General features: G+C 66.1%; 101 protein-coding genes and 3 pseudogenes (2 of these 104 running past the window's edge). 57 read left to right on the top strand and 47 right to left on the bottom strand.

What is annotated here, in order from left to right; all coding sequences use genetic code 11:
* Positions 1-132, top strand: the 3' portion of a protein-coding gene (gene glnP, locus WT26_RS29420; RefSeq protein WP_069274611.1) for a glutamine ABC transporter permease GlnP. It extends 525 nt beyond the left edge of the window; the window shows 132 of its 657 coding nt (coding positions 526-657); its start codon lies off the left edge, out of view; the stop codon is at positions 130-132.
* A 13-nt stretch (positions 133-145) separates the two neighbouring features.
* Here the strand turns inward: glnP and WT26_RS29415 are convergent, their stop codons facing one another.
* Positions 146-1,198: an RNA-guided endonuclease InsQ/TnpB family protein gene (locus WT26_RS29415; protein WP_069274610.1), complete on the bottom strand. Its 1,053-nt coding sequence runs from the start codon at positions 1,196-1,198 to the stop codon at positions 146-148.
* Positions 1,199-1,287: 89 nt separating this feature from the next.
* On the opposite strand from WT26_RS29415, the gene glnQ reads away from it, so the two are divergent.
* From glnQ to WT26_RS29390, 5 genes are all read left to right on the top strand, one after another.
* Entirely contained in the window at positions 1,288-2,016 is a 729-nt protein-coding gene (gene glnQ, locus WT26_RS29410; RefSeq protein ID WP_021160891.1) for a glutamine ABC transporter ATP-binding protein GlnQ, read from the top strand.
* Positions 2,017-2,036: 20 nt separating this feature from the next.
* Positions 2,037-3,086, top strand: a complete 1,050-nt coding sequence (locus WT26_RS29405) for a C45 family autoproteolytic acyltransferase/hydolase (RefSeq protein ID WP_069274609.1) — start codon at positions 2,037-2,039, stop codon at positions 3,084-3,086.
* Positions 3,087-3,101: 15 nt separating this feature from the next.
* A complete protein-coding gene (locus tag WT26_RS29400; protein ID WP_069274608.1) occupies positions 3,102-4,436 on the top strand; it encodes an aspartate aminotransferase family protein in 1,335 nt (444 codons plus the stop codon).
* 23 nt (positions 4,437-4,459) lie between these two features.
* Complete coding sequence (locus WT26_RS29395; RefSeq protein ID WP_069274607.1) at positions 4,460-5,014, top strand: carboxymuconolactone decarboxylase family protein; 555 nt, start codon at positions 4,460-4,462, stop codon at positions 5,012-5,014.
* 143 nt (positions 5,015-5,157) lie between these two features.
* Positions 5,158-5,973 carry a hypothetical protein gene (locus WT26_RS29390; RefSeq protein ID WP_069271389.1) on the top strand — a complete coding sequence of 272 codons (816 nt, stop codon included), beginning with the start codon at positions 5,158-5,160 and terminating at the stop codon, positions 5,971-5,973.
* A gap of 119 nt (positions 5,974-6,092) precedes the next feature.
* On the opposite strand, the gene ahpF is transcribed toward WT26_RS29390, so the two are convergent.
* From ahpF to WT26_RS29375, 3 genes are all read right to left on the bottom strand, one after another.
* A complete protein-coding gene (gene ahpF, locus WT26_RS29385; protein ID WP_069274606.1) occupies positions 6,093-7,688 on the bottom strand; it encodes an alkyl hydroperoxide reductase subunit F in 1,596 nt (531 codons plus the stop codon).
* 128 nt (positions 7,689-7,816) lie between these two features.
* Positions 7,817-8,380, bottom strand: a complete 564-nt coding sequence (gene ahpC / locus WT26_RS29380; protein ID WP_006488685.1) for an alkyl hydroperoxide reductase subunit C — start codon at positions 8,378-8,380, stop codon at positions 7,817-7,819.
* A gap of 162 nt (positions 8,381-8,542) precedes the next feature.
* Positions 8,543-8,965, bottom strand: a complete 423-nt coding sequence (locus WT26_RS29375) for a transcriptional regulator (protein WP_042587623.1) — start codon at positions 8,963-8,965, stop codon at positions 8,543-8,545.
* Between WT26_RS29375 and WT26_RS38170 the strand changes: the two genes are divergently transcribed.
* From WT26_RS38170 to WT26_RS29360, 4 genes are all read left to right on the top strand, one after another.
* A complete protein-coding gene (locus WT26_RS38170; protein ID WP_176728755.1) occupies positions 8,846-9,127 on the top strand; it encodes a hypothetical protein in 282 nt (93 codons plus the stop codon). The genes WT26_RS29375 and WT26_RS38170 overlap by 120 nt on opposite strands.
* Positions 9,128-9,302: 175 nt before the next feature.
* Positions 9,303-10,208, top strand: a complete 906-nt coding sequence (locus WT26_RS29370) for an ABC transporter substrate-binding protein (RefSeq protein WP_418220330.1) — start codon at positions 9,303-9,305, stop codon at positions 10,206-10,208.
* 17 nt (positions 10,209-10,225) lie between these two features.
* On the top strand, positions 10,226-11,512 hold the full coding sequence (locus WT26_RS29365; RefSeq protein WP_069271386.1) for a dicarboxylate/amino acid:cation symporter: 1,287 nt from the start codon (positions 10,226-10,228) through the stop codon (positions 11,510-11,512).
* A gap of 12 nt (positions 11,513-11,524) precedes the next feature.
* Positions 11,525-12,226, top strand: coding sequence for an aspartate/glutamate racemase family protein (locus WT26_RS29360; RefSeq protein WP_059854853.1), 702 nt, complete (start codon positions 11,525-11,527; stop codon positions 12,224-12,226).
* A 25-nt stretch (positions 12,227-12,251) separates the two neighbouring features.
* Here the strand turns inward: WT26_RS29360 and WT26_RS29355 are convergent, their stop codons facing one another.
* Positions 12,252-13,148 (bottom strand): LysR substrate-binding domain-containing protein, encoded by an 897-nt coding sequence (locus WT26_RS29355; protein ID WP_069274605.1) that lies wholly within the window; start codon positions 13,146-13,148, stop codon positions 12,252-12,254.
* Positions 13,149-13,323: 175 nt separating this feature from the next.
* Between WT26_RS29355 and WT26_RS29350 the strand changes: the two genes are divergently transcribed.
* From WT26_RS29350 to WT26_RS29315, 8 genes are all read left to right on the top strand, one after another.
* Positions 13,324-14,490, top strand: a complete 1,167-nt coding sequence (locus WT26_RS29350; RefSeq protein ID WP_069274604.1) for a branched-chain amino acid ABC transporter substrate-binding protein — start codon at positions 13,324-13,326, stop codon at positions 14,488-14,490.
* Between the two features lie 19 nt (positions 14,491-14,509).
* On the top strand, positions 14,510-15,052 hold the full coding sequence (locus tag WT26_RS29345) for an L-2-amino-thiazoline-4-carboxylic acid hydrolase (RefSeq protein WP_069274603.1): 543 nt from the start codon (positions 14,510-14,512) through the stop codon (positions 15,050-15,052).
* Positions 15,042-16,301, top strand: a complete 1,260-nt coding sequence (locus tag WT26_RS29340) for a Zn-dependent hydrolase (protein WP_069275190.1) — start codon at positions 15,042-15,044, stop codon at positions 16,299-16,301. Before WT26_RS29345 ends, WT26_RS29340 begins: the two co-directional genes overlap by 11 nt.
* A 75-nt stretch (positions 16,302-16,376) precedes the next feature.
* Positions 16,377-16,751, top strand: coding sequence for a hypothetical protein (locus WT26_RS38165; RefSeq protein ID WP_069274602.1), 375 nt, complete (start codon positions 16,377-16,379; stop codon positions 16,749-16,751).
* A 329-nt stretch (positions 16,752-17,080) separates the two neighbouring features.
* The gene (locus tag WT26_RS29330; RefSeq protein WP_069275189.1) at positions 17,081-19,267 is read left to right on the top strand and encodes a TonB-dependent receptor; all 2,187 of its coding nucleotides are present in this window, start codon (positions 17,081-17,083) and stop codon (positions 19,265-19,267) included.
* A 25-nt stretch (positions 19,268-19,292) separates the two neighbouring features.
* Positions 19,293-19,874 carry a MotA/TolQ/ExbB proton channel family protein gene (locus WT26_RS29325; protein WP_069274601.1) on the top strand — a complete coding sequence of 194 codons (582 nt, stop codon included), beginning with the start codon at positions 19,293-19,295 and terminating at the stop codon, positions 19,872-19,874.
* On the top strand, positions 19,871-20,269 hold the full coding sequence (locus WT26_RS29320; RefSeq protein ID WP_069271383.1) for an ExbD/TolR family protein: 399 nt from the start codon (positions 19,871-19,873) through the stop codon (positions 20,267-20,269). The genes WT26_RS29325 and WT26_RS29320 overlap by 4 nt, the downstream gene beginning before the upstream one ends.
* A complete protein-coding gene (locus WT26_RS29315) occupies positions 20,190-20,975 on the top strand; it encodes an energy transducer TonB (protein ID WP_230461645.1) in 786 nt (261 codons plus the stop codon). Before WT26_RS29320 ends, WT26_RS29315 begins: the two co-directional genes overlap by 80 nt.
* A gap of 29 nt (positions 20,976-21,004) precedes the next feature.
* On the opposite strand, the gene WT26_RS29310 is transcribed toward WT26_RS29315, so the two are convergent.
* From WT26_RS29310 to WT26_RS29270, 9 genes are all read right to left on the bottom strand, one after another.
* Positions 21,005-22,312, bottom strand: coding sequence for a hypothetical protein (locus WT26_RS29310; RefSeq protein ID WP_069274600.1), 1,308 nt, complete (start codon positions 22,310-22,312; stop codon positions 21,005-21,007).
* Positions 22,309-24,132 carry a glutamine--fructose-6-phosphate transaminase (isomerizing) gene (gene glmS / locus WT26_RS29305; protein WP_069274599.1) on the bottom strand — a complete coding sequence of 608 codons (1,824 nt, stop codon included), beginning with the start codon at positions 24,130-24,132 and terminating at the stop codon, positions 22,309-22,311. Before glmS ends, WT26_RS29310 begins: the two co-directional genes overlap by 4 nt.
* Before the next feature lie 59 nt (positions 24,133-24,191).
* Positions 24,192-24,755, bottom strand: coding sequence for a Biofilm PGA synthesis auxiliary protein PgaD (locus WT26_RS29300; RefSeq protein ID WP_230380761.1), 564 nt, complete (start codon positions 24,753-24,755; stop codon positions 24,192-24,194).
* Positions 24,733-26,004, bottom strand: a complete 1,272-nt coding sequence (gene pgaC, locus WT26_RS29295; protein WP_069274598.1) for a poly-beta-1,6-N-acetyl-D-glucosamine synthase — start codon at positions 26,002-26,004, stop codon at positions 24,733-24,735. The genes WT26_RS29300 and pgaC overlap by 23 nt, the downstream gene beginning before the upstream one ends.
* Positions 26,001-28,091 (bottom strand): poly-beta-1,6-N-acetyl-D-glucosamine N-deacetylase PgaB, encoded by a 2,091-nt coding sequence (pgaB, locus tag WT26_RS29290; protein WP_069274597.1) that lies wholly within the window; start codon positions 28,089-28,091, stop codon positions 26,001-26,003. The genes pgaC and pgaB overlap by 4 nt, the downstream gene beginning before the upstream one ends.
* A gap of 17 nt (positions 28,092-28,108) precedes the next feature.
* Positions 28,109-30,106: a poly-beta-1,6 N-acetyl-D-glucosamine export porin PgaA gene (gene pgaA / locus WT26_RS29285; protein ID WP_069275188.1), complete on the bottom strand. Its 1,998-nt coding sequence runs from the start codon at positions 30,104-30,106 to the stop codon at positions 28,109-28,111.
* A 173-nt stretch (positions 30,107-30,279) separates the two neighbouring features.
* The gene (locus WT26_RS29280) at positions 30,280-31,002 is read right to left on the bottom strand and encodes a hypothetical protein (RefSeq protein ID WP_069271379.1); all 723 of its coding nucleotides are present in this window, start codon (positions 31,000-31,002) and stop codon (positions 30,280-30,282) included.
* Between the two features lie 39 nt (positions 31,003-31,041).
* Positions 31,042-31,461 (bottom strand): hypothetical protein, encoded by a 420-nt coding sequence (locus WT26_RS29275; RefSeq protein ID WP_069274596.1) that lies wholly within the window; start codon positions 31,459-31,461, stop codon positions 31,042-31,044.
* Between the two features lie 1,007 nt (positions 31,462-32,468).
* Positions 32,469-33,458, bottom strand: coding sequence for a LysR substrate-binding domain-containing protein (locus WT26_RS29270; RefSeq protein ID WP_069274595.1), 990 nt, complete (start codon positions 33,456-33,458; stop codon positions 32,469-32,471).
* A gap of 342 nt (positions 33,459-33,800) precedes the next feature.
* Between WT26_RS29270 and WT26_RS37755 the strand changes: the two genes are divergently transcribed.
* From WT26_RS37755 to WT26_RS29240, 7 genes and pseudogenes are all read left to right on the top strand, one after another.
* On the top strand, positions 33,801-34,040 hold the full coding sequence (locus WT26_RS37755; RefSeq protein ID WP_155774707.1) for a hypothetical protein: 240 nt from the start codon (positions 33,801-33,803) through the stop codon (positions 34,038-34,040).
* Positions 34,037-35,452 carry a circularly permuted type 2 ATP-grasp protein gene (locus WT26_RS29265; protein ID WP_069274594.1) on the top strand — a complete coding sequence of 472 codons (1,416 nt, stop codon included), beginning with the start codon at positions 34,037-34,039 and terminating at the stop codon, positions 35,450-35,452. Before WT26_RS37755 ends, WT26_RS29265 begins: the two co-directional genes overlap by 4 nt.
* Before the next feature lie 64 nt (positions 35,453-35,516).
* On the top strand, positions 35,517-36,458 hold the full coding sequence (locus WT26_RS29260) for an alpha-E domain-containing protein (RefSeq protein WP_059530174.1): 942 nt from the start codon (positions 35,517-35,519) through the stop codon (positions 36,456-36,458).
* Positions 36,459-36,466: 8 nt separating this feature from the next.
* Positions 36,467-37,456: a transglutaminase family protein gene (locus WT26_RS29255; RefSeq protein ID WP_069274593.1), complete on the top strand. Its 990-nt coding sequence runs from the start codon at positions 36,467-36,469 to the stop codon at positions 37,454-37,456.
* Between the two features lie 96 nt (positions 37,457-37,552).
* On the top strand, positions 37,553-40,966 hold the full coding sequence (locus WT26_RS29250) for a DUF2126 domain-containing protein (protein WP_069274592.1): 3,414 nt from the start codon (positions 37,553-37,555) through the stop codon (positions 40,964-40,966).
* Between the two features lie 239 nt (positions 40,967-41,205).
* Positions 41,206-43,822: pseudogene (locus WT26_RS29245) on the top strand (circularly permuted type 2 ATP-grasp protein).
* Positions 43,816-44,841 carry a transglutaminase family protein gene (locus WT26_RS29240; protein WP_069274591.1) on the top strand — a complete coding sequence of 342 codons (1,026 nt, stop codon included), beginning with the start codon at positions 43,816-43,818 and terminating at the stop codon, positions 44,839-44,841. The pseudogene WT26_RS29245 and the gene WT26_RS29240 overlap by 7 nt, the downstream one beginning before the upstream one ends.
* Before the next feature lie 40 nt (positions 44,842-44,881).
* On the opposite strand, the gene pip is transcribed toward WT26_RS29240, so the two are convergent.
* The gene (gene pip / locus WT26_RS29235; protein ID WP_069274590.1) at positions 44,882-45,814 is read right to left on the bottom strand and encodes a prolyl aminopeptidase; all 933 of its coding nucleotides are present in this window, start codon (positions 45,812-45,814) and stop codon (positions 44,882-44,884) included.
* 254 nt (positions 45,815-46,068) lie between these two features.
* Here pip and WT26_RS29230 point away from each other — a divergent pair, with 254 nt between their 5' ends.
* Positions 46,069-47,220 (top strand): acyltransferase family protein, encoded by a 1,152-nt coding sequence (locus tag WT26_RS29230; protein WP_069274589.1) that lies wholly within the window; start codon positions 46,069-46,071, stop codon positions 47,218-47,220.
* A gap of 27 nt (positions 47,221-47,247) precedes the next feature.
* Here WT26_RS29230 and WT26_RS29225 read toward each other — a convergent pair whose 3' ends face one another.
* Entirely contained in the window at positions 47,248-48,060 is an 813-nt protein-coding gene (locus WT26_RS29225; RefSeq protein ID WP_069274588.1) for a multidrug ABC transporter ATPase, read from the bottom strand.
* A gap of 235 nt (positions 48,061-48,295) precedes the next feature.
* Positions 48,296-48,997: a formylglycine-generating enzyme family protein gene (locus WT26_RS36595; protein ID WP_080485761.1), complete on the bottom strand. Its 702-nt coding sequence runs from the start codon at positions 48,995-48,997 to the stop codon at positions 48,296-48,298.
* Positions 48,998-49,177: 180 nt separating this feature from the next.
* Between WT26_RS36595 and WT26_RS38160 the strand changes: the two genes are divergently transcribed.
* Positions 49,178-49,579 (top strand): hypothetical protein, encoded by a 402-nt coding sequence (locus WT26_RS38160; RefSeq protein ID WP_155123248.1) that lies wholly within the window; start codon positions 49,178-49,180, stop codon positions 49,577-49,579.
* Positions 49,542-51,293, top strand: a complete 1,752-nt coding sequence (locus WT26_RS29220; protein WP_196774807.1) for an AIPR family protein — start codon at positions 49,542-49,544, stop codon at positions 51,291-51,293. Before WT26_RS38160 ends, WT26_RS29220 begins: the two co-directional genes overlap by 38 nt.
* A 446-nt stretch (positions 51,294-51,739) precedes the next feature.
* Here the strand turns inward: WT26_RS29220 and WT26_RS29215 are convergent, their stop codons facing one another.
* The 8 genes from WT26_RS29215 to WT26_RS29180 form a co-directional block, all read right to left on the bottom strand.
* A complete protein-coding gene (locus WT26_RS29215) occupies positions 51,740-52,957 on the bottom strand; it encodes a HEPN domain-containing protein (RefSeq protein ID WP_155123247.1) in 1,218 nt (405 codons plus the stop codon).
* Between the two features lie 266 nt (positions 52,958-53,223).
* Positions 53,224-54,288: a 2-aminoethylphosphonate aminotransferase gene (locus WT26_RS29210; protein ID WP_069274586.1), complete on the bottom strand. Its 1,065-nt coding sequence runs from the start codon at positions 54,286-54,288 to the stop codon at positions 53,224-53,226.
* The gene (gene aepY / locus WT26_RS29205; RefSeq protein WP_069274585.1) at positions 54,288-55,469 is read right to left on the bottom strand and encodes a phosphonopyruvate decarboxylase; all 1,182 of its coding nucleotides are present in this window, start codon (positions 55,467-55,469) and stop codon (positions 54,288-54,290) included. Before aepY ends, WT26_RS29210 begins: the two co-directional genes overlap by 1 nt.
* Positions 55,466-57,151: a phosphoenolpyruvate mutase gene (aepX, locus tag WT26_RS29200; protein ID WP_059530196.1), complete on the bottom strand. Its 1,686-nt coding sequence runs from the start codon at positions 57,149-57,151 to the stop codon at positions 55,466-55,468. The genes aepY and aepX overlap by 4 nt, the downstream gene beginning before the upstream one ends.
* A complete protein-coding gene (locus tag WT26_RS29195) occupies positions 57,148-57,915 on the bottom strand; it encodes an NTP transferase domain-containing protein (RefSeq protein WP_059666758.1) in 768 nt (255 codons plus the stop codon). The genes aepX and WT26_RS29195 overlap by 4 nt, the downstream gene beginning before the upstream one ends.
* Positions 57,916-57,951: 36 nt before the next feature.
* The gene (locus WT26_RS29190) at positions 57,952-58,953 is read right to left on the bottom strand and encodes an HpnL family protein (protein WP_059530201.1); all 1,002 of its coding nucleotides are present in this window, start codon (positions 58,951-58,953) and stop codon (positions 57,952-57,954) included.
* Complete coding sequence (locus WT26_RS29185) at positions 58,950-59,759, bottom strand: 2OG-Fe(II) oxygenase (RefSeq protein ID WP_059485097.1); 810 nt, start codon at positions 59,757-59,759, stop codon at positions 58,950-58,952. The genes WT26_RS29190 and WT26_RS29185 overlap by 4 nt, the downstream gene beginning before the upstream one ends.
* Positions 59,756-60,445, bottom strand: coding sequence for a CDP-alcohol phosphatidyltransferase family protein (locus WT26_RS29180; protein ID WP_059530204.1), 690 nt, complete (start codon positions 60,443-60,445; stop codon positions 59,756-59,758). Before WT26_RS29180 ends, WT26_RS29185 begins: the two co-directional genes overlap by 4 nt.
* Before the next feature lie 512 nt (positions 60,446-60,957).
* Between WT26_RS29180 and WT26_RS29175 the strand changes: the two genes are divergently transcribed.
* A complete protein-coding gene (locus tag WT26_RS29175) occupies positions 60,958-62,472 on the top strand; it encodes an acetyl-CoA hydrolase/transferase family protein (RefSeq protein ID WP_069274584.1) in 1,515 nt (504 codons plus the stop codon).
* A gap of 12 nt (positions 62,473-62,484) precedes the next feature.
* Here WT26_RS29175 and WT26_RS29170 read toward each other — a convergent pair whose 3' ends face one another.
* Positions 62,485-62,982, bottom strand: coding sequence for a DUF2938 domain-containing protein (locus WT26_RS29170; RefSeq protein WP_069274583.1), 498 nt, complete (start codon positions 62,980-62,982; stop codon positions 62,485-62,487).
* Between the two features lie 131 nt (positions 62,983-63,113).
* Here WT26_RS29170 and WT26_RS29165 point away from each other — a divergent pair, with 131 nt between their 5' ends.
* A complete protein-coding gene (locus WT26_RS29165) occupies positions 63,114-63,548 on the top strand; it encodes a helix-turn-helix domain-containing protein (protein WP_069274582.1) in 435 nt (144 codons plus the stop codon).
* A 20-nt stretch (positions 63,549-63,568) separates the two neighbouring features.
* A complete protein-coding gene (locus WT26_RS29160; RefSeq protein ID WP_069271368.1) occupies positions 63,569-64,183 on the top strand; it encodes an HAD-IA family hydrolase in 615 nt (204 codons plus the stop codon).
* Positions 64,184-64,419: 236 nt separating this feature from the next.
* Here the strand turns inward: WT26_RS29160 and WT26_RS29155 are convergent, their stop codons facing one another.
* Entirely contained in the window at positions 64,420-66,108 is a 1,689-nt protein-coding gene (locus WT26_RS29155; protein WP_069274581.1) for a hypothetical protein, read from the bottom strand.
* Between the two features lie 366 nt (positions 66,109-66,474).
* On the opposite strand from WT26_RS29155, the gene WT26_RS29150 reads away from it, so the two are divergent.
* Positions 66,475-67,497 carry an IS30 family transposase gene (locus WT26_RS29150; RefSeq protein WP_080485760.1) on the top strand — a complete coding sequence of 341 codons (1,023 nt, stop codon included), beginning with the start codon at positions 66,475-66,477 and terminating at the stop codon, positions 67,495-67,497.
* Between the two features lie 64 nt (positions 67,498-67,561).
* Here WT26_RS29150 and WT26_RS29145 read toward each other — a convergent pair.
* The 3 genes and pseudogenes from WT26_RS29145 to WT26_RS29140 all read right to left on the bottom strand — a co-directional run.
* Positions 67,562-68,005: pseudogene (locus tag WT26_RS29145) on the bottom strand (tyrosine-type recombinase/integrase); the annotation flags it as partial.
* 210 nt (positions 68,006-68,215) lie between these two features.
* Positions 68,216-69,751, bottom strand: a complete 1,536-nt coding sequence (locus tag WT26_RS37750; RefSeq protein ID WP_231130489.1) for a hypothetical protein — start codon at positions 69,749-69,751, stop codon at positions 68,216-68,218.
* Between the two features lie 1,160 nt (positions 69,752-70,911).
* A complete protein-coding gene (locus WT26_RS29140; protein WP_069274580.1) occupies positions 70,912-71,790 on the bottom strand; it encodes a helix-hairpin-helix domain-containing protein in 879 nt (292 codons plus the stop codon).
* Between the two features lie 208 nt (positions 71,791-71,998).
* On the opposite strand from WT26_RS29140, the gene WT26_RS29135 reads away from it, so the two are divergent.
* The 4 genes from WT26_RS29135 to WT26_RS29120 all read left to right on the top strand — a co-directional run bounded on the left by WT26_RS29135 (position 71,999) and on the right by WT26_RS29120 (position 74,850).
* Complete coding sequence (locus WT26_RS29135) at positions 71,999-72,199, top strand: DUF2905 domain-containing protein (protein ID WP_042587650.1); 201 nt, start codon at positions 71,999-72,001, stop codon at positions 72,197-72,199.
* The gene (locus WT26_RS29130; protein ID WP_069271366.1) at positions 72,196-73,332 is read left to right on the top strand and encodes a CapA family protein; all 1,137 of its coding nucleotides are present in this window, start codon (positions 72,196-72,198) and stop codon (positions 73,330-73,332) included. The genes WT26_RS29135 and WT26_RS29130 overlap by 4 nt, the downstream gene beginning before the upstream one ends.
* A gap of 152 nt (positions 73,333-73,484) precedes the next feature.
* Complete coding sequence (locus WT26_RS29125) at positions 73,485-73,904, top strand: hypothetical protein (protein WP_059673895.1); 420 nt, start codon at positions 73,485-73,487, stop codon at positions 73,902-73,904.
* Positions 73,905-73,974: 70 nt separating this feature from the next.
* Complete coding sequence (locus WT26_RS29120; RefSeq protein WP_069271881.1) at positions 73,975-74,850, top strand: SH3 domain-containing protein; 876 nt, start codon at positions 73,975-73,977, stop codon at positions 74,848-74,850.
* A 146-nt stretch (positions 74,851-74,996) separates the two neighbouring features.
* On the opposite strand, the gene WT26_RS29115 is transcribed toward WT26_RS29120, so the two are convergent.
* The 5 genes from WT26_RS29115 to WT26_RS29095 all read right to left on the bottom strand — a co-directional run bounded on the left by WT26_RS29115 (position 74,997) and on the right by WT26_RS29095 (position 81,174).
* The gene (locus WT26_RS29115; protein ID WP_059954498.1) at positions 74,997-75,530 is read right to left on the bottom strand and encodes a cytochrome b; all 534 of its coding nucleotides are present in this window, start codon (positions 75,528-75,530) and stop codon (positions 74,997-74,999) included.
* Positions 75,531-75,766: 236 nt separating this feature from the next.
* Positions 75,767-76,786 carry an Ldh family oxidoreductase gene (locus tag WT26_RS29110; RefSeq protein ID WP_069274579.1) on the bottom strand — a complete coding sequence of 340 codons (1,020 nt, stop codon included), beginning with the start codon at positions 76,784-76,786 and terminating at the stop codon, positions 75,767-75,769.
* Entirely contained in the window at positions 76,779-78,374 is a 1,596-nt protein-coding gene (locus tag WT26_RS29105) for an aldehyde dehydrogenase (NADP(+)) (protein ID WP_069274578.1), read from the bottom strand. The genes WT26_RS29110 and WT26_RS29105 overlap by 8 nt, the downstream gene beginning before the upstream one ends.
* Before the next feature lie 67 nt (positions 78,375-78,441).
* The gene (locus WT26_RS29100; RefSeq protein ID WP_069274577.1) at positions 78,442-80,067 is read right to left on the bottom strand and encodes an APC family permease; all 1,626 of its coding nucleotides are present in this window, start codon (positions 80,065-80,067) and stop codon (positions 78,442-78,444) included.
* Between the two features lie 186 nt (positions 80,068-80,253).
* Positions 80,254-81,174 carry a dihydrodipicolinate synthase family protein gene (locus WT26_RS29095; protein WP_059666746.1) on the bottom strand — a complete coding sequence of 307 codons (921 nt, stop codon included), beginning with the start codon at positions 81,172-81,174 and terminating at the stop codon, positions 80,254-80,256.
* 252 nt (positions 81,175-81,426) lie between these two features.
* Between WT26_RS29095 and WT26_RS29090 the strand changes: the two genes are divergently transcribed.
* From WT26_RS29090 to WT26_RS29065, 6 genes and pseudogenes are all read left to right on the top strand, one after another.
* Positions 81,427-82,359: a 4-hydroxyproline epimerase gene (locus WT26_RS29090; protein ID WP_059666793.1), complete on the top strand. Its 933-nt coding sequence runs from the start codon at positions 81,427-81,429 to the stop codon at positions 82,357-82,359.
* A complete protein-coding gene (locus WT26_RS29085) occupies positions 82,356-83,483 on the top strand; it encodes an NAD(P)/FAD-dependent oxidoreductase (protein ID WP_069274576.1) in 1,128 nt (375 codons plus the stop codon). The genes WT26_RS29090 and WT26_RS29085 overlap by 4 nt, the downstream gene beginning before the upstream one ends.
* Positions 83,480-83,713 (top strand): 2Fe-2S iron-sulfur cluster-binding protein, encoded by a 234-nt coding sequence (locus WT26_RS29080; protein ID WP_027791339.1) that lies wholly within the window; start codon positions 83,480-83,482, stop codon positions 83,711-83,713. Before WT26_RS29085 ends, WT26_RS29080 begins: the two co-directional genes overlap by 4 nt.
* Positions 83,710-84,969: an NAD(P)/FAD-dependent oxidoreductase gene (locus tag WT26_RS29075; protein WP_069274575.1), complete on the top strand. Its 1,260-nt coding sequence runs from the start codon at positions 83,710-83,712 to the stop codon at positions 84,967-84,969. The genes WT26_RS29080 and WT26_RS29075 overlap by 4 nt, the downstream gene beginning before the upstream one ends.
* A 36-nt stretch (positions 84,970-85,005) precedes the next feature.
* Positions 85,006-85,302 (top strand): annotated as a pseudogene (locus WT26_RS29070) (YeeE/YedE family protein); the annotation flags it as partial.
* A gap of 1 nt (position 85,303) precedes the next feature.
* Positions 85,304-85,726: a DUF6691 family protein gene (locus WT26_RS29065; protein ID WP_069274574.1), complete on the top strand. Its 423-nt coding sequence runs from the start codon at positions 85,304-85,306 to the stop codon at positions 85,724-85,726.
* A gap of 61 nt (positions 85,727-85,787) precedes the next feature.
* Here the strand turns inward: WT26_RS29065 and WT26_RS29060 are convergent, their stop codons facing one another.
* Positions 85,788-86,120, bottom strand: coding sequence for a hypothetical protein (locus WT26_RS29060; RefSeq protein WP_069274573.1), 333 nt, complete (start codon positions 86,118-86,120; stop codon positions 85,788-85,790).
* Positions 86,121-86,314: 194 nt separating this feature from the next.
* Here WT26_RS29060 and WT26_RS29055 point away from each other — a divergent pair, with 194 nt between their 5' ends.
* Positions 86,315-87,805, top strand: a complete 1,491-nt coding sequence (locus WT26_RS29055) for a PLP-dependent aminotransferase family protein (RefSeq protein WP_069275187.1) — start codon at positions 86,315-86,317, stop codon at positions 87,803-87,805.
* A 39-nt stretch (positions 87,806-87,844) separates the two neighbouring features.
* Here the strand turns inward: WT26_RS29055 and WT26_RS29050 are convergent, their stop codons facing one another.
* The 5 genes from WT26_RS29050 to WT26_RS29030 form a co-directional block, all read right to left on the bottom strand.
* Positions 87,845-88,120 (bottom strand): hypothetical protein, encoded by a 276-nt coding sequence (locus tag WT26_RS29050; RefSeq protein WP_069274572.1) that lies wholly within the window; start codon positions 88,118-88,120, stop codon positions 87,845-87,847.
* A 186-nt stretch (positions 88,121-88,306) separates the two neighbouring features.
* A complete protein-coding gene (locus tag WT26_RS29045) occupies positions 88,307-88,588 on the bottom strand; it encodes a hypothetical protein (protein WP_231130488.1) in 282 nt (93 codons plus the stop codon).
* A gap of 66 nt (positions 88,589-88,654) precedes the next feature.
* Positions 88,655-89,209: a phasin family protein gene (locus tag WT26_RS29040; protein WP_059586101.1), complete on the bottom strand. Its 555-nt coding sequence runs from the start codon at positions 89,207-89,209 to the stop codon at positions 88,655-88,657.
* A 130-nt stretch (positions 89,210-89,339) separates the two neighbouring features.
* Positions 89,340-89,537: a hypothetical protein gene (locus WT26_RS29035; protein ID WP_010099357.1), complete on the bottom strand. Its 198-nt coding sequence runs from the start codon at positions 89,535-89,537 to the stop codon at positions 89,340-89,342.
* 99 nt (positions 89,538-89,636) lie between these two features.
* The gene (locus tag WT26_RS29030; protein ID WP_059640436.1) at positions 89,637-90,023 is read right to left on the bottom strand and encodes a hypothetical protein; all 387 of its coding nucleotides are present in this window, start codon (positions 90,021-90,023) and stop codon (positions 89,637-89,639) included.
* Between the two features lie 257 nt (positions 90,024-90,280).
* Here WT26_RS29030 and WT26_RS29025 point away from each other — a divergent pair, with 257 nt between their 5' ends.
* The 4 genes from WT26_RS29025 (at position 90,281) to WT26_RS29010 (ending at position 97,106) form a co-directional block, all read left to right on the top strand.
* Complete coding sequence (locus tag WT26_RS29025; protein WP_335622474.1) at positions 90,281-91,096, top strand: chemotaxis protein CheB; 816 nt, start codon at positions 90,281-90,283, stop codon at positions 91,094-91,096.
* A gap of 225 nt (positions 91,097-91,321) precedes the next feature.
* Entirely contained in the window at positions 91,322-95,407 is a 4,086-nt protein-coding gene (locus WT26_RS29020; protein ID WP_069271361.1) for a CheR family methyltransferase, read from the top strand.
* 468 nt (positions 95,408-95,875) lie between these two features.
* On the top strand, positions 95,876-96,457 hold the full coding sequence (locus WT26_RS29015; RefSeq protein ID WP_069271360.1) for a hypothetical protein: 582 nt from the start codon (positions 95,876-95,878) through the stop codon (positions 96,455-96,457).
* 49 nt (positions 96,458-96,506) lie between these two features.
* Complete coding sequence (locus tag WT26_RS29010; RefSeq protein WP_042587670.1) at positions 96,507-97,106, top strand: helix-turn-helix domain-containing protein; 600 nt, start codon at positions 96,507-96,509, stop codon at positions 97,104-97,106.
* A gap of 21 nt (positions 97,107-97,127) precedes the next feature.
* Here WT26_RS29010 and WT26_RS29005 read toward each other — a convergent pair whose 3' ends face one another.
* From WT26_RS29005 to WT26_RS38650, 3 genes are all read right to left on the bottom strand, one after another.
* Positions 97,128-98,420: a cytochrome-c peroxidase gene (locus tag WT26_RS29005; protein WP_069275186.1), complete on the bottom strand. Its 1,293-nt coding sequence runs from the start codon at positions 98,418-98,420 to the stop codon at positions 97,128-97,130.
* A 77-nt stretch (positions 98,421-98,497) separates the two neighbouring features.
* The gene (locus WT26_RS29000; protein WP_069274571.1) at positions 98,498-99,970 is read right to left on the bottom strand and encodes a metallophosphoesterase family protein; all 1,473 of its coding nucleotides are present in this window, start codon (positions 99,968-99,970) and stop codon (positions 98,498-98,500) included.
* 165 nt (positions 99,971-100,135) lie between these two features.
* A complete protein-coding gene (locus WT26_RS38650) occupies positions 100,136-100,894 on the bottom strand; it encodes a hypothetical protein (protein WP_069271878.1) in 759 nt (252 codons plus the stop codon).
* A 371-nt stretch (positions 100,895-101,265) separates the two neighbouring features.
* On the opposite strand from WT26_RS38650, the gene WT26_RS28990 reads away from it, so the two are divergent.
* Together WT26_RS28990 and WT26_RS28985 are read left to right on the top strand one after the other, a co-directional pair.
* Positions 101,266-102,117: a class I SAM-dependent methyltransferase gene (locus WT26_RS28990; RefSeq protein WP_069274570.1), complete on the top strand. Its 852-nt coding sequence runs from the start codon at positions 101,266-101,268 to the stop codon at positions 102,115-102,117.
* A 93-nt stretch (positions 102,118-102,210) separates the two neighbouring features.
* Positions 102,211-103,011 carry an alpha/beta fold hydrolase gene (locus WT26_RS28985; RefSeq protein WP_069274569.1) on the top strand — a complete coding sequence of 267 codons (801 nt, stop codon included), beginning with the start codon at positions 102,211-102,213 and terminating at the stop codon, positions 103,009-103,011.
* Here the strand turns inward: WT26_RS28985 and WT26_RS28980 are convergent.
* Entirely contained in the window at positions 103,008-103,322 is a 315-nt protein-coding gene (locus WT26_RS28980) for a membrane protein (RefSeq protein ID WP_042587683.1), read from the bottom strand. The two genes, WT26_RS28985 and WT26_RS28980, sit on opposite strands and share 4 nt — an antisense overlap.
* 28 nt (positions 103,323-103,350) lie before the next feature.
* Entirely contained in the window at positions 103,351-103,479 is a 129-nt protein-coding gene (locus WT26_RS38860; RefSeq protein ID WP_257786179.1) for a hypothetical protein, read from the bottom strand.
* Between the two features lie 225 nt (positions 103,480-103,704).
* Here WT26_RS38860 and WT26_RS28975 point away from each other — a divergent pair, with 225 nt between their 5' ends.
* The 8 genes from WT26_RS28975 (at position 103,705) to WT26_RS28940 (ending at position 113,040) form a co-directional block, all read left to right on the top strand.
* Entirely contained in the window at positions 103,705-104,649 is a 945-nt protein-coding gene (locus WT26_RS28975; protein ID WP_081333779.1) for a MurR/RpiR family transcriptional regulator, read from the top strand.
* The gene (locus tag WT26_RS28970; RefSeq protein WP_069274568.1) at positions 104,646-105,644 is read left to right on the top strand and encodes an isoaspartyl peptidase/L-asparaginase family protein; all 999 of its coding nucleotides are present in this window, start codon (positions 104,646-104,648) and stop codon (positions 105,642-105,644) included. The genes WT26_RS28975 and WT26_RS28970 overlap by 4 nt, the downstream gene beginning before the upstream one ends.
* 33 nt (positions 105,645-105,677) lie before the next feature.
* Complete coding sequence (locus WT26_RS28965) at positions 105,678-107,591, top strand: dipeptide ABC transporter ATP-binding protein (protein WP_069274567.1); 1,914 nt, start codon at positions 105,678-105,680, stop codon at positions 107,589-107,591.
* Positions 107,592-107,718: 127 nt separating this feature from the next.
* The gene (gene gsiB / locus WT26_RS28960; RefSeq protein ID WP_069274566.1) at positions 107,719-109,281 is read left to right on the top strand and encodes a glutathione ABC transporter substrate-binding protein GsiB; all 1,563 of its coding nucleotides are present in this window, start codon (positions 107,719-107,721) and stop codon (positions 109,279-109,281) included.
* Positions 109,282-109,327: 46 nt separating this feature from the next.
* Entirely contained in the window at positions 109,328-110,248 is a 921-nt protein-coding gene (gene gsiC, locus WT26_RS28955) for a glutathione ABC transporter permease GsiC (RefSeq protein ID WP_069274565.1), read from the top strand.
* A gap of 7 nt (positions 110,249-110,255) precedes the next feature.
* Positions 110,256-111,149 carry a glutathione ABC transporter permease GsiD gene (gene gsiD, locus WT26_RS28950; RefSeq protein WP_059530337.1) on the top strand — a complete coding sequence of 298 codons (894 nt, stop codon included), beginning with the start codon at positions 110,256-110,258 and terminating at the stop codon, positions 111,147-111,149.
* Complete coding sequence (locus tag WT26_RS28945; protein ID WP_069274564.1) at positions 111,149-112,216, top strand: P1 family peptidase; 1,068 nt, start codon at positions 111,149-111,151, stop codon at positions 112,214-112,216. Before gsiD ends, WT26_RS28945 begins: the two co-directional genes overlap by 1 nt.
* Positions 112,213-113,040 (top strand): M55 family metallopeptidase, encoded by an 828-nt coding sequence (locus WT26_RS28940; protein ID WP_069274563.1) that lies wholly within the window; start codon positions 112,213-112,215, stop codon positions 113,038-113,040. Before WT26_RS28945 ends, WT26_RS28940 begins: the two co-directional genes overlap by 4 nt.
* Positions 113,041-113,087: 47 nt before the next feature.
* Here the strand turns inward: WT26_RS28940 and WT26_RS28935 are convergent, their stop codons facing one another.
* A protein-coding gene (locus tag WT26_RS28935; RefSeq protein ID WP_069274562.1) for an AsmA family protein crosses the window boundary here: on the bottom strand, positions 113,088-115,343 show its 3' portion. The gene runs 198 nt beyond the window's last position; the window shows 2,256 of its 2,454 coding nt (coding positions 199-2,454); its start codon lies off the right edge, out of view; its stop codon occupies positions 113,088-113,090.

Raw genomic sequence — 115,343 nt, 5'->3', positions numbered from 1 at the left:
GGGCAGGAAATCATCGCGGGCAATTTCCAGGCGGTCGAGATCTGGAGCGCCGTGGCCGTCATCTACCTGCTGCTGACCGGCGCGATGACGCTGACGCTGCGGCTCGTCGAAAAGAGGATGAAAATCCTTTGACGTCGTCGCCTTCCTAACGAGAGGCGATTCCCACCACTGGCGATGCACGTCCGCATCGGAGAATGTTCAACGCAGCGTTGGTATCTCGATCATGCTCGGCACCACAGTCACTGCAGGCCCACTCTCTTATTCGCAGTCCCGCGATACCTTTCGGCCGCGTCGTGCTGTCTTTCGACCCGCACGCCGAACAGGACTGGGTCGAACCGCTTTCGTCGACTTCCTCGAACGTCGCTCCGTGCGCGATCGCTTTGTAACGGAGCTTGTTTCGGAAGGACGACCAGGATGCGTCGTAGACGCTCTTCGCCATCCTGGTTCTGGCGAGTTTCGCGGCCGACACGTTGCCGACCGCGATGTAATCGAAACGCCGCACCAGATCGAGCGCGAGCTTGTGCTGGAAGTCGGCACGGGCATTCGCGACCTTGGCGTGCAGCTTCGCGATATGCCGCTTGTGCTTGCGCGCCCGTTGCGCTTTCGCCAGCTTTTCGGCCGCGCGTCGACCGAACCGGTCGTTGGGCAGCTTCTCGCCGGTCGAAAGTGTGGCGAAGTCTTTCAGGCCGAGATCGATGCCGACACCGGAACGGATAGGTCGGGCCGGAACATCCGGCATCTCGATCACGATGTTGAGAAACCAGTTGCCGCGCGCATCCTGCGCGAAGTTGGTTCCATCCTTGATCTTGCCTTCGGGAAGCGGCCGGCTGTTGAACACGCGAAACGTGTTGCCGGCGAAACGGAACGCGTCACCCTCGCGCTTCAGGTCACGGCCCTTCAGCGGCACCCAACCCAGCGATTTCCTGCCGCGATAGCGCAGGTAGGGCCGACGGTGCTGGCTGCGCGACTTCGCATATTGCTCGCACGTCGCGTTGATCGTGCCGGAGTGGATGCCGAGTTCCTTGCTGCTGCCGGTCGTCAGCACGTTCAGGTCGAATCCCGTCGGCCACTTCTTGCCCCACTTGAGCGCGTGCTTCTGCGTGTCATTGCAGAAGTTCCAGACGTAGTTCACCGCGCGGCTCTGCCTGTTGAGCAGTCCGTTGAGCGACTTCACCCGGTAGCGGTAGACAAGAATCATGCCGGTGATCCTAACCCGTGGAAGAAGCTGCCTGTCAACCGCATTCCTTTCCTCTCCGTCCTGAATGGCGGGGTTTCTCGGAGCATCTTATGAGCATGATCGAATTCCAGAACGTGTCGAAGAGCTTCGGTCACGTGCCGGTGCTGAAGCACATCGACCTGAAGATCGACGCGGGCGAGGTGGTCGTCGTGATCGGCCCGTCGGGGTCGGGCAAGTCGACGATGCTGCGCTGTATCAACGCGCTCGAGAAGATCACCGGCGGCGAGCTGCTCGTCGACGGCCAGAGCGTGCGCGGCAACGCGACGACGATCCGCAACATCCGGCTCGAAGCCGGCATGGTGTTCCAGCAGTTCAACCTGTTTCCGCAAATGACCGCGCTCGAGAACGTGATGTTCGGGCCGATCCAGGTGCGCGGCGCGTCACGTGCCGACGCACGCGACCAGGCGATGGCGCTGCTCGACAAGGTCGGCCTCGAATCGCGCGCGAATCATTACCCGTCGGAGCTGTCGGGCGGCCAGCAGCAGCGTGTCGCGATCGCGCGCGCACTCGCGATCCGGCCGCGGCTGATGCTGTTCGACGAGCCGACGTCGGCGCTCGATCCGGAATTGCGCCACGAAGTGCTGAAAGTGATGCAGGATCTCGCTAACGAAGGGATGACGATGATCGTCGTCACGCACGAGATCGGCTTCGCGAAACGGGTCGGCACGCGCCTGCTGTTCATGGATCAGGGTGGCATTGCCGAGGACGGCCATCCGGTCGACCTGATCGACCGGCCGCCGACGCCGCGCCTGAAGGAATTCCTGAAACACGTGTCCTGAGCACGACCCTGACGTCCGACATGCCGCTTTCCCTTTCCCCCGTCATCGCCGGCGCGCCGTTCGACATCGGCGTGCGCCTCGGCGAGCTTGCCCGCCCCGTGTTCGACGCCTACATGCAGCAGAGCAGCGCGTGGCAGGCCGTGCGCCGCTGGCGCGGCCACCCGTTCGTCGATGCGCTGCGGCAGGCGGCGCTGGCCGCGTACCCCGATCTCGTCGCGGAACTGGACGGGATCGCGGCGGGTGTCGGCTGGCCGGCCGAGGACATCTTCCTGTGGAACTGCCGCGGCGAGCTGATCCACAACGCGCCGGACGGCTGCACGACGCTTGCCGCGCGCGACGCGGCCGGCACGCGCTGGATCGCGCACAACGAGGACGGCGATCCGTTCCTGCGCGAACGCTGCCTGCTCGTCGACGTGCAGCCCGAGGGCAAGCCGGGCTTCGTCAGTTTCTACTACCCGGGCTCGCTGCCGGGGCACACCTTCGCCGCGAACCGGGCCGGCATCGTGCAGGCGATCAACAACCTGCGGATCAAGACGCCCGCGCCGGGCGTGCCGCGCATGATCCTGGCGCGCGCCGTGCTCGATGCGGCGTCGCTCGACGCGGCCGCCGACGTGCTGCGCGCGAACGCGCGCGCAAGCGGCTTTCACCATACGCTCGGCGCGACCGGCGACACGCGGCTGCTGGGCATCGAGGCGAGTGCCGCGCGCTGCTCGGTCGTCGACGTGGCGACGCTGGCCGGGCACGCGAACCATCTCGTGCATCCGGGCTGCGAAGCAGAGGCGCAGATCGTCACGCAATCGTCGGCCGATCGTCAGCGGCGGGTCGATGCGTTGACGCCCGGTATCGACGCGATCGACGAAGCCGCGCTGCTGCGCGTGCTCGGCGATCGTGCACCGGAAGGGTTGCCGATCTACCGTGACGATCCTGCGGACCCCGACGACGAAAATACGCTGGCCACGGCCGTGTTCGCGATCGACGCAGCGGGCATCGACGTCACCATTCACCAACAAGGCACGCAGCGTTTCGCGACGCGCATCGTGCCGTCCGGACGCGCGCACGACGCATCCTGATCCATGAGGCAACGCATGACGACCGTTTTCCATCGCGCTCCGCGCGCCACCTTGCCCGTCGCCGTCGCAGGCGACGGCATCGAGATCATCGACTCGACCGGCAAACGCTATATCGACGCGTGCGGCGGCGCGGCCGTTTCGTGTCTCGGCCACAGCAACCAGCGCGTGATCGACGCGATCAAGCGGCAGGCACAGCAACTGGCCTACGCACACACGTCGTTCTTCACGACCGACGTGGCCGAGGAACTCGCCGACCGGCTCGTCGAAGCCGCGCCGGCCGGCCTCGAACACGTGTATTTCGTGTCGGGCGGCTCCGAGGCGGTCGAGGCCGCGCTGAAGCTCGCGCGCCAGTATTTCGTCGAGAAGGGCGAGCCGCAGCGCCGCCATTTCATCGCGCGCCGCCAGAGCTATCACGGCAACACGCTCGGCGCGCTCGCGATCGGCGGGAATGCGTGGCGGCGCGAACCGTTCCTGCCGCTGCTGATCGAGGCGCACCACGTGAGCCCGTGCTACGCATATCGCGAGCAGCGCGCGGACGAAACCGAAGAGGCGTTCGCGCAGCGTCTTGCCGACGAGCTCGAGCAGAAGATCGTCGAACTCGGCGCGGACAACGTCGCGGCGTTCGTCGCGGAGACGGTGGTGGGCGCAACGGCCGGCGCGGTGCCGCCGGTGCGCACGTACCTGAAGAAGATTCGCGCGGTGTGCGACAAGTACGGCGTGCTGCTGATCCTCGACGAGATCATGTCGGGGATGGGGCGTACGGGCTACCTGTACGCGTGCGAAGAAGACGGCGTCGCGCCCGATCTGCTGACGATCGCGAAAGGGCTCGGCGCGGGCTACCAGCCGATCGGCGCGACGCTGGTGAGCGACCGCATCTACCGGACGATCGTCGACGGCTCGGGTTTCTTCCAGCACGGCCACACCTACCTCGGCCATGCGACGGCGTGCGCGGCCGCGCTCGAGGTGCAGCGCGTGATTGCCGAAGAGAAGCTGCTCGACAACGTGAAGGCGCGCGGCGAACAACTGCGTGCGTTGTTGCGCGAGCGTTATGCGCAGCATCCTTATGTCGGCGACGTGCGCGGCCGCGGGCTGTTCGTCGGCGTCGAGCTCGTGCGCGATCGCGACACCAAGGCGACGTTCGATCCGGCGCTGAAGCTGCATGCGGCAGTCAAGCGCGAAGCGATGCAGCGCGGGTTGATGGTGTATCCGATGGGCGGGACGATCGACGGACGCCAGGGCGACCATGTGCTGCTCGCGCCGCCTTTCATCTGCACCGCGCAGCAGATCGACACGATCGTCGAGCGGCTGTCGGGCGCGATCGACGCCGCGGTGGCGGCGGTCGGCGCATGACAAATTCAGTGAACGGAAACCTGATGACTTCGAGACTTCCCCCATTCGACCCCGCATCCGCGACCGATGCGCAGAAGGCCGTGCTGGCCGACATCCTCAGCGGCCCGCGCGGCAACCTGAACGGGCCGTTTCTCGGCTGGATCGCGAGCCCCGAACTGGCCCAGCACGCGCAGAAGCTCGGCGCGTTCTGCCGCTATCGCACGGGCCTGCCGCTGCGGTTGTCGGAACTCGCGATTCTCGTGACGGCCGCGCGCTGGCGCTCGCAGGCCGAGTGGCATATCCACCATCCGATCGCGCTCGAAGCGGGGGTGCCGGCCGCGACGGCCGACGCGATCCGGCGCGGCGTCGCGCCCGCCTTCGAATCGGACGACGATGCGCTGATTCATGCATTCGCGAGCGAGTTGTACGACACGCGGCGCGTGAGCGACGCGACGTTCACGCGCGCGGAGGAGCGTTTCGGCCACGAGGTGGTCGTCAACCTCGTCGCGCTGCTCGGCTACTACGCGCTCGTCGCGATGACGCTGAACACGTTCGGCATGCGCGCGGACGGGCAGACCGAATTGCCGTTTCCGGAGTGAGCGGCGCCTGCGCGATATCCGGCACCGACCCCATGGAGCGTGGGGTCGGCATCGATGCAACCAAATGTATTCGTCGGATATGACGCGCCGGCGGTCGTTTATCATCGATCGTTCACTTCGATTGGACGACCGGTGAGCGAAGCATGACGAATACCCGTAGGAAAGTGATGATCGCCGGGGGGCTGCTGGTGGTCGCGACGAGCGTGTCGTACCTGATGCTCCTCAGGGCGGACCACCGTGCGATAGCGGAAGCCGGCTTCGGCGAGGCTGCGCCGGCCGCGCCAGCGCAAGTTGCCCCGTCCCGAGCGGACGACGATCACGCGGTGCAGGGCAGCATCGGGCAACCGGCGTCCGCCGCCGCAACCGCGACGCATGCCGACGCGGCGCCGCAACAGCCGCCGGTCACCGTGAGCGCGGTGCCGCCGCCACCACCCGTGAGCGCCGTGCCGCCGCCACCGCCGGCACCCGTGAGCCTTCTGCAGAAGCCGCCGCCTGCGCAACCACCCGAGCAGCCGCCTGCGCGCGTGAGCGCGACGCTCGTACCGGGGCAGGCAGTTCCGAGCGTCAGTGAGAAACCGCAGCCGCCGGTCCAGCCGAGCGAGCCGCCGTCCGCCGCTGTCGCGTCGGTCGATGCGCAGAAGTCGGCGGCTTCGCCCGCAAATCCGGCGCAACACGCGTCGCGTCAGCGCGACGGCCTGACGCGTCACGCCATGACGAATCCCGCCAGGACTTCCGAAACGCCGGAGACGGCCGCGCTCGTCCGGGAATCGGCGAAGCTCGACCCGTCGTTGCCGCCGCCGCAACTTCCGGCGGGTGCGGGCGCAGGCACGGATCGGCACGGCTCGTCCACGGGTTCGAACGCCGTCGCCGCCGCGATGACCGAGCGGCTCGTCAGGGAATCGAGCAGTTTCAAGCCGTCATCCCCCCCGCCAAAGGACAATCCGGTCGCACCCCAGTGATCCGGGCGGCGTGCGCAGAGGCGCGCCGGTTCCGCCAATCCGGGCAGCACAAAAAAAGGGCCCCGCACGCCGACCAAAGCATGCGGGGCCAAGAGAGACAACCTTGGGTATGACGGGTATTACGTGGCGACTGCCTCCTCGACGGCCGGCTTCGCGTCGACGGCCGTGACGTCCTGCCGGATCAGGTGGTCGAACGCGCCGAGCGATGCCTTCGCGCCTTCACCCACCGCGATCACGATCTGCTTGAACGGTACCGTCGTCACGTCGCCGGCCGCGAACACGCCCGGCACCGACGTCGCGCCGCGCGCATCGACGACGATCTCGCCGTGCTTCGACAGTTCGACCGTGCCTTTCAGCCATTCGGTGTTCGGCACGAGGCCGATCTGCACGAACACGCCTTCGAGATCGATGCGCTGCGTGTCGCCCGAGCGCAGATCCTTGTAGACGAGGCCGTTCAGCTTGCTGCCGTCGCCGGTCAGCTCGGTCGTCTGCGCCTGCGTGACGATCGTGACGTTCGGCAGGCTGCGCAGCTTGCGCTGCAGCACTTCGTCCGCGCGCAGTTGCGCACCGTATTCGATCAGCGTGACGGCCTTCACGATGCCGGCGAGGTCGATCGCGGCCTCGACGCCCGAATTGCCGCCGCCAACGACGGCGACGCGCTTGCCCTTGAACAGCGGGCCGTCGCAGTGCGGGCAGTAGGCGACACCCCGGTTGCGGTATTCGCGCTCGCCCGGCACGTTGATTTCGCGCCAGCGCGCGCCGGTCGCGAGCACGATCGTCTTTGCCTTCAGCACCGCGCCGTTCGCGAGGCGGATCTGGTGCACGTCGCCCGGAATCAGCGCATCGGCACGCTGCACGTCCATGATGTCGACGTCGTACTGCTTCACGTGCTGTTCGAGCGCGGTCGCGAACTTCGGCCCTTCGGTTTCCTGCACCGACACGAAGTTTTCGATCGCCATCGTGTCGAGCACCTGGCCGCCGAAACGCTCGGCGACGACGCCCGTCGCGATGCCCTTGCGTGCCGAGTAGATGGCGGCCGCCGCGCCTGCCGGGCCGCCGCCGACGATCAGCGTATCGAACACCGGCTTGTTCTCGAGCGACTTCGCCGCACGTGCGCTGGCGCCCGTATCGAGTTTCGCGAGGATTTCCTTCACGCTGCTGCGGCCCTGGCCGAACGAGGCGCCGTTCAGGAACATCGTCGGCACGGCCATGATCTGGCGCGACTCGACTTCATCCTGGAACAGCGCGCCGTCGATCGCGACGTGGCGGATGCGCGGGTTGATCAGCGACATCACGTTCAGCGCCTGCACGACTTCCGGGCAGTTCTGGCACGAGAGCGAGAAATACGTTTCGAACGCGTAGTCGCCGTCGAGCGCGCGGATCTGTTCGACCACGTCGTCGTCGAGCTTGATCGGGTGGCCGCCCGTCTGCAGCAGCGCGAGCACGAGCGACGTGAATTCGTGGCCCATCGGGATGCCGGCGAAGCGGATGCCGGCCGGCTTGCCCGGCTCGCCGATCGAGAACGACGGCTTGCGCTCGGCGTCGTCGCGGCGTTCGGTCACGGTCACGCGATCCGTCAGCGACGCAATCTCGTTCAGCAGCGCCAGCAGTTCCTGCGATTTCGCGCCGTCGTCGAGCGAAGCGACGAGTTCGATCGGGCGCGTGATCTTTTCGAGGTACGCTTTCAGTTGGTTCTTGAGATTGGCGTCGAGCATGGCGTTTCGGATTCCGTATTGATGATTCTGGTCGGGCACGTCGTGCCGGAGGAGGGCGCGGGCCGCGTGCAGCGGCGGCCCGACTTCGTGTGTCTCGCGCGCCTCGTGCGAGGCGCGCGGCGCGATCGTCAGATCTTGCCGATCAGGTCGAGCGACGGGGTCAGCGTTTCCGCGCCCGGCGTCCACTTGGCCGGGCACACTTCACCCGGGTGCGCCGCGATGTATTGCGCAGCCTGCACCTTGCGCAGCAGTTCGCCTGCGTCGCGGCCGATGCCGTTGTCGTGGATTTCGCACAGCTTGATCTCGCCTTCCGGGTTGATCACGAACGTGCCGCGCAGTGCCATCCCTTCTTCCTCGATCAGCACGTCGAAATTGCGCGACAGCGTGAGCGTCGGGTCGCCGATCATCGGGTACTTGATCTTGCCGATCGTGTCCGACGTGTCGTGCCATGCCTTGTGCGTGAAGTGCGTGTCGGTCGACACGCCGTAGATTTCGACACCCAGCTTCTGGAATTCCGCGTAACGGTCGGCGAGGTCGCCCAGCTCGGTCGGGCAGACGAACGTGAAGTCGGCCGGGTAGAACACGACGACCGACCACTTGCCCTTGAAGTTCTCTTCCGAGACGGGCACGAAGTCGCCGTTGTGGTAAGCGGTTGCCTTGAACGGCTTGATTTGGGTGTTGATGATCGGCATCTGGTTTTCCTTGCTCGTTGCGGTGTTGAATTAACGAGTCGCCAGTATCCGGGTTCACCCTGAGTCTGTGAAATTGCTTGTTTCAATCCCCGGGATCGTGAATTCCTATCTGCGCGCGCCGGTTCGCGCAGGAGAGGCGAAGGGCGCGGCGGATTGTCGTATTCAGCGCGTCGGCGCGTCGCCGTAGAACTGCTCGATCAGCTCCTCGAGCAGGTAGCGGTGGTGCGCCGACAGCGTCTCGATCTTCGACGCCAGCTCGATCGTCTCGCGCGTCGGCGGATAGCGCTCGTCGCGCGGCAGCGGCGGCGGCGTCATGCACGACGCGGCGCTCGGCGGCGGGCCGTAGCGCAGCCAGTGCAGGTCGACGCGCAGCCATGTTGCGAGCGTGCGTAGTTTATCCGGCGTCGGGATCGTGCGCCCGGTCAGCCATTTGTGCACGGTCTGCGTCGACACCGGATGCGCGCCATGGTGACGGAGATTGAAGTGCCGCGCCAGATCCGTCGCGCCCGCGACTTTATGCGGGCCGCGTTGCAATGCGAATTTCAGGCGTTCGCTGAACGCCGCTTTTTCTTCGGGTGTCGGCATGGCGCGATTGTGCATTTCGGCCGACACGCGCCGGGCAACCGGTCGGGTGAGATGTATCCCGCCGGCGTCGCCGCGCACGATGATGCGCGAACCAACCGGCCCGTGCCGCCTCGCCCGGGCCATCCGACGGATTTCAACCGGCGGGCGCATTTGAGACATTGAACGGGCGGGCAGTGCTGCCGCCTCGACCGAACGCGCGGCCCGACGCGCATCGTCCTGAAGCCCGTTCGACCTGAACGGATCCGCGCATTGTGCGCAACGTCCGACTTCTCTCTGCGATATGAACCACGTTCCCGGACGCGTCGCCCGTGTTCTGCTGGCATGGACCCGCGACGCGATGCATTCCTGTTGGCCCGCCCGCATGCCTGCGGGCGGGTTGCTCGGCGCGCTCGTCGTCGCGCTGTTGGCCGGCCCGGCGCACTCGCACGATGCGCGGGCATCGGCGCCGGTCGCGGCGGCACCTCCGGCCGCAACGCCGGCCGGACTCGTGCAGATGCCCGACGGCAGGCTGCTCGCGCCGGAATTCGCGCGCATCGTCACGCGGGGCGAACTCGTCGTCGCGGTGCTCGGCGTCGACCAGCCGCCGTTCTTCGAGTCGCGCAACGGGGAATTGGCCGGGGTCGACATCGACCTCGCGAACGAGATCGCGAAAAAGCTCGGCGTGGCGGTGCGTTTCAACCGCGAGGCCGCCACGTTCGACGGCGTCGTGCAACTGCTCGCGACGGGGCGGGCCGATCTCGCCGTCAGCAAGCTGTCGCGCACGTTGCCGCGCGCGCAGGTCATCCGCTTCAGCACGCCGTACGTGAGCCTGAAGCGTGCGCTGCTGCTCAATCGCGTCCGGTTCGCCGAGCTTGCGAGGGGGCGCCCCGTGCCGGAGGTCGTGCGCGACTATGACGGCACGATCGGCATCGTGGCGGGCTCGGCCTACGCGGACTACGTGCAGACCGACTTTCCGAAAGCGCAGATCCGCACCTACTCGAGCTGGAGCGCGGTGCTGGATGCGCTGAACGCCGGCGCCGTGTCGGCGACCTATCGCGACGAGCTCGCCATCAAGCGCGTGATGAAAGAAGAGCCGACTGCGCCGATCCGCCTGCGCGTGGCGACGCTCGCCGATCTCAACGATTCGCTCGCGATCGGCGTGCGCGTCTCCGATCCGACGCTGCTGGCTTTCGTCAATCAGTTCCTGGCGGACCGCGGCAGACGGTTCGACGTGAAGGCGCTGCTCAATGCGACGAGTCGATGACATGGACATCAAAAAAAATGAAAACGACAACCCGTTCCCAATGGCTTCATGCTTTCGCCGTCAATCCGTGGACCGTGTTCGGCAGCCTCGCGCTCGGCGTGCTGGCCGGCATGCTGCTGCCGGAGGCCGCGCCGAAATTTGCGTTCGTCGGGGACATTTACGTCGGCCTGCTGAAGATGACGGCGCTGCCGTTCATGGTGGCGGCGGTGATCTTCAGCCTGCAGCGGCTGATGGGCGACGGCAGCGCGGTGGATCTCGTCGGGCGCGTGATGGTGATGTTCGTCGGCGTGTCGGTGTTCGTCGTCGTCGTCGGGGCGGTCGTGCTGCTCGCGATGCGGCCGGGCGAGCACCTGTCGAACGACACGCTCAGGGCCTTCGGCGCGATGGTCGGCAGCGACGGTGCGGCGAGCGACACCGTGATGAGCCTGTACGGCGCCGATCCGTCGGAGAAGGCCTCCGGCTTCGCCGACATGCTGATCGCGCTCGTGCCGGGCAACTTCTTCGCCGCGCTGGCGAACGGCGATACGCTGAAAGCGCTCGTCTTCTCGCTGTTCTTCGGCTTCGCGGCCGGGCGGCTCCCCGCGAGCGCGTCGACGGCGCTCGCCCAATCGCTGGAGACGGTCTACTTCACGTGCCAGAAGCTCATGCACTGGCTCGCCTATCCGACGCCGGTCGTGCTGTTCTGCATGGGCGCCGCGCACATCGGCACGTCCGGCATCGGGCCGCTCGAAGCGATGATCCGCTTCGTCGCGGCATTCCTTGTCGTGTCGGCGGTGCTGATCGGGGCGGCGATCGTCGTGATCTGGAAGCGCTCGGGGCGCACGCTGGCCGCGACGCTCGCCGAGCTGCGCATCCCGTTCGCGCTCGCGCTCGCCACCCGCAGCAGCATGGCCTGCATGCCGGGGATGATCCAGTGTCTCGTCGACGGGTTCGGCTTTGCCCGCGCGCGCGTCGAGCTGCTCGTGCCGTTGACCGTATCGCTGCTGCGCGTCGGCCCGATGGTCTATTACGCCAGCGCGACGCTGTTCATCGCGCAGCTCTACGAGCGTCCGCTCGATGCGGGCGAGCTCGGGCTGGTGCTGCTCGCGTCGGTGCTCGCCGGTTTTGCGTCGGCGGGCACGTCGGGCCTCGTGACCGTGTCGCTGGCGGGCATGACATGCGCCTATCTTCATTTGCCGTTCGAGGCCGCGTTCGTGCTGTTCGCCGCGGTCGATCCGGTTTGCGAGATGCTGCGGACCCTGTTGCTGGTGATCGGCAATTCGGCCGTCGTCTCGTTCATTTGTTCGCGGCCGTCGCGAAGCTGAGGAGGCGTGGACATGGCACTCATCGGCGTTCTCGGCGGAATGGGGCCGCTCGCCACGGTCGACTTCATGCAGCGCGTGATGCAGCTGACGCGTGCGCGCTGCGATCAGGAGCATCTGTCGATGATCGTCGCGAACCTGACGCATACGCCCGATCGCTCGCGCGCGATCGTCGCCGGCGGCGTCGACCCGTTGCCGGCGCTGCTCGACGGCATCGACCTGCTGAACCGGTGCGGCGCCGGCGTGATCGTGATCCCGTGCAATTCGGCGCACCACTGGTATGCGCAGATGGCCGAACGGAGCGCGGCGCCGATCCTGCATATCGTCGACGCGTCGGTGGCCGCGGTGCCGGCAGGCGTGCGGCGGGTGGCGGTACTCGCGACGGGCGGCGCGCTCGTGTCGGGGTTCTACCAGGCGTCGCTGCGCTCGCGCGGCATCGAGCCGGTGATGCCGGCCGCGGCCGCCCAGCGCGACATCGCCGCCTGCATCGAGGCCGTCAAGGCAACGCGGATCGAAGCCGCCGCCGGGCATCTTTCGCGGGCGCTGGCGACGCTCGAGCGGCGCAAGGTTTCCGTCGCGGTGATGGGCTGCACGGAGATTCCGATCGCGGCGCGCGCGTTGCGCAACGCGAGGGTCATGCTCATCGACAGCACGCAGGAACTGGCGCGCGCCACGGTCGCCTATGCGGTCGAACGAGGCTGGGGCAGGGCGATGTAGACGGCGATGCCAAGGGCGCTTGGCATCACGCCGCCGCCATTTGCCTCAACCACGCCGCCAGCCGCCGCGCCCCGTCCGGCATGTCGGCGTCCTCACGCGTGCACAGGTAGTAATCGCGCCCGTCGTCGAGTGCGTGATCGAACAGTTTCACGAGCTCGCCGTTCGCCAGTTCGCGCTCGACCAGCGGCGCGCGCAGCAATGCCGCGCCGAGATCCGCACGCGCGGCGCTCAGCGTCAACTGGCCGTCCTCGAACATCGGCCCCACCGCGTGCGACACATGCCGCACGCCGGCGCCCTGCAGCCAGTTGACCCACGTGCTGCGATCCTCGTCGTGCACGAGCGGCGCGCGCGCGAGATCGGCCGGCGTGCGGAACGGCCCGTGGCGCTTCAGGAACGACGGGCTGCACATCGGCACCATCGCGCCCGGCAGCAGCCGCTCGCAGCGGTAGCCGGGCCAGTCGCCGGTGCCGAATCGGATCGACAGGTCCGACGCATCGCTGCGGTAGTTGCGGTGGTGCGCGTACAGCACCGTGACGTCGACGTCCGTGTTGTCGGCCAGGAACGCATGCAGCCGCGGAATGAACCAGCCGATGCCGAGCAGCGGGATCAGGCTCACGGTGATCTGCCGCAGCGACGAACGGTCGCGCACGAAGCGCGTCGCGCTGCGCAGCACCGAGAATGCGGCGCTGATCGAGCGGTAGTAGTCGCGGCCTTCGTCGGTGAGCGCGAGCAGCCGGCCCTCGCGTACCGTCAGCGGCGTCTGGATGAACGCTTCGAGCAGCTGCAGCTGGTGGCTGACCGCCGACGGTGTGATGTCGAGCTCGCCCGCGGCCGCGGTAACCGACCCGAGGCGCGCGAAGGCTTCGAACGCACGCACCGCGCGCAGCGGCGGATCGTGAGGTAATTGTTCGATATTTTTCATGTATCGAATTTTATCGAAAAGTCGGGATAAGCGGCAATCTGAAAATAGCTTGTATTTACAGGGTGTTGCGCTATTGTGTCGGGAATGGCATAAGCATCCAACAATTGAATATTTAGGGTGTGGAAACCGATTCTTTAATATTTTTCATGTTTTGTTCGATTCTTCCGGTTCCCACATGAAAATCTCCTTCGTTCCCGCCAGCCTCGCGTGGTCCGCGGCTGCCCTGATCGCTTCCACGCCCGCCGTCGCGCAATCCGCGCCGCAGACGGTCCTGATCGGTCTCGCCGCGCCGCTCACCGGCCCGTCCGCGCGGATCGGCAAGGACCTGCAGAACGGCGCGCAACTCGCGATCGACGATGCGAACGCGAAGCATCCGACCATCGGCGGCAAGCCGGTCGTCTACAAGCTCGTCGCGGCCGACGATCAATCCGATCCGCGCACGGCCGTCGCGGTCGCGCAGCAGCTCGTCGACCAGCACGTGATCGGCGTCGTCGGCCACTGGAATACGGGCTGCAGCGTGCCGGCGTCGCGCGTCTACCGCGATGCGGGCATCCCGCAGATCGCACCGGCATCCACCGGCCATCAATATACGCAGCAGGGTTACGCGACGGCCTTCCGCATCATGGGTCACGACGATGCGGGCGGCAATTTCACCGGTGCGTATGCGGTGAAGACGCTGAAGGCGAAGCGCATCGCGGTGATCGACGATCGCACGTCGTTCGGCGCGGGGCTCGCCGACCAGTTCATCAAGGGCGTGCAGGCGAACGGCGGCGCGATCGTCGATCGCCAGTACGTGAACGACAAGACGACCGATTTCAGCGGCGTGCTGACCGCGATCAAGGGCAAGCGCGCGGATCTCGTGTTCTTCGGCGGCCTCGATGCGCAGGCCGCGCCGATCGCGCGCCGGATGCGCCAGCTCGGCGTGAACGCGCCGCTGCTGGGCGCGGGGGGCTTCGTGAGCCAGACCTTCCTGTCGCTCGCGGGCAAGGACGGCGACGGCGTGACGGCGCTCGAACCGGGCCTGCCGCTCGACCGGATGCCGGGCGGCAGCGCGTTCGATGCGCAGTACCAGTCGCGCTACCACGCGCCGATCGAACTGCATGCGCCGTTCGCGTATGACGCGGCGGCCACGCTGATCGCGGCCGCGCAGAAGGCCGGCACGACTCAGCCGGCGAAGCTGGTCGCGGCGGTTCGTGCGGTCGACCGGCCCGGCGTGACGGGGCGGATCGCGTTCGACGGCGAAGGCAACCTGAAGGCCCCGGCCTTCACGATCTACCAGGTGCGCGGCGGCAAGTGGGCCGTCGTCGACGTGCTCGGCGGCTCGCGCACCGCGTCCAAATGACCTCATGGAGACCTCACCAATGACCGAACCCATCCAGGCGCCGGCCGCCGCACCCGAGGACACGCGCCTCGGGATCCTCGCGCGGCGCCGCATCGAAGCGGAAATCATCAAGCCGATCTACGAGATCATGAAGCGCGAGTTCGGCGCCGAGCGCGCGCAGGCCGTGATCGCGGAAGCCGTGCGCGGCGCGGCCGTCGACGCCGGCCGCACGTTCGCCGCGCAGGAGCCGGGCGGCACGAGCGTGAAGTCGTTCATCGCGCTGCAGGTGCTGTGGGAGAAGGACGATGCGCTCGACGTCGAGGTGCGGCGCGCCGACGACGCGCACTACGACTACGACGTGCATCGCTGCAGCTACGCGGAGATGTATCACGCGATGGGGCTCGGCGAGATCGGGCACCTGCTGAGCTGCGCGCGCGACAGTTATTTCATCCAGGGCTATGCGCCCGACATCGCGCTCACGCGGACGAGCACGATCATGCAGGGCGGCAAGCGCTGCGATTTCCGCTATCGGCTGACGGATGCGGCGCGCGGCAGCGAGCAGGGAGCGGGCGATGCGGCGTGACGACAACCTGCGCGCACCGCGCGTGAACGGCGACCGCCTGTGGGCGTCGCTCGACCGGATGGCGCAGATCGGCGCGACGCCGAAGGGCGGCGTCTGCCGTCTTGCGCTGACCGACCTCGATCGCGAGTCGCGCGACCTGTTCGTGCAATGGGCGCAGGACGCCGGCTGCACGGTGCGCGTGGACCGGATGGGCAACGTGTTCGCGCGCCGCGCGGGCCGCAATCCCGATGCCGCGCCGGTCATGACGGGTTCGCACGCCGATTCGCAGCCGACGGGCGGCCGTTACGACGGCATCTACGGCGTGCTCGGCGGGCTCGAGGTCGTGCGCGCGCTGAACGACGCGGGCATCGAGACCGAGCGCCCGATCGACGTCGTGATCTGGACCAACGAGGAAGGCTCGCGCTTCGCGCCGGCGATGGTGTCGGCCGGCGTGTTCTCGGGTGTCTATACGCTCGAATACGGGCTGTCGCGCACCGACGGCGCGGGCAGGACGATCGGCGAGGAACTGGCGCGGATCGGCTACGCGGGCAGCGAGCCCGTCGGCGGCTATCCGGTGCATGCGGCGTACGAGCTGCATATCGAACAGGGCGCGATTCTCGAACGGGCCGGCAAGACGATCGGCGTCGTGACGGGCGGGCAGGGGCAGCGCTGGTACGAGGTGACGCTCACCGGTGTCGACGCGCACGCGGGCACGACGCCGATGGCATTCCGTCGCGATGCGCTGGTCGGCGCCGCGCGGATGATCTCGTTCGTCGAGGTGCTCGGCCGCCGTTACGCGCCGGATGCACGTGCGACGGTCGGGATGATCGAGGCGCGGCCGAACTCGCGCAACACGGTGCCGGGCGGCTGCTTCTTCACGGTCGAGTTTCGACATCCGGACGATGCGGTGCTCGATGAACTGGATGCGGCGCTGCGCGCGGAACTTGCCCGTGTGGCCGACGAAACGGGCCTCGGCGCGCAGATCGAGCAGATCTTCACGTATGCGCCGGTCCCGTTCGCGCCGCGCTGTATCGACACGGTGCGTGACGCGGCCCGGGCGCTCGGGCTGTTGCACATGGATATCGTGTCCGGTGCGGGTCATGACGCGTGTTATGTCGCGCGCGTCGCGCCGACCGGGATGATCTTCGTGCCGTGCGTCGACGGGTTGAGCCACAACGAGGCCGAAGCGATTACGCCCGAGTGGGCGGCGGCGGGGGCGGATGTGCTGTTGCGTGCGGTGTTGCGGAGCGCGCAGGAAGCGGGCCGCTGATCGAGCCGAGGCGGCGGGGCGCCGCCAGGTCGCATCGCGCGGTCAGGCCACTTCCACCGGCCCGTGGTCGTCGCAATGATCGCCATGCGGGTGATGAAGGCGGCCGTTGACCAGATAGTCGACATGGTCGCCATGCGGTACCGCTTCGTGCCCGCATCCCGGCCCGTGGACGTGACTCGCGTCGTGGCCGCCGCAGCCCTGCGTGCACTGATCCGGATTTCTTGCGCTGACTTCGAGCGCGTGTTCGTCGACATGGTCGCCGTGCGGATGGTGCAGATGGCCATCGTGCAGGTAATCGACGTGGTCGCGATGCCTGATTGCGGTATGACCGCAGCCCGGGCCGTGCTGATGCTCATGTTGGGCATGATGGGGTTCGTTGCAGGTGCTCATGCGTATCTCCTTGATTTGCCGGGTGGCGCGGACGTCGCCGACCCGTTGGAGATAGTCTAGTGCGCACCAACGCGGATTTCGACCACGCGATGCGATCCGGCGCGGCGCCGCCTTTCCCGAGCGCCCACGGGCCTGCCACCCGTCCGGGGAGCAGGCCGATGTAAATTGGCCTGCAGTCGAAAGGGGCATTGTGCGCGACAAATGCAATGTTATATCATCTCGGCGTTCGGCCCGACGCGACCTGTCAGCGCGCTCATGCCGGTCAGAGGCCTTCCCGTAAAGGGAAGGTGCGCGTCGATGATGATACGTTATATCATTTCGGATCCGATTCGGTGCGCTTTTTCAACGCGTTCCCGCGCGAAATCGCGATCCCCACCCCGAACCGCACGATGAAAATCAACCGTTCGCTGCTTTCCCGCGCCGCCTTCCTGGCGTTCGCCGCGGCCGTCCATGTCGATGCGTTCGCCGCAGGCGCCGCCGCCACGCTGGCCGGCACCGTGGCCGACACCGTGGCCCAGGGGCAGCCGCCCGCTGCACTGGACATCGAACTCGGCAAGGACGCCGGCACGCTCGACGTGTCCGTCAACGCAAAGCGGCTCGATCGTGCCCGTAACGGCCTGCTGCCCGAGGTCGGCGCGAGCGTCTACCGGTTCTCGCAGGCCGACATCGCGACGCTGCCGCAGGGCGACAACACGCCGCTCAACCAGGTTCTGCTTCAGGCCCCGGGCGTCGCCGACGACTCCTACGGGCAACTGCACGTGCGCGGCGACCATGCGAACCTGCAATACCGGCTGAACGGCATCATCATTCCGGAACCGATCAGCGGCTTCGGCCAATCGCTCGACACCCGGATCGTCGACCAGATGAATTTCGTGACCGGCGCGCTGCCTGCGCAGTACGGCTACCGGACCGCCGGCGTGGTCGACATTCACACGAAATCGGGCGACACGGGCAACGGCGGGACGATCGATGTGTACGGCGGCAGCCATCAGACGCTGCGCACGAGCGCCGACGTATTCGGCTCGCAAGGTGCGTTCAGCTATTACTTCTCCGGCACGCTGGGCGAAAACAACCTCGGGATCGAGGCGCCGACGTCGAACGGTAGTCCGCTGCACGACCACACGCGCCAGGGCGACGCGTTCGGCTATATGTCGTACCTGATCAATCCGCTCACGCGCGTGAGCCTGATGTTCGGCGCGACGAGCAATCGCTTCGAGATTCCGAACACGCCCGGCATCGCGCCCGCATTCACGCTCAACGGCAACTCGACGTTCGATTCGGCCGCGCTGAACGAGACGCAGGCCGAACTGAACAACTTTGCGGTGCTCGCGCTGCAAGGCACGAACGGTGGCGCGCTTGACTATCAGGTCGCGCTCTTCACCCGCTATACACGCACGAAGTTCAATCCCGATCCGGTGGGCGATCTGATCTTCAATGGCGTTGCGTCCGACGATTTCCACAGCAATCGCGCGAACGGCGTCCAGACCGACTTCACTTACCGCCTGAACGATCGCCACACGCTGCGCGCGGGCCTGATGTTCGAGCGCGAGCATGCGGTTTTCAACAACGAGGTCAGCGTGTTCCCGGTCGACGCCAACGGCAATCCGCTGTCGGATCAGCCGTTGACGATCCAGGATGCGCACAGCAAGCCCGGCTATCTGTTCAGCCTCTATGCGCAGGACGAGTGGAAGATCACGCCGAAGCTGACGCTGAACTACGGTCTGCGCTTCGACCGGATGAACGAATACGTGCAGGCCGGTCAGGTGAGCCCGCGTATCGGCATCGTCTACCAGGCAACCGAAACCACCACGCTGCATGCCGGCTACGCGCGCTATTTCACGCCGCCCGCGTTCGAGCTCGTGTCCGGCTCCACGATCGCCAGCTTCAACGGCACGACGAACCAGAGCCCGAGCGCGCAGAACGACCCGGTTAAGCCGGAACGCAGCCACTACTTCGACGTCGGCATCACGCAGCGTCTCACGTCCGCCGTCACCGTCGGGCTCGACGCGTACTACAAGAAGGCGTCCGATCTGCTCGACGAAGGACAGTTCGGTACCGCCCTGATCTTTACGCCGTTCAACTATCAGGAAGGCCGCGTCTACGGGGTCGAATTCACGTCGAGCTACAAGGAGGGCAACGTGTCCGCCTATCTGAACGTCGCGTATAGCCGTGCGCAGGGCAAGAACATAGAATCCGCGCAGTTCAATTTCGGCCCGGACGAACTCGCGTACATCGCGAACAACTGGGTCTACCTCGATCACGACCAGCGCGTCACGGCGTCGTTCGGCGGCGCCTACACACTGGGCCGCACGACCTTCAGCGCGGACGGCATCGTTGGAAGCGGTTTGCGGCGGGGGTTTGCGAACACGGATCGCCTGCCTTGGTACATGCAGGTCAACCTAGGCGTGCTCGAACACTTCGAGGAGCCGATCGTCGGCAAGTTCGATGCGCGCGTGTCGCTCGTCAACGCGTTCGGCCACGTCTACGAGTTGCGCGACGGCTCCGGCATCGGCGTGGGCGCACCGCAGTACGGCCCGAGGCGCGCGATCTACGCGGGCCTGACGAAACACTTCTGATTGCCGGTTCACACGAGGTCACACGATGAATGAATGGTCAGGTTTTGCCGACGCGCTGCGTGTCGGCGGTTGGGTCGTCTATCCGCTGAGCGCGCTGGCGATCATCGCGCTGGCGATCATGCTGGACCGCGCATACACGTTCCGGCGCTTCGCCGGCGGGCGCGGCGGCGCATGGCGGGACGGGCATGCGATGCAGCGGCTGGCGGCGCTTTTCGACGACGGCGCGATGCCGCTGTGGCACGTCGAAGCGAAGGTCGACGCGGCCGCGCAGCAGATCGAGCGCGACATGAGCCGCGGTCTGTGGCTGCTCGAAACGATTGTCACGGCGGCACCGTTGCTGGGTTTGCTCGGCACGATCGTCGGCATGATGCATTCGTTCCGCCTGATCGGCGGTGACGGCCTCGTCAACCCGGCCGGTGTGTCGGGCGGGGTCGCACAGGCGCTCGTCGCGACCGCGATCGGCCTCGTGATCGCGCTCGTCGCGCTGTTCGCGTTCAATTACTTCTCGCGCCGCGTCGACCGTCTGATGGACGAGCTCGAATCGTTCGCGAACGAACGGCTCGCCGAATTGCGCCTCGCGCGCGAACGTGCGGGAGCGCCATTGTGAAACTGCGCCGCTCGCGCGCATCGAAACGTGGACGCATCGAAATCATCCCGATGATCGACGTGATGTTCTTCCTGCTCGCGACGTTCATGCTGACGTCGCTCGCGATGCAGCGACTCGACGCGGTCGGGATCGATCTGCCGCGCGGGCAGGCGCGGCAGTTGCAAGCGGATCGGCCCGTGACGCTGTCGGTGAACCGGGAAAACCAGATCTTCATCGATCGGCAGCCGGTGCCGCTCGATCGCGTCAGCAGCATCGTCGCGCATCTGCTCGGACAACATCACGACATCGTCATCGCGGCGGACGATGGTGCGGCGCATGGCGTCGTCGTGCAGGCGATGCTGGCGGCGCGACGGGCGGGGGCCGAGCATTTTCTCGTCGCGGTGCATCGTGACTAGGCGCGCTGCGGCGTCGGGCGCGTGGCCGGAACGGTACGCGCGCCGGTTCGCGGTGGCGATCGTGCTCGGCGGTGCGATCTGGGGCGCGTTCCTGATCAGCGCAATGCGGTTGTTCGTCGGCGACGAACCGGCACCGCATGCGCCGCAGACCATCCGGATGCAGCTCGTCGAACTGCCGCCGCCTGCGCCGGCCGCACCACCGGCGACGCACGAGGAACCGCAGGCGGCGCCGTCGCGAAGCATCCCGTTGAAGCCTGCATCGGTGCGGCCTGCCGCACCGGCAAAGCGGATCGAAGCGGCGCAGTCGCACGACGCGCAACCGGCGCAGCAACCGGTCACGTCGACGCCATCGCAAACCGCGCACGCGGCGCCCGACGATGCACGGCCCGCGTCCGCGGCGAAGGTGGAATCCGCCGCGACGCATCCGGCCGCGTCGGGCAACGCTCAGGCGCGCTTGTTGTCGCAGCCGTTGCCCGTGCTGCCTGACGACCTGCGAGAAGACGGATATCAGGCCGTTGCGGTCGCACGTTTTCTCGTTCACGCGGACGGCACGTTCGACATCGATCTCGTCAAGCCGACGCCGAATCCCAGGCTCAATCAGATCCTGCTCGAAACGCTGCGCCGATGGCGCTTTTTCCCCGCGATGGATAACGGTCGTCCGGTCGAGAGCCGACAGGACGTGCGCGTGCATTTCAACGTGAATTGAGCGGGTTGTGCCGCCCGCGCGAAGCGTTGTCATCGACGGTCGGAACATGGCGCTTCAGACCCGGCAAGCGCCGTTTCCCGCCCCTGTTCGAAATCGGCTTCGCGCGTGCCCGACGGCGTCAGCGACACGAAATGCATGGTCGTGTCGTTGGCCGGGAAAGCGGCGATGCCCGTCATGCCCCACGGAATCGGCGAGCGTTGGGTGCCGCGCACGATAATTTCCGCAGGCGCGAGCGCCAGCGTCAGCAGCCGCCCGTCGCGGATCGGCACGTACGCATGCGTGCCGGACACCCCGATGCCGGATTCGCGCACCGACGCCGGCAGGCAGTCGAGCGTGGCCGTGCGGCGGCCGTCCGGCGCGATCAGCATCGCGATGCCGCGATCGTCCGCCGTCGTCGTGACGACGATGAAGCGGTCGATCTCCGGCACATACGCCGACGCGTAAACGTAGTACTGGATTGCGTCGTTCAGCGTCCCCAGCTTGTCCAGCCTCGCGGTGACCGGGTCGAACATCGCGTATTCGAGCGTCGCGTCCGTGCTGCCTTCGATGAACTTCTGCCACACGAGCAGCGCGGCATGCGGCGAGCCCGCGACCACGGGCCACCACTCGCGGCGGTGCGGCGCGACCGCGACGTGGTTCAGCACGCGCCCGGCCGCGTCGTAGGTCTTCACGTAGACGCCGTTGCCGGTGCCGAGGTTGTCGACGCCGCCGCCGTCGATCCAGTCGGCGGAATAGAACACGACGAAGCGGTCGGCAGCCGTGGCGACGTGCCCCGAGTGGCCGCCCGATTCGACGTCGTTCGGGTAGGGCTTGACCGGCTTCAGGTCGCGGCGGTATACGCCGTAGCGCTGGCTGACTTCCTGCGGCGCGTTCCAGCCGTCCTCGAACGTGACGAAGATGTCGCCGCGCGCGTTCTGCGCGATCGACACGGGTTCCTGCGCCTCGGGGCGGCTGATGAACGTGCGGACATGCGCGACGCGCGCACTGCCGGGCGACCACTCGCCGACGTACACGTCATGCGGCCAGTTGCCGTTGCGCAGCGCGCCGCGCGGCACGATGCCCGAACTGCTGAAGAACACCCAGCGCTTGCCGTTGCCGGCGTCGGCCACGCCGATGCCGTGCATGAAGCGCCGCGGGTCGCCGGTGTCCTTGCGGTGTGCGGACGGGCGGGGCGCGGCCTTGTGTCTGGCGGTCGCGCCCGCGAGCGCGGCCGGCGGGGCCACGCTCGCCGCGACGACGAGACAGCAGGCGGCGCACAGCGCGCCGGCGATGGTCCGCGCCGCTTTCCGCCGGTCCGCCTTCGATCCGGCCATGATCCGCGCGCGCAGCGGCATCATTCGACGGTCACCGATTTCGCGAGGTTGCGCGGCTTGTCGACATCGGCGCCGCGCGCGCAGCCGACGTGATACGCGAGCAGTTGCAGCGGGATCACGTTGACGATCGGCGACAGCAGGTCGCCCGATTCGCGCACGCGGATCAGGTGCGTGTCGCGGTCGGCGTCGATGTCGAGCGGGCTGCCTGCCAGCACGTAGAGCCGCCCGCCGCGTGCGCGCACCTCGGCCATGTTGGACTTCAGCTTCTGGAACAGGCGGTCGTCCGGCGCGATCGTGACGACCGGCATCGCGCTCGTGACGAGCGCGAGCGGGCCGTGCTTCAGTTCGCCGGCCGCATAGCCTTCGGCGTGGATGTACGACACCTCCTTGAGCTTCAGTGCGCCTTCCAGCGCGATCGGAAAATGAATGCCGCGCCCGAGGAACAGTGCATTCTCGCGCTGCATGAAATCGGCGGCCCAGCCCATGATCTGCGTTTCCAGGGCCAGCGCATTGCCGACGCGCGCCGGCAGCCCGCGCAGCTGCTGCAGGCAGGCTGCCGCGCGCGCCGCGTCGAGCCGGCCGCGCAGCTGCGCGAGCGTCAGCGTCAGCACGAACAGCGCGACGAGCTGCGTCGTGAACGCCTTGGTCGACGCGACGCCGAGCTCGATGCCGGCCCGCGTCAGGAACCGCAGCGGCGCGTTGCGCGCGATCGTGCTGGTCGCCACGTTGCAGACCGCCATCGACAACGCCTGGCCCATGTCGCGTGCCCGCTCGATCGCGCCGATCGTGTCGGCGGTTTCGCCCGACTGCGAGATGCCGACGACGAGCGTGCGCGGATCGGCCACCGTGTCGCGGTAGCGGAATTCGCTGGCGATCTCGACCTGGGCGGGCACGCCCGCGATCGACTCGAGCCAGTATTTCGCGGTCAGGCCCGCGTAGTAGCTGGTGCCGCAGCCGAGCAGCAGCACGCTCCTGACTCTCGACAGCAGCGCGTGCGCGCCGTCGGTCGCGTCGAACAGCGCCGGCGAGATCGTGTCGATGCCGTCGAGCGTGTTGTCGATCGCCTTCGGCTGCTCGAAGATCTCCTTCTGCATGAAGTGCTGGTACGGGCCGAGCGCGGCGTCGCCTTCGCGCGCCTTCACCTGGCACAGCGGGCGTATCGCGTCGCGCCCGAGCGCATCGACGATCCGGATGTGCTCCGGCGTGATCAGCGCGACGTCGCCGTCTTCCAGGTAGACGAAGCGGTCGGTCAGGTCGCCGAGCGCCGCGCAGTCCGACGCGAGGTAGTTCTGTTCGGCACCGATGCCGATCACGAGCGGCGAGCCCGCGCGCGCGGCGACGAGGCGTTGCGGTTCGCGCGCGCTCAGCACGGCGATCGCGTACGCGCCGTGCAGCCGCTTCACCGCGCGCACGACCGCGTCGAACAGGTCGTCGCGATAGAGGCTGTGGATCAGGTGCGCGATCACCTCGGTGTCGGTCTGGCCGCGAAAGACGTAGCCGCGCTGCCGCAATTCGGCCCTGAGTGCCTCGTGGTTCTCGATGATGCCGTTGTGCACGACCGCGATCGTGTCGCCGGACATGATCGGATGGGCGTTCATTTCCGACGGTGCGCCGTGTGTCGCCCAGCGCGTATGCGCGATGCAGGTTCCCGCTTCGAGGCCGAGCATCGTCACGCGTTCCTGAAGATCGATCACGCGCCGCAGCGTGCGCTCGCTGCGCAGGCGGCCGTCGTCCTGCACGGCGATGCCGCACGAATCGTAGCCGCGATACTCGAGCCGGCTCAGCGCATTGACCAGTTGCGGCACCTGATTGTTCCGGCCGCTTGCTCCGACGATTCCGCACATGATTCACCTCGTCCAGAAGAAGTTATCGGAACGCCCGCGCGGTGCGGCGGACGTCGATGTCAGGTGCCGTGACGCGTCGTCCGGCCGACGCCGCCCCAGACTGTCTCGTTCGATTCCTCGTCGTCCCATTCGCGCGCGTGCGGCGCGGCGCGGCGCTCGTGGCGCTTCCATTCGAGCGCGGAAATCGAGCCGTCGGCGTCATGCGATGCGACGAGTATGCGCGATGCCTGTTTACCGTCGGGGTGTGCGGATTTCGCGAGGGCCGTCGTCGGTCCCGGCTTCGACTTCAGGCTGGCCGAACGCCGCAGCATCTTCGTGACGTGCCACCGGAAGGTGAGCGGGTGGATGACGCGCGCGGCGATCAGCCACGTGACCAGCGCACCGGCGATGAGCGAGATGCAGGTCACGTAGAACACCAGTTGCTCGATCGGCATTTCGTCGTCGTTGATCGGCAGCAGGTAGCGATACGTATAGATGCAGATCGATGCCCATACGGCGCCCACCAGCGCAGGCCGAATGAAGCGAAACCAGACGATTTGCGTGCATCCGGCGATGATGCCGCGATCGGCGATCATCCGGGCGGGCGAACGGAGCGAGAGGTCAATAATCGGCGCGTTCTTCATGTTGAATGCCTCGGTCGGGGCTGGTCCAGATTGCGCGTTTGCCCCGGCCTCGCGACACGATGGCGGGCAGGGCGACGACGGTGGTGACCATGCTGATCAGCCAGAATGCAACGGGGTACCAGATGGTGTCCAGGAAGTACATCAGGAGTTTTTCGTCATACTGACGATCGATCATGCTGCCGATGATCAGCTGCAGGATGCAGGTCGCAACCAGCAACATTCCGTGCCAGTGCGGCACGACCGATACGTGCCAGCTCGACGGCAGCGGATGGAACAGGCCGACGACCGACAGCAGCAGGATGAACGACATCGAATAGGCCCACGCGATGCCGATCAGGTACTCGGCGAACAGCGGCCACATCATCATCTGCGTCGGCCGCGCGAGCGTGCCTGCATATTTCATCAGCACCTGGATGCCGCCTTTCGACCAGCGCAGCCGCTGCCGGTAGAGCCCTTTCAGCGTCTCGGGCATCAGGATCCAGCTCAGTGCGTGCGGTTCGTACACGACACGCCAGTCGCGGCATTGCAGCTTCCAGCTGATGTCGATGTCCTCGGTCAGCATGTCCGAGCTCCAGTAGCCGACGTCGGCGAGCGCGGTCTTGCGGAACATCGTGACGACGCCCGACACCGTGAAGATGCGGCCATACACCTGCTGCGTGCGCTTGATCAGCCCGACGATCGACGAGAATTCGCCCACCTGCATGCGGCCGAGCAGCGACGTGCGCGTGCGGATGCGCGGGTTGCCGGTCACGGCGCCGACGCCCGGGTCGGTCAGGAAATGCTCGAGCATCCAGCCGATCGCATCGTGCGCGAGCAGCGAATCGCCGTCGATGCACAGCAGGTACTCCGCGTTCGACACCGCGGCCGCGGTCGTGAGCCCGACCGCCTTGCCTTCGTTGCGCGCATGATGGATCACGAGCAGCCGAGGGATCTCGACGGCCAGCTCGTTGAGGATCTCGCCGGTGCGATCCCGGCTGCCGTCGTTGACCGCGATGATGTCGTAGTTCGGGTACTGCATCCGGTCCAGGTGGCCGATCACGCTGCGCGCGTTCGCGGCTTCGTTGAAGCAGGGCACGACGATCGAGATCTTCGGGATGCCGCTCGACGCGATCGTCCGGGTGGACAGCTCGCGGCCTTCCTCGAGCAGGAAGTAATGCAGGACGCCGCCGATCATCCACAGGTACGACATGAAGAACGGGTAGTAGAAGACGAAATCCTGCAGGCGCTGGATGAAGTCATGTGTGATCATTTTGCCGGCTTCCCCTGGTTCTGTTGCGCCTGCATCAGTGCGTTGATCGAGGTCGGATCGAGGCGCGACTTCAGCGACATGGCGTTGCGTATGGTCGCGAGTTTCGGCTGATCGTGCAGGAAGTTGTCCGGGTAGTAACCGAAGCTCAAGGCCCCGCGGCTTCTCAGCCGCCCCATCTGCGCAAGCAGCGTGGTGCTGGAAATCTCCTTGCGGGTGCGCCAGTCGTAGGCCTGCAATTCGAACACGGTCTTCGCGAAGCCGTGCTGCCTGGTGGCGACGACGTCGACGAGCTGGTCCATCCAGCGTTCGGGGTCCGGCGCCTGTTCCATGTACGGCATCGCCATCAGCGCGACGAAGTCGTAGGCGGCGAGGAAATCGTCGTAGTTCTGCGCGAACCACGCTTCCGATTCCGGCTTCAGCACCGGCAGCGCGAAGATGTTGCGCGCCGTCAGCACGTCGCCCGCGTTCTGGTTCGCGAGCACGATCTGTTCGAGCTGGCGTGTCAGGTCGATCAGGTAGCGGCTCTTCTGCCGCGTCCAGCGCTTCATCAGGTCGGGTGTCGCGCGGATCTTGCCGATGTCGGCCGGCAGCCCCCACTGTGCATACAGTTGCAGCGCGTGCCGGCCGGCGTCTTCGTAATCGTCGAGCACGGCGTCGTCGCTGAACAGGATGCCGCTGAACGATGCGTACTTGCCGAGATCCTCGTAGATCTGCTCGATGAACAGCCGAGCTTCGGGGTCGAACGGGCTCAGGCGGTACACGCGCGAGCCGTTCTCGCGCGCCGGCGCGCCGCTATAGGCGGTGACCGTCTCGAGGTTGCGCATCTTGTCCGGCGGCGGATGGAAGGCGAGCACCGGCATCCACGCATACACCTGCACGTTCGAGCGCGTGCTGAGCTGCCAGGCGGCGCGCGAGAACAGGTCGCCGCGCATCGGCAGGTGCCGGTTCGGGAAATACAGCGATTCCGCGACACCCGTGCCCTTCGGGTCGGCGAACGCCTGCAGGTACACCGATTTCGGCTGCATCCGGTAGATGCGTTCGATGAGCTTGCCGAGATTCGCTTCCTGCCGCGCCGGATCGGGATCGTAGACCTGGTCGAGATCGACCTGCACGACGCGCTCGGGCACGTCGACGTCGCCGCGGTTGGCGGCCGGCTCGCGCATCGACCGCTCGAACCCGCCGATGTCGATGTCGTACATCATCAGGATCCGCCGCAACCGGTCGAGCGGCACGTCCGGCGTATTCGGGCCGGCATCGAGACTGAACTGGATGTCCATGCCGAGCGACGTCGAGATCTTGCGCACGGGCTGGTTTTCCGCGCCGTACGGCCAGACCATCGAGCGTGCGACGATGCCGGTGCGTTCGTGAATCTGCCGCACGCATGTCTGCAGGTCGTCGTGCACCCGCGCCTGGAATTCCGCATCGGTTTCATAGCGTTTCTCGTTCTGGAGGTACAGGTGCGACGTGGTGGCCGGCAGCTCGTTGCCCTGCGGATTCGCGACCGCGCCGTGGTGAAGGTTGTGCGTGTGGCACCCGAGCTCGACCAGCTCCGACGAACCGACCTTCTTCACCTGGTCCCACGTCATGAAGTAGTCGCGCGGCATCTGGATCTTGTCGCTGATCCTGATCGGCGTATCCGGCGGCGCGTCGATCCACGCGGTGACGATGCCCATCACGGCCGGATACTTGAAGCGCTCGAGCAGCGGCAGGACTTTCGTGTAGTGGCTGCTGTAGCCGTCGTCGAACGTGAGCAGCACCGCGCGCGGCGGCAGCGGCTTGCCGCCGTGTCGTGACGCCTCGATCTGCTTGACCGTCACGGTGTGGTAGTTGTTGGTCTGCAACCACGAGAAGATGGCCGTCAGCGTGCCGGTATCGACCGCGTACGGATCGATTATCGTGGCGCTCGCGTACGTCGACAGCAGGTTGTCGCGCACGTCATGCAGGCAGATCACGCGGAACGTCTTGCCGTCGACCGGATCGGACGGCGGCAGCAGGTCGATCATCCTTGCCTGGGTCACGCCCGGAAACAGCGAACAAGCAGCAGCTGTGCCAAGGCAACCACACATGAAGGTCCGTCTGGATTGCATACGCTGGGCTCCTGGTTCTAGAACGGCAGGTTGACCGACAGGAAGCCGGTTTCGGAGCGCTCGCGCTGGCCGTCGTACGCATGACTGCTGACTTCGACGCCGTAGGTCAGCGTGATGTCGTGCTTGAACGTCCACGCGTGCTCGAGGCGCGCGGTCCACAGCGGGCTCGTGCCGAATCCTCTCTGGTTGTATGCGCCGCCGGAAGCGGAGATGCGCTGCCGCATCGACATGTCGCTCTTCTTCCAGGCCAGCCATTGATGCATGACGGTCGCCGCGGCAGCATAGTCGCGGCCCGGGCTGAAGTAGGGCGCGTCCTGCCGCGTGTTGCTGTCGGTGCCGAGATCCAGCGACACGTTGACGATCTGGTTCGCGGACGTGTACACGCGCTGCGTGCCCGTCGCGGAAATTTCCTGGTGCAGGTTCGAATCGCTGTAGCGGCTCACGCCGTAGCTCAGCTTGACTTCGCGGCGGTCGTTCTGGCGATACACGACCGAGACGTTCGCGGAGCGGCCCCAGATGTGCGCGGCATACGCCTTCCACGGCAGCGAGTTGTCGTTGGTGTCGAGCCCGGCTGCCACCGACCAGTAATCGTCGAAGTTGTAGCTGACGGAACCGCGGCCGCCGGTTCGGCCGTCCGCGCCGAACGAGCGCGTGACTTCGCCCTGCACGGTGAGCGGGCCGTGCCGGTAGTCGCCGCCGACGCCCGTGCGTGTGCGGCTGACATTGCCGCTGTCGGTTTGGGCATGGCCGAAGAACGTATGCGAGAAGACACGCCAGTTGTCGCCGAACGGTTGCGAATACACATAGCTGTCCGACGTGAAGCTGTTGTCGGCCAGTGCGCTGTTGCCGTGCTCGAAGCTCAGGTCGGTCGTGAACACGGGGCTGCGGTAGGCCTTGTAGTCGCGCTTGAACCCGCGCACGGCGCCGCTGTCCGGGAACGTGTTGCCCAGGGTCTGGTCGATCTTGCGCGCGGCTTCATAGTCGTCTGCCGTGAGCGATGCGCGGCCGAGCCCCGCGAGCATCTCGACGCTGTCCGGGTGGTCGGTCAGCGACGCGCGATACATCGCGATCGCCTGGCGCGGATGCGACTGGCCCGAGACCGCGTCGGCATGCGCGGCACGGACTTCCGCGTTGAACGGCACTTCCTTCTCGAGCTTTTCCAGCTCGGCAATCCCTTCCTCGGTCCTGCCCGTGTTGAGCAGGAGCTGCGCGCGCAGCCGGTAGTAGCGCAGGTAGTCGTCGGTTGCCGGGTCATGTGGACGAACCTGAGCGGCCGGCGGCAGCGATTTGCCCATGTCCTCGAGCACCTGGTTCGCATCGGCCGCGCGTCCCTGGTCGACGTACGACCAGAACAGCCCCTCGCGCAATTCGATCGGGCGCGTGCGCGCGCCGTACTGGAAGCCGCGCGTCGCGTGGTCGGTCGGCGACGCGCTCGCCTGCGTCAGCGCACGTCGATAGACGGCCTCGGCCTTGCCCGGCTCACCCAGGTACAGATAGGCGTCGCCCGCGCCCGCCAGCGCATCGATCGAAATCTCCGCGTCGGGCGGGATCGTTTCGAACGACGCCACCGCCTTTTTCATGTCGCCGCGCGCGGCGTAGGCGACCGTCCGGTCGCCGGCGAGCGCCGTCCTGACCGGCGAATACTCGGGCGTGATCGGCATTTTCGCGTTGAGCTCGTCCGCCGCGCGCAGCGCGCTGTCGATCCCGTCGAAGCGGTCGGGGCTCGTCATCGAGCGCGACTTGTCGCGTCCGCCGCGCACCTGCTGGCGAATCGACAGTTCCTCGAGCCGCGCGAGATCGAATGCGGAAAAGACGTCGGGCCGGGACTTCGCCTCGTCGAGCGCCTTGACCGCGCCGCCGCTCGACGCGAGACCGAACACTTCGTCGCGCACGGCTGCTGCGTCGGCCGGTTGCGCGCGCGGGGCGCCTTGCGCCTCGGCGACGTTGCGGGGTTGGCTTGACTCGGCTCCGCCTTCGGCGGCGACGCAGGCACCGGATGCAACCAGCAGCAGCATGAGCGGCGTCTGCAGAAGAATCCGCCGGTTGCGCGGAACGGCAGTGAGTCTGCGATTGTTGATATTGGCCACGGGGTGTCCTCACTTCGAAACGGTTAGATCGGTCGTGCGCCGATCAATGCGCTCGATCTGCCGTCGAGTTTGTTGGTGATTCTGGTTCCCCGAGTACAACGTCAAGGATGGTTTCGGATGGCCTCCCCGAGCAGTGCCCGCGATTCGCCGTTCTGCGGGTCGATGGCGAGCACCCGGCTCGCGTTCTGTTCAACACAGCCCCATTGCTCGAGCACCGCGCACGAGCGCGCCTTCGTGAGCGCACGTGCGCTCTCCAGCTCCTCGTGCGTGACGCCTGCGGTGTGCGCGTGTCCGTCTTCGCCGAACGAATGCGGCCTTGCCGTGACAATCATGCGTGTCCTTGTATTGGCAACGTCATGAGGCCGTGGATGCTGATGCTGCTGGCGATGCATGCCGGCATGCCTTGCGTTGACGGCGCCGCCGGACGGTGCCGCATGTGCCGCATGTGCCGCATGCGCCGCATGTGCGTCGGTCGCGGCGACAACAGGTGGGGCGGGCGCGGGCACGGGCGGCGGTGCCGTCGCCTGCGCGTCGACGCGCGGCGCGGCCTGCGGCTCGATTTCGATCGTCACCGGCGACGTCATGCCGGTGGGTGGCGTCGATGCAACAGCAGGCCTGTCAGTGCTCCTCACTGATATGCCGACCACGCCGGATGCCTGGTGCGATGCCGTGGAAACCTCGTCGACGACATCCCGCTTGACATAGGCGAATATGCCGAAAATCACGGCAAAAGCCACGAAGCTGAGCGCCGCGTTCTTGCCCGGGCCCCAGCCCGGTTTCGGATGGCCGGAGGAGTGCATATGCTGTCGATTCACACTGGTCATGCATCGCTCCTCGATTCCATGCCTTTGCCGGTGGAACGCTTACCACCGCAGTTGCGTGTTCAGCACGCCTGTTTCGACGATCGCGAATTTCGTTTCGCCCTGGTACGTGCCCTCGATCCGGTAACTTGCGTCGGGCACGCTGAACAGGCAGCGCGACCCGGTCGCGTTGAATTCGACGAGCACGCGACCGTGGCGCCTCAGCCGCACTTGAACGTTGACGAGCGGATTGCCGGATTGGGCGGAAGCAAATGACACGCCCAGGTTGTAGGGACGCCCGTCGGGCGGAAGCGGTGCCGTGCCGTCGATCCGTGCGTCACCGCAGATGTATGAAATCACATAACGCTGCGTGTCCGGCTCGGACGCGGGGGCCGTCTGGGCCATTGCCACGACGCCCATGCAAAGCATTGAAGCGGCAGTGGCTGCAGCAGGAACAGCGTGCTTTCGAAACGAAGATAACATCGAGACCTCCGTTCGCGTTTGATAGCAAGCATACATTCCGGAACAAAAAACGCAAAGGCCATTCGCCATTTTCCAACGGCCTATTCACTTTCATGGGTCGATTAATAAAATACCGTGCATGACGTGGAAGTGGCGATGTTCGGGAACATAATATCTGAAATGGGAATGACGGCGGTTTCGTGCGATCAATAACGGCCGAAAAAACAAACCTCCCCGGATTGCTGCCTCGCGTGGCCGTTTCAACTTGCAGAACATAATATGGAAAGAAGGTTGCCGCGCGCTTTGTTCCGATGACGTGACGTGACGAATGGAAATTTTGCCGCCCATCCGTCTGCCTTATTGCGCGACGCGGGATGTTCGAGGGGCCGCGCCCGCTAATGGGGTTGCGAGTGAATTTGCATCACTGATAACGACTGACAATTGAAGATTTTCCGTCATGTGGAAGGGGGCGTTTTGAGCTGGCGCGTGGAATTGTATTTTTGGTCCTGGTTGTTTGGTTGAATAAATGACGTGGTTTCAAGGGTGAGGGATTTTGATGATTGGGTATTCCATTTGTGATATCGAAATGGCATTTGTGTGATTTCAATGAAAATCTCGTGAAAGATCCCCGTGCGGCTACGGGGCGGGCGTGTCCGGGAAAAGGGGTTTTCGCGCCCGATTGATATTCGGCATTTGAAATGGCTCATCGGTGTTAACGCCGACGGGATATTTACTTATTGGCAGCGGATTACGACTGAATATTGGCCGGGAGCGGCGACGCAACCTGCCCATGCGTGGGCGCGGCATCCCGGGAATGGTCCCGGAGGCGACGCGCTGAAACGCGAGGAGGAGGTGCTATCGCCAGACCAATTCGGTGCGCGGCAAGTCGGGCAGGGCGCCGTGCGCGATCAGGCCGGCAGGAAATTCGTCATCCTGATGGAAGCGCAACGAAGAGGCTGGCTTGAAATGGTGCGGGCCGATATTCCCCTGCGCAACCGGTCAACGGCACCGCACCCGCCCGGCCTGCATTACCGCCCGCCGCCGCTCGCAGTCCGTCTCGCGGCCCGCGTCGCCGGCGCCGGCGGAGCGGCCGTTGCCGTCGCCGCGCCGCGCGGCCGGTTCATGATGTACGTCCACAGTTGCTCGGCCGCGAGCCCGCGCTTGCGGGCCGACCGATACAGGCGGATTTCGAGCTCGGTGATCCAGTCGCCGGAACCCGCGCACACGAGCGTGCCTTCCGCGAGCTCCTTCGCGACGCAGCTTTCCGGCAGCCAGCCGATCCCGTGCCCGGCCACGACCATGCCTTTCAACGCCTCGGACATGTGCGTCTCGAAGCACCGGTGCAGCACGTACGGCTCGGTTGCATTCAGCAGCAGCATCTCGACGATGTTGCCGAGGAATGCGCCCGACGAATACGCGAGCAGCGGCAACGGCTCGCCCGGCCGGCCGGGCAGCTGGAACACGGGCTTGCCGGCCGCATCGGGCGTCGATACGGGCAGGATCCGTTCGACGCCGAGGCTGACGAACGGGAAGTGGTTCGGGTCGAGCACGATCGGCAACTGCGGATGGTGATAGCCGAGCAGCAGGTCGCATTCCCCTTCGACGAGCTGCTGCACGCCTTCCGGCACGTTCACCGCGTTCACGCGTGCGGTCACGTGGCCGACTTCGCCGTTGAGCTGCTTGAGCCATTCGGGAAACAGCGTGAAGACGAGCGTATGGGCGACCGCGAAACGCACGACCTGATCGCTGGCCGCGAACTGGTCGTAGCCGTTCACGAGATTGCGCGCCGCATACATGCTGCGCAGGATGTCCGCGGCGAGCCCGCGGAACATCTGGCCGGCCGGCGTCAGCGTGATCGGGTTGATGCTCCGGTCGACCAGCTTCGCGTCCATCCACGTTTCGAGCGCGGCGATTCGTCGGCTGAACGCCGACTGCGTGAGGTGCCGGTGACGTGCGGCCCGGGAAAAACTCTTGGTATCCGCAAGGCTCAGGAAATCTTCCAGCCACTTTGCTTCCATTTCGATCTTCGTCTTTTATATAGTCGGGCGCTTGCCGAAGCCGGCGCGGGTTTTCTGCACGAACCTTCTAGCGTACCGCGCCTCGTGTCGAGCATACCGATGTTTTTTTTCGATCGGTGTCAGTCGAAATATGCATGGGCGTTGTCGCCATAAATACGGCTGCATAACGTTGTCATGCCGGACAAGGCTAACCGGTTAGTTCATCTCGCGTCTGAACCCGCCGGCTGGCCGTGGACGGTACTTCCCCCAGGGCCGGTTGCGCCGTGTGCGTGCCGGCCCGCCTCTCTCGCCGACGCGATGCAGCAATCCGGTGCGCGGGGCATCGCGCCGGAGCGGCCGCGAATGCTGCACCGCAGATTGCACATTGATGACACGCGGGAGAACCATGATCGTGACACGCGGCGCACCGATGCCGCGAATCGCGTCGCGCGCTGCACCGTCGTGGTGCGGCATGCCGCCGGAGCGTGCCGGCGGCGCGGCGAAATCGGGGAATGGCAAGGCACGTTCCTTGCAACGCAGTCGTTACGCCGGTCCGGCATGCGCAATGCCGGGGAAAACGATCGATGGAGAAAAGATCGATGAAGCCATTCGATGAAATGCTGCAATCCGGCGACATGGTAAGGGCGCCTTACGCGCGCCTGAAGCAGTGGCTCGACACGCAGAATCCCGCGAGCCTCGCCCAGAAAGCCCATGACGCGGAAGGCGTGTTCCGCAAGACGGGCATCACGTTCGCCGTCTACGGCGACGCGGAGGCCGCCGAGCGGCTGATTCCGTTCGACATCGTCCCGCGCATTATTTCCGGGAGCGAGTGGAATCGGCTGTCGCTCGGCATCGAGCAGCGCGTGATGGCGCTCAACGCCTTCCTCGACGACATCTACCATCGCCAGGAAATCGTGCGCGCGGGCATCGTGCCGAAGCACCTGATCGCGCACAACGAAGCGTTCATCCCGGAGATGATCGACTTCCGGCCGCCCGGAAACGTTTACACGCACATCATCGGCGTCGACATCGTGCGCACCGGCGAGAACGCGTTCTACGTGCTGGAAGACAACGCGCGCACGCCGTCCGGCGTGTCGTACATGCTGGAAAACCGCGAGACGATGATGCAGCTCTTCCCGGAGCTGTTCCAGCAGGTGAAGGTGCGCCCGGTCGAAACCTATCCGCAGATGCTGCGCCAGTCGCTCGCGGCCGTATGCCCGCCGGGCGGCAACGCCGACAACCCGACCGTCGCCGTGCTCACGCCCGGCATCCACAACTCCGCGTACTACGAACATTCGTTCCTCGCCGACCAGATGGGCGTGCATCTCGTCGAAGGCAGCGACCTGCAGGTGATCGACGGCCGCGTCGCAATGCGCACGACCGAAGGTTTCCAGCCGATCGACGTGCTGTATCGCCGCGTCGACGACGCGTTCCTCGATCCGCTCACGTTCCGACCCGATTCGGTGCTCGGCGTCGCGGGGATCATGGACGTCTATCGCGCGGGCAACATCACGATCGCGAATGCGCCCGGCACCGGCATCGCCGACGACAAGGCGATCTACTCGTACATGCCGGAGATCGTCGAGTTCTACACGGGCCGCAAGGCGCTGCTGGAGAACGTGCCGACCTGGCGCTGCGGCGAGGCCGACAGCCTGAAGTACGTGCTCGACCATCTCGACGAACTGGTCGTGAAGGAAGTGCACGGTTCGGGCGGCTACGGGATGCTGGTCGGGCCGTGCGCGTCGAAGGCCGAGCTCGAGGCGTTCGCCGCGAAGCTGCGCGCACGCCCCGCGAACTACATCGCGCAGCCGACGCTCGCGCTGTCCACGACGCCGATCCTGACCGACGCCGGCCTTGCGCCGCGCCACGTCGACCTGCGGCCGTTCGTGCTGGTGTCGGACCGGATCCGCATCACCCCGGGCGGGCTCACGCGGGTCGCGCTGAAGGAGGGATCGCTCGTCGTCAACTCGAGCCAGGGCGGCGGCACCAAGGACACCTGGGTGCTGGCCGACTGAGCCGGATGCTACCGCGTGCGCCGGAGCCGGCGCGCGAACCGAACGAAGACGGAGTGGACACGAGATGCTTCTGGGACGTACTGCAAGCGGTCTCTACTGGATGTACCGCTATATCGAGCGCGCGGAGAACATCGCGCGCATCGTCGATGCCGGGCTGCGGATGGCGCTCACGCGCACGTCCGACGCGCCGGCCGAATGGTCGTCGGTGCTCGTCAGCTCGGGCACGGATGAAGGCTACCGGCAGAAATACGACGCGTATGCGGCCGATACCGTGACCGACTACCTGCTGCGCGACCGCGACAACCCGTCGAGCGTGCTGTCGTGCATCGAGGCCGCGCGCTCGAATGCGCGGATGGTGCGCACGGCGCTCACGCGCGAGGCGTGGGAGAGCGTGAACGGCGCATGGCTCGCGCTGCGCCGCGCGCTCGCGCAGCCGGTGCCGGAAAGCGAACTGCCGGCCGTGCTCGACCAGGTGAAGCGCGAAACCGCGCTGATCCTCGGCAGCTTCTACAGCACCATGCTGCGCAACGAGATCTTCGATTTCGCGCAGATCGGCGCGTTCGTCGAGCGCGCGGACAACACCGCGCGGATCATCGACGTGAAATACCACCTGCTGCTGCCGTCGGTGTCGCACGTCGGCACGATCCTCGACAACTACCAGTGGGAGACGATCCTGCGCTGCGTCGCCGCGCACCGTTCGTACCGCTGGGTGTACGACGTGCAGTACAAGCCGCTGAACATCGCCGACTACCTGATCCTGAACGGCCGCATGCCGCGTTCGCTGCGCTATTGCTACGGGCGCGTCGTATCGAGCCTGAACCTGCTCGCGAAGGATTACGGCGTGACACATCCGTGTCACGACACGGCCGCGAAGATCCTGCAGATGTTGTCCGATACGTCGGTCGAGCGGATCTTCAAGAGCGGCCTGCACGAGTTCCTGACCGACTTCATCGGCCGCAACAACAGCCTCGGGCTCGAAATCGCCCAGGCCTACAACTTCGACTGAGACTTGCCATGCGACTCGCCATCCGACACATCTCGCGTTATCAGTTCGACGATCAAGCCACCCACGCACTGCAACGGCTGCGGCTGCGCCCGCAGTCGGGCCCCGGGCAGACGGTGCGCGCGTGGCAGGTCACGATCGATGGCGTCGAGCCGACGTTGTCCTATGCCGACGGGCTCGGCAACCGGATCGACCTCGTGCGGCACGACCGCGGCGCGAAGGCCGAGATCGTCGTCGTCGCGGCCGGCGTCGTCGAGACGCAGGATCGCGCGGGCATTCTCGGGAATCCCGAAGGCTATGCGCCGCCGTGGATCTTCGAGCGCGAGACCGCGCTCACGAAGGCGGGCGACACCGTGCGTGCGCTCACGCAGGCGCTGCCGATCGAGCCGCGCAGCCTCGACGCGCTGCACTGGCTGATGACGGAAGTGCATGACCGCATCGCGTATGCGCCGAACCTGGCCGCCGACGCGCCCGTCGATGCGGAAACCGCGCTGCAAAGCGGCGAGGGCACGAGTCGCGACCATGCGCATGCGTTCATCGCGGCCGCGCGCGTGCTGAAGATTCCCGCCCGCTATATCTCGGGCTACGTGCTGGCCGACAGCGCGATGCAGCGCATCGCCGACGCGAAGCAGCACGGCGGCGGCGCGCAGGAGGAAGAAGCCGTCGCGCTGCAAAGCGGTGACGGGATGCAGCAGGCGCTCGGCCAGCGCGTCGATGAAGCGCACGCGTCGCAGTCGCAGGGGCTGCCGCAGCCGGCGCTCGGTGCGCAGCCGCAAGCGGCCGGGCTGATGCAGCAGCCGGCCGGCCATGCGTGGGCCGAGGCCTATGTCGAAGGGCTCGGCTGGGTCGGGTTCGATCCGTTCATGAATCGCTGCCCCGACGAGCGTTACGTGCGCATCGCGGTCGGCCTCGACTATCGCGACGCGCAGCCGGTGACGGGGCTCGGCGCGACGGCCGTCGGCGTCGAGATCAGCGTCGTGCAGTCGCCGGAACTGGTCTGACGCGCACGTCAGCCGACGAACCCGTCGCGCCGCTGCGCCGCGCCCGATCCGGCGCGGCGCGACGGCCCGATCCAACCTGAGCCGAGCCGCTTCGCCATGTCCATCCACGTCGCGCTGCATCACACCACCCGCTATCGCTACGACCGGCTCGTCAACCTCGGCCCGCAGGTCGTGCGGCTGCGGCCCGCGCCGCACTGCCGGACGCCGATCCTCGCGTACTCGATGACGGTCGAGCCCGCGCAGCACTTCATCAACTGGCAGCAGGACCCGTTCTCGAACTATCTCGCGCGGCTCGTGTTTCCGGAGCGCACCGAGCACTTCGAGATCACGATCGATCTCGTCGCCGAGATGTCGGTGTACAACCCGTTCGACTTCTTTCTGGAGGCGAGCGCGGAGCAATACCCGTTCAGCTATGACGATGCGCTGAAGACCGAGCTCGCGCCGTATCTCGCGTGCGATCCGCAGACGAGCGCGGCGCCGCTGTTCCGCGCGTACGTCGACGGCGTCGATCGCACGCCGGCCGGCACCGTGAACTTCCTCGTCGCGCTGAACCAGCAACTGCAGCGCGACATCGGTTATCTCGTGCGGATGGAGCCGGGCGTGCAGACGCCCGAGCAGACGCTCGAGCTGGCGTCCGGCTCGTGCCGCGACAGCGCGTGGCTGCTCGTGCAGCTGTGCCGCCATCTCGGCATCGCCGCGCGTTTCGTGTCGGGCTACCTGATCCAGCTCACGCCCGACGTGAAGTCGCTCGACGGCCCGAGCGGCACGTCGGTCGACTTCACCGACCTGCATGCATGGTGCGAGGTGTACCTGCCGGGCGCCGGCTGGATCGGCTTCGACCCGACCTCGGGCCTGCTCGCGGGCGAAGGCCACATTCCGCTGGCGTGCACGCCGCAGCCGACGAGCGCCGCGCCGGTCGAGGGGCTGATCGACGAGTGCGAGGTGTCGTTCGAGCACGAGATGACCGTGACGCGCGTGTACGAATCGCCGCGCGTGACGAAGCCGTATACGGAATCGCAATGGGACGCCGTGCTGGCGCTCGGCACGCAGGTCGACGGCGCGCTGGCGGCCGGCGACGTGCGGCTCACGCAGGGCGGCGAGCCGACCTTCGTGTCGATCGACGATCGCGACGGCGCCGAATGGAACACCGACGCGCTCGGCCCGACCAAGCGCGGCTACGCGACCGAACTCGTGCAGCGGCTGCGCGCCGAATACGGCGACGGCGGCTTCCTGCATTTCGGCCAGGGCAAGTGGTATCCGGGCGAGCAGTTGCCGCGCTGGGCACTGTCGATCTTCTGGCGTGCCGACGGCCAGCCCGTGTGGCATGACCCGTCGCTGTTCGCCGACGAACGCGAGCCGTCCGCGTATACGACCGACGACGCGAAGCGCTTCATCGACGCGCTGGCCGCGCGGCTGAACCTGACCGGCGAATTCATCCGGCCCGGCTACGAGGACGTCTGGTACTACCTGTGGCGCGAGCGCCGGCTGCCGGTCAACGTCGACCCGTTCGACTCGCGCCTCGACGACGAGCTCGAACGCGCGCGGCTGCGCAAGGTGTTCGAGCAGCAGCTCGACAGCGTGGTCGGCTACGTGCTGCCGGTCAAGCGCGCGGACAATGCGCCCGGCCTCGACGGCCCACGCTGGCAGACCGGCCCGTGGTTCTTCCGCGACGAGCGGATGTACCTCGTGCCCGGCGATTCGCCGATGGGGTATCGGCTGCCGCTCGATTCGCTGCCGTGGGCCAGCCGCGCCGACTATCCGTATCTCGTCGAGCGCGATCCGTTCGCGCCGCGCGACGCGCTGCCGGACGCCGCCGTGATCCGCGCGCGCTACGCGGGGCCGGCCGATGCGCCGCGCTACCTGTCCGGCGTGCATCGCGAGGCGTCCGCGCAGACCGTGATGCAGTGGCGCGACGACGGCACGGCCGGGAACGGTCGGCCTGCCGCACGCGACCCGAATCGCGTTCCCGAGCGCTTCGAGTCGGCCGCATGGATCACGCGCACCGCGCTGTGCGTCGAAGTGCGCAACGGCATCCTGTACCTGTTCATGCCGCCGCTTGCCGCGCTCGAGGATTATCTCGACCTGCTCGGCGCGATCGAGCTGACCGCGCACGCGCTGGGCGTGAAGCTCGTGCTGGAAGGCTATCCGCCGCCGCGCGACGCGCGGCTGAAGCTGCTGCAGGTCACGCCCGATCCCGGCGTGATCGAGGTGAACATCCATCCGGCCAGCAACTTCGACGAACTCGTCGACCACACCGAGTTCCTGTACGACGCCGCGTGGCAGTCGCGGCTGTGCAGCGAGAAGTTCATGGTCGACGGCCGCCACGTCGGCACCGGCGGCGGCAACCACTTCGTGCTCGGCGGCGCGACGCCGGCCGACAGCCCGTTCCTGCGCCGCCCGGACCTGCTCGCGAGCCTGATCGCGTACTGGCACAACCATCCGTCGCTGTCCTACCTGTTCTCCGGGTTGTTCATCGGGCCGACGAGCCAGGCGCCGCGCGTCGACGAGGCGCGCAACGACCAGCTCTACGAGCTCGACATCGCGTTCGCCGAGATCCAGCGCAACAAGCTCCTGTTCGGGCAGGACATGCCGCCGTGGCTGGTCGATCGCGTGCTGCGCAACCTGCTGATCGACGTGACGGGCAACACGCACCGCAGCGAATTCTGTATCGACAAGCTGTATTCGCCCGACTCGTCGACCGGCCGGCTCGGCCTGCTCGAACTGCGTGCGTTCGAGATGCCGCCGCATGCGCGGATGAGCATCGTGCAGCAGTTGCTGCTGCGCGCGCTGGTCGCGCGTTTCTGGGCCGCGCCGTACACGACGCCGCTCACGCGCTGGGGCACCGCGCTGCATGACCGCTTCATGCTGCCCGAGTTTCTTCAGATGGATTTCGACGACGTGCTGGCCGAGCTGCGCGACGCCGGTTTCGCGTTCGATCCGGCGTGGTTCGCGCCGCACTTCGAATTCCGCTTCCCGCTGTTCGGCCAGATCGCGGTGAACGGCATGCAGCTGTCGCTGCGCGGCGCGCTGGAACCGTGGCACGTGATGGGCGAGGAGGGGGCGCCCGGCGGCACGGTGCGCTACGTCGATTCGTCGGTCGAGCGGCTCGAAGTGCGCGTGACGGGGCTGAACGACAACCGCCACGTCGTGACCGTCAACGGCCGCGCGTTGCCGCTGCAGCCGACCGGCACCGTCGGCGAATACGTCGCGGGTGTGCGCTACAAGGCGTGGTCGCCGCCGTCCGCGCTGCATCCGACCATCGGCGTGCACGCGCCGCTCACGTTCGACATCGTCGATACGTGGCTGCAGCGCTCGCTCGGCGGCTGCCGCTATCACGTCGCGCATCCGGGCGGGCGCAACTACGCGACGTTCCCGGTCAATGCCTACGAAGCCGAGAGCCGCCGGCTCGCACGCTTCGTCGAGATGGGGCATACGCCGGGGCGGATGGAGGTCGCGCCCGCCGCGCCGAGCCGCGAATTCCCGTTCACGCTAGACCTGCGGCGGCCCTGAGCGCTGCATGCATGGAGGAGACCTGATGACGATGCGCGGACGGCCGGGGCGACCGGGACGACAGCGCGCGCCGGCCGATGGCGGCCCCGCCGGAATGCTAGGATGCGGGCAGAGCGCGGTCGCGCACGCGCGTGCGCGTGCCGCCTGCTGTTCGTTTCTGCTGACTCGCGCCTCCTGACTCAAGACGGAACGACACCGTGCCGCCCATTGACATAGACCATCTCGCCGCCCCGGACGCGATGCCCACGCTTTTCGATACCGGCGCGCAGCCGGATGCCGCGGAACTGGCCGCCGCGCTCGCGGCGCCGGCGGCCGCCGGCCGTTACGACGAACTGCGCGGCAGCGCGGCCGGCCTGAACGCGCCTGCGCTCGCGCCCGCATGGCGCAGTTTCTTCACGTCGATCGGCAGCGACGGCGTGGCCGACCTCGATCGCCGCGCCGATGCGCTGCACCGGCGCATGCGCGAGAACGGCCTGTTCTACCAGCTGCACGAGCAGCGCGCCGGCGACGGCGCGGCCGGCCCGTGGTCGCTCGACCTGCTGCCGCTGATCGTCACGCCCGAGGACTGGGTGGCGATCGAGCGCGGCGTGCTGCAGCGCGTGCGGCTGCTCAACGCGACGCTGGCCGACCTGTACGGGCCGCAGACGATCCTCGAGCGCGGGCTGCTGCCGCCCGCGCTCGTCACCGGGCACCCCGGCTACCTGCGCGCGATGCGCGGCGCGAGCGTGCCGGGCGACACCTGGCTGCACGTGGTCGCGTTCGATCTCGCGCGCGGCCCGGACGGGCAGTGGCGGATCGTCGCGCAGCACACGCAGGGCGCGGCCGGCCTCGGCTACCTGCTCGAAAACCGGCTGATCGTGTCGCGGCTCTTTCCGCGCGGGTTCCGCGGGCTGCGCGTGCAACGCCTCGCGTCCGCGTACCGCGCGCTGCTGCAGAGCATGCAGGCGCTCAGCCCGGCCCGCAAGAACTCACGGATCGTGCTGCTGACGCCGGGGCCGCACAGCGCGACGTATTTCGAGCACGCGTATCTCGCGCGCTATCTCGGCCTCACGCTCGTCGAAGGCGGCGACCTGACCGCGCGCGACAACCGCGTATTCCTGAAGACGCTGCGCGGCCTCGAACCCGTGCACGGCATCCTGCGGCGCGTCGACGACGCGTGGCTCGATCCGCTCGAACTGCGGCCCGATTCGATGCTCGGCGTGCCGGGGCTGCTGCAGGCCGTGCGTGCGGGCAACGTGCTGCTCGCGAACGCGCCGGGCTCGGGCTTCCTCGAATCGCCGGCGATGCTCGGTTTCATGCCGCGTCTCGCGGAAGGGTTGCTCGGTGAAACGCTGACGCTGCCGGCCGTGCATTCGTGGTGGTGCGGCGAGGCGGCCGCGTGCGACGACGCGTTGCCGCAACTCGCGCGCTGCATCATCAAGCCGTCGTTCCCGCCGGACGTGCAGGCCGGCGGCGCGTTCGAGCCGGTGATCGGTGCGCGGCTCACGCAGGCGCAGCTGGCCGAGTGGCGCGCGCGGATCCTCGCGCGGCCCGAGCACTACACGGTGCAGGCCGACCTGCCGCTGTCGCAGGCGCCGACCTGGCCGCGTCACGATGCACCCGACGGCTACGGCAACGGCGGCGCGCGCATCGTGCCGAAGCCGGTGCTGCTGCGCGTCTTCGCGCTCGCCGACGGGGCGCAGCGCTGGCGGCTCCTGCCGGGCGGGTTGTCACGGGTCGGCACGCGCGACACGCTGTTCAATGCGCCGATGCCGCGCGGCGGCAGCACCGTCGATACATGGGTGATGACCGAAGGCATCGTCGATTCGACGACGCTGCTGCAGACCCACCTCAGCGCGGACGACCTGACCACCGCGCAGCCGCGCGCGATCGCGAGCCGCGCGGCCGAGAACCTGTTCTGGCTCGGCCGTTACACCGAGCGCGCGACCAACCTGATGCGGCTCGCGCGTGCGGCGCTCGAACGGCTGCGCGGCGAGGACGACGTCGACAGCCCCGCGCACCTGGAGCTGCTCGACACGCTGTGTCGCGACACGGGCCTGATCGCGGCCGATGCGCCGAACGCCGTCGATGCGCCGCGTGCGTTCCAGCACGCGCTCGCGACGTCGCTGACGCGCGGCGCCGACCGCACGTCGGGCATCGCGTCGTGCCTGTTCGGGATGCGTGGCGCGGCTGCTGCGATCCGCGAACGGCTGTCGAGCGACCAGTGGCGGCTGATCGACGACGCCACCCAGCTGTTCGCGGACAGCGCGGGCCAGCCGGAAGCCGAGGAGCAGATCGGCAACGACGCGCTGCAGTTGCTGGAGCGCCTCGGCCTGCTGCTCGGCGCGATCACGGGCGCGCAGACCGACAACATGACGCGCGACGACGGCTGGCGGCTGCTGTCGATCGGCCGGCAGATCGACCGGCTGGACTTCCTGTGCAGCGTGCTGAAGTGCGCGTTCGACGAAGGCGCGGTGCACCGGCAGGACGGCTTCGAGCTGGTGCTGGAGCTGTTCGACAGCACGATCACGTTCCGCTCGCGTTTCCAGCGCGGCTTCGATGTCGCGCCGCTGCTGTCGCTCGTCGTGCTCGATACCGACAATCCGCGCTCGCTCGGCTGGGTCGTGCAGGCGCTGCGCGGCCGGCTGACGAAGGTCGAGCGCAGCGAAGGCTATGCGCTGTCCGAACTGGCCGAGACGATTCCGGACGTGCCCGCGTGGTCGCTGCACGAGCTGTGCGAAACCACCGACGGCGGCCGACACGACACGCTGCTCGAAGCGCCTCGACACGACGGCGAAGGCGGTCTGGGAACTGTCGAACCGGATCGGCGAGCGCTATTTCAGCCACGTACGCGAGGCGGGCAGGACGTTATGGTGACGACGACCAAATCCGCGGCGAAGGCGCCGCCCGCACCGGACGCGGCGGCGCCTGCCGCGCCCGTCGCCGGCCGGTTGCTGCGCGTCACGCACGACACCGAATACCGTTACGCGGCGCGCGTCGAATCGGCGCAGCACCAGGCACGACTGCAACCGCTCGCGACGCCGCGCCAGCAAGTGCTGTCGTTCGCGCTCGACATCGATCCCGCGCCGGAATCGGTCTGTACCGAGGTCGATGCATTCGGCAACGCGCGCGCGTCGTTCGCATTGAACCTGCCGCACGATGCGCTGCTCGTGCGCAGCCGCAGCACGGTACACGTGACGCCGCCCGTGTGGTCGCGCGGTGCGCGCGGCGCGCCGCCGCCGGCCATCGCGCAACCTGACCCGGCGCAGGCGACCGCGTGGGAAGCCGTGCGCGACCGCCTGCGGTTTCGCGCAGGACAGCCTTACGACGCCGCGAGCGAATTCGTGTTCGCGTCGCCGCATGTCGCGTGCGACCCCGAACTCGCCGCGTATGCGGCCGCGAGCTTCACGCCGCAGCGGCCGCTCGTGCAGGCTGCGTGGGACCTGATGCGGCGCGTGCATGCCGATTTCGCGTATACGCCGAACAGCACCGACATCACGACGTCGGCGCTCGATGCGCTGCGTCTGCGCAAGGGCGTGTGCCAGGATTTCGCGCACGTGATGATCGGCGCGCTGCGCTCGCTCGGGCTCGCCGCGCGTTACGTCAGCGGCTATCTGCTCACGCAGCCGCCGCCCGGGCAGCCGCGGCTGATCGGCGCCGATGCGTCGCATGCGTGGGTCGACGTGTACGACCCGGCATGGCCCGAGGACAACGGCTGGCTGCAGCTCGATCCGACCAACGATCGCGCGCCGGGCGACGACTACGTGATGCTGTCGATCGGCCGCGATTACGCGGACGTGACGCCGCTGCGCGGCGTGATCCGTGGCGGCGGTGCGGATCAGGAGCTGAAGGTCGGTGTGACGGTGGAGCCGCTGGAAGCGGACGGCGACGGGTGAATGTTCGGGGTTTCGCGTGCTGGTGACGCCTGCCGGCTGACTAGTTCGCGAACCTGTCCGTGGCCGCGATCAGCGCTTCCAGGATCCCCGGCTCGTTGTAAGCATGCCCGGCGCCGGGCACGATCTCGAACGTCGCCTCCGGCCAGGCCTTCGACAGCTCCCATGCAGTGCGGGCAGGCGTCGCGACGTCGTAGCGGCCCTGCACGATCACGCCCGGGATGCCGGCGAGGCGATGCGCGTCCCGCAGCAACTGGCCTTCCTCGACGAAGCCCTGGTTCACGAAGTAGTGATTCTCGATCCGCGCGAACGCGAGTGCGTAGTGGCCGTCCGCGAAGTGGGCGGCGAGTGCGGGGTCGGGCAGCAGCGTGATCGTGCGGCCTTCCCAGATGCTCCATGCGCGTGCGGCTTCGAGCTTCGCGGCTTCGTCGCTGCCGGTCAGCCGGCGATGGTAGGCGGCCATCAGGTCGCCGCGCTCGGCTTCCGGAATCGGTGCGAGGAAGGCTTCCCACAGGTCGGGGAACAGCCACGACGCGCCTTCCTGGTAGTACCACAGCAGTTCCGCGCGACGCATCGTGAAGATGCCGCGCACGACCAGCGCGCTCACGCGCTCCGGGTGTGTTTCCGCATACGCGATCGACAGCGCGCTGCCCCACGAGCCGCCGAACACGAGCCACTTTTCCGCGCCGACCATCTCGCGCAGGCGCTCGATGTCGGCGACCAGATGCCACGTCGTGTTGTTCTCGAGGCTCGCATGCGGCGTCGAGCGTCCGCAGCCGCGCTGGTCGAACAGCAGGATGTCGTAGCGCTCCGGATCGAACAGGCGGCGATGGTCGGGGCTGCAGCCGGCGCCGGGGCCGCCGTGCAGGAACACGGCGGGCTTGCCGGCGGGGTTGCCGCAGCGCTCCCAGTAGATGCGGTGGCCGTCGCCGGTGTCGAGATGGCCGTGGGCGTAGGGTTCGATCGGTGGGTACATGGAATTTCCCCCTGGAATGAAGGACGCCCGGCTGCCGTGGCAGCGAGGCCGGTAGCGATTCTCCATTATGCCCAATCCGCGTTGCCCGCGGCCGGCCGTTGTGCGACCTGAATGGCGTGTCGTTTAAGTCGGCATTTTTTTTAAGAGATTTTATTTCGATATTTTTCGACGAAACTGGCGACGACATATCGGTACGCCATTCAGAAACACGAATCAACAAACCGGCCATTCGCCATTCCGATGGAAACGAGTCCATGACACATCGCGTCCAGCAGCTTACCGGGTTGCGCGCCGTCGCGGTCGCGATGGTCGTCGTCGGGCATGCGGAGCACGTCACGCCCGGCGGCTATACCGGCTGGCTCGCGCCGCTGCGTCTGATCGCCGACGGCCGGCTCGGCGTGCTGATCTTCTTCGTCCTGAGCGGCTTCCTGATCACCAACGTGCTGCTGGGCGAACTGAAGCGTACCGGGAGCATCGCGCTGACGTCGTTCTATGTGCGCCGCGCGCTGCGGATCTGGCCGGCCTGCTATGTCTATCTCGCGGTCGTCGCGCTACTGGCGGTGGCGGGGTGGATCGACGTCAGTCCGCGCCAGTGGGCGCTTGCCGCGCTGCATCTGTGGAACTATTCGGTCGGGCTTGGACTTACCGCCGACACCGCGCTGCATCCGGATGGCGCGTGGTATCTCGGCCATTTCTGGTCGCTCGCGCTCGAGGAACAGTTCTACTGGTTCTGGCCGCTGCTGCTGCTGTTCGCCGCGCGGCGCAACAACACGCGCTGGCTGGCTGCGTTGATCCTGATCGTGCCGCTCGTGCGCGCCGTCACGTATTTCGTGGCGCCCGCGCTGCGCGGGCAACTCGGGATGATGCTTCACACGGGCGTCGATCCGATCCTGATCGGCTGCTACGTGGCGCTCAACCGGCAGCGGCTGGAGACGTGGATAGGATCATGGCGCGGCGAGTCGCGCATCGTCACCGCGATCGTCTGCATCGTGCTGTTCGCGATGCCGGTGATCGAATCGGAACTGCGGGGAATCTGGAATATCACTTACGGCGTGACGATCGAAGCGGCATTGATCGGCGTTCTGATCGTCGTGCTCAATTTTCGGAATGATTTATGGTGTTCGCGATTGTTGCAAACCAGGCCAATGGTGTTTGTCGGCACGATCTCGTTCAGCCTCTATCTGTGGCAGCAGCCGTTCGCGAATCCGAATTTGCCGATCCCGCATGCCTTTCCGCTCGGCATCCTGGAAGCGTTCGCGGCGGCCACCGCCAGCTACTTTCTCGTCGAGAAGCCGTTCCTGCGGCTGAAGGACCGGTATTCGGCGCGGGCGGGGCGGCGTGCTGCAGGCGATGCGATGAGGATGCCGGCGCCGTCCGACGGCATCGGGCCGAAAGTGGCGGAGTAGGCGGGGCGGTGCGCCGGTATCTGCGCGTCACTTCCTCACGGATCGCGGATACCAGAACGTGCGGAACATGTCGATTCCATACGACTTGCCGTCGTACCTGACGACCGTGCGCGCGGTTCGCTTGCCGGTGTCCGAATACGCGTTGTCCTTGCGTTGCGTCTGCGTGATATGGGCCGTGATCGACAGGTCGGCGAAGCCATGACTTGACGTTTTTTCGACCGCGATCGTCATGTCGGCCGACTCGGCGCGTGCGTCGCCGAAGTTGGCGCTACATGCCTCGCCTTCGACGCTGACCCAGCCGTAGGTATTGGCGCCGAACACCGGGCGGATGCGAGCGCCTTCGCGAATCCACAGGGTCAGTTCGTGTTCGGCGTCGGCGTCGGGGCAGCTCGCACCGCGGGCGCTGCTCGTGAAGACGACGCCAAACGCCCGCACATCGGGCGACAGCCGGTACGGTGCCGTATCGATGCGATAGCTGTGCGGGCCGACTTCCGTGGCGGCGTCTTCCTCGATGATCGAGCGGTCGGCCGCCACGACTTTGCCGCCTTCGACGAGCGCGACGACCTGCAGCTTGTTGCTTTCGTCCGGGTTTTTGCTTTTCGGCAGCGAATCGAACGCGATGGCCGCGATCGTCGTTTCGGGGGCATTCGGCATGACCTTGCACGCTGACGCGACGACGAGCCGGTTCGTTGCACGCGCGGCGATGCTCGAGTCGGCGATGCCGGCCCAGCGGGCGACGGCGGCGATCGTGTCGTCGCCGCAAGGCTGAGCGTCGGCGGCATGGGCGAGGGGAGCGGCGGCAAGCGCCAGCAACGGGGCGAAGCGAACGAGCGTCGTCATGGCTGAAAGAAGTTCATCGTGGATTACCGGGGGGAACGCGGCTCAGACTGTCGGTGTTCGGCCACTTTCGGTCGTTCAACCGCGTGCTCAGGCGGACGTTCGAATGTCCGGTGCGCCTTGGATAACGGATGTTCCCTCGGTCGCGTCGCTACTTGATGTGCTTCAACAGCCCGCTGTCGGGCAAGCCACAGATTCGTCCAACACTGCTGGTCGACAAAGCCGGATGTGCTCGCGATTACCCATCACGAGCGTCAAGCGATCGGGCAACCCGAAAGCCAAGATCATCGATTGCAAATGTCGGATGACTACGACGTCGATTCGTAGCAAGGCAGCCTCGTTCGGCATCAGCCCAACCACCGCCACGAAACACGCGATACGAACCATAGACTTCCGGGTCGTATAGATCGGCGCACCACTCCCAAACGTTTCCTAGCGTGTCGAAAAGCCCCCAGTCATTTGCTTGCTTTTGACCCACCTCATGCGTGTGCCCCCCCGAGTTTTCTCTATACCAGGCTATATCGCCGAGTTTGCCGTATCTCGGACCATTTGTTCCGGCGCGGCAAGCGTACTCCCATTCAGCTTCGGTGGGCAGGCGATAGCCGTTACTTTCCGGGACAAGAGAAGCCCCCGTTCCATCGCCATGAAATTCATAACAGTCGAGAAGGCCGGCCGCCTTTGAAAGCATGTTGCAGAACTGGGCGGCATCAATCCAGGATACGTTGACTACTGGACATTGCGCGGCGACATTTGACGATGGCCATTGTCCGGTTATCGCAGCATATTGCGCCTGAGTGACGGGATAGCGGCCGATCAAAAAGTGCGGTAGGTCGACAGACCATCTACGGTCAATTCTGTCGTCCCTCAATGCAATCGTTCCTGCGGGAACGCGTATCGTTTGTATATCGAGTGTTTCAGACAGATGTTCCATTTTCTCCATGACAATAGAAGCTGCTTACAGCGGCAAAGGCCTCCGATGCAGTATCTCACAGGGCTTGCCTCGCGTTGTCGGAAGCAGCACGAGTGGGTAGCGAGGTGCGCCCAAACGAAGGATGCGTTGGATCAAAAGCGCGCGCGTTCGATAGCCGGACGAAGCTGACGTCGCGCGAGCGACAGTTGTATGTTGGAAGCCGTCATTGTCGTCGATCTGGGGCGACAGGCCGAAGTGGGTCGGTTTCCGGCTGTCACCACCGGCGGTTGCCGGCCACAAGCAGCCCTTCACATGAGTCGTCGTTCAGACGTTCAAACGACCGCTTCACTGCGGCACCTGACAGAGCTTTTTAATGCCAAAGATAAGGGTGCTTGCCACTTTGATTTTGCTGACCACCCAGCACTCGCGACAATAGGATCTGAAATGCACTATGTCCAATTGCCACTGTCTTTCGCTTCTTGGTGTATGATGATGCGCACTTTGAAAAAGAGCGACGGTAGGCGCCGCGCGCGTTCTCACTTAATGATGCATCGGGGAAAATATGCACATAATTTTGAAAAATCACGTCGAAGAACTGGCGCGAGATTTTGAATACGAAGATCTGGATGTCTCGAAGAAGTTTGAGCGATTTTGTAATTATTGCGTGACCTCTAAGCATTATTTCGGCCGATTCAGCCCGGCCGATGTTACCACGGACGAGGATGATGCATCCATAGATGGGCTGGCTGTGTTGATAGACGGCGATCTGATCACAACGGTCGATGATGCGATCGAGGTGTTTAAGACGCACAAAACCAATTTACCTGTCGACATAATCTTTACCCAAATAAAAAGCGGCGAGCAGTTCAAGAAGGATGAGATTGCCAACTTCAAGCTGGGGCTTGAGGATTTCCTCTCCTTAGATCCTAAGTTGCCAAACGGTAAATTTAATACTGAAGCGCTCCAAATTTTCAAAATTGTCCTGCAAAATCTGAAAAAAGTCAAAAATCGACGACCTAATTGTATTATCTACTACTGCACTTCGGGCGTTTATTCGGCTGAGCGCGAAATCAAAGCTGCCTTCGGTATTATTGAGCGTTATATAAAAGGGATTGAATTTTTCTATTCCGTTGATGTGAGTCCCCTTGGTCGCAGTGAGTTGATCAGATATTACGCTCAACTCTCTGAAAAGAATGAGGCGAAGCTCAAACTCATAGACTACTTTGGGATGCCTGCGATGCCGGGCATTCCACAATCCTACGTCGCGATTGTGAACGCACGTAATTTGGTCGATGCGTTGCTAGTGGATCCAGACGGAAATCTGCGCGAATCTGTATTTGAGGAAAATGTCAGATCGTTTCTTGGGAGTGGCAACGACGTTAATTCGGCCATAAAAAAGACGTTGCAAGATGGCGAAAAAAAATCCCTGTTCTCCGTCTTAAATAATGGAATTACCGTTGTTGCGCCGGAGTTGACCTTAACGCCAAACACCAAAGATCTTCAACTTGTCAATTATCAGATTATTAACGGATGCCAGACGAGCAGCACGTTGCATGAAAACAAACTGCTCTTGACCGATTCCGTGAATGTTGTGGTGAAATTCATTGAGTCGCCAGAAAACGATGCGTCCAGTGATATTATAGCTGCGACAAACAGTCAATCCGACATTCCTAAAGAAGCGTTCTTTGGCCTTCGCGAAAAAGCAAAGCTGGTGCAAAAATATTTTAAGATTCAAAATCAAGGGCGGGCACCGGAAAATCATATTCATTTCGAGCGGCGACAGGGTGAGTTCAAAAACGTGGGCTATCAGTCAACCCGGATATTCGACGTTCGTGAAGTTGCGCGGTGCTATGCGGCTATGTTTCTTGATCTTCCGCATAATGCGGCGAGATACGTGGCTACTATATTTTCGGCCAGTGGAGATAATTTGTTTCGCGAGGGTGATCATGAGGCTTATTACTATGCCGCATGTTTGGTGTTGTATAAATATCAGACATTGATTAATGGCCGAAAGATCGGCGCACAAAACTACATTAAGGCGCGCTGGCATGTAATTCAACTTTTCAAATGGCTATGCGTTGGCGAGATGGATACTCCGGCGCCTAATTCAAAGAAGGCGGAGGCCTATGCGTTGAAATTGATTGACGCATTGAATTCTGAGACGAAGTCTTACATTAAGATTTTTGAACGCTGTCAGAAAATCATCGATGATTTGGGTTTCCCGACAGATGATGAACTCAAGCGCGCTCGATTTGCTCAGGAAACAATGGCTGCAGCTCGCCAAGTGCTTGCGAAGAAGGGGAAGATAGCTAGGAAGCGAGCGTGAGAAATCCGCAGCGAAGCGAGGTGACTAACGTTACCGCGAGGCTTCGCGCGAGTATGAGATTGGCTGCCCGCTTCGCATTATAGGAGCGGGCTTTGTTTGTTCTCCGCGCGTGACCCTAAGGATGCCGTCAACAGTGAGTCCGCTGTATCTCGGAAGCGGACATCACTGCAGTTAATGACGGAGTGGCGTGAGCGGGTCGGACTCGGCCGACCGCATCGGGCAGCAGTCGGCCAGGAGGCGAGGTTCAGTAAAAGGTGCAGTTTGACATTCAAGCGTCGGTAGCACTCCGGAAACGGCCAGTGACTCTCGCAGAGTCGATGGCGGCTCATCGCCCGAAGCGATCAGTCACTGATCATCTGCCGAATGGCCGTCATTTTGGCAGGGGCGGTCGGTTGAGAGCGCGTCGAAGGCGACAGACGAGCGGTCAGCCATCGGCCATCCACTGCCTACAAACCGCCGTCCCGATATTTTCTCTGGCGCAAGGTTGATTGAAAGGCGTCAACACTGCTGAGATTCAGCTTTTTCGCAAAATGAAGAAAATTCCATATTGTGTCACGAACAAACGCACGCGTTTCCCGGAGATCCTTGGCCGATACTGATGTAAAACCAGTATGTGCGATTTTGGAGCGCCGACCGTATAGCGTCTTAACTTTCCTTTCGATCGTCAGACATTCCTCTATTGACCTGCCGTTCAGGTATGCGCACTGTTCCGCAATACTAGACATGATCGACGGTGTGATTATGCCTTTCTCGTCTATCTTCAACAACGCTTCCAATGCTATGACCGTCTTGAGATAAGCGCTGGATCGATTACTGTCCGAGTAGGCTTCTCCAGTCCATTCGACGGCCGTAGATATTCTCTTCTCTAGATCATTTTTTGGTGATATGACGATGTCAAGAAATTGATCAAGCATGTCCTCCCTGCCGTTCGGGAGAAACTCTGATAGATTCGAGATGTCAAGGAGGTCGTTGGACAAGTTCCTCACCTCGTCGCCAGAAAAAATTCCGCCACGGGTGCTTATTATCGCGTCTTGATGGGGGGCGAGGTTCATCCGCAGAATACCTAACGAATGGTCGGTATATTTTTCACTCAGCAAGAACGCGATCAGCAGGTCGAAGGCATTGAATACGATGTTGGCCAACTCCAGTGCTTTTACCTCGTCTCTCGCTTTCGTCGAACACTCAACGACTGTCCTTTCATGCTTTTCGCCCCGAATCCCTGAGTGGTCGGCCCATGGCAATAGCTTCGTGATTTCGTTCGCGTGGCGCGGCAGCTCATACACAACGAGCGGTCCAAATTTAACCGGAGCGTCGCTACCATTTATCGTTACGCCGTAAAATGACTTTATCACCTTGTAGTCAACAAGCGGCAAATCATTGAGCTTATTCGAAAAGCTGGCGACTCTCTCGGCGACTAGAGAGTCGCAAAATTCTTTGCATTCGATCAAGCTCCTTCGTATTAATCTCAACAATCCCGCATGGGATAAGTGTTTACCTTCCTCGGATACCAAGAATTGAGCGAGTGCATCGTCGAACTTTTCCGTGTCGTTGATATCAACAATCTCGTGCGTGGTGTAAGTTGCGTTTGGCAAATCTCTGTAAATTGCACGATTAAGGGTGCATGCTTCAAACATACTGTGAACACTTTTTGGCACTTTATTCATGACAGGTTCTTGTTCGGCATTTTTGTGCTCTTACCGGTCTCGACCGGTTTTTCCGTTCGCATCGCATGCACTACCTCTAAGGCCGACATGGCCGATGGTCGGCCGGACAATCCAGAGAAGCGAACGGCTGTTGTACTTTGCAAGCGGACATTGTATGCGTTCGTTGACGATCGACCGCTCCGGGTCGGCAAGCGACCTCCACGGAAATCCACAACGAAGCAAGAAAAAAGGCCCATGCGGGCCCGTTGCAACGAAGGGTGCGGGCGTCAGCGCGTGAGCGCCGTAAACCCACCCAGCAACCGCTCAACATCAGCGGCCTGAATCGCACCCATCGTCGAAATCCGGAACAGTTCCTTCGACAACCCGCCTTGCCCCGCATAGATCACGAAGCCGCGAGCCTTCAGCCCGTCGTGGAGCTGCTCGTACGTCACACCCTGCGGCAACCGATACGCCCGCAGCACGACCGACGATTCACCTTCCGGCAGCACGAGCGGCATGCCGCGCGCCGCGAGCCCGGCTTGCGCCTGATCGGCGAGCGCCTTGTAATGCGCGTGACGCGCACGCCAGCCGCCAGCCTCATCGAACTCACGCAGTGCCTCGACGAGCGCGTAATACGCATGCACGGAAGGCGTGAACGGCGTATTCCGCTGATCCTGCAGCTTCGCGAGACGACCGAGATCGAGGTAGTAAGTACGGCTCGCAGCCTTCGCCAGCGCGCTACGGCGCACGATCACGAACGCTGCGCCCGGCACGCCGTGCAGGCACTTGTTCGCGGTCGCGGCAACCGCGTCGATGTCGCCGCCGGCGAAGTCGATCGCCTCAGCCCCAAAACTGCTGACGCCATCGACAAGCATCTTCACACCACGCGCACGACACACCCCGGCAATCGCGCCGAGATCGTTCAGCCGGCCCGTCGTCGTTTCATGATGAATCACGGCGACATGCGAGTACCCGCCCGCATCGAGCCGTGCGGCGATCTGCGCGAGATCGGGTGCCTGCATCCACTCATGCTTCAGCACCTCATGCGCGATCCCGTACTGCGTCGCGATCTGCGTGATCCGCTCGCCGTACACGCCGTTCTCGATCACGAGCAGCTTGCCGTCCTGCGGCACGAGTGCCGCGATCATGCTTTCCACGGCGGCCGTGCCGGAGCCCGTCATCAGCACGGCGGCCCATTCGGCCGGATCGAGCTCGTACGCGGCCACGAGGCGCGCACGTGCTTCGTCCTGCAGATCGAAGAATTCGCTTTCGCGATGGCACAGGTCGGGTTGCAGCAGGCTGCGGCGCACGCGTTCGGTGAGCGTGACCGGGCCGGGGTTCAGCAGCAGCATCAATGGGCTCCTTCAACGTGGGCTTCGGTCTGCGCGGCGCCGATGTGCCGCATCAGACGGGTCTTGACCTCGACCGGCGTGACGGTCGGGCGGGGGAGGCCGTCGGGCACGCCGGTGCGGATCGCCAGGCGCACGAACTGTGCGCCGTCGTGCGACCCGGCAAGCGCCGCATCGAGCACGTCCAGCGTGTCGCCTTCGACCGCCGACGCGTACCCGCACGCGGCAGCAACACCCGCGAACGAAACATGTTGCGACACGGTGGCCTGGCCGCCCGTCGATTCGTGCGCGCCGTTGTCGAGCAGCACGTGCGTGAGGTTCGCCGGGCCGTAGGTGCCGAGCGTCGCGAACGCACCCATGCGCATCAGCGCGGCGCCGTCGCCGTCGACCGCAACGACCTTCAGGTCGGGGCGCGCGAGCGCGAGGCCGAGCGCGAGCGGCGTCACGCAGCCCATCGAGCCGACCATGTACAACTGGTTCGGGCGATCGTCGATCGCATAGAGTTCGCGGCCGCAGAAGCCGGTCGATGCGAGCACGACGGTCGAATCGACCGGCGTGTGCGCGATCACGCGCTGCAGCGCGTCCTGGCGGGTCGGCCAGGCTTCGGCCGACGCGGCGCGCGACGACGATTGCGCGACGACATGCGCGCGCGGCGTGGCCGCCGGGTTTGCCTTCAGCTCATACGGCGCGACGCTGCCTTTCTGCATCACGAGCGCGTACGGGCGGCCCGTCGCGTCCATATGCGCGATCGCGCGGTCGAGTGCCGGGCCGACCTGTTCGGGGTCGGTCGGGAACGTCTCCCACGGGATCTCCATCGTGTCGAGCATCGCGGGCGTGATCGGCCCCATCAGCGCGTGCTGCGGCTCGTCGGATACACCCGGCTGGCCGCGCCACGTGACGATCAGCAACTGCGGCAGGCGGAACGTCCAGGTCAGCGACGTGAGCGGGCTCACCGCGTTGCCGAGCCCCGAGTTCTGCATCATCGCGATGCCGCGCTTGCCGCCGAGCGTCGCGCCCGCGATCAGCGCGACCGCATCGCCTTCGTTCGCGGCCGACACGTAATTCAGCGTCGGGTCCTGCAGCACGTAATTGATGAACGGCGTCAGGTACGAGCAGGGCACACCCGCGTACCAGTCGAAACCGCGCTCGCGCGCGGCCTCGACGAACTGGGCCGCTTCGATCATTGCGCGCCCCCGTTGCCGGTGCCCGGTTCGGACAGCGGCGTCTGGCCGTGCGCGAAGTCGCCCGCGCGGCGGAAGTCTTCGAGATCGTTCACACCGCGCCAGTGGCCGTGCACGTACTGCACCTCGATCTTCTCGCCGGCGGCGATCAGTTCGTTGAGCAGCGACGGGATGTCGAGCGTGTCGAAATCGTCGCGCGCCTGCAGCGTCGCGAGCATCGCCTTCAGGCGCTCGACCCCGGCACCGCGCACGTTCAGCAGGCCGATCCAGCGGCCGTGCGGCGTACCCGTGGCGACGTCGCTCGATACGCGTTGCAGGTAGGTCTTCTGGCCGAACAGGCCGCGATCGTCCGCCGCCGAGCACAGCGCGAAATCGCGCACGCTCTGGTTGGTTTCCGTCAGCGACGAATCGACCACCACGCTGAACTCGGCCTCGCTCTCCGCGAGGTCGCGCACGATGTAGCTGCGGAACAGCAGGTCGCCGTACGAGATCACGGTGTCGCCGGTCAGGCGTTCGGCCGCACATGCGAGCGACGCGAGTTCGCCCGTCTGCGCATGGCGTTCGTTGACGACGAGCTTGATGCCCGACGTGTCGATCGCGTCGGCGCGATAGCCGCCGACCACGGTGATGTCGTTCACGCCGTGCGTCTTGAAGCCGTCGACGAGCCAGCGCAGCAGCGGCTTGCCGGCGACCGGCAGCATGACCTTCGGCTTGTCTTCGGTCACGGCTTCGAGGCCCTTGCCGCGGCTCGCGGCGAGCACGATCGCCGCGTTCGACGCGCGCGACGACGACGACAGGTAGATACGCTCGGCCGCCGAGTACTCGTCGGCGTCCTGCAGGCGGAAGATCTCGTTGACCGAGGCCACGCGGTCCTCGACGTTGATCAGCGTTTCGCTCTCGTGGATCTCGCGCGCGGTCGCCTGCATCGCGGACGCCGACGCGCGGATCAGGTGGTTCGCCCAGATCACGGTGCTGATGCCGGCCTGGCGGAACACGTCGGTCGGCGTGCTGTAGTACTTGGTCGGCACGATCACGAGCGGCGCGCGGCCGCTCCATTCGCGCGCGAATTGCAGGATCTCGTCCGGGCGCGACAGCTTGCTGTGGATCAGGATCGCGTCGGCGCCGGCTTCCGCGTACGCGTTCGCGCGACGCAGTGCCTCGTCCATCCCCCAGCCCGCGATCAGCGCTTCGACACGCGCGACGATCGAGAAGTCGGGATCGGTCTGCGAATCCTTGCCGGCCTTGATCTTGCCGCAGAACTCGTCGATTTCCGCGAGCGGCTGGCGCTCGCCGCCGATGAAGCTGTTGGTCTTCGGGAACTGCTTGTCCTCGATACAGACGCCGGCGATGCCGCGCTGCTCGAGCTTCTTCACGAGGCGGCGCACGTTGTTGAAGTTGCCGTAGCCGGTGTCGCCGTCGAGCAGGATCGGCAGGTCGCTCGCGTCGGCCATGAATTCGAGCACGTCGACGACCTGGGTCCAGCTCGCTTCGTTGTTGTCGCGCACGCCGAACTGCGCGGAGATCGCGAGGCCCGATGCCCAGATGCCCTTGAAGCCGGCCTCGCGGACGATCCGCGCGGACAGGCCGTTGTGCGCTTCCATCAGGAATTCGAGGTCGCTGCTGACGAGCATGCGGCGCAGGCGGGCGCTGCGCGATTCGGTGAAGTTGGGTTCGCGTGCGTTCATCGTGCGACTCCTGCGGTGGTGCGTTGAATCAGGGGAAGGATGTCTTGGGTGGCGCGGGCGACGTCGTTCGGGAAGTCGATCTCGATCCACGGCGAGCCGGTGACGTCGGCGACGTCGAACGAGTGACCGCCTTCGAGCAGCAGGTCGCGCACGGCTTCCTCGTGCGGCATGTTCGCGCGGCCGCTGTCGACGTAGCCCGCGACGATCGTCGCGAGGCGGCGCGCGGTACCTTCGGTGAAGCGGAAGAAGCCGACCGATTCGCCGATCGTGTCGTATTCGAGGTCGACCGCGAGCTGCTTGCGCAGCTCGACCGGCACGCCGTTCTTCAGGCACAGCTTGACGGGTTCGTCGCCGGCCTCGAAGTCGCGGTCGATCAGCAGGCGATCGACCGCCTTGTCGGCATCGGCCACCAGCGCGTGCAGGATGTTCTCGTCATACAGCACGTCGGCGTCCATCAACAGCACGTCGCCGCCGCGCGTCATCGCATCGGCGACGGTATGCACGGTCAGCACGCTGCCGAGGTCGTAGCGTTCGTTGATCACGATCTCGGCATGGCGGCCGAGGCGCTTCAATTCCTGCTCGACCTTCTCGGCCTGGAAGCCGAGCCCGAGCACGATTTCGTCGACGCCCGCGGCATCGAGCACGCGCAGATGGCGCTCGAGCAGCGACACGTCGTCGAAGCGCAGCAGGCACTTCGGGAACTGTGCCTCGGGCGGTTGTTGCAGGCGCAAGCCGAGGCCTGCCGCAAGAATGATGGCTCGCATGGGTTCTCCAACCAAAAAGCCGGCGGATCTGAACGATCAGTCGGCGAGCGGCTGCGGCGCACGGCGCCGCTGCCAGTTTCTTTCACTGAAATGCAGATAGAGCAGGCCGGGCAGGCCAAGCGCGAGTTCGCGCGCGCGCTTCGCGAGCGACAGCGCGAGCGCCGCGTCGGGCGGCAGTCCGACCAGCGGCGCGAGCAGCAGGTAGCCGCCTTCCTGCGCGCCGAGCGAGCCCGGGATCGCGAAGGCCGCGCCACGAATGGCCTGGCCGACGCTCTCGAGCAGCAGCGCGTCGAGCCAGCTCACCGGGTGCCCGAGGAAGTGCAGCGCGAGCCACACTTCCGCGGTGCCGACGATCCAGCCGACGAGACTCAGTGCGAACGTCTTCGCGACCTTCGCACGATCGCGGTACAGCGTGCCGACCGCGTCGTCGATCGCGTCGGCGCGGGTCGCCAGCGACGACCAGTCGCGCGGGCCGAGCAGCTTCGACGCGAGGCGCAGGCCGCGGCCGAACAGCCCGCGCCGCTGCGCGACGTAGAACAGCGCGGCGAGGGCGCCGAGCACGCCGGTGGCGATCAGCGCGGGCGTGCGCAGGTGCGCGACCGATTCGTGCGTGGCATACAGGCTGAACGCGGCGATGCCGATCAGCGCGAACGCCATTTGCGAGAGCGCCTGCATCGTCGTGCTGACGGTGACGGCGGCCGCCGCGTCGGCCATCCGCGTGCCGCGCTGCGCGAGGTGGCGCACCATCAGCACGGGGCCGCCGATCTGCCCGGCGGGCAGCAGGCTGTTCACCGATTCGCCGACCCAGCGCGCGCGCAGCGCATTGCCGAGTTCGGCGCCGGGCTGGCCGTGGCGGAACATCACGGAGATCGCCATCGCGTCGATTACGAGCGGCACGACGTGGAACGCCGCGACGAGCGCGAGCCCCCAGCCGGCCGCGAGGAACGTGGACGCAACCGCGCCGACACCCTGCCAGGCGAGGAGTGCGACGAAGAGTGCGGTCCCGAGGGACAGCAGGATCAGGCCGGCGCGTGTCATGACCCGGTCGGGCGTCGCGTCGCCAGTTGCTTGAAGACCTGGCGGAAGCCGAAATACGCGATCGCATCCTTCATGTTCGAGATGAAGCGCTTCCACGGGCGCATGCCGGGGTTCGTCACGTATTCGAAGGTGAGCGACACGCGCATCTCGTTCTGGCCCAGCGGCGTGATGCGGTGGCGCAGCTTGTCGCCGTCGAACAGCACGATGCCGCCGTCGGCGATCTGGACGGAGCCCGGCTCGTCGGCCACGTCCGGATTGCGCGTATGCAGCTCGTAGTCGAGCCGGCACGACGATTCGTCGATCACGCCGATCAGCAGCGTATAGCGCCGGCCGTCGTAGTACGACGTGTCGTAATGCCAGCCGATGTGGTCGCCGGGCTTCGTGTAGTAATACAGCGCATACGCGTGCGGATCGTCGTCCGGCGACAGCATCAGCTTGTCGCCCGTCACCTTCTCGAGGAAGGAGATGAGTGCCTTCGAGCGGTACAGTTCGGCGATGTACGGCGCCTGCTCGTCGATCGTGTGGCGGCTCACGCTGCCGCCCTGCTTGTGGCCGGGCAGGTAATTGCGGTTCAGGCCGGCCTGCATCGCGCGGGCGGCCGCCGCGAGCTTCGCGTGCGCGTCGGCCGGCAGGAAGGCGTCGAGGTACAGGAACGAGCCCTGGCGCGTGTAGTCGCCGCGCAGGCGGTCGAGGTCGAGCGAGCCGACGCAGTCGGCCACGGTGCGATCGGGATCGGCCGCGGCCGCGCGCGCAGGCGCGGGGCGTGCCGGGCTCAGCACGGAGTCGTCGCGCGTGCTAGGAGTCATTTGGAAGCCTGGATTTCGGTTGGATTCTGCGAGAGGTTGCCGCGGTTGCCGCGCCGCACGATGCGCCACCAGTCGATCACGACCCATGCGGCGAACAGCGGCGCGCCGATCGACGCCGCGAGCAGGAACGGCTCGACGCCGTCGAAGAGCGTCACGAGCGGCAGCAGGTACAGCACGTCTTCGGTTTCGAAGCCGCCGGCGAACGCCTGCTTGGTGCCGGCCTTGCCGGCGATCGATTCGATCCGCATGCGCAGGAAGAAGATCAGCGCGACGGCGGCGCCCGCCACCGCGCCGAGCAGCACCGGCGACGCGGCCATCTGGCCGCCCTGGGCGACGATGCCGACGCCCATGCTGACGAACAGCGCGATCGTGACGAGCGCGTCCGCCGCGAGGTCGTAAAAATGACCGATCTTGCTGGATTTCCCGCTGATGCGGGCGAGCTCGCCGTCGGTGTGGTCGACGAAGTTCGACAGCACGATCAGGAACGCGCCTGCATTGCTCCAGCCGAAGCCGCCGTGCGCGAGGCACCAGGCGCCGGCGAGGCCGATCAGCAGACGAACGGTGGTGAGGTGATTCGGGGTGACGGGCGTGTCGACGAGCGGTCGGACAAGCGAGCGCGCGAGCCGCGCATCCCAGGTGCGTGGCAGGGGCGGTTCGGAACGTGTGGCGGTTTTTCTTTGGTCCATCGGCGAAATATATACGGAATTGTAATTTGTTGCTTTTTTCCGCTCAATCTCCTGACATTTTCCGGTGTTACCGGCCATTTCGGAAGGACTTTGCGCGCCATGCGTGCACGGCAGGCACACATATGGTGCGCACGGGGCCGTTCCGCTCCGTCCGCGCCGCAGCGGCGCGTTATGTTGAAGTTTCGTCGTCGCCGCCCGCATGCGCAAGGCGCGCCGTCGACGAACCGGGCAGGGGCCGGGCGGCCTCCGCCGCGCACGCTTGACGCCGATCATGCCGGCCGTGCGCGCATCGGGCGACAATCCGCCGCCTGTCACAGAACGGCCGTTCGATACGCGGCAATTTCCGAAAGGGTCTTTTGCATCCGGCGGACATTTCGCCGATGCGGCCTCTGAGATACTCCGACCGTGCCTGTGGTGCCGGCCGCCGACCGCGGCCCCAGGGTTTCCACGCCGCTCAGGAGACACCCCCAGCGACGTCAACGACAGACCAAAACGCATTCGTTCAAACTGCCATGTCTTCATCACGCATCCTCGCTCCCGCCCTGCGTTCGCTCGTCCGCACCGCCGACGAAGCCGCCGCGCTGATCCGTCCCGGCATGACCGTCGCCATGAGCGGCTTCACGGGGTCGGGCTATCCGAAGGCGGTTCCGGCCGCGCTCGCCGCCCACATCGACGCGGCGCACGCGCGCGGCGAGGACTTCCGGATCAACGTGCTGACGGGCGCGTCGACCGCACCGGAACTCGACGGCGCGCTCGCCCGCACCAACGGCATCTCGATGCGCCTGCCGTACCAGTCCGACCCGACGCTGCGCGACAAGATCAACGGCGGCGAAGTCGACTACCAGGACGTCCACCTGAGCCACGTCGCGCAATACGCATGGTTCGGGCTGTACGGCGATCTCGATGTCGCGATCGTCGAAGTCGCGGGCATCCGCGAGGACGGGCTGCTGATTCCGTCCGCCTCGATCGGCAATAACAAGACGTGGCTCGAACGCGCGAAGCACGTGATCCTCGAAGTCAACGCGCGCCAGCCGCTCGGCCTCGACGGGATGCACGACGTCTATTACGGCACCGCGCTGCCGCCGCACCGCAAGCCGATTCCGCTGACGAAGAGCGACGACCGGATCGGCGAGCCGTACCTGCGCTGCCCGGCCGACAAGATCGTCGCGATCGTCGAGACCGATGCGCCGGACCGCAGCAACGCATTCTCCGCGCCGGACGCGACGTCGAAGCAGATCGCGCTGCAACTGATCGACTTCCTGCGCCATGAAGTGAAGCGCGGCCGCCTGCCGGAAAACCTGCTGCCGCTGCAGTCGGGCGTCGGCAACATCACGAACGCGGTGCTCGCGGAGCTGAGCTCGGCCGGCTTCTCGAACCTGACCGCTTACACCGAGGTGATCCAGGACGGCATGCTCGACCTGCTCCAGGACGGCACGCTGAGCTTCGCATCGGCCACCGCGCTGTCGCTGAGCCCGGCCGCCGTGCAGCGCTTCGCCGACGAAATCGCGACGTTCCGCGAGAAGATCGTGCTGCGCCCGCAGGAGATCAGCAACCATCCGGAACTCGTGCGCCGTCTCGGCTGCATGGCGATGAACGGGATGATCGAGGCCGACATCTACGGCAACGTGAACTCCACGCACGTGATGGGCACGAAGATCCAGAACGGCATCGGCGGTTCGGGCGACTTCGCGCGCAACGGTTACCTGTCGTGCTTCATGTCGGCGAGTACCGCGAAGGGCGGCGCGATTTCGCGGATCGTGCCGATGGCGAGCCACGTCGACCATACCGAGCACGACGTCGCGGTGGTCGTCACCGAGCAGGGCCTCGCGGACCTGCGCGGCCTGTCGCCGAAGCAGCGTGCACGCAAGATCATCGCGACCTGCGCGCATCCCGACTACCGGCCGATGCTCGAGGACTACTTCGAGCGTGCGTCGCGCGAAAGCTTCGGCAAGCACACGCCGCACCTGCTCGCCGAGGCGCTGTCGTGGCACGAGCGCTACGTGCGCACGGGGACGATGAAGGGTTGACCGGGTTCGACGTCATCGCATCAGCGTGAGCACCTGCGCGGCGACATACAGCCCCAGCCCGTACGACAGATGCGTGACGAGACTGCGCCGGCGCGCGACGCCGGGGTGCGGCGTGCGCGACGCCGCGATGCCGAAGCCGAACGCGGGCTGCATCACGAACAACGGCGCGACCACGCTGGCGAGGCCGGCGACGAGCGCAGGCAGCAGCGTGGGCGCGCTGATCCAATGCGTTCCCGCAAGCGCGACGGGCAGCACCGCGAACGCGATGCCGATCGCGTAATGCGCGATCCAGCCCAGCGGCCGTTCGTGCCGCACCGGCGCCGCCGCGACGATCGACGCGTGCCGGAACCGGCCTTGCGTCATGTGACCGATCCAGCGGCCGACCAGTGCATAGTCGAGCGACGGAATGCCGAATGCACGCCGGCGGAACAGCGCCCACAGATCCATCACGAGCGTGGCGCCCGTGCCGATCAGCAGCAGGTGGAGCAGGGCGTCGGCCGTGTCGTTCATTGTTTGCCTCTGATGTAGGGGCTGGATGCGTCGGCGCGACGTGGGGTTTGGATCGGTTTCATGGCAATTCCGGCTTGTTTCGATGGGAGCGAGCGACTATCTTGCAACTTCAAGTTCACTTGAGGTCAAGCATGAGCCGTTTGGACATCGCGGACGTGGCGCGGCGCTCGGGATTGCCCGCGTCGACGCTGCGCTACTACGAGGAAAAGGGGCTGATCGCGTCGAACGGGCGTCGCGGGTTGCGGCGGCAGTACGATCAGGCCGTGCTGCAGCGGCTCGCGCTGATCGCGCTCGGTCGCGAGGCAGGGTTCTCGCTCGACGAGATCGGCGCGATGTTCGGCGCGGGCGGCGAGCCCGATATCGACCGCGCGAAGCTCGATGCGAAAGCCGACGAACTCGACCGCACGATCCGCCGTCTCGGCGCCGTGCGCGATGCGCTGCGGCACGCGGCGGCGTGTCCCGCGCCGAGCCATCTGCAATGCCCGAGTTTCCAGAAGCTGCTGCGCATTGCCGAGCACCGCGGTTCCACGCGTCGTGCGAAACCAGCCGGTACAGTCGGCGCGTGAATTCAGCCCGAGGAGGCGCGATGAGCGTGCCGATCGAGTGGGTGCTGTTCGATATGGAGGGCGTGCTGACGCACTACGATCGCGCGGCGCGGGTCGCGCGGCTGTCGGCGCTCACGGGCCGGCCGCCGGAGGCCGTGCGCTACGCGATCTGGGAGTCCGGTCTCGAAGCGCGCGCGGATGCCGGTGAGATTACGCCGGATGCGTATCTGGACGCGCTCGGTGATTTGCTGAAATGCCGCGTCAGTTGCGATGTGTGGCTCGATGCTCGTCATGCGTCGATTACGCCGAATCCTGACACGCTCGCGCTGGCGGAGCAGGTTGCGGGGAGGTGCCCGATCGCGGTGCTTACGAACAACTGCCGGCTTGTTACCGATCATCTCGACTATCTGAATCCGCAGGTCGCGCGGCTGTTTGGTGCGCGTGTGTATCCGTCGGCGTCGTTCGGTGCGGTCAAGCCGGCTGTGCGTGCTTATCTCGGCTGTGTTGAGGCGCTTGGTGTGCGGCCGGATGCGACGCTGTTTATCGACGATACCGATGCGAATGTCGCGGGGGCGGTTGCTGCCGGACTGATCGGGTATCGCTTTGTCGATGCGGGGGCGCTTGCGGATGAATTGCGGCGGTATGGGTTGATTTAGCTTTTTCGTGGATTTCCTTGGATGTCGCGTGCCGACTCGCAAGGGACCATCGCTGTGCTTGATAGCGGTCATTCAGCCGCAAGATCGCGGATCAATTTGTTCTACTTGAATCCTGGAAGCGTCTGACCTCGGCGGGTGGTGATTCGACTTCGTCGTCCTGGTGTACTTGAGTTGTTTGTGCCGAGCACGAATGGCGCGCCAAATTCCTTCCCAATGAATAGCTCGGCTACGTCTTGTTATTTCGAAGAGGTGGCTGATTTTATAATCCAAATGTGATGCACTGCGAGACGTTCGTCGCCGCACTCGAAGTAACCTTGGCTTACAAATCTGGCCCTGTCTTTGTCGACTCCAAATATTTTCTCTGGATCTTGTATGCCAGATGTCTTGGTCAGGTCATGCATCCAATTAGCATACCTCTCAGTGAGCTCATCGGAAAATGTGAGTTCCCCATTCTTGTCTTCTAGGCAACATCCATGCAATCTTAGTCCCTTGATACCTCGAAGCAATTGAAGCTTTTCCATTGTTACTGGGAAAAATTCTGCGCTGCCAGTAACGCGAGCCAAATGAATACTATCTGGCATGGCGGCAAGTCTGAGTCTGCTATGGGTATTTTGCAAGCAATCGATGAAATCCTGGGCCGTGAGACCGAAATCTAAGAATGCCCAGTATGTAAGAAGCAGCGCGATTTTCGATTCGGTGCGAATTACTATAGGATACTGCTCCTGTTTTAAGCCGTGGTCATCTCCGTGCGCAACTCTGTCGCGAATCTTTTTGATGAACGTGAAATCAGGCGATGAAAGGTTGATGATCCTCGTAACATCAGGGTCCGTGGCGGCAACGGCAAGTCGATACTTGTCGCCTAAGCTGAATTCATCCGATGCAAACGAACGGCTTGCAATCTCGATGATCTTGTCCCTTTGCTCGTCAGTCATAGCTGGAAGTTGATTGATCAGACTCTGACGGAACCTGTTCACCTTCCTCTGCGCTGGAAGCTGAGGTTCGGGTCGCTTTTCTCCATCAAACCGAATGTTCAGATAGCTGTCCAAGAGGCTGACATACCCCAGCGCCTTATATTCCCAAAACCCTTCGTACCGCTGCATGCCTGCCAAGCGTACCCAACATACTTTTCTATACTTTGACTGGTAGTAATGGTCGAAAATTGACTGCCACCGGCCGTCCAGTGCTGATTGCTGGATAAAGCAACGAAACGAAAAGTTACGATCATCTTCGTCACGTTCAGGCCGCTCGAACGTAGGAAAGTAGATTCGATGATAGTGACCTGATCCTCGCGAAGCGACAACGCTCACTAAAGTTGCCGGATAGGCTAACAAAATGGAAAGAAGGCACGAAAGCTCATGGGCCTTTTCTTTTACATCTGCAACACTGAACCGGCCATTCTTCGCGGAAAGCACAAACTCCACATGCTCATGGAGAACCAGGTCCTCGCCTTGCTGGCGTCGAGATGCACGATATTCGCTTCGTAAATCGAAGTGCTCAGTGTCGGTTTTGACGGTAACGTCGATACCCTTCGGGATTCGTTTCCAGGTGAGCGTTTCGCCGACCGATCCGTCAACGGTCCGCCAACGGAGAAACCATTCTGATACGTCGCTGTACCGTATCGAGATTGAGTCAAATTCTGTTTCACTCAGATCTCCGTCGATCACATAGTCCGCGTAAAGAGCAATGCCGTTAGCTTTGCAGTCGCAGAGGGAGAATGTGGTTCCTTCGTCTGTAACGGCCTTGACGAGGTCGAACTTGGCATCTCCCGTACGCAACTCAGGAGCGCTATCTGAGATCGATAGATTTACGCAGGCCCACCGATTGCCTCCGAAGTATAGAGTCCCCGATCCAAGTCGTCCGAATTGGTCATGATGTAGTTCGACATTGAATTCTTTTCGATTCGAATCACGATTGTTCGTGGTCACTTCAATCTCGATTATTTATGGAAAGCATGGTAAATGATATTAACTTCTGCCTCGCTGACGTCGCGGCTGGCGCCAAGGAGTGGACAATTTTTGGAGCCGAGGTCTGAAATGCCAGTTTGATGTCCTACTCGGCGCCGAGGAATTCGTCCGCTTTCTCGCAATATAGCACGCGCATAGAATCGGCGGCATAGGCAACTGATTCGTCCGTTAATCGCAGATGAATCGGGCTATGACGGACATATCTGCAAAACTCGAATTGAAAACGCCTTTGGTGTGAAAACGTAGCGCGTGCCTACCGGATTCTAACCTGAGACTGCTTAGACTCTAGTTTCAAGTGCAACACCTGTATTGAGATAGGGTGTTGCGATGAAGAAAAGCTACAGCCACCTGAGCGCGGAAGAACGTGCGGTGATCATGATCGAAAGCGGAAAGAAGGTGAGCGTGCGCGCGATCGCCCGACTGCTCGGACGCAGCGCCTCGACCGTCACGCGAGAACTGGCGCGCAACCGCGCCGAGTCTGCGCGATGTTATGACGCGACGGTCGCGGCCAAGGCCTACCGCACGCGGCGCGAGCGAAGCCGGCGGCCGCGCAAACTGGTTGCCGCAAGCGCGCTGTACTGGCATGTGCATCATCAACTGGTCTATCGGCGCTGGTCGCCGCAGCAAATTGCTGCCAGACTTCGCGAAATGCACCCAGACAGCCCCGACCAGCGCGTCAGCCACGAAACGATCTACGCGGCAATTTACACCCATCCTCGTGGTGGCTTGAAACAAGCCATGATCGAGGCGCTTCGCCAGGAAAAGCCTGCGCGCGGCAACCCGCGCAAGACCCTTGCCCGCAAGAGCTACGTACCGGAAGAACTGCGCATCATTCACCGGCCCGAGCAGATCGAAACGCGCAAATGGCCCGGGCATTGGGAAGGCGATCTGGTCAAGGGCGCCTTCAATCGCTCCTGCGTGGGCACGCTGGTCGAGCGCAAGACTCGCTTCGTGGTGCTGTGCCGCATGGACGGCTGTACGGCGAAGGATGCACTCGAAGGCTTCACGCGCCAGATGAAGAAGTTGCCGGCGTTCTTGCGCGAGAGCCTGACGTATGACCGTGGATCGGAAATGACCTGTCATGTCGAACTGGCCGAGCGGCTGAATCTCGATATCTGGTTTGCGGACCCATACGCGCCCTGGCAGCGAGGCAGCAACGAGAACACCAACGGTTTGCTGCGCCAGTTCTTGCCCAAGGGCATGGACCTGTCGGGCGTCACGCAAACGCAGTTGAACGACATCGCCAAATTGCTCAACGGCCGTCCTCGTCAAACCCTCGGATGGAAAACGCCGGAAGAGGCGATGGCCATTGAATTGGCTGCCGCTGGATTAGCGAAACGTTGCACTTGATTCTTGAGACCGCCCTGACTGTCTGCTCCTGGTCGGCAAGCGATCGCTCGCCGACTATCAACCATCAGACCTGTGTCTGCTCCGCCATCTCGAGGGCATTGTCGACCTCAATGCCCAGGTAGCCAACGGTGATTTCCAACTTCGTATGTCCGAGCAGCAGTTGCACTGCCCGAAGACTCTTGGTTCGCGGGCAGATCTGTGACGCCTTTGTGCGGTGCATCGTGTGGATTCCGTTTGCAGTGTCGCCGAGCCCAATAGAGGCGACCCAGCGATGAACCAGTCGGGCATATTGCTGCGGCGACAGATGCGACAAGGTATGCAGCCTGCTCGGGAGAAGATAGTCAGCAGACCTCAATCCCCGCGCTCCGATCCAAGCGTCCAGACTTTTACGAGTCTGCTCCGTTATCTCGAACTGCACTGGCCGCTGCGTCTTCTGCTGCATGACCGTAGCGCGAGAGCACACGTGACTTCCATGGCAGACGCCTTGCACTTGTAACCGCGTCAGATCGCCGCCGTTGACCGAAGTCGACCCTGAGTCGCTGTTCAAGCTCGCGCGACCGCAACAACGGCTTTCAATGGAACAGCCGATATTCACCCGGTCACATTGACCGGCGAGTGGTCGGCCAATATGGGACGGTCGCAGCGGAATAATGCAGTCCGCTGCGAATGTCGCGACCGCCTAACAAGCTCAAGAACATCACGCAACACGGGTAGGCGGCTAGCTCGCGTCGTTAGTCCGAGTTGCTGCAATACAACTGCGCCTGTAAAAGTGCGGAACAAAAAAACCGATGCATATCCCAATTCCGGCCGAATTCATGTATATCTGGAGCAGGTTCGGTTCCAGTCGATTCTCATAGAATATCCGTAGACCCAAGTCGCTTTTAAAAAATTGCATTACCATGCACTGAACCAGAACGAAGAAGAGTCCAAGTGCAACTGCCTCGACATAGCGCAGCCATCCTGGTGGATTGGCGGCACCATGATAATCATCAGTCGCCCATGCGATGCCGACAGTGGTGAAGAATGTCCCAACGTACCACGGCCAGCGTTGTAACGATTCGTTCAATGCCGTCAAAAAGATGCCTTTCTGGACCAGCAAATCAACGGGATTGCCACTATTTACCCATATCATTCGTAGTAGCAGAGCGGCGGGGAATGTGGCGACAACGGCGAACAGGCCACAAATGGCGTAAGCTGCAATTGGCCTTCGATCTGGCAGCCTCGTCTGTGTATATCCCCGGGCTGCCTTTGGATAAACGGCAGCCACGATCGATATTCCGTAAATCATGGGTAGCAAGACTGCAATCCGGAAACTTGCCGCTTTGGCCGCTCCATTAATCGCACCCAGCAAAACAATGACTATCACCACTACAAAAAAAATCAAGCCTACGACAAGGACCAGATCATCGGCACGTAACGGGTTGTTTGGCTTGCTTACACCGCGGAAACCAAGTTGGGCAAGCGTTGTATAGCGGCTATTCGGGGCCCATTCGCATTCGAGCACTGCGCCACTGGCGAAGTCACACAGGTTTTTGTATAACGTGTCAATCTCGTTCATTAGCTTTTGCCTAAGAGGTGTTGCCAAGGAGGCATGTTCGCTCATATCGAGCATTTTCAGCGTGTCGCCCGTCAGATGGGCGCGCAACTTGTCCACCTGATCGTCAAATTCGTTCAGTCTCTCGCGCTGGCGGTCTGCGAAGCGCGCAAATCGTAAATCAGTCCAAAGACGAACTATGGAATAAAGGGCCGCAGTTCGTGCCCATCGGCCGGTGAGCGTATTTATAGGAGACGCTAGCCACGCTGAATTCACCCCAAGGTTATCGAGTGATTCTTGAATTTTTTCGATGGCCTCCTTATGTGGTGCGAATTCCGCGTGATGTAGCTTCCCGCTTAATTCACGTACCTCATACGGAATGTTTCCGATCCGTTCGAACCATGTTTTTATAATCTCATTAATTTTTTTCAGTATTGGTGAATGTGGTAAGACGGAGGTAACAAGCAAGGCTGCAAATAAAGGCTTTGGAAGATCCTTTAATGCACTCGCGCCGCTCTCTACGCCAAAGAATCCTATTAGCGATGTAGTGCTCGATAGTGACTGACTGAGCACGAAGTACAGCAATAACATCGAAAAGACATAGCCGGTGCGAGCAATCCAGTACCGTGCGAACGTCGTGGTGGGGCGCATTGGCAGCGGGCTTTCGAACCTGTCGCTTGCATAGGCGACCACAACGAACACACCGATCAGCCATTGCAATACTACGCCATGTTGACTGTATGACATTTTTACTACCTCGCGATGTCGAATATAGATAACTAAAAATGAGTTGTGTGAAAATATGTCTGTTGATATTGAGCGCGCATATTGTATTGATTGACGTTGGCTCTGATTTTTGGCGTGAATATTCGGCGCAGTGCGCCGAAATTTTTTTGGGGCATTCCGCTGGCGGCATGGCAGCACTACTCTCGTAGAACGATGAGGCGCAACTGGTTTAAACGCTGAACTGCTCGCGGGTACCAGTGTAGAAAGCCCAAAGCAAATAATCTTCGCGCATTTTCTGAGTCAAGCCTAAAATGGAGCGCCGCTTGGGTTGGCCAACGGCTGCACGGCGAGCGAACGCCACGGTTTGGGAGTCGGTTCTTCGGTGACGTCTAGGTCTTTGATGGACTGTGATTTCATGGTCATGCTCCTGAAAAGAAAAGTAAGTTAGTTTGAGTAGATGAGCGTTTTGTCCCGTTCGGGTGACGTACACGCATAAGGCGCGCCATGCAGGGGGGGAGCGACGAACTTCGTTTTAAGTGCTTGAAAATGCAAGAATTCTTTGCTCGAGACCGTCGTTTGGTACCGACGCGCGGATAGGTGTAATGCCGAGAGGTGACTGGCATCGACCAACACTGTGGCCAAGCAGGCGTTCGTATGGCGCCAACATAGCGGTCGCGGGTGTGATGCAGATAATCCGGTCGGTTGGAGTTTGACGTTTGAGGCGCAGTGGAACGGAAGACCAGGTTACGCGTGAGCAATCGCCGCGCGAGGCTGAAATTCGGTTGGCTCGGACTGGGTTCTGTCAGTCGCAAATAATCCGAGCCGAAAATGGGCTCTATTGCGAGCACGGCCACCGTCGATTGCAAGGCGCTGCACCAAACCGACAGTTTCGAATGGCGTTGATTGTTATGGGCTGTTCAATGCCCACCCTCATGCACGGACCGGTGAGCGCGCGCTGCCGCGTGCGGGCAAGGCATCGAATTTTGGTCCCTTGGCGCCGCGTGGGGAAACGGCCGTTTTGTGGGCGTAACAATCGGCCAAATGGCCAATTGCCGGTAGAGGCGTGCGACGCCTCATGGCCGGAACGCCAACGCTCTGCCCCGCATTCCCCGGTAAGCCTCAATGAACCTTAATTTAAGGGCTCTCCCACCACCTCAGCCCGCGTAATACACCTCACACTCCCTTTCCCTGCCGCGCACGACCCTCTTGCCCGCCAGCGCACCATGCGCTTCGGTAAACACCGTACGCTCATGCTCCCTTAGCACGTCGTCATAGAAGTACATCGCGACCCAATCGGCGGTGCCGCCCGACTCATGCGCACGCCCGGTATGCATGAACAGCGCCGTGAAATGCCATCCACCTTTCGTGAGATGCAGCACCGGAAGCGGCGGCCTTGCATCCGGTACCACGCGCTTCGGGGCAATGGTCGGCAGCACCCCGGCGGCGGCCCGCGCGCGATAGAGGCGATCGACATACAGCAATAGCTCGACCGGCGGCTCCGCGCCGAGGCCAGCGTCGCGCGTCGAACCATGCCAGCGCCGGCGGCGGCTCAGCACGTCGTCGAGCGCGGTGCGGATGCCGGCTGCGCGCCGCGGGCCGACACCCGCTACAGTTTCGAGCCGGCCGGTGCGGGCCGCCGCCTCGAGGTCCTCTAGCGTACCGATGTGCAGCGCATCATGAATGCGCATCGCAAGTTCGCGGCCGATGCCGGGCACGGCCTCGAACGGCGACGCCGACGCCGTGTCGCCGCGCAGTCGTTCCAGCTGGCGCCAGCGGCCGGCGAGCAGCAGTTCGGCGATCGCCTGCGCAATGCCCGTGCCGATCCGCGGCAGCGCGTCGAGCGCATCGACCCCGCCGGCATTGAAGAGCGCCCGGACATCCTGCCCGAGACCGTCGATCGTGTCCGCCGCCGCGCGGTATGCGCCGGCCCGGTACGCGTTCGCCCCCTGATCGGCCAGACGCTTGGCCGCCTCGCGCAGGCAACTGGCGATCTGCCGGTTTTCCTCGTCGATACGGCTTTCGGTCGTTTGCATGGGCGATCAAGCACTTTGGGTGCAAACGGAGGGGGCGCGTCGCGCCGTGTCCGGGCCATTCACGATTGTGCGGAACACAAAACGCGAAAAATTGATGCGCGTCAATGGCAAACGTTGCACAGGCGCGCTGCCCGTGCGGGGTCATGATCCCCCGGCCCGGCCGCGCGGCGTTACGCTATACGAAAGGATGCGACGCGGGAGGGCTGCGATGCAACGGACGCTTCTGATCTGCGGATTGCTGCTGATCGCGGCGAGCCTCGGCTGGCGCTGGCTCGCGCGGATTCCGTTCGGCCGCCTGCCGGGCGATTTCCACATCGTGCGCGACGGGTTCAGCCTCTACGTTCCGCTGGCGACGTGCGCGGTGCTGTCGGTCGCGCTGACGGTGCTGGTCTGGCTGCTGCGGCGATGAGCGCGGCGCGCGACGCGCGGCCCGCAGGCTGCGCGCGCCTGTTTCTGTGCGGCGACGTGATGACGGGGCGGGGGATCGACCAGATCCTGCCGCATCCGGGCGACCCGCGCCTGTTCGAGCCGGTATGCGGCTCCGCGCGTGACTACGTGCGGCTCGCCGAACAGGCGAACGGCCGGCTGCCGTCCGCGCGAGACGACGCGTATCCGTGGGGCGACGCGCTCGGCGTGCTCGAGCGCGTGCGGCCAGACGCGCGGATCGTCAATCTGGAGACGGCCGTCACCGCGAGCGACGACCGCTGGCCCGGCAAGACGGTGCTGTACCGGATGCATCCGGACAATGTCGGCTGCCTGCTGCGCGCGCGCCTCGATTGCTGCGTGCTCGCGAACAATCACACGCTGGACTGGGGGCGCACGGGTCTCGCCGACACGCTCGCGACACTCGTGCACGCGGGAATCCGGCCGGTCGGCGCGGGGCGCGATGCAGCGGAGGCGGCCGCGCCGGCCGTCGTCGAGTGCGCGGGCGGCGTGCGGGTCCGCATCGGCGCGTTCGCGTCGCCGAGCGCGGGCGTGCCCGACACGTGGGCCGCGCGCGGCCCGCACGCGGGCGTGAACCTGCTGCCGGACCTGTCGCCGGAGCGGGCGGAGGCGATCGGCAGCGGCCTCGCTGATGCCCGGCGCGCGGCCGGCGACGTGAACGTCGTGTCGCTGCATTGGGGCGGCAACTGGGGATACGCGGCGAGCGCCGACGAGCGCGCGTTCGCGCACCGGCTGATCGACACCGGCGGCGTCGACATCGTGTACGGCCATTCGTCGCATCACGTGCGCGGGATCGAACGCTATCGCGGCCGCTTGATCCTCTACGGATGCGGCGATTTCCTCAACGACTACGAAGGCATTGCCGGCTACCGCGCGTACCGGCCCGATCTCGCGCTGATGTACTTCCCGCTGGTCGACACGGCAAGCGGCGCGCTGTGCGACCTGTTCATGGCGCCGATGCAGATCCGGCAACTGAGCGTGCGTCGCGCGCCGGACGAGGGCGTCGCGTGGCTCGCCGACACGCTCGAACGGGAAAGCGCGGTGTTCGGCACGCACGTGCGCGCGGACGCGACCGGGATGTTGACACTGCGGGACTGACGCAGGCCGGAGCGCGCTTCGGCGGCGCGGGCTGGCCCGCCGGCGCATGAAACAAACAGTAACCGATCATACGTATCGAAATGTGCGGGAGACGTAAGCTAGAAGCGTGGCGCACGCCGGATTGCGTCGCGCCGATTCTGCCGGAGCGTGACATGAAACCGATTTCCGCGATCAGGCCCGCTGCCGTTGCGCTGGCTGCGCTGACGCTCGGCGGCTGCTATTACTCGAGTCCGTACGGCTACGCGCCGTACAACACGCCGTATTACGCACCGGCGACGGTGTCGCAGACGCCCGCCACGCCGGACAATGCAACCACGCCGCCTGATGTGCAGGCCACGACCGTACCCGTCTATCCGGCGCCGGTCTATGCACCGTATCCGTACCCGTATTACTACCCCGCCTGGTACGACTGCTGCTGGCCGCCGCTCGCGATCGGCTTCGGATTCAGCGGCCGGTTTGGCGGCGGCCACTTCCATCATCACCACATGGGCGGCGGACATTGGGGTGGTGGACACTGGGGCGGCGGCGGCCACTGGAACACCGGTCATTTCGGCGGCGGGCATGGGCGCTGAGCCTCGCGCGGCAGCGGGCGGCGCGACGTCCGGTGACACGATGCGCGCCCGTGCGGTGCAGGAGAACGCTATGAGAAACACGATCGTCCGATGCCTGTGCATCGTCCTTTTCGGCCTGCTGGGCGTGCCGGGCGCGGCCGACGCGCAGACCGCGGCGTACACGAACGCACCGGCCAACCTCCGGGCAGGGCCGGCGCCGGACTATCCGCTCGTCGCGCAGCTTCCGGAGGGCACGCTGGTTTCCGTGATCGGCTGCATCAGCGATTACACGTGGTGCGACGTCGCCGTGCCGGGCTTGCGCGGGTGGATCTACGCGGGGCTGCTCGACTATTCGTACCAGGGCGGCGAGGTGCCGCTGCTCGATTACGGGGCCGAGCTCGGTTTCCCGATCGTGGCGTTCGCGATCGTGCCTTACTGGGACAATTTCTATCGCGACCGGCCGTTCTTCCACGACCGCGACCGCTTCATGCACCGCCACGCCGAGCCGCGTATCGGCCCGGGCGGCGTCGGGCCGGGACGCGGGCATCCGCAACTGAACGAGCCGCCGGCCGTCGTGACGCCGGGCATGGGCGGGCGACCGCCCGAGCACGGCGGGCGTGACGTCGGGCACGACACGCGGCCGTCGGCCACGCGCGGCGGCTGGACCGGCGGCATCCGCACGCCGGCTCCGGCTCCAGCTCCGATGCCTGCGCCTGCGCCTGCGCCTGCGCCGATGCCCGCGCCGCAAGGCGGCGGGAACATGCACGCGCCGGGCCCGGCGGCCGCCACGCATGCACCGGCGCCAGCGGTCGTGATGCCGCCGCAAGGGCATCAAGGCGGCGAGCGCGGCGGCTTCGGCGGTCATCAAGGCGGAGGCGGCGGCGAACGCGGCAGCTTCGGCGGCCGGCAAGGCGGCGGAGGCGGTGGTGGGGGCGGCGCACGCGGTGGGGAATTCCGGCACGAATGACGGGAGCGGACTTTCCGCCTGACCGAAGTGCGACGCAAGAAAGTGCGACGCAAAAGAGCCCGGATGTTCCGGGCTGAAAGCGGACGATGCGTGCCGTCGGCGGCGGACGCCGGCGGGCGCGACCTCGCTTCGCGTGGAACCGTGCGTCAGAGCATCCGTGCGAGCACGCCGTCCTTCAAGACGAAGCGGTGCGCGAGCGCCGCGCATGCATGCAGGCCGATCAGGATTGCGAGCGCGGTTGCCCACGCGCTGTGCAGCTCGCCGATCGACGCGCCGAGCGAATGCGGCGCGGCGATCGCCGGCAACGGAATCGCGTTGCCGAGCCCGACATGCCAGGTGCGGCCGTTCGCGTTCAGCCAGCCGAGCACCGGCACCACGATCAGCGACGCATAAAGCAGCTTGTGCGTGACGTTCGCAATGAACGCCAGTGCCGGAGGCTGCTCGACCGGCGCGATGGGCTTGCGTGCGCCGGACCACAGCAGGCGCGGCGCAGCGATCAGCAGCAGCAACACGCCCAGGTTCACGTGCAGCAGCACCAGCCCGAGCGGCGGCGCGGTGCCGTGGACGTCCGGCATCGTCCAGCCGATCGCGAACTGGGCGGCCACCAGCAGCACCATGCTCCAGTGGAACAGGCGCGTGAGCCGGTCGTGGCGGGCGGTCTGGCGCGGGGTATCGGGCATGGCGACTCCTTCGGGCGGATCAGATGAGCGGGGACGCGGCACGACGAACGGGCGAGGGGCCGCTGCTGACGGGATCATCGTAGCGCGAGCCTTATGACAGCCTTAAGGTGCGCGAGCGCGCAGCGGTCGTGCGTGGCGGGGAAAGCAGAGACGACCGGGGGAAAGCGAAGTACGCAACAGCGGGCGATACCGCATCGTCCGCGTGCATTGCGCCCGCGGACGATGCGTGTCGCGCATCAATCGAGCAGCGCGAGGATTTCCTCGTAAAGCGGTCGTGGAATCCGCACGCCGTTCGCGATGCTGCGCGCGCGGGCGCCGAAGCGCCGTTGCGACGGCAGCCGCGCGCCCTGCGCGACGATCGATTCGAACATCCGCTCGCCGCGCGCGAGCCCCGTGTCGAGATCGTCGCCGAGGAACACCTTCGGGTCGAAGGCGATCACGAGTTCGCCGTGGCACGGCGTCGCGCCGACGCCTTCGTCGAAGTCCATCGACTCGCGGCTCGTCATGTCGCCGATCAGCGCGCCGCCGAGCAACTCGACCATCGCCGCGAGCGCCGACCCCTTGTGGCCGCCGAACGTGCGCATTGCGCCCTGCAGCGCGGCCTTCGGATCGGTGGTCGGCCGGCCATCGGCGTCGATCGCCCATTCCTGGGGGATCGCCTTGCCTTGCTTCGCATGCAGCTCGATGTCGCCGCGCGCGATCGCGCTCGTCGCGAAGTCGAACACGAACGGCACGCTGCCCGGGCGCGGCCACGCGAACGCGATCGGGTTCGTGCCGAACACGGGCGCCTTGCCGCCTTCCGGCGCGACCCAGCTATGGCTCGGGTTCATCGCGATGCCGGCCAGCCCCTCGGCCGCGATAGCCTCGACTTCCGGCCACAGCGCGGAGAAGTGGTAGCAGTGGTTGATCGCCATCGCGGCGATGCCGTGCTGTTTCGCCATCTCGACGAGCACGGGCAGGCCGGTTTCGAAACTCAGCAGCGAGAAGCCGCGATGCGCGTCGACCGCGACGATCGACGACGAGAGCCGGCGCAGCGTCGGCACGGCTTGCGGATCGACCTTGCCCTTCTTCAGCGAACGCACGCAGACGAGCAGCCGGTACACGCCATGCGAATGGCATTCGTCGCGCTGGCCCTGCGTGATCACGTTGGCGATGGCCCGCGCATGGGCGTCGGACATGCCGTTGTGCGTCAGTACGCGCAGCGCGAGCGCGTGGACTTCATCGAGCGACAGGACGACTTCGTTCGCGTCAGACATCGCGCGCCTCCTTCGGCAGCACCACGGCGCCGTCGATGCGTCGCGCGACGTGCAGCGGATTGCCGTCGCGGATCGCGTCCGGCAACAGCGCATCCGGCAGGTCCTGATACGACACGGGGCGCAGGAAGCGCTCGATCGCACGCGCGCCGACGGACGTCGTGCGCGTGTCGGACGTCGCCGGGAACGGGCCGCCGTGCACCATCGCATGGCCGACCTCGACGCCCGTGCCGAAGCCGTTGACGAGAATGCGGCCGGCCTTGCGCTCGAAGGTCGGGCGCAGCGCGGCGAACAGGGCGGCGTCGCCGTCGGCGAGATGCGCGGCGATCGTCAGTTGGCCTTCGAGCGACTTCAGCACGCGATGCAGCGTGTCGGCGTCCGGGCAACGCACGATCAGCGAAGCGGGGCCGAAGACTTCGTCGCGCAGCTCGGGATGCGCGACGAACGCATCGGCCGAGGTCGCCAGCAGGGCGGCGCGGGCCTGGTAGCGGTCGCCTTCGACGCCTTCGGCGAGCGTGTCGACGGCAGCGTGCGCACGCAGGCGCGCGACGCCGTCGCAGTAGCTGGCGTGGATGTGCGGCGTCAGCATCGTCGCCGCCGCAGCGGCGCGCGCCGCGGCCGCCGCGGCTGCCTCGAACGCACGCAGCGCGGGCCCGTCGACCGCGAGCACGAGGCCCGGATTCGTGCAGAACTGGCCGGCGCCGAGCGTGAGCGACGCGACGAATTGCGGCGCGATCGTGTCGTGACGCGCGTCGAGCGCGGCGGGAAACAGCAGCACGGGGTTGATCGAGCTCATTTCCGCATAGACGGGAATCGGCTCGGGGCGTGCGGCCGCGATGTGCATCAGCGCGACGCCGCCGCGGCGCGAGCCGGTGAAACCGACGGCCTTGATGCGCGGATCGGCGACGAGCGCCTGGCCGATCTCGCGCGATGCGTCGAACAGCAGCGAGAACACGCCGGCCGGCATTGCGCACTCGCGCGCGGCCTGCTGGATCGCGCGACCGACGAGTTCCGACGTGCCGGGGTGGGCCGAATGCGCCTTGACGATCACCGGGCAGCCGGCCGCGAGCGCCGACGCCGTATCGCCGCCGGCGACCGAGAACGCGAGCGGGAAATTCGACGCGCCGAACACGGCGACGGGCCCGACCGCGACGTTGCGCAGGCGCAGGTCGACGCGCGGCAGCGGCTTGCGCTCGGGGCGTGCCGGATCGATCCGCGCGTCGAGAAAGCCGCCGTCGCGCACGAGCGACGCGAACAGCGCGAGCTGGCCGACCGTGCGGCCGCGCTCGCCTTCGATGCGGGCGCGCGGCAGGCCCGTTTCGACGACGCAGCGCTCGATCAGGTCGTCGCCGAGCGCCATGATGTGGCGGCCGATCGCGTCGAGAAACGCGGCGCGTGCTTCGAGCGACGTTTCGCGATAGATGTCGAACGCGTCGTCGGCGAGCGCGCAGGCCGTCTCCAGGTCGTGCCGGCTCGCGCCGCCGAAGGCGGGCTCGAGCCGTTCGCCGGTGGCGGCGGCGAGTGCGTGGAGGGTGCCGTTCTGTCCGGCGACGGCGGACTGGCCGATCAGGAGCTGACCTGTGAGTTGCATGGTTTTCCTCGGAAAAAGTGCGGGCCGGGCGCGCGGCCCGGCCGATGAGAAAAAAGGGAAGGGGGCGTCAGCCTTCGTCGTCGTCGAGCTGCAGCTTGTCGGAACGGACGCCGGTATTCGCCCCCCAGCAGTAGATGACGAGCGCGACGGCAGCGACGACGACCGTGTCGTACGGATGGGCGAGCCGGCCCGTGCCGCCGAAGCCGCCGAGATACGACAGCACGATCATCGCGGCATAGAACGCGATCAGCCACGCGGACGAGCGCACCTGTTCGGCGAGGCTCAGGTGGGCAGTCGGCACCCAGCGGCGGCACGCGAGATAGATGACGAACATCACGATCTGCAGGCCGAGCAGCCAGGACACGGTGCTCCAGCCCGACCAGTAGACGATCAGCGCGGCGATCACGAACGATGCGGGGCCGGTGATGCCGAACGCCACCGCGCGGAACGGCCGCGGCAGGTCGGGCGCGGTGCGGCGCAGTGCGGCGACCGAGACCGGCGCGACCGCATAGCTCAGCACCAGCGCGGCGGACACGATGTTGATCAGCGCTTCCCACGACGGGAACGGCAGCGTCCAGAAGATCGCGAGGCCGAACGTGAGCCACAGGCCCGCGCGCGGGATGCCCGACGCTTCGTCGACGCGCGTGAACACCTTGAAGAAGGTGCCGGTCTTGGCCCAGCCGTAGACGACGCGCGGCGTCGCGTTCATGTAGATGTTGCCGCAGCCGCTCGGCGAGATCATCGCGTCGGCGACGACCATCACCGCGAGCCAGCCGACGCCGAGCGCCAGCGCGATGTCGCGATACGGCAGCGAGAACGCCTTGCTCACGTCATGCCAGCCGGCGGCGAGCATGGCGGTGGGGATGCTGCCGATGAACGCGAGCTGCAGCAGCACGTAGATCAGCGTCGACAGCAGGATCGACAGGATCAGCGCGATCGGGATCGTGCGCTGCGGATTGCGCACCTCGCTCGCGACCGACACGATCGGCGTGAGCCCGAGGTACGCGAAGATGATGCCGCCGGCGGACACGGCCATCTCGATGCCGGGCATGCCGAACGGCGCGAAGCCGTGCACGGTCAGGTTCGCGGGCTTGAAGAACGTGAACAGCACCGCGATCACCGACAGCGGCACGATGAACTTGAAGATGCTGATGAGGTTGTTCGCCTTCGCGAACGTCTTCACGCTCGAATAGTTCAGGTAAAAGAAGAAGCACAGCAGCGCGGCCTGCACGAGCCAGCCGATCGTGGTCGGGTCGCTCGATCCTTCGACCGTCAGGCCCGGAAACCACGCGGCCGCGTACTGGCGCGCGGCGACGACCTCGATCGCGATCAGGCTCGAAAAGGCGATCAGCGTGATGAAGCCCATCAGGTAGCCGAGCAGCGGGCCGTGCGAGAACACCGGGTAGCGGACCACGCCGCCCGCGCGCGGCAGCGCGGCGCCGAGTTCGCAGTAGACGATGCCGAGCAGCAGCACCGCAAAGCCGCCGAGCAGCCACGAGAAGATGCCGGCCGGGCCCGCGATCGTCGAGACGTGACTCGCGGCGAACAGCCACCCCGAACCGAAGATGGCGCCGAGACCGATGAACGTGAGATCGGTCAGCGACAGCTGTTTCTTGAACTTGCCGTGACCCGCGTCGGGGTGCGCGGAACGGGAAAGCGGGACAGACGGGTGAGCGTTGCCTTGGCCTGGCATGGGCTTGTCTCCTGGGGGAATATCGGCACAGGCGGAAACCGCGCCGCGCTCCGACGGAGCAGCGGCGCAGGCCTGCCGGCCGGCGTCGCCCGGTTCGAACGACCGGGGCGGGCCCGTGCGGGCCATGCCGGACCGGGGGCGGCGGCGCGGCGGGGAAAGCCGTTGCGCCGCCGCCGGGGGAGTCGGTCAGAGACCGACGTCGGGCAGCGCCGGGCGCGTTTCGAGCGCCTTCGCGACGATGGCCTTCACTTCCGCGAGCGTGTCGCCCTGCAGCGCGAGGCGCGGCGGGCGCGTGACCGCGCTGCCGCGGCCGACCAGCTCTTCGCACAGCTTGATGCACTGCACGAGGTCGGGGCGCGCGTCGAGGTGCAGCAGCGGCATGAACCAGCGGTACAGCGCGAGCGCTTCGTCGAAACGCTTTTGCTTCGCGAGGCGGAACAGCGTCTCGCCTTCCTTCGGGAACGCGTTCGACATGCCCGACACCCAGCCTTCGGCGCCGACGGCGATGCTCTCGACCACGACGTCGTCGAGGCCCGCGAACAGCACGAAGCGATCGCCGACCGCATTGCGCAGGTCGATGAAGCGGCGCGTATCGCCCGACGAATCCTTGAAGCAGACGATGTTCTCGCAATCCTGCAGCGCGATCAGCACGTCGGGCGTCACGTCGTTCTTGTAGATCGGCGGGTTGTTGTAGACCATCACCGGCAGGTCGGTGCTCGTCGCGACCGCGCGGAAGTGCGCGGCGGTTTCGTGCGGCTTGGCCGAGTAGACCAGCGCGGGCATCACCATCACGCCGTCGACGCCGACGCGCTGCGCTTCACGCACCGTGTTGCGCGCGAATTCGGTCGTGAATTCGGCGATGCCGGCGATCACCGGAATCTTGCCGCCTGCCGCATCGCGTGCGGCCTCGATCACCTGGAGCTTCTCGCTCGTCGACAGCGACGTGTTTTCGCCGACCGTGCCGCAGACCACGAGGCCCGACACGCCGTCGTTCACCAGGTTCTTCACCACGCGGTGCGTGGCGTCGATGTCGAGGGAAAAGTCCGGCTTGAACTGGGTGCTGACGGCCGGGAAAACCCCGGTCCACTGAATGGCGTTTCGGCTCACTGCAATCTCCTACGTGTGTTTGTATCGGTCGGCCGACAGGCGTCGGTGTGGCAACCAGTATCGCCGCGCAAACGCCGGTCACGCTTGAGTCGTATCGCGGAGCAAAATGACGAAATCGGCACAGCGGCCGCACGGCGCGGGAAGGGCGCCTCGCACTATGCCGATTTCGTCGTCGTCCTCATCGAAAAGCCACAAGCGGACGGACGCGTGACGGAGGAAGCTATGCTCCTTTCCCCACTCGGACGGCTCATGATGAAGCGCATCCAGATCATCGATTCGCACACGGGCGGCGAACCCACTCGGCTCGTCGTGTCCGGTTTCCCCGCGCTCGGCAGCGGCACGATGGCCGAGCGCCGCGACGTGCTCGCGCGCGAGCACGACCGCTACCGCACCGCATGCATCCTCGAGCCGCGCGGCAGCGACGTGCTGGTGGGCGCGCTGCTGTGCGAGCCCGTGTCGCCCGATGCGGCGGCCGGCGTGATCTTCTTCAACAATAGCGGCTATCTCGGGATGTGCGGGCACGGCACGATCGGCGTCGTGCGCACGCTGCACCACATGGGGCGCATCGCGCCCGGCGTGCACCGGATCGAAACGCCGGTCGGCACCGTCGAGGCGACGTTGCACGACGACCTGTCGGTCAGCGTGCGCAACGTGCCCGCGTACCGCCATGCGAAGGGCGTCGCGCTCGACGTGCCGGGTTACGGCCCCGTGAAGGGCGACATCGCGTGGGGCGGCAACTGGTTCTTCCTGATCAGCGACCACGGGCAGCGCGTCGCCGGCGACAACGTCGCGGCGCTCACCGCGTATGCGTCGGCCGTGCGCGCAGGGCTCGAACGCGCGGGCATCACCGGTGCGAACGGCGGCGAGATCGACCATATCGAGCTGTTCGCCGACGATCCGGAGCACGACAGCCGCAGCTTCGTGCTGTGCCCGGGCCTCGCGTACGACCGTTCGCCGTGCGGCACCGGCACGAGCGCGAAGCTCGCGTGCCTCGCGGCCGACGGCAAGCTCGCGCCGGGCGCCGTGTGGCGGCAGGCGAGTGTGATCGGCAGCGTGTTCCACGCGAGCTACGAAGCAGCCGACGGCGGGATCGTGCCGACGATCCGCGGCAGTGCGCACCTGAGCGCGGAAGCGACGCTCCTGATCGAGGAAGACGATCCGTTCGGCTGGGGTATCGCGCCGTGAGCGACGCGAAGACGGATGTCGTCGTGATCGGCGCCGGCATCGTCGGCGCCGCGTGCGCGCATGAACTCGCGCAGCGCGGGCTGCGCGTGCTCGTCGTCGACGACGCGCGCGGCGGGGCGACCGGCGCGGGCATGGGGCACCTCGTCGCGATGGACGACAACGCGGCCGAGCTCGCGCTGAGCCATTACTCGATCGAACTGTGGCGTGCGCTGAGCGGCGAGATGCCCGAAGGCTGCGCGTACCGCAACTGCGGCACGCTGTGGCTCGCGGCCGATGCGCACGAGATGGATCTCGCGCGCGCGAAGCAGGCCACGCTCGCCGCGCACGGCGTGGCGGGCGAACTGGTCGACAGCGGCGTACTCGCCGCGCTCGAACCGATGCTGCGGGCCGGGCTCGGCGGCGCGCTGAAGATTCCGGGCGACGCGATCCTCTATGCGCCCGTCACCGCGAACTGGCTGCTCCAGCGCGCGCCGCGCATCACGTTGCGGCGCGACCGGGCCGTCGCGGTCGACGGCCCGAGCGTGACGCTCGCGAGCGGCGACACGCTGCGCGCGGAGCGGGTGGTCGTCGCGAACGGCGTTGCGGCGCGCACGCTGCTGCCTGAACTGCCGCTGCGCCCGAAAAAGGGCCATCTGCTGATTACCGACCGCTATCCGGGCCAGGTGTCGCACCAGCTCGTCGAGCTGGGTTATGCGGCGAGCGCGCATGCGGGCGACGGCACGTCGGTCGCGTTCAACGTGCAGCCGCGGCCGACCGGCCAGTTGCTGATCGGCTCGTCGCGCCAGTTCGACACCGAGGACCCGCAAGTCGAGCCGCCCGTGCTCGCGCGCATGCTGCGTCGCGCGGTGGGTTATCTGCCGGACCTGGCCGACCTGAACGGCATCCGCGCATGGACGGGGTTCCGTTCCGCGAGCCCCGACGGGCTGCCGCTGCTCGGCGAGCACCCGGCACGGCCGGGCGTGTGGCTCGCGGTCGGGCATGAAGGGCTCGGCGTGACGACCGCGCCGGGCAGCGCGCGGCTCGTCGCCGCGCTGATGGCCGGCGAGCGGCCGCCCATCGATATCGAACCGTATTTGCCGGGACGCTTCCTGACCGCGTCCCCTGTAGCCGGAGCGCTTTCATGATCATTCATCTGGACGGCCGCGCGCTGACGGTGGCCGACGGCGCGACCGTCGCGGCCGCCATTGCGGCGAGCGGCGACGACACGACGCGCGTGTCGTGCACGGGCGCGGCGCGCGCGCCGTTTTGCGGGATGGGCATCTGCCAGGAGTGCCGGATGACGATCGACGGGCGGCGCCGGCTGGCTTGCCAGACGTTGTGCCGCGACGGGATGCAGGTGGAGCGTACGCGATGAAACAGGAACGACTGAGCGTCGACATCGCGATCGTCGGCGCGGGCCCGGCCGGGCTGTCGGCCGCGTGGGCCGCCGCACGAAGCGGTGCGACGGTGGCGATCGTCGACGACAACCCGCGCGCGGGCGGGCAGATCTGGCGGCAGGGGCCGGGCGTCGCTGCGCCGCCGGCCGCGGCCGCGCGTTTCGACGTGCTGCGGCAACCGAACGTGCGGTATCTCGCGGCGACGCGCATCGTCGCCGAAACGCAGCCGGGCACGCTGCTGCTCGAGGACGACGAACGCGGGCTGCTGCTCGATTTCCGGACGCTGATTCTCTGCTGCGGCGCGCGCGAACTGCTGCTGCCGTTTCCGGGCTGGACGCTGCCGGGCGTCACCGGGGCGGGCGGCCTGCAGGCGCTGATCAAGTACGGCCTCGACGTGCGCGGGCAGCGCACGGTGATCGCGGGCAGCGGCCCGCTGCTGCTGGCGAGCGCGGCGACGGCGCGCGAGCGCGGCGCACAGGTGCTGCACGTGCTCGAACAGGCCGCGCGGGCGGATGTGATCGGCTTCGGAGTCGGGCTGTGGCGCTGGCCGTCGAAGCTCGCGCAGGCGGCGCGGCTGATGACGCCGGTGTACCGGCCGGATGCTTATGTCGTCGAGGCGTTCGGCGACAAGCGGCTCGAACGCGTGCGGATCCGGCACGGCGACCGCGAGTTCGACGTCGACTGCGACCGGCTCGCGTGCGGTTTCGGCCTCGTGCCGAATACGGTGCTGCCGAGCCATCTCGGCTGCCGGGTCGACCACGGCGCGGTAGCGGTCGATGCGCACCAGCGTACGAGCCGCGACGGGGTGTTCGCGGCGGGCGAGTGCACGGGTGTCGGCGGCAGCGAACTGGCGATGGTCGAAGGCGAGATTGCCGGCCATGCGGCAACCGGGCAGACGGCGCCGCTGGCCGCGCTCGTTGCGCGGCGCGCGCACTGGCAGGCGTTCGCGGACGCCGTGCGCGAACGGTTTGCGATCCGCGAGCCGGTCCGCCGGCTGGCGCGGCCCGATACGCTCGTCTGCCGCTGCGAGGACGTGCGCTACGACGCGCTGGTGAACGAAGCCGGCTGGACGGCCGCGAAACTGCAGTCACGTTGCGGGATGGGCGCATGCCAGGGACGCGTGTGCGGTGCGGCCGCGCAGGCATTGTTCGGTTGGACGCCGCCGGTACCGCGCACGCCGCTCGTGCCGGCACGGGTGGGGACGTTGGTGCTGGATGGGGGCGACGACGCTTGAGGCGAGGCCGGTCGGTCGTTGCACGACCGCCGGCTTGGGGCGAGAGAAAGGCGCAGCGGCGGGGACGCGTTCGTCGCGGGGCTGATCGTCGCGCCGCTCATGCTGCGCGCGGCCGGAATCGGGGCGACGCCGCAGGTCGACGCGAGCTGGCCCGTCGTCATCGCGGCCGGGCTGCTGGTCGGAATCGGCACGCGGTACGCGGGCGGCTGCACGAGCGGCCATGGCGTGTGCGGGATGTCGCGCGGGTCGCTGCGCTCGCTGGTCGCAACGGCGACGTTCATGGCCGTCGGGCTCCTGATCGTGTTCGTGCAGCGGCATGTGCCGGGAGGCTGACATGGCGGCATGGTTCGCATTCCTTGCTGGGCTGGCATTCGGCGTCGGCCTCATCGTGTCGGGCATGGCCAATCCGCAGAAGGTGCTCGGCTTTCTCGACCTGGCGGGCCGCTGGGATCCGTCGCTCGCGTTCGTGATGGCGGGCGCGACGGGGGTGGCCGTGTTCGCGTTCGCATGGGCGAAACGCAGGGCGCGGTCATGGCTCGGCCTGCCGATGCAGTTGCCGGCCCTGCGGGCGATCACCGTGCGCCTGGTGGCGGGCAGCGCGGCGTTCGGAGCCGGCTGGGGGCTGGCGGGCTTCTGCCCGGGGCCCGCGATCGTGTCGATCGGCTTCGGGTCGGCGAAGGGGATCGGCTTCGTCGTCGCGATGCTGGCCGGGATGGCTGCGTTCGAGTGGATCGAGCGGCGCCGCGCCGCGCGGTGACGGTCCGGCCGCGAGGCCGGCTCTCACGGCTCTCGAGTCGACGAATGGCGAAGGCCGGGCGTCACGACGTGGCTGTCCGCCCGCGGCGCAAGCGCGCCCGCCACGCGTCGAGCACGCCGCGCCATCCGGCACGCGGCTCCGGCGCGACCACCGCCGTACTGGCCGCCGTCGCGCCGGCAGGCGCGAGCGACGCATGGCCGGCCGTTTCGATCGTCAGGCAGTCGCCGGCGTCGAGCACCCTGCGGATGTGGTGCGGCGCGTCGGGTAGCCAGTCGAGCCCGCCGCGGCGCAGCGTGACCGCAAGCGCGCCGTCCAGCACGATCACCTGGCTGCCCTTGTCGAACCACGCAAAGTGACTTTGCCCGGCGTCGAGCCGGTAGTGTCGAGTCCGCATGGCGATTCCTTTCCCGGTTGCGCGCCGTCGCGTCGTGCGCGGCGATCGCATGTCGACAGGTTAGGGACGCCCGCCCGGGCGCGACAGATTCAGGGGACGGGAATCTGTTGCGGTGCAGACGACGATTTGGCGCGGCTGTATCGGTGGGTTTCCCCGGAATCTGTATCTGGCAGCAGAACAGCCGCGCGGGCACGATGGCCCGCATGAATTCTTCCCGCGACGCCTTCCGCCAGCATCTGCCGATCGCCGGCGAGCCGCTGTACGAACGCCTCGCCGAGCATTACCGCCGCATCATCGCGGCCGGCACGCTGAGGCCCGGCGACCGGATGCCGTCGGTGCGGGCGTTCATGGCGCAGCACGGCGTGAGCCTGTCGACGGCAATTCAGGCGTTTCGGCGGCTCGAGGATACCGGCTGGTGCGAGGCGAAGCCGCGCTCCGGCTACTTCGTGCGGCGCCGCGCGGCAGTCGCGCTCGAAACGCTGCCGGAAAGCGACGGGCCGCCGCTGAGCGTCGAGCCGCCGTTCGCCGGCCTGCACGAACGCGTGTCGCGTGTGATCGACCGCGCCAACGCGGCGCCCGATGCGCTGAACCTCGGCGGCGCGTCCGCGCTGGCCACGCTGTATCCGGCCGAGCGCCTGCAGGCGCTCGCGATCCGGCTGTTGCGGCGCAAGCCTACGTTGCTGACCGACGCGGGGCCTGTCGGCGGTTCGCCCGAGTTCCGGCAGACGATGGCCAAGCGCGCGCTGTCGTACGGCGTGACGGTGACGCCGGACGACGTGATGTCGACGAGCGGCGGCGTCGATGCCGTGAATCTCGCGTTGCGTGCGGTCGCGCGCCCGGGCGACACGATCGCGATCGAATCGCCTGCGTTCTTCGGCCTGATCCAGTTGCTCGAAAGCCTCGGCTTGCGCGCGCTCGAAATCCCGGCCAGCCCGACGACCGGCCTGTCGATCGAGGCGCTCGAAGTGGCGCTGACCGCGTATCCGGACATTCGTGCCGTGGTGGTCGTGCCGAACCTGCAGAACCCGCTCGGCTGCGTGATGCCCGACGGGCGCAAGGCCGCGCTTGTCGCGCTTTGTTCGCGCCACGGCGTGGCCGTGATCGAGGACGAGCCTTATCGCGAACTCGTCGAGGCGCCGCAATCGGTCAAGCCGGTCAAGGCATGGGATCGCGACGGCACGGTGATCTATTGCCCGTCATTCAACAAGGTGCTGGCCCCCGGCATGCGGCTCGGCTGGATAAGCGCGGGGCGCTGGCACGCGCGTGTGAAGATGCTGAAATTCGCGCACAGCCGGCACAACGCCGCGTTGCTGCAGGCCGTTGCGGCCGAATTCGTCGGTTCGGGCGCGTTCGATCGCCATCTGCGCCGGTTCCGCGAGCAGTTGCGCGTGCAGCGTGACGTGACGATCGACGCGATTGCACGGCATTTCCCGGCCGGAACCCGGATGAACCAGCCGCCGGGCGGGATGCTGCTGTGGATCGCGTTGCCGGACGGCGTGCGTTCCGAGGCGCTGTTCAATGCGGCGCTCGAACAAGGGGTGCGCATCGCGCCCGGCGCGATCTTTTCCAACACCGACCGCTTCGACGCCTTCATCCGCATCGGCTGCGCGCGACCGTTCGACGCGCAGCTCGAAGCGGCTTTCGGGACGCTTGGCCGCCTCGTGCGCGCCGCGGCGGCCGCGTAAGCAGCCGCGCCGTTGCGCCTGCCCGATCGGCCGCCCGGCTCAGCGGCTGGCGGTGTGGGCGGCGAGATGCTGACGGATCAGCGACAGGTAACGATCGCCGACCGAGAAATCGCGCACCGCCCGCGGCCGAGCCGTGTGGCGCAGCGTCGCCGGCGCGCTGACGCCCAGGTACCGGCACAGGGCCGACGGAAAGGGCTTGCGGGTGTGCCCGAGCTGCCGCGCCGCGCGCTCCACGCGCGTATCGCCGACTTGCGTACGCAGCCACGCCAGCACTTGGCGATCGGCGTCGTTGACGATACGAACGAGTTGTTCCATCACGCACCTCACTGTTCATAAATACAGTACTGTAAATATAACCAGTATCTCGTGCGGCAGCAAGCAGCACGTATCTGTCCGATGCGCGCGGCGGTGATTCGGGACGATAGGGGGCGATTCGGGCGTGGAGGAGAAGGGAGGCGCCGTGCGAGCCGAAACGGTCTCGAACGACGGCAGGCGAGCGTGCTAGCGATGCCGGTTCGCTTTTTCGATCGCGTCGAGCCGTGCCAGCAGCGTGTCGACTTGCGGCTGCAGCCCCGGCGGAAGATCGGCAATGCCGTTGATGCGTGCACGCCAGTAGTCCGGCTGCGTCACGATCGTTCCTTTCCAGTCGAGGCGCTCACCTTGAACGAGCTGTTCGAGTCGCGCGACCATGGCAGCGATGTGTGCCAATTCCTGCGCCGCGGGATGGTGGTAATTCATGCTTTTGCCAATGGCGCACGCCATCGTTCCGGCGCGCATCGACATCGCGTTGGTGATGCATGCCGTTCACAGGTGAACGGCATGCGGTAATGCCCGTCAAGCCGGCTATGGCTATCGCTTGGCTGCCTGCTGTTCCTGCTCGATCGCGCGCTTGGCGTTCTTCGACGCCGCCGCGGCGACCACGTCGATGTTGCTTCGCGCGACTTCGACCGCCTGCTGCCCGGTTTTTTCCAGCGTCTGGTAGAGCGTATTGGCGGCGACGATCGCCGAGTTCCATGCCGCCACGGCGGCCTCGGAGCCGGCCGGCGCGTGTTTCGTCGCGTCTTCGACGAACGTCTGGACGCGGCGCACGTAAGACGCGTTGCCGGCCTGGGCGGCCTTCAGCACTTCAGCCTGCGCGGACGACAGGATGCCGAAAAATTCGCGGCTGTAGGACTGAACCTTCTCGGCCAGCGGCGCCGCGATCGAGCGCTGGATCGCGATCCAGTCCTGTGGTTTTTCCGCCGTGCTCCGCGCGACTTCCAGCGCGTCTTCCAGCGTCGATTGCGTGAAGCGCGCGTTGAGTTCCGCCAGCTTCCCGACTTCATCGACCATCTTGCCGACCAGACTGAAAACGACGTCGAGATTGGCGCGCTGCGCGCTCGAAATCAGCTCATGGGCTTGCATGATCAGCGAACTCCTGGATTGATTGAATTTCCGTGGACCCGCGCTATTCGGCGTGCCGAATGAGCCGCATCGCAGCCATTCGAACCTCGGTCCGTGATGGGGATGACCCGCCCGGCGGCCCGGGCGACGGTCAGCGTTTTCGCGTCATCGCCCGCAGCAGCAATTCACCGTCATTCGTCACGCGTGGACGGCGTGCGCCGGAAACGAGTCTCTCGAGAACGACGAGCTGTTGCTCGAGCAGCGTGTCGAGTTCGTCGCGGCTCATGTCAATCTGGTCAGGCGATGACTTGACCAGCATGAGCGCCGCAAATTCATGGGGGCTCAGCATTGTTGTCTCCGACAATTGAAATAAGCAGGCGTTGCCGCTCGGCACTGAGTCGGCTTTCGCGACATCGAGTCGCGTGCACTGCTTGCGCGTCGCGTGCGATCAATCCCGCCCGGAACGCGCAATGTGATGCGTGATATCCCTGACTATCGTCAGCTTCGGATGGGGGCGCGCGATCGGGAACGAATCCGCGGCTTCATTTGCATCTTCCTTCTCGTGTCGATGGGTTGCGGGATTCGAGACCACGTTCAAATGAAACAGGGTGAGGCTCAATTCCAGCGGTGCCTCGATGAACATGTCGGCGATGTCGGCCGTGCACAGCGGCCCGGATTCGACAAGGTCGACCGTCATCGATTCCACGCCGGTGATGCGATCGACGCTGATGCTCCAGCGATAGACCTTTGCTCTGCTTTTTGCGAGGCATCGCCACACCGAGATGACTCGCAGCTTGCCTTGGGCGGCGCGGAACGACAGCCTTTGAACGATCATCTTTGATGTCCCGTGAGGTGACTTTCTCGAGCGGAAAATGACCGTACCAAGCATATGACAGGGCCGGCGGAAAAGTACACGACGGGAATGTGTCCGTATGGTCGGCTTTACGGACAGGGGCGCCGGATGCAGGCAGGCGCTGCGTTTCGCCCGGTCGCCGAGGAGCAAGCGTGGCGTCACATGTCGGTCAGGTACGGTCCGACGAATCGGCGGTGCCGCGACGCGCGGCCTCGCTATCACGTTCGAATGTCGATGAGATGGCATGCGCGCAATGTGCGGTTGCGCAAAACCCCGAGACGGCGTGCAATGGAAACGGATACGTCCACCGCAACCTGATCCGGCGAGCCGGCCGAATCCCGCCGGGGTCGGACGTTCATATCCCCGCGGCAGACTTCGCGACATGCAGGCGCGCGAAAGCGGCCGCTCGACGGATGGCGCGCATGCCGCGGGCACGCGTATTGCTGCACGTAAACGATTCGCGGATTGGAGCCCGAATGACCCACCGAGACTTCATCGCAATAGGTGCGTCGTCGGGGGGCGTGGATGCGCTTCGTGTTCTTGCCTCCCTGCTTCCCGGCGACCTGCCGGCGACCATCGCGATCGTCGTGCACATCGGCGTCCATGACAGTTGCCTGCCGTCGCTGCTGTGCGACTCCGGGCCGCTGCGCGCCGAGCATGCCAAGGATGGCCAGACGTACCGGATCGGCAGCATTTACGTGGCGCCGCCGGATCGGCACCTGATCGTCGAAGGCGCGCATTTTCGCTTGCTGAACGGGGCGAAGGAGAACTTTGCGCGACCGGCGATCGACCCGCTGTTTCGCAGCGCGGCCGCCGAGATGGGTGCGCGCGTTATCGGCGTCATCCTGACGGGCACGCTGGACGACGGCGCGGCCGGTCTCGAGGCCATCCAGTCGTGCGGGGGCTCGACGATCGTCCAGGACCCTGCCGAAGCTTTCGCCGGCGAAATGCCGCTGCATGCGGCTCGCTACGCCGATCAGGTTCTGTCGCTCGACGGCCTCGCGCACCGGCTGATCGAGCTGACGACAGGCGGGGGCGCCGGCGGCGGCGACTGACGGGATCGCGCGGCAGCGTGCCGTCGAGTGCGCGTTGCGCGAGAGCGAAAGGAGACGCGGCGACAACGCGGCGCGGAAGCGGCGGGAGGAGGCGGCAAAGTTCTTGCAGTCGATGCGCGGCGAAGGATAATAGAGGTCTCAGCGCATCTTGGCGCAAGCAGGCCAGGAGCCTCCCCGGCCTTGGTCGCGACTCACACAATTATTCATCGAACAGGACACGCAGCAATGCCGAAACGACGTGGGCAGACTCTCCCGAGCCAGGCAGACTATCCGATCGTCGGCATCGGCGCATCGGCCGGCGGGTTGAGTGCGCTCCTGGAATTCTTCGAGGCGCTGCCGGCGCACACGTCGATGGCGTTCGTCGTGGTCGTGCACCTGGCGCCCGATCACGAAAGCAATCTGGCTTCCCTGCTGCAGAAGGCCACCGGCATGCCCGTGCTGCAGGTGACGACCGCCACGCCGATTCAGCCCGACCATGTCTACCTGATCGCGCCGTCGCTCGAACTGACGATGGTCGACGACTACCTGCGCGTTGCGCCCAGCCGGCCCGAAGAAGGCGGGCGCAGGGCCGCCATCGACCTGTTCTTCCGCACGCTCGCGGAAACCCACCGCGAACGCGCGATCGGCATCGTGCTGTCCGGCGCGGGCTCGGACGGCTCCGTCGGGCTGTCGCGCGTCAAGGAAATGGGCGGCATCACGTTCGCGCAAGACCCGGCCGAAGCGGAATACGACAGCATGCCGCGCAGCGCCATCGCCACCGGCATGGTCGACTTCGTGCTCACGGCGGCCGAGATGCCGCAGCGGCTGCTGGATCTGTGGCTGACCGCGAAGGAAATTCACCTGCCCGCCGTCGAAGACGAGGAGCGCCAGGAAGACTTGATGAACGAGTCGGCCGAGCGTGCGTTGCGCGAGATCATGATCATCCTGCGCACGCGCACCGCGCACGATTTTCGTCATTACAAGCGGGCGACCGTGCTGCGCCGGATCGAGCGCCGCCTGCAGGTGAACGGCATCACCGATCTCCAGGCGTATCGCGACTATCTCCATCTGCACCCGGACGAAACCCAGGCGCTGCTGCAGGACATGCTGATCAGCGTCACGAACTTCTTCCGCGACAAGGAAACGTTCGACGTGCTGGAGCGCGAAGTCCTGCCCCAGTTTTTCGAGGGGCGCGGCGAGCAGGACCGCATCCGCGTCTGGTCCGTCGGCTGTGCGACCGGCGAAGAAGCGTATTCGCTCGCGATGCTGCTGCAGGAACGGTCGCTGAAGTCGTCCGAGGGCATTTCGTTCCAGGTCTTCGCGACCGATATCGACGAGCGGGCGATCTCCTTCGCGCGTGCCGGCCTCTATCCCGACTCGATTCTCGCCGACGTGACGGCGGGCCGCGTGCGCCAGTTCTTTTCGAAGGACGCCGCGCACTATCGGATCAAGAAGGAACTGCGCGAGCATATGCTGTTCGCGCACCACAACGTGCTGAGCGACCCGCCGTTCTCGCGGCTCGACCTGATCTGCTGCCGCAATCTGCTGATCTATCTGGATCGCGAGGCCCAGATCGAGATCCTGAAGATGTTCCACTTCGCGCTGCGTCCGGGGGGCGTGCTGTTCCTCGGCAGTTCGGAGTCGGCCGACAGCGTCAGCTCGATGTTCAGCGTGATCGACAAGCGCAACCGCATCTATCGCGCGAACGTGGCGGTGCGCGGCGACACGCCGATGCCTGTCGCGATCACCGGAACGATGAGCGCGCGGCCGGTCGTCGCGACGGTGCAGCTGCCGGGGCGCCGCCGCTTCTCGTTCGGCGACCTGCACCAGCGCCTCGTCGAGCAATACGCGCCGCCGAGCGTGCTCGTGAACCGCGACTCCGAAATCGTCCACCTGTCCGATCGCGCGGGGCGGTTCCTGCAGTATTCGGGCGGCGAGCCGTCGCACAACATCATCGCGGCGGTGCGCCCCGAACTGCGGCTCGAACTGCGCACCGCGATCTACCAGGCGCTGCACACGAACCGCAGCGTGGAAGCGCGGCGCGTGAGGATCGAGCGCGACGCGCGGTCGTATTTCGTCAACATGACGGCGCGCCCGGTGCACGACCCCGAAGCCAATGCGGATTTCGTGCTGGTGCTGTTCGATGAAGTCGAAGACAGCATGAGCAGTGGGGAGACCGCGACGGCCGACACGCAGAAGGACCCGATCATCACCCAGCTCGAGCGCGAGCTGCAGCGCACCAAGGAGCAGCTGCAGTCGACGATCGAGCAATCGGAAACGTCGACGGAAGAGCTGAAGGCCTCCAACGAGGAGCTGCAGGCCATCAACGAGGAGCTGCGTTCGGCGACGGAAGAGCTCGAGACCAGCAAGGAGGAACTGCAGTCGATCAACGAGGAGCTGACCACCGTCAACGCCGAGCTGAAGTCGAAGGTCGAGGAAACCGGCAAGATCAACGACGACCTGCAGAACCTGATCGCGGCGAACGACATCGGCACGATCTTCGTCGATCGCAATATCTGCATCAAGCGCTACACGCCGCGCGCGACGGACGTGTTCAGCATCATTCCGTCCGACATCGGCCGGTCGCTGCTCGACATCACGCATCGGCTCGAATACGACAAGCTCGCCGACGACGCGGCCGAGGCGTTCGATTCGCTGCGCCTGATCGAGCGCGAGCTGAAGAGCAACGACGGGCGCTGGTATCTCGCGCGCTTCGTGCCGTACCGGACGACGGAAGACCGCATCGACGGCGCGGTGCTGTCCTTCATCGACATCACGGACCGGCGGCGGGCGGAAGAACGGCTGCGCGAAGGCGAGCGGCGCATGCGGATCGTGACCGAGGGCACCAAGGACTACGCGATCATCACGTTCGACGACGACGGCGTCATCACCAGCTGGAATGCGGGCGCGGAACGGATCTTCGGGTACGCCGCAGCGGAAATGATCGGGCAGTCCGCCGAGGTGCTGTCGACCGACGAGGACCGGGCCGGCCACGTTGCCGAGCGCGAGTTCGCGCAGGCGCGCGCGAACGGGCGCATCGAAGAGGCGCGTTGGCACCGGCGCAAGGACGGCACCCGTTTCTTCGCGAGCGGCGTGTTGTCGCGTCTCGACGAGCCGGGCGTCAGCGGGTTTGCAAAAATCGCCCGCGATCTCGGGGAATCCACCCAGGCCGCCACGGCCGGCCGCGACGCACAGGTCGAACAGCTTCGCGTTACCCGCGAGCAGGATGCCGAGCGGCGTCGCGACGAATTCCTCGCCGTCGTCTCCCACGAGCTGAAGAACCCGCTCAACCTCATTTCGGCGAGCGCGGAGCTGATCGCGCGTTCGCCGGAGGCGCGGCAAAGCCTGAACATCTCGCGCGCGACCGAGACGATCCGGCGCACCGTGATCGGCCAGGCGCAGATCATCGACGATCTGCTCGATGTGTCGCGCGTGCGGACCGGCAAGCTGTCCGTGGTGCGCACGCCCGTCGACATGCGCGAGATCGTGCGGCGCGTCGCCAGCGCCGTGCAGGACGAATCGAACCAGCGCGGCCTCGCGCTCCAGGTCGCGATGACCGAGTCGCCCGTCATCATCCTCGCGGACCTCACGCGCATCGAGCAGGTCGTCTGGAACCTGATCAGCAATGCGCTGAAGTTCACGAGCCACGGCAGGGTGGACGTGTCGCTGCAGGTCAACGGCCATGCGGAGGCCGTGCTGCGCGTGGCCGATACCGGCAGCGGCATCGAGCCGGCGCTGTTGCCGCACATCTTCGACATGTTCCGCCAGAGCCGCGACCCGGCCGCACGCCGCGCCGGCCTCGGCATCGGCCTCGCGCTGGTCCGGGAGCTGGTGAATCTCCATGGCGGCACGGTGCGGGCGGAGTCCGAGGGCGCCGGCCGCGGCGCGACGTTCACGGTCACGCTGCCGACGCATCGCGCGCATGCCGATGCGAATGCGGCCGGCGGGATGCTCGCCGAATCGTTGCATGGCTTGCATATCCTGATGGTCGACGACGATACGGAGACGGTCGAGACCTTCAAGCTCCTGCTGGAAAGCGAAGGCGCGATCGTTCGGACGGCGACCAGCGGCGAACAGGCGCTGTCGATGCTCGACGGCAACGTGCCGGACGTCGTGCTGTCCGATATCGGCATGCCGGGCATGGACGGGCTGGCATTCGTCGGGAAGCTGCGCGAAGCGCCGGCCATGAAATCGGTGATCTGCATTGCGCTCAGCGGCTTCGGCCAGGAAGCCGACGTCAGGCTGGCCGAGCAGGCGGGCTTCGATGCGCACCTGAAGAAGCCCGTGACGCTCGAAAACCTGCAGTCCGTGTTCTCGCGGCTGCGCGGCTAGGGCCTGTTCCCGCTAATAACGGGCTTGCGCTGGCCGCCAGAAGGGCCGAGCGCGAGGAATGCGACGCGGCGAATACTGGACGTATTCGCAAGGAGCATGACGCGGCGATCGGCCCTTCTGGCGGCCAGCCCCAAGAATGAATTTTTAAGATCAGGGGAACGTGCCTTGCCGGCCGCATTGCGGCGTCGGGCGTCGCTTGTTTGGCTCGGCCAAACGGCGCTCCGTGCTCCTTGCACTGCGACCGGCAAGGCACGTTCGCAAGCCCGTTATTAGCGGGAACAGGCCCTTGCGCACGCCGACCCGGGCCGCGGGCGGAGCGTCGCCGTCGAAGCGGCGGCAGTGCGCGAGGATTGCGCAGGCGGCGCATACTGCAACTGGATGACATGCCGCGGGACGCGTCGCGACATGCGTTGCCCAGGCTCGGATGTCGGTTCCGACCCGTACCGAGCGACGGGAGCCCAGCGAGAAATGACGAACAGCATCGACAATCGCGACAAGGATGCGAAGGCGCAATTCGACGAAGCCGCCCGGCGGCTCGAGGCCGCGGAGGCCCGCTTGCAGGCGCTGTTTGCCAATCCGTTCGCGGACGAAACTGCGCGGCAAATGGCGCTGGAATCGTACCAGGAGGCTCGCCTGCTCTGGCTGAGCAGCGAAGCCGTATTGCGCAGCGCGGCGATCGTCGACGACCCGCCACGGTACGCGGGCAAGAGCATCGTGATTCTCCGGGGCAACCCGCACGTCGGGGAATCGATTGCGCTGTTATTGCGCTTGCGAGGATTCAGCACGACCGTGCTCCCGAAGCATCGCGTCGAGGAGACGGTCGCGCACGGGCCCGTCGCGGCGGTGATCGTCGACATCGAGCGAGATCCGGACAGGGCGCGCGTGCTTGCCGTCGACACGCTCAGGACGTACCCCGGCGCCCGTATCGTCGGCATGGTTCCGCAGACGCTGGCGCGCTGCGACTGGAGGGAGTTTCACACCGTCATCGTGAAGCCGGCCTCGATCGACATGATCGTGCGGGCCATCGCGGGCGATGCCGGGGCATCATAGGTAGCGAACCACGGATCGGCCGACAGCGTTGCGTCCTTCGGAGCTGGCTTTGCAGCGAACCTACTTCTACATCAACAGTGCGGCCGATGGCCATGTTCCGGAGCAGGAACTGATTGCGTTCGACAAGGCCGGCTACACCATCGTGCTCAATCGCATCGCAACCGATCATGTGCCGCCGCACGTCGCCGCGGCGGAGCGGCCCGAACTCAAGGGCCTGTTGAGACGCGCCGCGCCCGGCGATCTGCTGGTGGTGCTCGAACTCGCCGCGCTCGGGTGCAGCGCGCGGGATGTGCTGTCGACCCTGATGCATTGCCGCAGCGAAGGAATTTCGGTTCGATGCGTCGAACTCGGCAACGTTGACCTGGCCGGCCGTTCCGAACCGCAGGCGGTCAAAACGCTGAAGGCGATCGTCCGGATGGAGATCGTGACGAGGAGCCAGCGCAGCAGGGAAGGGTTGAAATCCGCGCAGGACAGCGGGCGACGCACCGGTCGGCCGGCGTCGCTTTCGCACCATGATCGGGAGCGCGTGATGCGCGCGCTCGACAAGGGCCTGTCGATCAGCGAGATCGCGCGCAGGTTCGGCACCTCGCGTCAAACCGTCATGCGGATCCGGGCGTCCGCTGCCGCGGCTGCTGCAGCGCAGCGCTGACGTTCCGGTGGCTTGCGGACGTCAACGCGCCGGCGCGCGGGCGGCCGCATAGCGCGCGTCGGTCAGCGTGCCGAGGAACGCGACGATGTCGTCGATCTCCGCGTCGGTCAGCGCGGGCGGCGTGCCGGGCCGGCGGTTCATCGGCGTCGAGTTGACGTTGATGTTGCCGCGATAGGCGGCCGGCACGTCGTCGAATGTTCCGGCCCCGTGATACCAGTGCTTCGGATCGGTCGAGCGCGTGTTGTAGAACGCGACCGCGTCGCGCAGCGTCGTGAACACGCCGTTGTGCATGAACGTCTGCTTGAGCGCGACGTTGCGCAGCCCCGGTGTGCGCAGGTAGCCGCACCATTGCGTCGGCTCGGGCCAGCGCAGCCGACGGGCGGTGTCGCACAGCCCGTTGTCGAAATGACGCGGATCGCGGTTCGCCGGCAGTGCGCGGTTGCGCGGCACCGCGATTGCGTCGTAGCCGAAATCGGTGAAGAGTGAACGCTCCGGTCGGCTCGACGTCTCCGACAGCGTGTGGCAGCTCATGCAGTTGCCCTTGTCCGGATTCCGGAACAGCGCGAGGCCGCGCATCTCGGCCGGCGCGAGCGGCTTGCGCGTGCGCAGGAACGCGTCGAAACGCGACGTGAACGGCGCCATCTCGTCGCTCTGCAGATACGCCTGGACCGCCGCGCCGAGCGCGCGCACCATGCGCTCCGGATCGCGCCGCACGCCGTCGCCGAAGCGCGCGGCGAGATCGGGCGCGAGTTCGGTTGCATCGACCTTGCGCAGCAGCGCGGCCGGCGACCGGTTGTTCATCTCGTTCGGATCGAACAGCGGCCCGCGGATCTGCTCGGCGAGCGTATCCGCGCGGCCGTCGCCGAACAGGCCGCCGAACGGCGACGGTGCGGGCGCGTCGTCGTCCCGGTAGAAGTGGCGGCGCGGTACGTAGCGCACATAGAGCAGCGACGGTGCGTTGCGCTGGCTGAAACGCCCGGGCCGGCTGCCTTCCGGCACGCCGGGCCCCGCGAGCGAGGCGGCCGACAGCGTCGGCGCGAACGCGCGGCCCGGGTCGTGGCAGCCCGCGCACGACATGCCGCGCGGCTCGGACAGCCTTGAATCGAAGAAGATCCGGCGGCCGAGCGCGACGAGCGTCGGGTCGGGTGCGAAGCGCGCGGTCGCCGCATCGATCTTGCCCGTCACCTGCGGCGTGCCGTTGCCGATCGTGTCGACGACGCGCGCGGGCGGGGCGCCAGGCAGGAGCACGGTGTCGGACGGCGCGGCGCGGCTGGCAAGCGGGGCGGCGGCGGCAAGCGTCGCGGCCGCGAGCAGGGCCGTGAGGGCCGGGCGGGCAGATTGACCGGAGCGGCCGGAGCAGCCGGAGCGGCCGCTGCGTGCAGAACCTTTCGTCACGGCGCGATGAACCCCGTCTTGTCGCAGGCGAGCGTGGTGCCCGACTGGTTGCACGACGCGAGCAGCTTGCCGGCCGCCGAATACGCATGGAATATCCAGCCGGTCGCCGGGGCGGCCCGGCGTTCCATGATCAGGAAGCCGAAGCTGTTGTTGTGCGACAGCCGCTCGATCACGGCCCCCGGTGCGGGCGACAGGCCGGCCGGGAACGGGTCGGGCAGCGCGACGTCGAGACTGTCGCCGCCGTTGCCGGACACGATCGTCGCCGGGTGCCCGGACGAGAAGTTGATCGCCTGGAAATCGTGCACGTGCCCGTGCAGCGCCACGTGCACGCCGGGCGGGTAGTACGCCTGTGCGTTGAGGCTCGACATCACCGACTGCAACGCGAGGTTGCCGGGCGCGGGCGTGCTGCCGGCGATCGGCGCGAACGCCAGGATCGGATGATGGTTCGTGAAGATCGTCGTCGTCATGCCGGCCTTCGACGCGAGCGCGGCGACCGTCTGGAACTGCTTCTGGTAGATGCCGAACTGCGCGTCGGTCGTCTTGAGCGGCGTGCGGCCGACCTTCGAGGTGTCGAACACGATCACCTGCGAGCCGCCGCCGAGCGATACCGCATAGGGCTCCGAATAGTTCGCGTTGTTGTCGTTGGCCGGATCGTCGCACGAGCGCACAGCCGAATACGGGCGCGGGTCGAGGAAGCGGAACCAGCCCTGGCCCGCGCGTGCGCATTCCTCGTGGTTGCCGCGCACGACGACCCACGGGGCCTTCGCGAGCAACGGCGCGGCCGGGCGGAACAGGTCGGCCTGCCACGTATCCCAGCCATAGCCCCACGGGCTGTCCTTGCAGCCGGCGATGTCCGGCGGGCATGCGTTTTCGCGGTAGTGGTAGTCGCCGATGTGCATCACCAGGTCGGGCGACAGCTTCGCGACGCTGGCTGCGATTGTGTCGAGCGGCCAGACCGTCGCGTCGTTGCATGCCTGCCATGCGTTGTCGGCTTTCTTCATGCGGCAGCCGGTGTCGGCGATGATCGCGATGCGTTGCGGCTGCGCCTTCGGCAGCGGCAGTGTGCGGCCCGCGACGCTCGCCGCCTGCGCGCCGGCCGGCAGCGTCGCCTCGCAGACGGACACCGGAAAGCTCGACGGCTTCGAGTCCGCCGGGGCGCTCGCGGTCGGGCGCTGCGGCGCGGTGGCCGCGCCCGCGCGCAGCGACATGCGCGACAGCTTGCCGTCGACGACGAGCTGCGGGCACAGCGGATCGCCGGCGGATGCCGGCACGAAGTTGGTGACGACGCGCGCGATCGCCTGGTTCGTATCGCCGATCTCGACCCATGCGGCCTGGACATTGACCGACGCACTCGCCGGATCGTCCGGCGAATCGATGTGGTTCGAGCACGCCGGCAGCGTCGCGAGGGCCGCAATCGCCGCCAGCGAGACCAGGGGCGCGGTCACGGCGCGCAGGGAGAGTCGTCGCATGGTGGTCACCGGTGAAAAGCCGTCAACATACGCAGCGCGAATGTAAGAAATATGAAAACGATTCGGCGGGGCGCAGCGATTCGGCGCGCCGTCGACGCATTGTGCGCGATTCGGCGATCGCGGCTTCGGTCGATCCCCTGCGTGGCGTTCGCCGCGAAGCGCTAGTCAGTGGGCAGCCGGTGTGTCCCGAGTTGCCGACGCGGCAATCATCGCGCCATTCCGGGCATGCGGGCCTTGCTCTAGCAGCGTCTCGACCACGCTCTTGTAGGAAGTCCCGCTGCCTTCAGCCTGGTTCGCGTGGAAGTTGAAGTCGAGCGAGATCCAGTACTGCAATTTCGACGCGTAGTTGTCCGGGTATTGTGCTTGCTCGATCGCCGGCAGGCCCTTGTAGTGCTTGAGCACTTCGGCAAAGAAGCCGTTCTGCTTCCCGGTTCCTTGATATTCGAGATCGCCTTGCGCAATGACCCGAACGCGCCAGGCCTGTTCCTGATCGTAGGCTTCGTGCCAGGCTGCATGCCGCTCGTTGACGGTAAATTTGCCGCTGTCGTCATAGGCAATGGCATCCAGCTGCTCGCGAGACATGCCCTTGAACGGGTTGGCGCCGATGCCATGGGAAAAGTCCGTTGCTTGCCTGGCCAACGCCAAAGCTTGCGGGTCGTCCGATTTCGGGAGCTCGGCATCGTGTTTGGCCCTGTTCGCGGCCCAGGTCTCGCCGGCGATTTCATCAACGATGGTTTCGGCCCTTGCGCCCAGTTCTTTTCGGCCGGGTGTGCCATTGCGTGCTTGAGCGCGCCACGAGACGGTAACGGAACCTGCTTTGGTCGCGGCGCCGGTAGACGATTTTTCCTGACTTGGTGCGGATTGAGCCTGAGTTGGCGTATACCGCGGCGTGCTGCTGGTGTTGCTGGTGATGGCGATCGCCATGAAACCCTCGTTGTTGTTGGAATATGCGCCCGACGACGTGCTCTCAGGACTGTCGAAATGGAGTTGGTGGATTCTCATCAACCCCGGGCATCATTTGCTTCATGTCGAATTCGGCTGCCAGCCATGCAGTCGGTCTTGCTTTCAATCCATGAAGGGTAGTCGCAAGAAAGATTAACGGCAGCTGACTGCCAGGGTTTAGGCCACTCGCAAAATCAATTGACCGTTGTCGTCGGGCTGGCCGCGCTTCCGCCCCCGTCTTGTTTCGAAGGGCGTTTGCGCCGATGGCGTCCGCCGCCGCTTGACTTCAAGCCGGCTTGAAGCAGCACACTGGCGGCTCGCCTTTCGAGGGCAAATCCACAGGAAACACGATCATGAACCACACCCAGCCAGCCAACGGCGAACTGGCCGCACTCTGGAACGGCCCGTCGGGGCGCGCCTGGGTCGAGACGCAGGCGCCGATCGACCGGATGTTCGAGCCGTTCGAGGAACTGCTCGTCGAAGCGGCCGCGGCCACGGGCGCGCGGCAGGTGCTCGACGTCGGCTGCGGCACGGGCGCGGTCACGGTTGCGATCGCGCGGCGGCTCGGCGCGCAGGGGCACTGCACCGGCGTCGACGTATCGGCGCCGATGCTCGACGCGGCGCGGGCGCGCGCCGAGCGCGCAGGCGTGGGCGCCGGGTTCGTCCGCGCGGATGCGCAGACGCACGCGTTCGAGCCCGCGAGCGTCGACCTGATCGTGTCGCGCCTCGGCGTGATGTTCTTCGACGATCCGGTTCGCGCGTTCGCGAATCTGCGGCATGCGGCCGCCGACGGCGCGCGGTTGTGCGCGATCGCCTGGCGCAGCGCGGCAGACAATCCGTTCATGACGATCGCCGAGCGGGCCGCGGCGCCGTTGCTGCCGGGCCTGCCGCCCCGCATGCCGGGCGCGCCCGGACAGTTCGCGTTCGGAGACGGGGAGCGGGTCGCGGCGATGCTCGACGCGAGCGGCTGGAGCGGCATCGACCTTCGGCCGATCGACGTACGATGCGTGCTGCCGACGCACGCATTGGCCGATTACGTGTCGCGGCTCGGCCCCGTCGGCCTCGCGCTGCGCGACGTGGACGACGCGACGCGCGTGCGCGTGGTCGAAACGGCTTGTGCGGCGTTCGAGCGTTATGTGCACGGCGACGAGCTGCGTTTCGACGCCGCGTGCTGGATGATCCGCGCGCACAAGCACGCCGCGTAGGGCGGTTCGGGGCGCTGCCGCTTCCGTCGGCGCGAGCGCGCCGGGACGCGCATTACAATCGCGTCTTCGGCTTCGTCGCAAGGATAAAGAACGATGAGTGCGGAGATGGAGGACGACGACCTCGGCCGGTTCGCGGCGCATGGCGCCGCGCCGCTGCCGACGGCCGGCGAGCAAGGATGGCTCGAACACGACGGCGCGCGCATCTGGCATGCGTGCTACGGAGACGGCCCGCCGGTGATCCTGCTGCACGGCGGCCTCGGCCACAGCGGCAACTGGGGCAACCAGGTGCCGGCGCTGCTCGCGGCCGGCTACCGTGCAATCGTGATTGACAGCCGCGGCCACGGCCGCAGCACGCGCGACGCCCGCCCTTATTCCTACGAACGCATGGCGTCGGACGTCCTCGCGGTGCTCGATGCACTGCACGTCGACCGTGCACGCTTCGTCGGCTGGAGCGACGGTGCGTGCATCGCGCTCGTGCTGGCTTCCAGGGCTCCCGCACGCGTGGAAAGCGTGTTCTTCTTCGCATGCAACATGGACCCGGGCGGCGTGAAGGCGATGGCGCCGAGCGCGGTGGTCGACCGCTGCTTTGCCCGGCACCGGAACGATTACGCGGCGCTGTCGGCGACGCCGGACGGCTTCGAGCCGTTCGTCGCGGCCGTCAGCGAAATGATGCGCACGCAGCCCGACTACTCGGCGAAGGAACTCGCCGCGATCGACGTGCGCGTCGCGATCGTGCTGGGCGAACACGACGAATTCATCCGGCCCGAGCATGCGGCGTACCTGGCGCGCACGATCCCGGGCGCGACGCTGACGATCCTGCCCGGCGTGAGCCATTTCGCGCCGCTGCAGCGACCCGCGCGGTTCAACGCGGCGCTGCTCGCGTTCCTTGGTTAGGGCTCCCGTCGCGCGCGCAGCATCAGCCATGCGCATCCGGCCGCGACCATCGCCAGCCCGCCGAGCACCGCTTCGACGCCGAGCGCGAAGCCGCCGGGCATCTCGCCGAGGTTCGATCCGGGCGACTGCCCGGCGAACATCGCGCCCGCGCCGCCGATCAGCAGCGCCGCGCAGACGATCCAGTAGACCTTGCCGCGCCGTCCGGCCGCCCGAATTCGCCAAAGCGCAAGCCCGAGCCCCGCGAGATACAGCAGCGCGAACGTGCCGAGCGCGATGGTGTCGCCGACGAGATCGTGCGACACGCCGCTCATCGCGCGCCTGCGGAAACGAAGCCCGCCGTCATTGCGCCTGCGTCGTCGCATGCCCCGGCGCGCGGCTCAGCAGGTGCGTGCGCTTGTCGGCCGCGAGCGACGGCGGGACGACCTGCGGCCTGAACGTCGTTTGGGACAAGGGACGGGAGTCTGACATGGTTGGCATCGAGAAGAGAGGCACGAGACGGAACGCCGGCCGCCGCACGCATTCGCGCGGCAAGCCCGGATGCGGCGGACTCGCGTGATGTTACCCCGTGAACGGGAAGCGCATCCGCTCGCGCGCGCCGCATCGGGGAATCCCTGAGTCGCTGGAAATTTATTTTTTTCCTAATGTGGATTGTGTAAGTTTACTTTCACTTTCATTTGCCTGACCGTCGCCGTCATGCCGACACCTGATTCGTCCACCGCGTCCGATGCCGAACCGTCGATCGCCGAGCGGATCGCGTCGGCGATGCCGTTGATGACGCCGATCCACCGGCGCATGGGCGAGTTCGTGCTCGCGAATCCGTTCCGCGCGGCGACGATGCGCATCGACGAACTCGCGCAGGCCGTGAATGCGTCGATCGCGACCGCGAACCGCTTCGCGAAGGCGCTCGGTTTCGATGGCTATCCGGCGATGCGCGCCGCGCTCGTGCGCGGCTTCGAGGCGACGCTCGGGCCGGTCGAGCGGCTGCGTTCCGCGCAGGAGCAGGAGTCCGGGGTGCGCGGCGCCGCATGGATCGACGCGGTATTCGACCAGGCCGTCGCGAACATCGGGAACACGCGCGCGCAACTGGACGCGGCCGATGTCGAGGCCGCGGTCGAGGCGATCGTCGGCGCGCGGCGCGTGCTGATCCTCGGCGCGGGGTCGAGCGCGTTCCTCGCCGGGCTGATGGAGCACGGGCTGTCCGTCTGCCACGACAACGTGCAGTCGCTCGCGCTGCTCGGCGGCCCGTCGCACGCGGCCCGGCGGCTCTATACGGCCGACGCGCGCGATCTCGTGATCGCGCTCGCGTTTCCGCGCTACGTGAAGGACACGATCGAACTGGCCCGCCGCGCGGCCGCGCGCGGTGCACGCGTACTCGGTATCTCCGACGGCCCGCAATCGCCGCTTGCGCCGATCGCGTCGCTGAACCTGTACGTCAAGGCCGAACGGCGCTTCGCGGCCACGTCGGAAGCAGCGGTGCTCGCGATGATCGAGGCGCTGATCGACGCGGTCGCGCTGCGCACGCACCGGTCCGCGAAATCCGCCGCCGAGATGACCGAATTCCTGCTGCCGTGGCTCATGCAGCCGCAAGCGACGCAGCCGGCCGCCAACCCTTCTTCCCACCGTCCGGAAAAAACATGACTTCACCCGCGATCGTTGCGATTCACGGCGGCGCAGGCACGATCCTGCGCGATGCGATGGATTCCGACACCGAACGTCAGTACCGTGCCGAGTTGACCGCGATCCTGACGGCCGCCCAGCAGGTGCTGGCCGACGGCGGCAGCGCGCTCGACGCCGTCACCGTCGCGGTGCGGATGCTCGAGGACTGTCCGCTGTTCAACGCCGGGCGAGGTGCCGTCTATACGGCCGAAGGCAAGCACGAACTCGACGCGGCGATCATGGATGGCGCGACGCTCGGCGCCGGTGCGATCTGCTGCGCGACGCGCGTGCGCAACCCGGTGCTCGCCGCGCGGCGCGTGATGGAGGCGAGCGAACACGTGCTGTTCGCCGGCGCGGGCGCCGATGCGTTCGCGGCCGCACAGGGGCTCGAACTCGCGGAGCCCGGCTATTTCGACACCGAAGCGCGTCACGCGCAATGGGTCAGGGCGCGCGCGGCAGCCGGCGCGATGCTCGACCATGACGCGGCGACGTTCGCGTTCGGCAAATCGCCATCGCAATCGCAGCCGGCCGAGCCGCTCGACCCGGACCGCAAGCACGGCACGGTCGGCGCGGTCGCGTGCGACCGCCACGGCCACATCGCGGCGGCGACGTCGACGGGCGGCATCACGAACAAGCAGCCGGGGCGCGTCGGCGATTCGCCGATCATCGGCGCAGGCTGCTATGCGGACGATGCGACCTGCGCGGTGTCGTCGACGGGCACCGGCGAGATGTTCATCCGGCTCGCGACCGCGCATGACGTTGCCGCGCAGATCGCGTATCGCGGCGCGTCGCTCGCCGATGCCGCGCACGACGTCGTGATGAACAAGCTGCCGCGCCTCGCGGGCCGCGGCGGGATCATCGCGGTCGACGCGCAGGGCAACGTCGCGATGCCGTTCAACACCGACGGGATGTACCGCGGCTATGCGCGCGTCGGTGAAGCGCCGGTGGTCGGCATCTACCGCGACGACGCGGCCTGATTCCGTTTCGCCCCCGATGCAGGAGACGCACGCATGACTCCGAACCGAACTCCGCCCGCACTCGCCTTGCCCGAGCAGCGCGTGGTGGCCGTCGACGACCTGTCGGTCACGTTCCGCCGCGAAGGCGCGACGTTCGACGCGGTGCGCAACGTGTCGTTTCACGTCGACCGCGGCGAGACGCTCGCGATCGTCGGCGAATCGGGCTCGGGCAAGTCGGTCACGTCGCTCGCGCTGATGCGGCTCGTCGAGCATGGCGGCGGCGCGATCACGAACGGGCGGATCGCGTTCCGCCGGCGCGGCGGCGCGCTCGTCGATCTTGCGCAGGCGAGCGGTGCGACGATGCGCGGCATTCGCGGCGCGGACATCGCGATGATCTTCCAGGAGCCGATGACGTCGCTGAACCCGGTGTTTACGGTCGGCGACCAGATCAGCGAGGCGATCGCGCTGCATCAGTCGAAGAGTGCATCGGAAGCGCGCGCGGAGACGCTGCGGCTGCTCGAGCTCGTGCGCATTCCGGAGGCGCGCCGCGTGTTCGCGCGCTATCCGCACCAGTTGTCGGGCGGGATGCGGCAACGCGTGATGATCGCGATGGCGCTGTCGTGCCGGCCCGCGCTGCTGATCGCCGACGAGCCGACGACCGCGCTCGACGTGACGATCCAGGCGCAGATCCTGCAGTTGGTGCGCGGGCTGCAGGACGAAATGAACATGGGCGTGATCTTCATCACGCACGACATGGGCGTGGTGGCCGAAGTGGCCGACCGCGTGCTCGTGATGTATCGCGGCGAGAAGGTCGAGGAGGGCGAATCGGATCGCATCTTCGCGGCGCCCGCGCATCGCTACACGCGCGCGCTGCTCGCGGCCGTGCCGAAGCTCGGCTCGATGCAGGGCACCGACGTGCCCGAGAAATTCCCGCTGCTGAAGGTGGAAGGCGCAAACACGGCAGCGCCGGCGACATCACCGGCGCCCGCACCGGCGGCGAACGACGATGCGCCGCCGGGCGTCGATCGATCCGCGTCGCCGATCCTGCGCGTGCGCGATCTCGTGACGCGCTTCCCGGTGAAGAGCGGCGTGTTCGGCCGCGTATCGCAATACGTGCATGCGGTCGAGCGTGTGAGCTTCGAGTTGCGCGCGGGCGAGACGCTCGCGCTGGTCGGCGAATCGGGTTGCGGCAAGTCGACCACCGGCCGCTCGCTGCTGCGCCTCGTCGAATCGCAGAGCGGCTCGATCGAATTCGACGGTCGCGACATCAGCGCGCTGAAAGGCGCCGACCTGCAGGCGCTGCGCCGGAACATCCAGTTCATCTTCCAGGACCCGTTCGCATCGCTGAACCCGCGCCTGACCGTGGGCTTCTCGATCATGGAGCCGCTGCTCGTGCACGGCGTCGCGAGCGGCCGCGAAGCGCAGGCGCGGGTCGACTGGCTGCTCGACAAGGTCGGCCTGCCGCCCGAGGCCGCGCGCCGCTATCCGCATGAATTCTCGGGCGGCCAGCGCCAGCGGATCGCGATCGCGCGTGCGCTCGCGCTGAACCCGAAGGTCGTGATCGCCGACGAATCGGTGTCGGCGCTCGACGTGTCGGTGCAGGCGCAGATCGTCAACCTGATGCTCGACCTGCAGCGCGAGCTCGGCGTCGCGTATTTGTTCATCTCGCACGACATGGCCGTGGTCGAGCGCATCAGCCATCGGGTCGCGGTGATGTATCTCGGCCAGATCGTCGAGATCGGCCCGCGCCGCGCGGTGTTCGAGGCGCCGCAGCATCCGTACACGAAGAAACTGATGAGCGCGGTGCCGGTGGCCGACCCCGCGCGCCGGCACGCACCGCGCCAGCTCGCGGCGGACGAAATCCCGAGCCCGATCCGCGCGGCCGGCGACGAGCCGGTCGTCGCGCCGCTCGTCGCGGTCGGCCCCGATCACTACGTCGCGACGCACCGCGTCGGCGGCGCGTACTGAACGCGCGCAGGTTGCCATGGACCGCAGCTGCGCACGCGCCAGGCAGAGACGGTTGTTTCCCGAGCGGAGGCAGTCATTCCGCGATTCCCACCACGCGTCACCGAATCACGCACAGGAGCCAGCCCACATGAACAAATCGCTTTCGTTCCCGATGTTCCGTCCACGCGCACTGCTCGCAGCGGGTGCCGGCGCGCTCGCGCTGTCGGCCGCGGTGCCCGCGTTCGCGCAGCAGACCGCGGTGATGGCGGTGGATTCGACGTTCACGACGATGGATCCGTACGACGCGAACGACACGGTGTCGCAGGCCGTCGTCAAGTCGTTCTACCAGGGACTCTTCGGCTTCGACAAGGACATGAAGCTCGTCAACGTGCTCGCGACGGGCTACACGGCGTCGCCCGACGCGAAGGTCTACACGGTGAAGCTGCGCCAGGGCGTGAAGTTCCACGACGGCACCGATTTCAACGCGGCGGCCGTGAAGGCGAACTTCGACCGCGTGACCGATCCCGCGAACCACCTGAAGCGCTACAACATGTTCCGCGTGATCGAGAAGACCGAAGTGGTCGATCCGTACACGGTGAAGATCACGCTGCGCGAGCCGTTCTCCGCGCTGATCAACACGCTCGCGCACCCGTCGGCCGTGATGATCTCGCCGGCCGCGCTGAAGAAGTGGGGCCGCGACATCGCGCTGCATCCGGTCGGCACGGGCCCGTTCGAGTTCGTCGAATGGAAGCAGACCGACGACCTGAAGGTGAAGAAGTTCGCCGGCTACTGGAAGAAGGGCTACCCGAAGATCGACGCGATCGACTGGAAGCCGGTGGTCGACAACAACACGCGCGCGGCGCTGATCAAGACGGGCGAGGCCGATTTCGCGTTCCGCATTCCGTTCGAGCAGGCGGCCGACCTGAAGGGCAACCCGAAGGTCGACGTCGTGGAGCGGCCGTCGATCGTGCAGCGCTACGTATCGCTGAACCTGCAGCAGAAGCCGTTCGACAACCCGAAGGTGCGCCAGGCGCTGAACTATGCGGTGAACAAGGAAGCGCTCGCGAAGGTCGCGTTCGCCGGCTTCGCGACGCCGTCCACCGGCGTGGTGCCGCAGGGCGTCGACTACGCGACGAAGCCGGGCCCGTGGCCGTACGACCCGGCGAAGGCGCGCGCGCTGCTGAAGGAGGCCGGTTATCCGAACGGCTTCGAGACGACGCTGTGGTCCGCGTATAACAACTCGACGTCGCAGAAGGCGATCCAGTTCGTGCAGCAGCAGCTCGCGCAGGTCGGCGTGAAGGTGCAGGTGCAGGCGCTGGAAGCCGGCGAGCGCGTCGCGAAGGTCGAGAGCGCGCCGGATCCGGCGAAGGCGCCGGTGCGGATGTACTACATCGGCTGGTCGTCGTCGACCGGCGAGGCGAACTGGGCGATCACGCCGCTGCTCGCATCCGCGTCGAAGCCGCCGAAGCTGTTCAATACCGCGTACTACCAGAACGGGCTCGTCGACGAGGGGCTGGAGAAGGCGCTGTCGACGACCGATCACGCGAAGAAGGCCGAGTACTACGCGGGCGTGCAGAAGCAGATCTGGGCCGATGCGCCGTGGATCTTCCTCGTGCAGGAGAAGATCGTGTATGCGCGCAGCAAGCGGCTTCAGGGTGCGTACGTGATGCCGGACGGCTCGTTCAACTTCGACGAAATCTCGCTGAAGTAAGCGTATTCGGGCGCGTCACGGCGCGCCGCCCTGGTTCGGTGCCATCATGCTGAATTTTCTCGTCAAACGCCTGTTCGGCCTGCTGCCCACGCTCGTGATCGTCGCGGTGCTGGTGTTCCTGTTCGTCCACCTGCTGCCGGGCGATCCGGCGCGGCTCGCGGCCGGGCCCGAAGCCGACGACGCGACGGTCGCGCTGGTGCGCACCGATCTCGGCCTCGACCAGCCGATGCCCGCGCAGTTCGTGAACTTCTTCGTGAAGATCGCGCACGGCGATTTCGGCCTGTCGACCCGCAGCAAGCGGCCGGTATCGACCGAGATCGGCGAGCGCTTCATGCCGACGCTGATGCTGACGCTCGTCAGCATGGCGTGGGCGACGGCCTTCGGCATGGCGATCGGCATCGCGTCGGCCGTATGGCGCAACCGCTGGCCGGACCGCCTCGGCATGACGCTCGCGGTGTCGGGCATCTCGTTTCCCGCGTTCGCGCTCGGCATGCTGCTGATGGAGGTGTTCTCGGTGAAGCTCGGCTGGCTGCCCGTCGTGCCGGACGGTTCGTGGCGGAGCTACGTGCTGCCGTCGCTGACGCTCGGCGCGGCGGTCGCGGCCGTGATGGCGCGCTTCACGCGTGCGTCGTTCGTCGAGGTGCTGAACGAGGATTTCGTGCGCACCGCGCGCGCGAAAGGCGTGCACGAGCCGATGGTGGTGCTCAAGCACTGCCTGCGCAACGCGATGATCCCGGTCGTCACGATGATGGGGCTGCAGTTCGGCTTCCTGCTCGGCGGCTCGATCGTCGTCGAGGTCGTGTTCAACTGGCCGGGGCTCGGGCGCCTGCTCGTCGATGCCGTGACGATGCGCGATTACCCGGTGATCCAGGCGATCGTGTTGCTGTTTTCGCTCGAATTCATCCTGATCAACCTGACCGTCGACGTGCTGTACGCGGTCATCAACCCGACCATCCGGTTCAAGTGAGGCGCGCATGAACGCGACTGTCCAGACCGCGGCGCCGGCCGCACCGACCGCGATCCGCACGCCGTGGCGCGAATTCTGGCGCAAGTTCCGCAAGCAGACCGTCGCGCTCGTCGCGGGCGGTTTCGTGCTGGCGCTCGTCGTGCTGGCGTTCGTCGGCCCGCACGTCGTGCCGTTCGATCCGGAGAACTATTTCGACTACGACGCACTGAACGCCGGGCCGTCGGCCGTGCACTGGTTCGGCGTCGATTCGCTCGGCCGCGACATCTTCAGCCGGATCGTCACGGGCACGCGCATCTCGCTCGCGGCCGGCTTCTTCTCCGTCGCGCTCGGCGCGGTGATCGGCACGTTCTTCGGGCTGCTCGCCGGCTACTACGAAGGCTGGTGGGACCGCATCACGATGCGCGTGGCCGACGTGCTGTTCGCGTTCCCCGGCATCCTGCTCGCAATCGGCGTGGTCGCGATCCTCGGCAACGGGATGGTCAACGTGATCTGCGCGGTCGCGATCTTCAGCATCCCGGCGTTCGCGCGGCTCGTGCGCGGCAACACGCTGATGCTCAAGCACATGACCTATGTCGAGGCCGCGCGCAGCATCGGCGCATCGGACTGGACGATCATCATGCGGCACATCCTGCCGGGCACCGTGTCGTCGGTCGTCGTCTACTTCACGATGCGGATCGGCACGTCGATCATCACGGCCGCGAGCCTGTCGTTCCTCGGGCTCGGTGCGCAGCCGCCGACGCCCGAGTGGGGCGCGATGCTCAACGAGGCGCGCGCGGACATGGTGACGGCGCCGCACATCGCGATCTTCCCGAGCCTCGCGATCTTCCTGACCGTGCTCGCGTTCAACCTGCTCGGCGACGGGCTGCGCGACGCGCTCGATCCGAAGCTGGAGCGCCGCTGATGCGCATCGCACCGATGTGGACGGCGACGCTGCCGGCCGGGCCGCGCGGCACGATCGCCGACGTGCCGGGCGTGACGGTCGGCCATTGCACGCTCGATGCCGGCACCGTGCAGACGGGCGTGACCGTCGTGAAGCCGCATCCGGGCGACGTGTACCGCAGCAAGGTGCCAGCGGGCGTTGCCGTGATCAACGGTTTCGGCAAGAGCGTCGGGCTCGTGCAGGTCGACGAGCTCGGCACGCTCGAGACGCCGATCGCGCTGACCAATACGTTCGGCGTCGGCGCGCTCGCGCACGCGCAGATCCGCACGGCGATCGCGGCGAATCCGCAGGTCGGCCGCGACTGGCCGACCGTCAACCCGCTCGTGTTCGAGTGCAACGACGGCTATCTGAACGATATCCAGGCGTTCGCGGTCACGGCCGCGCATTACGACGACGCGTGCCGCGCGGCGTCGCGTGACGTCGCGCGCGGCGCGGTGGGGGCCGGGCGCGGGATGTCGTGCTTCGACCTGAAGGGCGGGATCGGTTCGGCGTCGCGCGTCGCCGTTGCGGCCGGCCGGCCCTATACGGTGGGCGCGCTCGTGCTCGCGAATTTCGGCCGGCTGCCGATGCTGACGCTCGGCGGCGTGCCGCTCGGGCGCATCGTGACCGCGCGCACGGCGGCGGAACAGGCCGCGCCGCCCGAGCAGGGCTCGATCATCCTGTTGCTGGCCACCGATGCGCCGCTCGACGCGCGGCAACTGTCGCGGCTCGCGCGCCGCGCGGGTGCGGGGCTGGCCCGCACGGGCTCGGTCTACGGGCACGGCAGCGGCGACATCGCGCTCGCATTCTCCACCGCCTACACGATTGCCCATGACGCGCAGTTCGTGACGCTGCCGGCGCTGCTCGCCGACAGCGTGCTCGATCCGCTGTTCATGGCCGCCGCCGAAAGCGTCGAGCACGCGATCGTCGACGCGCTGCTGCAAGCGGTGACCGTTACCGGGCGCGACGCTCATGTGCGGCAAGCGCTGCGCGATGCGGTGCCCGATCTCGATCGCCTGTTCAACGAAGGACCCGCCACGCATTCATGAAGATCCTGATTTCGACCGACATCGAAGGCGTCGCCGGCGTGTTCGCCGTCGAGCAGACGCGCGCCGGCAATCCGGAATACGAACGCGCGCGGCGCTGGATGACCGCCGAGGCGAATGCGGCGATCGAAGGCGCGTTCATGGGCGGCGCGCAGGCCGTGTGGATCAACGATTCGCACGGCGGCTTCCGCAACCTGCTGCCCGACGGGCTCGATGCGCGTGCGCGCGTCGTGCTCGGCAAGCCGCGCACGCTCGGGATGATGGCGGGCCTCGAACAGCAGCCCGATCTCGTGTTCATGATCGGCTATCACGCAAAATCGCAGACGCGCGGCATCCTCGCGCACACGATCAACAGCTTCGCGTTCACGCAGGTGTGGCTGAACGGCGTCGAGCTCGGCGAAGCCGGGCTGTACGGCGTGCTGGCCGCCGAATACGGCGCGCACGTCGCGCTGGCCACCGGCGACGACGTGTTCGCGGAAGAAACGCAGCCGCTGTTTCCGGAAGCGCATTTCGAGACGGTCAAGACGGCCGGCGGCGCGTCGTGCGGCAGCACGCTGACGCCCGCGGCCGCGTGCGCATGCATCGCGGCCGCGGCGCGCGAGACCGTCGCGGGCGCGGCGGCGGCCGGCCTGCGCGCCGGTGCCCGTCGGCCCGTGCCGGCCGCCTGCACGCTGCGTGTGCAGACGGCGGCGCTGGCCGACCTGTTCTGCGTGCTGCCGTCGCTCGAGCGCGTCGATGCGGTGACGCTGCGCTTCGACGGGCCTTCGGTCGAGCATGTGGTGCGCACGTTGAACAGCCTGTCCGCGATGTCGTTCATGCTGCGGTGATCGAAGGCGTCTTTGAGTGACAAATTCACCTGGACGCCATCAGCGGATCAGTGTCCCCTGGACACCGAAGGGGAACCCTCGGCCACGCCCGGATTTGCCGCCGCCCCCGACGGCGGCGCCGCCGCGCCGCTGGTCGCTTGCGCCGCGCGTCCGGCAGGGGGCATCCCCAACACACCGGAAGCCGCCTTCATATACGCCGGCGCCGGTGCGGGTTTCTTTCGCACGCCCGGCGGCGGCGCCGTCGGCCGCTTTTCCATGTCGGCAAGCATCTGCTGGCATGGCAGGGGCCGGTTGTTGCTCGGCTGAATCAGCGCGATGAGCGACGCGAACGGATTGAGCAACCCCAGTCCGACCACCGCGCCGCCGCGCGCGATCAGAGCGCCCGCCTTCACCCCGACGTGCGGTTGCTTGAAGGACCCGGTGACGTACAGCGGCGAGCGTAGCGATATCACCCGGAAGCCTTTGGTATGCGGGTGTATCCGCAGATTCATCGTCTCGTCGCGCATGTTGATGTTGCCGTCCATGTCGATCACGGCGTCGTCGGTATCGATTGCGAATACGCGCGAATCGAACACGCCGTTGGTCGCCACCAGGTCGGCCGCCGCGCAGTTGATCTTCACGTCCCGCTGGCCGAACAGCTTCTCGTACACCACGTTTGCGACGTTCAGTCCCGCCGCCTCCATCAGCAGCCGGCTGACGGTGCCGTCGGTCACCAATGTCTTCACTTCCCCGTTGGAAGTTGCGGCGAGTGCCGCCGGCGAATTGCCGGTGGCCGATAGCGCGGCATCGCCGTTGATTTCGCCCAGGCTCGTCTGCATCACCGCGAAGGTCGGAAAGAGCTGCTTGAGCCGCAGGTGCCGCACTTGCATCGACACGCGCGCCTTCAGGGGCGCGGCGTTGCCGTCGAGGTGCATCGTCGAGGCGAGGGTGCCGCCGGCGACGTCGAATTTCAGCGGATCGAGCGTCAGCACGCCGTCGCGCAGGATGACGTGCGTGTCCAGCGCGGTGACGGGCAGGTTGACGTTCTTGATGATGCGCCGGCCGGTGAACGTCACGTTCGCGTCGATCGCTTTCCACCGCTCGGTATGGAAGGCCTCGACCGGCACCGCCTTGGCGGCGGGCTGGTGCGCGGCCTCGCCGCGGCGGCTCTTGCTCGCGTTCGAATCCGCGCCGATGATCGGCGCGAGATCGGTGAACTGAAGCAGATTCGACGCGGTCTTGCCGTACAGCACCGGTCTCGGCTCGCGCGCCTCGTAGGTCAACGAGCCGTTCAGGTCGCTGCCGCCCACGCGGCCGGTGAAGTTGTCGTACTTGAAGATGTTCCCCGCTTCGCGAAACTGGCCGACCAGCCGGCCCTCGGTCGCGAACGGCCGCGTTTCCGGCAACGTGACGCCGCCGATCTCGTACAGATGCGCCATGCTGATTCCCGCCAGCCACAGGCGCAAGTCGAGCGCCGCGAGGTGGGCCGGATCGGTCAGCGTGCCGACCAGCGCGATGCGCGTGTCGCCGATGCGCAGGCTCGCCTGCACCGGGAACGGCCGCCGCGCGTCCTGCAACGCAAGCACGCCGCCAACCTTCCCGCTGCCACTCAGCGGCATCGTCCGGTAAGTTCCATCGACGGTCCAGCCGATCGCATAACCCCCGATCGCGCGTTGAACGGAAGGCAAGCCCGCACGGCTCGCGCCCGATGCCGCGGCGGCGCTTGTGGTACCGGAAGCCGCCGGGGGCGCGGCTGCGGAAGGCGAGGGCGCGGGCGCCGCCGGCAATCCGCCGGAGGCCGGGGGCGCGCCTGACGCCTTCGACGCCCCGTGCGCGGTCTTGGCCCGCACCTGTGCGTTGAGCTTCGTTGCGTTCGCGCTGCCGACGACTCCGGCCGATTCCTCGCGCGAGCTTTTCTCCTGCTGCCTGAGCACGTCGCCGAACGGAATCGGCTGGCCGAGCGTATCGATCACCGCCTTCAGGTCGGCGCGCTTGACCTCGTCGTAATAGGCGGCGCGCCCCTTCATGAACGCAATGTCATGCAGGTCGAGCGTCCACGTGCGCGGCCTGGCGGTGGATTTCAGCTTGAACGTCCAGTTCTCGCGCCCGTCCTTCAGGCGTTCCAGATCGACCGACGGATTGACGAGCTCGATCGACGGAATGACGATGCGCCGGTCGAGCAGCGGCAGCGCGGCCACGTCGAAGCCGATGGCGTCGAGCGTGGCGAAGTCCTTCGCGCGCGCCCAGTCTGGGTTCGCGATCACGATGTTGCGCGCGGTGAACCTCGGCCACGGCACCCACGCACGCCACCCATGCTCGAACGG

The sequence above is a fragment of the Burkholderia cepacia genome (assembly GCF_001718835.1).
In the GTDB taxonomy this organism is placed as follows: Bacteria; Pseudomonadota; Gammaproteobacteria; order Burkholderiales; family Burkholderiaceae; genus Burkholderia; species Burkholderia cepacia_F.
Note: the sequence above shows the minus strand (reverse complement) of the source record. Positions and strands in the feature narration are given on the sequence as shown.

Coding starts and splice junctions, on each gene's coding strand:
- WT26_RS29415 (WP_069274610.1), bottom strand. CDS start 1,198: ATGATTCTTGTCTACCGCTACCGGGTGAAGTCGCTCAACGGACTGCTC.
- glnQ (WP_021160891.1), top strand. CDS start 1,288: ATGAGCATGATCGAATTCCAGAACGTGTCGAAGAGCTTCGGTCACGTG.
- WT26_RS29405 (WP_069274609.1), top strand. CDS start 2,037: ATGCCGCTTTCCCTTTCCCCCGTCATCGCCGGCGCGCCGTTCGACATC.
- WT26_RS29400 (WP_069274608.1), top strand. CDS start 3,102: ATGACGACCGTTTTCCATCGCGCTCCGCGCGCCACCTTGCCCGTCGCC.
- WT26_RS29395 (WP_069274607.1), top strand. CDS start 4,460: ATGACTTCGAGACTTCCCCCATTCGACCCCGCATCCGCGACCGATGCG.
- WT26_RS29390 (WP_069271389.1), top strand. CDS start 5,158: ATGACGAATACCCGTAGGAAAGTGATGATCGCCGGGGGGCTGCTGGTG.
- ahpF (WP_069274606.1), bottom strand. CDS start 7,688: ATGCTCGACGCCAATCTCAAGAACCAACTGAAAGCGTACCTCGAAAAG.
- ahpC (WP_006488685.1), bottom strand. CDS start 8,380: ATGCCGATCATCAACACCCAAATCAAGCCGTTCAAGGCAACCGCTTAC.
- WT26_RS38170 (WP_176728755.1), top strand. CDS start 8,846: ATGGTGACGGAGATTGAAGTGCCGCGCCAGATCCGTCGCGCCCGCGAC.
- WT26_RS29375 (WP_042587623.1), bottom strand. CDS start 8,965: ATGCCGACACCCGAAGAAAAAGCGGCGTTCAGCGAACGCCTGAAATTC.
- WT26_RS29370 (WP_418220330.1), top strand. CDS start 9,303: ATGCATTCCTGTTGGCCCGCCCGCATGCCTGCGGGCGGGTTGCTCGGC.
- WT26_RS29365 (WP_069271386.1), top strand. CDS start 10,226: ATGAAAACGACAACCCGTTCCCAATGGCTTCATGCTTTCGCCGTCAAT.
- WT26_RS29360 (WP_059854853.1), top strand. CDS start 11,525: ATGGCACTCATCGGCGTTCTCGGCGGAATGGGGCCGCTCGCCACGGTC.
- WT26_RS29355 (WP_069274605.1), bottom strand. CDS start 13,148: ATGAAAAATATCGAACAATTACCTCACGATCCGCCGCTGCGCGCGGTG.
- WT26_RS29350 (WP_069274604.1), top strand. CDS start 13,324: ATGAAAATCTCCTTCGTTCCCGCCAGCCTCGCGTGGTCCGCGGCTGCC.
- WT26_RS29345 (WP_069274603.1), top strand. CDS start 14,510: ATGACCGAACCCATCCAGGCGCCGGCCGCCGCACCCGAGGACACGCGC.
- WT26_RS29340 (WP_069275190.1), top strand. CDS start 15,042: ATGCGGCGTGACGACAACCTGCGCGCACCGCGCGTGAACGGCGACCGC.
- WT26_RS38165 (WP_069274602.1), top strand. CDS start 16,377: ATGATCGCCATGCGGGTGATGAAGGCGGCCGTTGACCAGATAGTCGAC.
- WT26_RS29330 (WP_069275189.1), top strand. CDS start 17,081: ATGAAAATCAACCGTTCGCTGCTTTCCCGCGCCGCCTTCCTGGCGTTC.
- WT26_RS29325 (WP_069274601.1), top strand. CDS start 19,293: ATGAATGAATGGTCAGGTTTTGCCGACGCGCTGCGTGTCGGCGGTTGG.
- WT26_RS29315 (WP_230461645.1), top strand. CDS start 20,190: ATGGCGTCGTCGTGCAGGCGATGCTGGCGGCGCGACGGGCGGGGGCCG.
- WT26_RS29310 (WP_069274600.1), bottom strand. CDS start 22,312: ATGATGCCGCTGCGCGCGCGGATCATGGCCGGATCGAAGGCGGACCGG.
- glmS (WP_069274599.1), bottom strand. CDS start 24,132: ATGTGCGGAATCGTCGGAGCAAGCGGCCGGAACAATCAGGTGCCGCAA.
- WT26_RS29300 (WP_230380761.1), bottom strand. CDS start 24,755: ATGAAGAACGCGCCGATTATTGACCTCTCGCTCCGTTCGCCCGCCCGG.
- pgaC (WP_069274598.1), bottom strand. CDS start 26,004: ATGATCACACATGACTTCATCCAGCGCCTGCAGGATTTCGTCTTCTAC.
- pgaB (WP_069274597.1), bottom strand. CDS start 28,091: ATGCAATCCAGACGGACCTTCATGTGTGGTTGCCTTGGCACAGCTGCT.
- pgaA (WP_069275188.1), bottom strand. CDS start 30,106: ATGCTGCTGCTGGTTGCATCCGGTGCCTGCGTCGCCGCCGAAGGCGGA.
- WT26_RS29280 (WP_069271379.1), bottom strand. CDS start 31,002: ATGACCAGTGTGAATCGACAGCATATGCACTCCTCCGGCCATCCGAAA.
- WT26_RS29275 (WP_069274596.1), bottom strand. CDS start 31,461: ATGTTATCTTCGTTTCGAAAGCACGCTGTTCCTGCTGCAGCCACTGCC.
- WT26_RS29270 (WP_069274595.1), bottom strand. CDS start 33,458: ATGGAAGCAAAGTGGCTGGAAGATTTCCTGAGCCTTGCGGATACCAAG.
- WT26_RS37755 (WP_155774707.1), top strand. CDS start 33,801: ATGCTGCACCGCAGATTGCACATTGATGACACGCGGGAGAACCATGAT.
- WT26_RS29265 (WP_069274594.1), top strand. CDS start 34,037: ATGAAGCCATTCGATGAAATGCTGCAATCCGGCGACATGGTAAGGGCG.
- WT26_RS29260 (WP_059530174.1), top strand. CDS start 35,517: ATGCTTCTGGGACGTACTGCAAGCGGTCTCTACTGGATGTACCGCTAT.
- WT26_RS29255 (WP_069274593.1), top strand. CDS start 36,467: ATGCGACTCGCCATCCGACACATCTCGCGTTATCAGTTCGACGATCAA.
- WT26_RS29250 (WP_069274592.1), top strand. CDS start 37,553: ATGTCCATCCACGTCGCGCTGCATCACACCACCCGCTATCGCTACGAC.
- WT26_RS29240 (WP_069274591.1), top strand. CDS start 43,816: ATGGTGACGACGACCAAATCCGCGGCGAAGGCGCCGCCCGCACCGGAC.
- pip (WP_069274590.1), bottom strand. CDS start 45,814: ATGTACCCACCGATCGAACCCTACGCCCACGGCCATCTCGACACCGGC.
- WT26_RS29230 (WP_069274589.1), top strand. CDS start 46,069: ATGACACATCGCGTCCAGCAGCTTACCGGGTTGCGCGCCGTCGCGGTC.
- WT26_RS29225 (WP_069274588.1), bottom strand. CDS start 48,060: ATGACGACGCTCGTTCGCTTCGCCCCGTTGCTGGCGCTTGCCGCCGCT.
- WT26_RS36595 (WP_080485761.1), bottom strand. CDS start 48,997: ATGGAGAAAATGGAACATCTGTCTGAAACACTCGATATACAAACGATA.
- WT26_RS38160 (WP_155123248.1), top strand. CDS start 49,178: ATGTTGGAAGCCGTCATTGTCGTCGATCTGGGGCGACAGGCCGAAGTG.
- WT26_RS29215 (WP_155123247.1), bottom strand. CDS start 52,957: ATGAATAAAGTGCCAAAAAGTGTTCACAGTATGTTTGAAGCATGCACC.
- WT26_RS29210 (WP_069274586.1), bottom strand. CDS start 54,288: ATGCTGCTGCTGAACCCCGGCCCGGTCACGCTCACCGAACGCGTGCGC.
- aepY (WP_069274585.1), bottom strand. CDS start 55,469: ATGATCGAAGCGGCCCAGTTCGTCGAGGCCGCGCGCGAGCGCGGTTTC.
- aepX (WP_059530196.1), bottom strand. CDS start 57,151: ATGAACGCACGCGAACCCAACTTCACCGAATCGCGCAGCGCCCGCCTG.
- WT26_RS29195 (WP_059666758.1), bottom strand. CDS start 57,915: ATGCGAGCCATCATTCTTGCGGCAGGCCTCGGCTTGCGCCTGCAACAA.
- WT26_RS29190 (WP_059530201.1), bottom strand. CDS start 58,953: ATGACACGCGCCGGCCTGATCCTGCTGTCCCTCGGGACCGCACTCTTC.
- WT26_RS29185 (WP_059485097.1), bottom strand. CDS start 59,759: ATGACTCCTAGCACGCGCGACGACTCCGTGCTGAGCCCGGCACGCCCC.
- WT26_RS29180 (WP_059530204.1), bottom strand. CDS start 60,445: ATGGACCAAAGAAAAACCGCCACACGTTCCGAACCGCCCCTGCCACGC.
- WT26_RS29175 (WP_069274584.1), top strand. CDS start 60,958: ATGTCTTCATCACGCATCCTCGCTCCCGCCCTGCGTTCGCTCGTCCGC.
- WT26_RS29170 (WP_069274583.1), bottom strand. CDS start 62,982: ATGAACGACACGGCCGACGCCCTGCTCCACCTGCTGCTGATCGGCACG.
- WT26_RS29165 (WP_069274582.1), top strand. CDS start 63,114: ATGAGCCGTTTGGACATCGCGGACGTGGCGCGGCGCTCGGGATTGCCC.
- WT26_RS29160 (WP_069271368.1), top strand. CDS start 63,569: ATGAGCGTGCCGATCGAGTGGGTGCTGTTCGATATGGAGGGCGTGCTG.
- WT26_RS29150 (WP_080485760.1), top strand. CDS start 66,475: ATGAAGAAAAGCTACAGCCACCTGAGCGCGGAAGAACGTGCGGTGATC.
- WT26_RS29140 (WP_069274580.1), bottom strand. CDS start 71,790: ATGCAAACGACCGAAAGCCGTATCGACGAGGAAAACCGGCAGATCGCC.
- WT26_RS29135 (WP_042587650.1), top strand. CDS start 71,999: ATGCAACGGACGCTTCTGATCTGCGGATTGCTGCTGATCGCGGCGAGC.
- WT26_RS29130 (WP_069271366.1), top strand. CDS start 72,196: ATGAGCGCGGCGCGCGACGCGCGGCCCGCAGGCTGCGCGCGCCTGTTT.
- WT26_RS29125 (WP_059673895.1), top strand. CDS start 73,485: ATGAAACCGATTTCCGCGATCAGGCCCGCTGCCGTTGCGCTGGCTGCG.
- WT26_RS29120 (WP_069271881.1), top strand. CDS start 73,975: ATGAGAAACACGATCGTCCGATGCCTGTGCATCGTCCTTTTCGGCCTG.
- WT26_RS29115 (WP_059954498.1), bottom strand. CDS start 75,530: ATGCCCGATACCCCGCGCCAGACCGCCCGCCACGACCGGCTCACGCGC.
- WT26_RS29110 (WP_069274579.1), bottom strand. CDS start 76,786: ATGTCTGACGCGAACGAAGTCGTCCTGTCGCTCGATGAAGTCCACGCG.
- WT26_RS29105 (WP_069274578.1), bottom strand. CDS start 78,374: ATGCAACTCACAGGTCAGCTCCTGATCGGCCAGTCCGCCGTCGCCGGA.
- WT26_RS29100 (WP_069274577.1), bottom strand. CDS start 80,067: ATGCCAGGCCAAGGCAACGCTCACCCGTCTGTCCCGCTTTCCCGTTCC.
- WT26_RS29090 (WP_059666793.1), top strand. CDS start 81,427: ATGAAGCGCATCCAGATCATCGATTCGCACACGGGCGGCGAACCCACT.
- WT26_RS29080 (WP_027791339.1), top strand. CDS start 83,480: ATGATCATTCATCTGGACGGCCGCGCGCTGACGGTGGCCGACGGCGCG.
- WT26_RS29075 (WP_069274575.1), top strand. CDS start 83,710: ATGAAACAGGAACGACTGAGCGTCGACATCGCGATCGTCGGCGCGGGC.
- WT26_RS29065 (WP_069274574.1), top strand. CDS start 85,304: ATGGCGGCATGGTTCGCATTCCTTGCTGGGCTGGCATTCGGCGTCGGC.
- WT26_RS29060 (WP_069274573.1), bottom strand. CDS start 86,120: ATGCGGACTCGACACTACCGGCTCGACGCCGGGCAAAGTCACTTTGCG.
- WT26_RS29055 (WP_069275187.1), top strand. CDS start 86,315: ATGGCCCGCATGAATTCTTCCCGCGACGCCTTCCGCCAGCATCTGCCG.
- WT26_RS29050 (WP_069274572.1), bottom strand. CDS start 88,120: ATGGAACAACTCGTTCGTATCGTCAACGACGCCGATCGCCAAGTGCTG.
- WT26_RS29045 (WP_231130488.1), bottom strand. CDS start 88,588: ATGTCGATGCGCGCCGGAACGATGGCGTGCGCCATTGGCAAAAGCATG.
- WT26_RS29040 (WP_059586101.1), bottom strand. CDS start 89,209: ATGCAAGCCCATGAGCTGATTTCGAGCGCGCAGCGCGCCAATCTCGAC.
- WT26_RS29035 (WP_010099357.1), bottom strand. CDS start 89,537: ATGCTGAGCCCCCATGAATTTGCGGCGCTCATGCTGGTCAAGTCATCG.
- WT26_RS29030 (WP_059640436.1), bottom strand. CDS start 90,023: ATGATCGTTCAAAGGCTGTCGTTCCGCGCCGCCCAAGGCAAGCTGCGA.
- WT26_RS29025 (WP_335622474.1), top strand. CDS start 90,281: ATGGCATGCGCGCAATGTGCGGTTGCGCAAAACCCCGAGACGGCGTGC.
- WT26_RS29020 (WP_069271361.1), top strand. CDS start 91,322: ATGCCGAAACGACGTGGGCAGACTCTCCCGAGCCAGGCAGACTATCCG.
- WT26_RS29015 (WP_069271360.1), top strand. CDS start 95,876: ATGACGAACAGCATCGACAATCGCGACAAGGATGCGAAGGCGCAATTC.
- WT26_RS29000 (WP_069274571.1), bottom strand. CDS start 99,970: ATGCGACGACTCTCCCTGCGCGCCGTGACCGCGCCCCTGGTCTCGCTG.
- WT26_RS38650 (WP_069271878.1), bottom strand. CDS start 100,894: ATGGCGATCGCCATCACCAGCAACACCAGCAGCACGCCGCGGTATACG.
- WT26_RS28990 (WP_069274570.1), top strand. CDS start 101,266: ATGAACCACACCCAGCCAGCCAACGGCGAACTGGCCGCACTCTGGAAC.
- WT26_RS28985 (WP_069274569.1), top strand. CDS start 102,211: ATGAGTGCGGAGATGGAGGACGACGACCTCGGCCGGTTCGCGGCGCAT.
- WT26_RS28980 (WP_042587683.1), bottom strand. CDS start 103,322: ATGAGCGGCGTGTCGCACGATCTCGTCGGCGACACCATCGCGCTCGGC.
- WT26_RS38860 (WP_257786179.1), bottom strand. CDS start 103,479: ATGTCAGACTCCCGTCCCTTGTCCCAAACGACGTTCAGGCCGCAGGTC.
- WT26_RS28975 (WP_081333779.1), top strand. CDS start 103,705: ATGCCGACACCTGATTCGTCCACCGCGTCCGATGCCGAACCGTCGATC.
- WT26_RS28970 (WP_069274568.1), top strand. CDS start 104,646: ATGACTTCACCCGCGATCGTTGCGATTCACGGCGGCGCAGGCACGATC.
- WT26_RS28965 (WP_069274567.1), top strand. CDS start 105,678: ATGACTCCGAACCGAACTCCGCCCGCACTCGCCTTGCCCGAGCAGCGC.
- gsiB (WP_069274566.1), top strand. CDS start 107,719: ATGAACAAATCGCTTTCGTTCCCGATGTTCCGTCCACGCGCACTGCTC.
- gsiC (WP_069274565.1), top strand. CDS start 109,328: ATGCTGAATTTTCTCGTCAAACGCCTGTTCGGCCTGCTGCCCACGCTC.
- gsiD (WP_059530337.1), top strand. CDS start 110,256: ATGAACGCGACTGTCCAGACCGCGGCGCCGGCCGCACCGACCGCGATC.
- WT26_RS28945 (WP_069274564.1), top strand. CDS start 111,149: ATGCGCATCGCACCGATGTGGACGGCGACGCTGCCGGCCGGGCCGCGC.
- WT26_RS28940 (WP_069274563.1), top strand. CDS start 112,213: ATGAAGATCCTGATTTCGACCGACATCGAAGGCGTCGCCGGCGTGTTC.